At 62.8% G+C, this 85,689-nt stretch carries 84 protein-coding genes and 1 tRNA gene; 37 read left to right on the top strand and 48 right to left on the bottom strand.

Features of this window, described 5'->3' with window-relative positions; all coding sequences use genetic code 11:
* The 3 genes from QZ501_RS02705 to QZ501_RS02695 form a co-directional block, all read left to right on the top strand.
* The coding region (locus tag QZ501_RS02705) for a hypothetical protein (RefSeq protein ID WP_295716945.1) at positions 1 to 758 on the top strand (758 nt) is incomplete at its 5' end.
* Between the two features lie 224 nt (positions 759 to 982).
* Entirely contained in the window at positions 983 to 1,648 is a 666-nt protein-coding gene (locus QZ501_RS02700; RefSeq protein WP_295716943.1) for an SOS response-associated peptidase, read from the top strand.
* 529 nt (positions 1,649 to 2,177) lie between these two features.
* A complete protein-coding gene (locus tag QZ501_RS02695; protein ID WP_295716941.1) occupies positions 2,178 to 2,798 on the top strand; it encodes a PEGA domain-containing protein in 621 nt (206 codons plus the stop codon).
* 192 nt (positions 2,799 to 2,990) lie between these two features.
* On the opposite strand, the gene QZ501_RS02690 is transcribed toward QZ501_RS02695, so the two are convergent.
* The 7 genes from QZ501_RS02690 to QZ501_RS02660 form a co-directional block, all read right to left on the bottom strand.
* Positions 2,991 to 6,278, bottom strand: a complete 3,288-nt coding sequence (locus QZ501_RS02690; RefSeq protein ID WP_295716939.1) for a DUF3427 domain-containing protein — start codon at positions 6,276 to 6,278, stop codon at positions 2,991 to 2,993.
* Positions 6,279 to 6,357: 79 nt separating this feature from the next.
* Positions 6,358 to 6,951 carry a class I SAM-dependent methyltransferase gene (locus tag QZ501_RS02685; RefSeq protein ID WP_295716937.1) on the bottom strand — a complete coding sequence of 198 codons (594 nt, stop codon included), beginning with the start codon at positions 6,949 to 6,951 and terminating at the stop codon, positions 6,358 to 6,360.
* Between the two features lies 1 nt (position 6,952).
* Entirely contained in the window at positions 6,953 to 7,399 is a 447-nt protein-coding gene (locus tag QZ501_RS02680; protein ID WP_295716935.1) for an SRPBCC family protein, read from the bottom strand.
* A gap of 93 nt (positions 7,400 to 7,492) precedes the next feature.
* Positions 7,493 to 7,801, bottom strand: a complete 309-nt coding sequence (locus tag QZ501_RS02675; protein WP_295716934.1) for a hypothetical protein — start codon at positions 7,799 to 7,801, stop codon at positions 7,493 to 7,495.
* 90 nt (positions 7,802 to 7,891) lie between these two features.
* Complete coding sequence (locus tag QZ501_RS02670) at positions 7,892 to 8,701, bottom strand: sterol desaturase family protein (RefSeq protein WP_295716932.1); 810 nt, start codon at positions 8,699 to 8,701, stop codon at positions 7,892 to 7,894.
* A 5-nt stretch (positions 8,702 to 8,706) separates the two neighbouring features.
* Positions 8,707 to 9,300 carry a hypothetical protein gene (locus QZ501_RS02665; protein WP_295716930.1) on the bottom strand — a complete coding sequence of 198 codons (594 nt, stop codon included), beginning with the start codon at positions 9,298 to 9,300 and terminating at the stop codon, positions 8,707 to 8,709.
* A gap of 61 nt (positions 9,301 to 9,361) precedes the next feature.
* Positions 9,362 to 9,598: a DUF5062 family protein gene (locus QZ501_RS02660; protein ID WP_077529416.1), complete on the bottom strand. Its 237-nt coding sequence runs from the start codon at positions 9,596 to 9,598 to the stop codon at positions 9,362 to 9,364.
* Positions 9,599 to 9,726: 128 nt separating this feature from the next.
* Here QZ501_RS02660 and QZ501_RS02655 point away from each other — a divergent pair, with 128 nt between their 5' ends.
* Genes QZ501_RS02655 through QZ501_RS02645 form a run of 3 tightly spaced genes read left to right on the top strand, consistent with a single transcriptional unit; the run spans position 9,727 to position 12,500 of the window.
* Positions 9,727 to 10,203, top strand: coding sequence for a hypothetical protein (locus QZ501_RS02655; protein ID WP_295716928.1), 477 nt, complete (start codon positions 9,727 to 9,729; stop codon positions 10,201 to 10,203).
* A gap of 17 nt (positions 10,204 to 10,220) precedes the next feature.
* Positions 10,221 to 10,919, top strand: a complete 699-nt coding sequence (locus QZ501_RS02650) for an SIMPL domain-containing protein (protein WP_295716925.1) — start codon at positions 10,221 to 10,223, stop codon at positions 10,917 to 10,919.
* A 39-nt stretch (positions 10,920 to 10,958) separates the two neighbouring features.
* Positions 10,959 to 12,500: a cryptochrome/photolyase family protein gene (locus QZ501_RS02645; RefSeq protein WP_295716924.1), complete on the top strand. Its 1,542-nt coding sequence runs from the start codon at positions 10,959 to 10,961 to the stop codon at positions 12,498 to 12,500.
* A gap of 19 nt (positions 12,501 to 12,519) precedes the next feature.
* Here the strand turns inward: QZ501_RS02645 and QZ501_RS02640 are convergent, their stop codons facing one another.
* Positions 12,520 to 14,052 (bottom strand): FAD-binding domain-containing protein, encoded by a 1,533-nt coding sequence (locus tag QZ501_RS02640; RefSeq protein ID WP_295716922.1) that lies wholly within the window; start codon positions 14,050 to 14,052, stop codon positions 12,520 to 12,522.
* Complete coding sequence (locus tag QZ501_RS02635; protein WP_160899596.1) at positions 14,049 to 14,201, bottom strand: DUF2256 domain-containing protein; 153 nt, start codon at positions 14,199 to 14,201, stop codon at positions 14,049 to 14,051. The genes QZ501_RS02640 and QZ501_RS02635 overlap by 4 nt, the downstream gene beginning before the upstream one ends.
* A gap of 111 nt (positions 14,202 to 14,312) precedes the next feature.
* Between QZ501_RS02635 and QZ501_RS02630 the strand changes: the two genes are divergently transcribed.
* Positions 14,313 to 14,825 carry a shikimate kinase gene (locus QZ501_RS02630; RefSeq protein WP_160899595.1) on the top strand — a complete coding sequence of 171 codons (513 nt, stop codon included), beginning with the start codon at positions 14,313 to 14,315 and terminating at the stop codon, positions 14,823 to 14,825.
* Here the strand turns inward: QZ501_RS02630 and mutY are convergent.
* Positions 14,822 to 15,862 (bottom strand): A/G-specific adenine glycosylase, encoded by a 1,041-nt coding sequence (mutY, locus tag QZ501_RS02625; RefSeq protein ID WP_295716919.1) that lies wholly within the window; start codon positions 15,860 to 15,862, stop codon positions 14,822 to 14,824. The genes QZ501_RS02630 and mutY overlap by 4 nt on opposite strands.
* Positions 15,863 to 15,864: 2 nt before the next feature.
* Positions 15,865 to 18,030: an AsmA family protein gene (locus QZ501_RS02620; RefSeq protein WP_295716917.1), complete on the bottom strand. Its 2,166-nt coding sequence runs from the start codon at positions 18,028 to 18,030 to the stop codon at positions 15,865 to 15,867.
* 157 nt (positions 18,031 to 18,187) lie between these two features.
* Here QZ501_RS02620 and QZ501_RS02615 point away from each other — a divergent pair, with 157 nt between their 5' ends.
* From QZ501_RS02615 to hisF, 5 genes are all read left to right on the top strand, one after another.
* Complete coding sequence (locus QZ501_RS02615; protein WP_095618709.1) at positions 18,188 to 18,658, top strand: SRPBCC family protein; 471 nt, start codon at positions 18,188 to 18,190, stop codon at positions 18,656 to 18,658.
* Positions 18,659 to 18,722: 64 nt separating this feature from the next.
* Positions 18,723 to 19,316, top strand: a complete 594-nt coding sequence (hisB, locus tag QZ501_RS02610) for an imidazoleglycerol-phosphate dehydratase HisB (protein WP_151441488.1) — start codon at positions 18,723 to 18,725, stop codon at positions 19,314 to 19,316.
* Between the two features lie 2 nt (positions 19,317 to 19,318).
* Positions 19,319 to 19,960: an imidazole glycerol phosphate synthase subunit HisH gene (hisH, locus tag QZ501_RS02605; RefSeq protein WP_151441487.1), complete on the top strand. Its 642-nt coding sequence runs from the start codon at positions 19,319 to 19,321 to the stop codon at positions 19,958 to 19,960.
* On the top strand, positions 19,960 to 20,700 hold the full coding sequence (gene hisA, locus QZ501_RS02600; RefSeq protein ID WP_151441486.1) for a 1-(5-phosphoribosyl)-5-[(5-phosphoribosylamino)methylideneamino]imidazole-4-carboxamide isomerase: 741 nt from the start codon (positions 19,960 to 19,962) through the stop codon (positions 20,698 to 20,700). Before hisH ends, hisA begins: the two co-directional genes overlap by 1 nt.
* Positions 20,697 to 21,467 (top strand): imidazole glycerol phosphate synthase subunit HisF, encoded by a 771-nt coding sequence (hisF, locus tag QZ501_RS02595; protein WP_295716913.1) that lies wholly within the window; start codon positions 20,697 to 20,699, stop codon positions 21,465 to 21,467. Before hisA ends, hisF begins: the two co-directional genes overlap by 4 nt.
* A 24-nt stretch (positions 21,468 to 21,491) precedes the next feature.
* Here the strand turns inward: hisF and QZ501_RS02590 are convergent, their stop codons facing one another.
* The 4 genes from QZ501_RS02590 to gpmI are packed head-to-tail and all read right to left on the bottom strand — an operon-like array spanning position 21,492 to position 26,442.
* Positions 21,492 to 22,289, bottom strand: coding sequence for a divergent polysaccharide deacetylase family protein (locus QZ501_RS02590; RefSeq protein WP_151441495.1), 798 nt, complete (start codon positions 22,287 to 22,289; stop codon positions 21,492 to 21,494).
* Between the two features lie 7 nt (positions 22,290 to 22,296).
* A complete protein-coding gene (locus tag QZ501_RS02585) occupies positions 22,297 to 23,736 on the bottom strand; it encodes a S41 family peptidase (protein ID WP_151441484.1) in 1,440 nt (479 codons plus the stop codon).
* Positions 23,737 to 23,753: 17 nt separating this feature from the next.
* Positions 23,754 to 24,890, bottom strand: coding sequence for a peptidoglycan DD-metalloendopeptidase family protein (locus QZ501_RS02580; protein ID WP_295716909.1), 1,137 nt, complete (start codon positions 24,888 to 24,890; stop codon positions 23,754 to 23,756).
* Position 24,891: 1 nt separating this feature from the next.
* Positions 24,892 to 26,442 carry a 2,3-bisphosphoglycerate-independent phosphoglycerate mutase gene (gpmI, locus tag QZ501_RS02575; protein WP_295716907.1) on the bottom strand — a complete coding sequence of 517 codons (1,551 nt, stop codon included), beginning with the start codon at positions 26,440 to 26,442 and terminating at the stop codon, positions 24,892 to 24,894.
* Between the two features lie 153 nt (positions 26,443 to 26,595).
* Between gpmI and QZ501_RS02570 the strand changes: the two genes are divergently transcribed.
* Both QZ501_RS02570 and secB read left to right on the top strand, forming a co-directional pair.
* Positions 26,596 to 27,015, top strand: a complete 420-nt coding sequence (locus QZ501_RS02570; protein WP_202405769.1) for a rhodanese-like domain-containing protein — start codon at positions 26,596 to 26,598, stop codon at positions 27,013 to 27,015.
* A gap of 68 nt (positions 27,016 to 27,083) precedes the next feature.
* Positions 27,084 to 27,596: a protein-export chaperone SecB gene (gene secB, locus QZ501_RS02565; RefSeq protein ID WP_151441481.1), complete on the top strand. Its 513-nt coding sequence runs from the start codon at positions 27,084 to 27,086 to the stop codon at positions 27,594 to 27,596.
* Between the two features lie 7 nt (positions 27,597 to 27,603).
* On the opposite strand, the gene QZ501_RS02560 is transcribed toward secB, so the two are convergent.
* The 4 genes from QZ501_RS02560 to QZ501_RS02545 are packed head-to-tail and all read right to left on the bottom strand — an operon-like array spanning position 27,604 to position 31,425.
* Positions 27,604 to 28,119 carry a hypothetical protein gene (locus QZ501_RS02560; RefSeq protein ID WP_151441480.1) on the bottom strand — a complete coding sequence of 172 codons (516 nt, stop codon included), beginning with the start codon at positions 28,117 to 28,119 and terminating at the stop codon, positions 27,604 to 27,606.
* A 25-nt stretch (positions 28,120 to 28,144) separates the two neighbouring features.
* Positions 28,145 to 28,822 (bottom strand): DUF3047 domain-containing protein, encoded by a 678-nt coding sequence (locus QZ501_RS02555; RefSeq protein WP_295716903.1) that lies wholly within the window; start codon positions 28,820 to 28,822, stop codon positions 28,145 to 28,147.
* Complete coding sequence (locus QZ501_RS02550) at positions 28,806 to 30,608, bottom strand: hypothetical protein (RefSeq protein ID WP_295716901.1); 1,803 nt, start codon at positions 30,606 to 30,608, stop codon at positions 28,806 to 28,808. Before QZ501_RS02550 ends, QZ501_RS02555 begins: the two co-directional genes overlap by 17 nt.
* 55 nt (positions 30,609 to 30,663) lie before the next feature.
* Positions 30,664 to 31,425 carry an ElyC/SanA/YdcF family protein gene (locus tag QZ501_RS02545; protein ID WP_151441477.1) on the bottom strand — a complete coding sequence of 254 codons (762 nt, stop codon included), beginning with the start codon at positions 31,423 to 31,425 and terminating at the stop codon, positions 30,664 to 30,666.
* A gap of 74 nt (positions 31,426 to 31,499) precedes the next feature.
* Here QZ501_RS02545 and QZ501_RS02540 point away from each other — a divergent pair, with 74 nt between their 5' ends.
* A complete protein-coding gene (locus QZ501_RS02540) occupies positions 31,500 to 32,690 on the top strand; it encodes a DUF418 domain-containing protein (RefSeq protein ID WP_160899587.1) in 1,191 nt (396 codons plus the stop codon).
* 6 nt (positions 32,691 to 32,696) lie between these two features.
* Here QZ501_RS02540 and QZ501_RS02535 read toward each other — a convergent pair whose 3' ends face one another.
* Positions 32,697 to 34,469 carry an SLC13 family permease gene (locus QZ501_RS02535; protein ID WP_295716899.1) on the bottom strand — a complete coding sequence of 591 codons (1,773 nt, stop codon included), beginning with the start codon at positions 34,467 to 34,469 and terminating at the stop codon, positions 32,697 to 32,699.
* Positions 34,470 to 34,474: 5 nt separating this feature from the next.
* Complete coding sequence (gene cysC / locus QZ501_RS02530) at positions 34,475 to 35,137, bottom strand: adenylyl-sulfate kinase (protein WP_295716898.1); 663 nt, start codon at positions 35,135 to 35,137, stop codon at positions 34,475 to 34,477.
* A gap of 96 nt (positions 35,138 to 35,233) precedes the next feature.
* Here cysC and QZ501_RS02525 point away from each other — a divergent pair, with 96 nt between their 5' ends.
* The 4 genes from QZ501_RS02525 to QZ501_RS02510 are packed head-to-tail and all read left to right on the top strand — an operon-like array spanning position 35,234 to position 38,737.
* Positions 35,234 to 36,412, top strand: coding sequence for an acetyl-CoA C-acetyltransferase (locus QZ501_RS02525; protein ID WP_295716897.1), 1,179 nt, complete (start codon positions 35,234 to 35,236; stop codon positions 36,410 to 36,412).
* Complete coding sequence (gene trmL, locus QZ501_RS02520; RefSeq protein WP_151441472.1) at positions 36,413 to 36,883, top strand: tRNA (uridine(34)/cytosine(34)/5-carboxymethylaminomethyluridine(34)-2'-O)-methyltransferase TrmL; 471 nt, start codon at positions 36,413 to 36,415, stop codon at positions 36,881 to 36,883.
* Positions 36,883 to 37,992, top strand: a complete 1,110-nt coding sequence (locus QZ501_RS02515; protein ID WP_295716894.1) for a polynucleotide adenylyltransferase — start codon at positions 36,883 to 36,885, stop codon at positions 37,990 to 37,992. The genes trmL and QZ501_RS02515 overlap by 1 nt, the downstream gene beginning before the upstream one ends.
* Positions 37,985 to 38,737: a pteridine reductase gene (locus tag QZ501_RS02510; protein ID WP_295716892.1), complete on the top strand. Its 753-nt coding sequence runs from the start codon at positions 37,985 to 37,987 to the stop codon at positions 38,735 to 38,737. The genes QZ501_RS02515 and QZ501_RS02510 overlap by 8 nt, the downstream gene beginning before the upstream one ends.
* 13 nt (positions 38,738 to 38,750) lie before the next feature.
* Here the strand turns inward: QZ501_RS02510 and rfaH are convergent, their stop codons facing one another.
* On the bottom strand, positions 38,751 to 39,233 hold the full coding sequence (gene rfaH, locus QZ501_RS02505) for a transcription/translation regulatory transformer protein RfaH (protein ID WP_151441469.1): 483 nt from the start codon (positions 39,231 to 39,233) through the stop codon (positions 38,751 to 38,753).
* Between the two features lie 166 nt (positions 39,234 to 39,399).
* Here rfaH and QZ501_RS02500 point away from each other — a divergent pair, with 166 nt between their 5' ends.
* On the top strand, positions 39,400 to 41,913 hold the full coding sequence (locus QZ501_RS02500; protein ID WP_151441468.1) for an acyl-CoA dehydrogenase: 2,514 nt from the start codon (positions 39,400 to 39,402) through the stop codon (positions 41,911 to 41,913).
* Positions 41,914 to 42,067: 154 nt separating this feature from the next.
* Entirely contained in the window at positions 42,068 to 43,693 is a 1,626-nt protein-coding gene (locus QZ501_RS02495) for an acyl-CoA synthetase (protein WP_295716889.1), read from the top strand.
* A gap of 25 nt (positions 43,694 to 43,718) precedes the next feature.
* On the opposite strand, the gene QZ501_RS02490 is transcribed toward QZ501_RS02495, so the two are convergent.
* The 5 genes from QZ501_RS02490 to rpsU all read right to left on the bottom strand — a co-directional run bounded on the left by QZ501_RS02490 (position 43,719) and on the right by rpsU (position 48,902).
* Positions 43,719 to 44,663, bottom strand: a complete 945-nt coding sequence (locus tag QZ501_RS02490) for a DMT family transporter (RefSeq protein ID WP_295716886.1) — start codon at positions 44,661 to 44,663, stop codon at positions 43,719 to 43,721.
* Positions 44,664 to 44,744: 81 nt separating this feature from the next.
* Positions 44,745 to 44,821 (bottom strand) — tRNA-Ile (locus QZ501_RS02485).
* 57 nt (positions 44,822 to 44,878) lie between these two features.
* Positions 44,879 to 46,777 (bottom strand): RNA polymerase sigma factor RpoD, encoded by a 1,899-nt coding sequence (gene rpoD, locus QZ501_RS02480; protein ID WP_286173327.1) that lies wholly within the window; start codon positions 46,775 to 46,777, stop codon positions 44,879 to 44,881.
* 115 nt (positions 46,778 to 46,892) lie between these two features.
* Positions 46,893 to 48,635: a DNA primase gene (gene dnaG, locus QZ501_RS02475; protein ID WP_295716881.1), complete on the bottom strand. Its 1,743-nt coding sequence runs from the start codon at positions 48,633 to 48,635 to the stop codon at positions 46,893 to 46,895.
* 51 nt (positions 48,636 to 48,686) lie between these two features.
* On the bottom strand, positions 48,687 to 48,902 hold the full coding sequence (rpsU, locus tag QZ501_RS02470) for a 30S ribosomal protein S21 (protein ID WP_077529332.1): 216 nt from the start codon (positions 48,900 to 48,902) through the stop codon (positions 48,687 to 48,689).
* 158 nt (positions 48,903 to 49,060) lie between these two features.
* Between rpsU and tsaD the strand changes: the two genes are divergently transcribed.
* Positions 49,061 to 50,122 (top strand): tRNA (adenosine(37)-N6)-threonylcarbamoyltransferase complex transferase subunit TsaD, encoded by a 1,062-nt coding sequence (gene tsaD, locus QZ501_RS02465; protein WP_295716878.1) that lies wholly within the window; start codon positions 49,061 to 49,063, stop codon positions 50,120 to 50,122.
* Positions 50,123 to 50,125: 3 nt separating this feature from the next.
* Here the strand turns inward: tsaD and plsY are convergent, their stop codons facing one another.
* Positions 50,126 to 50,707, bottom strand: a complete 582-nt coding sequence (gene plsY, locus QZ501_RS02460; RefSeq protein ID WP_151441462.1) for a glycerol-3-phosphate 1-O-acyltransferase PlsY — start codon at positions 50,705 to 50,707, stop codon at positions 50,126 to 50,128.
* Between the two features lie 57 nt (positions 50,708 to 50,764).
* On the opposite strand from plsY, the gene folB reads away from it, so the two are divergent.
* Both folB and folK (QZ501_RS02450) read left to right on the top strand, forming a co-directional pair.
* The gene (folB, locus tag QZ501_RS02455; RefSeq protein ID WP_295716876.1) at positions 50,765 to 51,121 is read left to right on the top strand and encodes a dihydroneopterin aldolase; all 357 of its coding nucleotides are present in this window, start codon (positions 50,765 to 50,767) and stop codon (positions 51,119 to 51,121) included.
* Positions 51,118 to 51,630: a 2-amino-4-hydroxy-6-hydroxymethyldihydropteridine diphosphokinase gene (gene folK / locus QZ501_RS02450; protein ID WP_151441460.1), complete on the top strand. Its 513-nt coding sequence runs from the start codon at positions 51,118 to 51,120 to the stop codon at positions 51,628 to 51,630. Before folB ends, folK (QZ501_RS02450) begins: the two co-directional genes overlap by 4 nt.
* Here folK (QZ501_RS02450) and pgi read toward each other — a convergent pair.
* The 10 genes from pgi to dksA all read right to left on the bottom strand — a co-directional run bounded on the left by pgi (position 51,616) and on the right by dksA (position 63,274).
* Positions 51,616 to 53,298, bottom strand: coding sequence for a glucose-6-phosphate isomerase (gene pgi, locus QZ501_RS02445; RefSeq protein WP_295716873.1), 1,683 nt, complete (start codon positions 53,296 to 53,298; stop codon positions 51,616 to 51,618). The two genes, folK (QZ501_RS02450) and pgi, sit on opposite strands and share 15 nt — an antisense overlap.
* Before the next feature lie 21 nt (positions 53,299 to 53,319).
* Positions 53,320 to 54,177, bottom strand: a complete 858-nt coding sequence (panC, locus tag QZ501_RS02440) for a pantoate--beta-alanine ligase (protein WP_151441459.1) — start codon at positions 54,175 to 54,177, stop codon at positions 53,320 to 53,322.
* Positions 54,174 to 54,968 carry a 3-methyl-2-oxobutanoate hydroxymethyltransferase gene (gene panB / locus QZ501_RS02435; RefSeq protein ID WP_295716868.1) on the bottom strand — a complete coding sequence of 265 codons (795 nt, stop codon included), beginning with the start codon at positions 54,966 to 54,968 and terminating at the stop codon, positions 54,174 to 54,176. Before panB ends, panC begins: the two co-directional genes overlap by 4 nt.
* Before the next feature lie 53 nt (positions 54,969 to 55,021).
* On the bottom strand, positions 55,022 to 55,510 hold the full coding sequence (folK, locus tag QZ501_RS02430; protein ID WP_160899574.1) for a 2-amino-4-hydroxy-6-hydroxymethyldihydropteridine diphosphokinase: 489 nt from the start codon (positions 55,508 to 55,510) through the stop codon (positions 55,022 to 55,024).
* The gene (gene pcnB / locus QZ501_RS02425; protein WP_160899573.1) at positions 55,507 to 56,868 is read right to left on the bottom strand and encodes a polynucleotide adenylyltransferase PcnB; all 1,362 of its coding nucleotides are present in this window, start codon (positions 56,866 to 56,868) and stop codon (positions 55,507 to 55,509) included. The genes folK (QZ501_RS02430) and pcnB overlap by 4 nt, the downstream gene beginning before the upstream one ends.
* A gap of 548 nt (positions 56,869 to 57,416) precedes the next feature.
* Positions 57,417 to 58,832, bottom strand: a complete 1,416-nt coding sequence (locus QZ501_RS02420; protein WP_160899572.1) for a sigma-54 dependent transcriptional regulator — start codon at positions 58,830 to 58,832, stop codon at positions 57,417 to 57,419.
* Positions 58,829 to 61,789, bottom strand: coding sequence for an ATP-binding protein (locus QZ501_RS02415; RefSeq protein ID WP_295716865.1), 2,961 nt, complete (start codon positions 61,787 to 61,789; stop codon positions 58,829 to 58,831). The genes QZ501_RS02420 and QZ501_RS02415 overlap by 4 nt, the downstream gene beginning before the upstream one ends.
* Complete coding sequence (locus tag QZ501_RS02410; RefSeq protein WP_192497396.1) at positions 61,779 to 61,955, bottom strand: hypothetical protein; 177 nt, start codon at positions 61,953 to 61,955, stop codon at positions 61,779 to 61,781. The genes QZ501_RS02415 and QZ501_RS02410 overlap by 11 nt, the downstream gene beginning before the upstream one ends.
* 2 nt (positions 61,956 to 61,957) lie before the next feature.
* Positions 61,958 to 62,815, bottom strand: a complete 858-nt coding sequence (gluQRS, locus tag QZ501_RS02405; RefSeq protein ID WP_295716862.1) for a tRNA glutamyl-Q(34) synthetase GluQRS — start codon at positions 62,813 to 62,815, stop codon at positions 61,958 to 61,960.
* A gap of 18 nt (positions 62,816 to 62,833) precedes the next feature.
* Positions 62,834 to 63,274 (bottom strand): RNA polymerase-binding protein DksA, encoded by a 441-nt coding sequence (gene dksA, locus QZ501_RS02400; RefSeq protein WP_077529412.1) that lies wholly within the window; start codon positions 63,272 to 63,274, stop codon positions 62,834 to 62,836.
* A gap of 164 nt (positions 63,275 to 63,438) precedes the next feature.
* Between dksA and sfsA the strand changes: the two genes are divergently transcribed.
* A complete protein-coding gene (gene sfsA, locus QZ501_RS02395; RefSeq protein WP_151441452.1) occupies positions 63,439 to 64,152 on the top strand; it encodes a DNA/RNA nuclease SfsA in 714 nt (237 codons plus the stop codon).
* A gap of 44 nt (positions 64,153 to 64,196) precedes the next feature.
* Here sfsA and QZ501_RS02390 read toward each other — a convergent pair whose 3' ends face one another.
* On the bottom strand, positions 64,197 to 65,360 hold the full coding sequence (locus QZ501_RS02390; RefSeq protein ID WP_295716860.1) for an alkene reductase: 1,164 nt from the start codon (positions 65,358 to 65,360) through the stop codon (positions 64,197 to 64,199).
* A 183-nt stretch (positions 65,361 to 65,543) separates the two neighbouring features.
* Between QZ501_RS02390 and QZ501_RS02385 the strand changes: the two genes are divergently transcribed.
* On the top strand, positions 65,544 to 66,443 hold the full coding sequence (locus tag QZ501_RS02385) for a LysR family transcriptional regulator (protein WP_151441450.1): 900 nt from the start codon (positions 65,544 to 65,546) through the stop codon (positions 66,441 to 66,443).
* Between the two features lie 20 nt (positions 66,444 to 66,463).
* Here the strand turns inward: QZ501_RS02385 and QZ501_RS02380 are convergent, their stop codons facing one another.
* The gene (locus QZ501_RS02380) at positions 66,464 to 66,820 is read right to left on the bottom strand and encodes a pentapeptide repeat-containing protein (RefSeq protein ID WP_151441449.1); all 357 of its coding nucleotides are present in this window, start codon (positions 66,818 to 66,820) and stop codon (positions 66,464 to 66,466) included.
* A 76-nt stretch (positions 66,821 to 66,896) separates the two neighbouring features.
* Entirely contained in the window at positions 66,897 to 68,456 is a 1,560-nt protein-coding gene (locus QZ501_RS02375) for a bifunctional aminoglycoside phosphotransferase/ATP-binding protein (RefSeq protein ID WP_295716857.1), read from the bottom strand.
* 106 nt (positions 68,457 to 68,562) lie between these two features.
* On the opposite strand from QZ501_RS02375, the gene mrcB reads away from it, so the two are divergent.
* Both mrcB and QZ501_RS02365 read left to right on the top strand, forming a co-directional pair.
* Entirely contained in the window at positions 68,563 to 70,860 is a 2,298-nt protein-coding gene (mrcB, locus tag QZ501_RS02370) for a penicillin-binding protein 1B (RefSeq protein ID WP_295716855.1), read from the top strand.
* 14 nt (positions 70,861 to 70,874) lie between these two features.
* The gene (locus QZ501_RS02365) at positions 70,875 to 71,405 is read left to right on the top strand and encodes a tetratricopeptide repeat protein (RefSeq protein ID WP_095618618.1); all 531 of its coding nucleotides are present in this window, start codon (positions 70,875 to 70,877) and stop codon (positions 71,403 to 71,405) included.
* A 16-nt stretch (positions 71,406 to 71,421) separates the two neighbouring features.
* On the opposite strand, the gene QZ501_RS02360 is transcribed toward QZ501_RS02365, so the two are convergent.
* Positions 71,422 to 72,327 carry a DUF4382 domain-containing protein gene (locus tag QZ501_RS02360; RefSeq protein ID WP_295716853.1) on the bottom strand — a complete coding sequence of 302 codons (906 nt, stop codon included), beginning with the start codon at positions 72,325 to 72,327 and terminating at the stop codon, positions 71,422 to 71,424.
* A gap of 187 nt (positions 72,328 to 72,514) precedes the next feature.
* Here QZ501_RS02360 and QZ501_RS02355 point away from each other — a divergent pair, with 187 nt between their 5' ends.
* Genes QZ501_RS02355 through QZ501_RS02340 form a run of 4 tightly spaced genes read left to right on the top strand, consistent with a single transcriptional unit; the run spans position 72,515 to position 75,555 of the window.
* On the top strand, positions 72,515 to 73,066 hold the full coding sequence (locus tag QZ501_RS02355; protein WP_295716851.1) for an RNA polymerase sigma factor: 552 nt from the start codon (positions 72,515 to 72,517) through the stop codon (positions 73,064 to 73,066).
* A gap of 35 nt (positions 73,067 to 73,101) precedes the next feature.
* The gene (locus QZ501_RS02350; RefSeq protein WP_295716849.1) at positions 73,102 to 73,743 is read left to right on the top strand and encodes a zf-HC2 domain-containing protein; all 642 of its coding nucleotides are present in this window, start codon (positions 73,102 to 73,104) and stop codon (positions 73,741 to 73,743) included.
* Between the two features lie 9 nt (positions 73,744 to 73,752).
* On the top strand, positions 73,753 to 74,160 hold the full coding sequence (locus QZ501_RS02345) for a hypothetical protein (RefSeq protein WP_295716847.1): 408 nt from the start codon (positions 73,753 to 73,755) through the stop codon (positions 74,158 to 74,160).
* Between the two features lie 54 nt (positions 74,161 to 74,214).
* Positions 74,215 to 75,555, top strand: a complete 1,341-nt coding sequence (locus QZ501_RS02340) for a tetratricopeptide repeat protein (protein WP_295716845.1) — start codon at positions 74,215 to 74,217, stop codon at positions 75,553 to 75,555.
* A gap of 3 nt (positions 75,556 to 75,558) precedes the next feature.
* Here the strand turns inward: QZ501_RS02340 and hemL are convergent, their stop codons facing one another.
* The 4 genes from hemL to hemJ are packed head-to-tail and all read right to left on the bottom strand — an operon-like array spanning position 75,559 to position 78,674.
* Complete coding sequence (gene hemL, locus QZ501_RS02335; protein WP_151441441.1) at positions 75,559 to 76,839, bottom strand: glutamate-1-semialdehyde 2,1-aminomutase; 1,281 nt, start codon at positions 76,837 to 76,839, stop codon at positions 75,559 to 75,561.
* The gene (gene thiE, locus QZ501_RS02330; protein ID WP_151441440.1) at positions 76,836 to 77,477 is read right to left on the bottom strand and encodes a thiamine phosphate synthase; all 642 of its coding nucleotides are present in this window, start codon (positions 77,475 to 77,477) and stop codon (positions 76,836 to 76,838) included. The genes hemL and thiE overlap by 4 nt, the downstream gene beginning before the upstream one ends.
* Positions 77,470 to 78,252 (bottom strand): hydroxymethylpyrimidine/phosphomethylpyrimidine kinase, encoded by a 783-nt coding sequence (locus QZ501_RS02325; protein ID WP_095618625.1) that lies wholly within the window; start codon positions 78,250 to 78,252, stop codon positions 77,470 to 77,472. The genes thiE and QZ501_RS02325 overlap by 8 nt, the downstream gene beginning before the upstream one ends.
* Positions 78,252 to 78,674: a protoporphyrinogen oxidase HemJ gene (gene hemJ, locus QZ501_RS02320; RefSeq protein WP_295716842.1), complete on the bottom strand. Its 423-nt coding sequence runs from the start codon at positions 78,672 to 78,674 to the stop codon at positions 78,252 to 78,254. The genes QZ501_RS02325 and hemJ overlap by 1 nt, the downstream gene beginning before the upstream one ends.
* A gap of 91 nt (positions 78,675 to 78,765) precedes the next feature.
* On the opposite strand from hemJ, the gene argC reads away from it, so the two are divergent.
* The 4 genes from argC (at position 78,766) to erpA (ending at position 81,527) form a co-directional block, all read left to right on the top strand.
* Positions 78,766 to 79,800: an N-acetyl-gamma-glutamyl-phosphate reductase gene (gene argC, locus QZ501_RS02315; RefSeq protein ID WP_295716840.1), complete on the top strand. Its 1,035-nt coding sequence runs from the start codon at positions 78,766 to 78,768 to the stop codon at positions 79,798 to 79,800.
* A gap of 11 nt (positions 79,801 to 79,811) precedes the next feature.
* Positions 79,812 to 80,579 carry a DUF6776 family protein gene (locus tag QZ501_RS02310; RefSeq protein WP_160899559.1) on the top strand — a complete coding sequence of 256 codons (768 nt, stop codon included), beginning with the start codon at positions 79,812 to 79,814 and terminating at the stop codon, positions 80,577 to 80,579.
* On the top strand, positions 80,551 to 81,084 hold the full coding sequence (locus tag QZ501_RS02305) for a polymer-forming cytoskeletal protein (protein ID WP_295716837.1): 534 nt from the start codon (positions 80,551 to 80,553) through the stop codon (positions 81,082 to 81,084). Before QZ501_RS02310 ends, QZ501_RS02305 begins: the two co-directional genes overlap by 29 nt.
* A gap of 89 nt (positions 81,085 to 81,173) precedes the next feature.
* Positions 81,174 to 81,527 (top strand): iron-sulfur cluster insertion protein ErpA, encoded by a 354-nt coding sequence (gene erpA / locus QZ501_RS02300; protein WP_095618630.1) that lies wholly within the window; start codon positions 81,174 to 81,176, stop codon positions 81,525 to 81,527.
* Here the strand turns inward: erpA and QZ501_RS02295 are convergent.
* Both QZ501_RS02295 and QZ501_RS02290 read right to left on the bottom strand, forming a co-directional pair.
* Entirely contained in the window at positions 81,513 to 82,646 is a 1,134-nt protein-coding gene (locus QZ501_RS02295) for an anhydro-N-acetylmuramic acid kinase (RefSeq protein ID WP_295716835.1), read from the bottom strand. The two genes, erpA and QZ501_RS02295, sit on opposite strands and share 15 nt — an antisense overlap.
* Positions 82,647 to 84,083 carry a peptidoglycan DD-metalloendopeptidase family protein gene (locus QZ501_RS02290; RefSeq protein ID WP_160899557.1) on the bottom strand — a complete coding sequence of 479 codons (1,437 nt, stop codon included), beginning with the start codon at positions 84,081 to 84,083 and terminating at the stop codon, positions 82,647 to 82,649.
* 277 nt (positions 84,084 to 84,360) lie between these two features.
* Here QZ501_RS02290 and tyrS point away from each other — a divergent pair, with 277 nt between their 5' ends.
* Positions 84,361 to 85,560, top strand: a complete 1,200-nt coding sequence (gene tyrS, locus QZ501_RS02285) for a tyrosine--tRNA ligase (RefSeq protein WP_295716832.1) — start codon at positions 84,361 to 84,363, stop codon at positions 85,558 to 85,560.
* Positions 85,561 to 85,689: the final 129 nt, after the last annotated feature.

Below are 85,689 nucleotides of genomic sequence, written 5' to 3'. Positions count from 1 at the left end.
GTCCAGGAAGAAGCGACGAAGAGCTACATGTCTTTTGTGTTACCTTGGCCGGAATCCATAAAAAAAGAAGAAAAAAGCTAGAGCGAAAAATAAATGATCTTAAGAAAAGCATTGCACCAAATAGTAACCCAGATGACTGGAGTCACCATTTCAAAGATATATGGAGTTCAAAAGCAGCTGAAAACTTTTCAAACTTAGGGTCATTAAATGACCGAATAAATTATGGACTCCAGTTTTCAGACCACCTCAGATCCCTAAGACCACATTTAGTAACTATGACTTGTATCATGGCCAAACCTCTTCCTGTCGAGAAGGCCGAGAGAGCAAAATCCATAAAAATGAATAAGGAAGAGGTGTTTAGCCACTCCCTGGTATCTTCATTGGAATATGTAAGAAAAAACAAGAAAAAAATAAGATGGATATTTGACAAACTGAAAGACGGCCAAAACCCAGAAGGTTGGGCTAAAGAGACATTCCTAGGTCTTCAGTACACTAGATTATTTACCTGGTTGTCTCATCGCGCTTATGTTCCCGAGCCCGAATTTAGAGAGCCGGGATCAGACGTTCTATCAGAAGTTGCTGACTATATTAGTTTCTGTGCCGCAAGAGAGGTGTTTAAACGGGCCAAAGGTGACGAGCCAGAACTTCCTACCGCACGATTTGGTAAGTCATTCTATTTTACCATCGATAATAATGGTAACGCTTATTCAAAAAGTTCGGTTGGCATGCCGATGGAAAGATTAATCAATTATACGTAGTACAGGCTAAGCTGCACAAATAAACAAACCTAAATACCAGTGCTCTCCCTGGCAGTCCCACCACTAAGCAGGTGGCGCACCCGCTCTGGCAGGAACTGCAGCATCCGTGCAACGCGGGCGGCTCGTCCTGAGCCAAAGCCAAGATAGCGCTTGGGAGCGGCCAGCGCTATGGTCGTTTTCTGAATCCCGTGTAGGATATTTCCTACATTCATTGGAGAGGCACAATGTGTGGCCGTTTTGACCTGCATACACCAACAGGCTTGATCGCAGAAACCTGGTTCGGGCAGACCAAGCCTGTTGGTGAGGTTCATTCTCGGTACAACACGGCACCAGGTCAGAGCATCACGATCATCAGTCTCAAGGATAACCAGGTTCGATTCAGCTTCGCTCACTGGGGCTATAAACCAGCCTGGGCAGGGGAGGAGGCACCGAAGCCGATCAATGCCAGGGCTGAAACGGTCGCAAGCAGCAAGTACTTCACGCACGCATTTCACCACCGTCGGTGCCTGATTCCAGCTGATGGATGGTTTGAATGGATGGCTACGGACCAGGGAAAGCAGCCGTACTACATCACGGACCCATCCAACGGCCGCAGTGACGTTCTGTTCTTCGCGGGCATCTATACCGGGGATATCGAACCAGGAATGTCAGCGGCGATTCTGACCGAGCCGGCTGCACCCAACCTGCGGCACATTCACGATCGCCAGCCCGTGGTCCTGGATCCGGAATGCCGTTGGGATTGGCTGAATCCCGAGATCACCGAACATGACCAGGTTCGCCAGGTCGCCAAGCGGCTGGACCCTCAGCGGCTGGATAGCTGGCCGGTTTCGCCCAGGATGAACAAGCCGGACTTCAATGATTCATCGATCATTGAGCCGTTGCAGAGGTAGGGCGACCACGCTTTTGAGTGTCCACGAAGTGTCAACATAACTGTTGAATAAAGTGGCTGAGCGCGGTTTTGCGGTTTGGTAAGTGTCTGATTGTGGGCGAGTATGGTCTATTGACATCGCTGGCGTTCGGATTGAAAATCCTCGTGTCGGTGGTTCGATTCCGCCTCCGGGCACCACTAATATCAAAGACTTAGCCCGCCTTGTGCGGGCTTTGTTGTTTCTGGGTGTCCACGAAGTGTCAACAGGATTTCCCTTTCCCTGAAAAGCACCTTTACTTCTTTCTATTCCCTTCGTTTCAACTTATCTTCCAATGAACGTAAGATGCTTACGCTTCGACATCATAGAATCTATGTTAAGGCAGAAATGAATAATGAAAGTGTTATGTGCTTGTTGAACGGAATGACCCATGGACCGGATTGTTCCAGTAATGAGTGGTACTGAAACGGGGTCAGGTCAGCTCTTCTTGCAGTCATTACTTAATTGACTATAATCCTCCACCGAAAAATTAATATAGAATTAAGGGGATTTCATGCTTCGCGTATTTGCGATTGGGCCATTACTCACTTTGATTTTCTTGATCAACGGGTGTGCAACAGTCGTCTCAGGGACTGATCAGACTTTGACCTTCGATAGTGAGCCAGAGGGAGCGACAGTCACCGTGTCAGGTAGAGTACTTGGAAAGACTCCCGTCAGCACAACAATAGACAAAAGTCAGAACCAAGCTCTTACTTTCCAGAAAGAAGGCTACAAAGAGCATACAACTCAATTATCTACGTCAGTCGATGGCTGGTTTTGGGGTAATATTTTTGTTGGAGGGTTATACGGATCGACCACGGATGGCGTGTCGGGTGCTATGTACGAATATGCTCCGGATCAATATTTTGTGACTCTTACACCGGAGAAGGCATCTGGTGTTTCTACCTCGAAGAAACGGAAGCTTAAGGAGCTGGTTGTTGCATTTGGTGACGATATAAGAATGGAACTTGCCAGTGATGGAGGGGAAAAATTAGACGCATTGCTGGATATATTGGAAACTCCACGCGATGAAGAAGAAACCACAATCGCAGCTATAGACAGTCTAGCCGCTAATAATAAAAATAATTTGAACTTCGCAAAGGCAATTATTGATCTTTACGAAGTTGGCGGTTGATGATCGGTTTGCCGACAGGATAAAGGCTGTATGCTAGCTATTGCGGGGGCGATTTGTCCTCGTTGTTGGTATACGATTCCTCTTGGGAAATCGTCCTAACTCAAGAGCCGAACCCTGTGAGCGTATACGACCAAGCCCCGCGTAACCGGGAGGCCGTTTCAGCGGTCTGCCCCGGGCCGGGCGTTTCGAGTCTTAACGCTGAAGCTGAAAAGTAACACTCACCGGCTTCTCTCCCTCGTGCCGCAGGTAATCCACCTTCCCGTAATACCGGAAGGGAGCAGCTTTGCCGTCCGGGCCCAGTTTGTTCTCCCGCACAAATAGATGAATGTCGATGCCCCGGCTGCGGTGCTCTATGAGTTCACGGCCCTTGGGGTTGGCTGGAGAGGTGCTGTTCTGGCTCTGCCAGTGGAAGGTCTGCTCGTCGATGAAATAGTCCTGGTAGCGGTGATCCTTCTGGCGGCCCTGCTTGTTGAGCGTCACCAGCAGAACATGTGCGCCCTGTTCACGCAGCACGATATGCCCCTGATTCCAGCTCCCGTGGTTGAAGGTCTCTCCGAACAGCGGAGGGATGTCTTCGCGCATGAAGCTTTGGCCTACGGCCAGATCAAAGGGATCGATGACTGCTTTCAGGCGTGCGAAAGTGCGCATTGATTCGTCGGCAGGGAGGTCTTCGTAATCGGGGTTGTTGGCTCTGAGAACGTATTGGCCGTCATTCTGTTTGGTGACAACCCGCAACAGGTACTGGTTGTCGCCGCCTTCATCCTGGCGCTCGATGGCCATGGTTGAGCCAGTAATGGAGCCCGCGTTGGTTGGGCGGATGCGTTCCAGAAGCAGGTAGTCGCCATCCCTGATGGGGGTCTTGCCGCCATCCATGGAACTCCCGGATGCCTGCGCAATGAAATGCGTGTTGGGATCGAGCCTGCCGTAACCGTCACCCGGGTTAACGTACTCTTCAGCATCCGCAGTGCCTGTCTTGAAATGGCCGCAGGCAATGCGGATGTTGGGGAAGTAGGGCAGATCAGCCCCTCGTTGTTCATCACCGAAGGGAACCACGTTGTCAGGCTCTGGCGTATCCGGTGCCAGCCGTTCCTGGTAGGTGCTGAGCCGGTAATCGACCAGTTCCTTGAGCATGGTTCCCAGAACGGGAACAAGCCCTTCGGGAAGCGTCAGTTTCGGGATCAGTCGGTCATCTTCGAGCGTGAAGAGCGTTTCCGATTCCTGGGACTGGTTCTCACCGACCCAGGCCGCTATCGGGTTTTTGCGCCAGTACCGCATCCATTCGGTCTCGTCGACCGATTCCAGGTGGCGGTGGGATTCCGTCAGGTCAGCCTGCAGCTTGGGGCGCCTGAGCAGGATGTTTCTTGAGGCTTCACTGATGGCGCCAATGGTTAATGGGTGCTTGAAGCCGTCGTTTTCAATCAGAGCTTCGAGAAGCACCATCTTGAAGCTTTTGGTCATTCTGGTGGTTTCAATCGCTTCCAGGAAACCGGCGGCCTTTTCGAGAACCTGCTTCTCCTCCTGGTCCAGATCCGCCACTTGGTCAATGAACGCCCACCAGCTACCGTACTGTTTGCGCAGTTTCGGGATGCTGATGCCAGCCCGGTAGACCTCAAGCAGTGTTGGCCGGCGGCCCATGCTTGATTTCAGCGACTGGTATTCGTCTTCTATACCGGCTGGGTTCAGGGATTGCAGGAAGTTGATGATCTCGAGGTCGTAGTTGGCGAAGCACCCTTCGGGGAGAAGCGTCTGCTGCTGGGACTGCACCTTTCTGGCGAAGTCGGCCAGTTTGCTGCCGGTTCCCTCCACGCCGAACAGTGCCTGGGGTTTGTTCAGGAACCCTTTGTGATTGCCGATGAAATCCAGGATGACCAGGCGGTCTTTTTTGTCCGAACGGCGCAATCCCCGGCCGATCTGCTGCAGGAAAAGCACCTTTGAATCGGTCGGGCGCAGCATCATGACGGTGTCGATATCGGGAACATCCACACCTTCATTGAAAAGGTCGACCGAAAAGATAACGTTGACCGAGCCATTGTTGAGCTTTTCGATCGCATCATGCCGATCAATGTCCGAACGGGTATGGACAGAAACCGATGGAACACCGCTGCGGTTGAACTGCTCCGCCATGAAATCCGCGTGGCGGGTTGAGATACAGAATGCCAGTGTTCGTTTCAGTCCCTTTTGGCGCCATTCGTTCAGTGCATGTCTTGCCCGGCCCAGTGTGGCGAGCTTGGTGCTAAGCGCATTGGGGTCGAAGCGGCCGTTGCGCCAGGGGATCTCCTCGTAGTTGACGTTCTCGTCGTAGATTCCGTAATAGCTGAACGGGCAGAGCAGGCCCGCACTGATGCCGTCAAAGAGGTTTCTGTTGTAGACCAGGTTGTCATCACAGAGCTGCAGGATGTCGGACTGGTCTGAGCGGTCCGGCGTCGCCGTCAGTCCCAGAAGGAACTTGGGCCGGAAGTGCTGCAGCAGCTTCAGGTAGGTGCTGGCTGCCGCGTGATGGAATTCGTCTACCACGATGTAGTCAAAATGGTCCGCTGGGAAGCGATCAAGGTGTGACGCACGGTGCAGCGTCTGAACCGAGGCGAACAGCATGTGTGCTTCGCTGTCCCGGGAGTCACCATAGTAACGGCCCACGCGGGTTCTGGGCATGACGCGCTGAAAGGTTTCTTCGGCCTGGAGCAGGATTTCTTCCCGGTGGGCAACGAACAGCACCCTGTGAGCACCCAGCTGCTGCGCATCAAAAGCGGCCAGGAAGGTCTTGCCCAGGCCAGTGGCCATGACAACCAGTCCACGCTGGTAGCCGTCTGCGCGGGTCTCTTTCAACGCATGCAGCGCGGCGCTCTGCTCATCGGTTGGCGTGGCTGGCTCTGGTTCCGGATCATCGCTTCCCGGGGCGATCTTGGGAACAATGTCCGGGCGGTTCTGCTCGTACCGGTCAATCCATTGATGGGTTAAGGGTTTCGTGCCATTCGAATGGAACAGGGCGGTGAATTCCTGTCTGATCGTTTCAAAGGGGCCAGCCCCATCAACCGAGTTTGAATCCGGAGTTATGACCCGGTAGTTCCACTCAAGGCCGCTGGTGAGTGCGGTTTTGCTCAGATTGCTGGAGCCGACGAAAGCATCGCCAATGAGTGTTTCATCTTCAGTGCGGACGAAGATGTAGGTCTTGAGGTGAAAACTGGTTTCCTTTGACTCGAACACACGGATGTCCGCGCCCCGCTCGGCCAGCCGCATCAGCTGGCGCAGGGCGGCGGGATCCGTCACATTCAGATAGTCACTGGTCAGGATGCGCAGGTTGGCCTGTGGCTCCTCAGTGACCCTCTGTACCAGGCTGTCAAAGATAAGCGCCAGGCCGGAGGACTTGATAAAAGCCACGGCAAGGTCGATCTCGTCCGCACGCAGGATGGCCTGTCTCAGTTCCGGGGCGAGGGGACTGGAATCGCCTCCGGTGATCAGTCTTTTCCTGTCGGTGCCGGTCATGCAGAAAGCCTGATTGTGGAATTCCGATGACCGACCAGGTTAGACGCTTTTGGTCCGCCAGACCAGCGGGGGCGGCCGGTCACGGCCTCTGGAATACAACGGTTTCCCAGGCCACCTCACTGCGGCCCATGCGGTCTGATTCATTCCGCTCAGCCACCGGCAGGATTGCCAGAGAATGGCTCCCCGCCAGAGTCTCCAGCTCGTGGCGGTCCGTCTCATGGAACACACGCTCACCATCGCCTGGCCCGTGCCGCAGGGTGATGACCAGGAGCCCTCCGGGAGACAGCAATGTCGTCAGAGCCTGAAAGGCCGCATTTCGCTGGGAAGGGTGGAGGTGCATCCAGACCGCGGATACCAGGATCAGGTCGAAGCGGTGATCGAGGGTACGGACATGGTTCAGTTTGGGTAAGTGATCCTCACACCACTCAACTGCCAAGTGGTGGGTCGCGTTTTCGCCAAGCTGCCTGAGTTCAGTGGCAGGCTCTACGGCGAGTACATGCCAGCCCCTGGATGCGAGCGCGGCTGCGTCCCGACCACTGCCGGCTCCGACATCCAATGCGGAACCAGGTTGTTGCGGCAGTTGCGCAAGCCAGCTCTGGTGAACGTCTTCGAACGACAGTTGCTGGTACTGGTTGAAGAAGTGAAGAGCCTTTTCTGAGTATGGGTCTGTCATATCAGACGTGGTTGGCCAGCCGCCGATCAATAGCCTTCAACATACTACCAAACGCCTTGGTCCCAGCCTTAGCGGCCAATGGAGACAGAACACGCCCCACCACCGGAATCCGGATCCGGAACACAGACGTCCAGGTAACCCTGGTCCCCTCTTCGGTCTCTTCCAGCCTGATTTCGCCACTCTCATGCTCGATGGGCGGCCGGGAGCGCAGAATCCGGTAGTCCATGTTTGTGGGCCGGTGGAAGTTGCTGATCTCCTCCTCGAACCAGACCGCGCCCAGGTCAATCCGGCGTACGGCCCCGTTGCCGTTTCGCTCTCCGGTGCCTTCCTTCACAAGCCAGGAATCCCGGATGCCGTCGAACTGCTTGTAGTTGGCGTGGTCACTGAGCAGATCAAATACCTGCTCGATGGGGGCGTTGATGGTGCGTTCCACGACGATCGTCTGCATGGTTTGAGACTCTAGGGGAGGGGAAATTAAAGGGAAATGCCGATGGCCCGCCCTGATAGGCAGGCGAGCCATAGGTACTGACGGCGTCAGCGTTTACCAGCTTGAGTCGCCAGCGTGTTCGTCGCTTTCTTCTGATTCAGCTTCCTCGCCGGCGTGCTCGTCGGATTCGGACTTCCTGTCTTCCCTGGATTTGTCGTGGTCTCTGGATTTGTCGTGATCCTTGGCCTTCTTATCATCCATGGACTTGGCTTCATCCCCGGCATGCTCATCCTCGGCATGTTCTTCGGAGTGGGCTTCGTCACCCGCATGTTCGTCACCGTGACTGGACGCCAGGGCCTGGCCCCCGAATGCAAGACCCGCCAGAACCGCCAGTACTGTTGCGATGGAATGGAAACGTTTCATGTCTTCTTCTCCTTGTTGGTGGAACCTACCTGTCAGCATACACCTCAGACTTTTGGAAACTGCGCCTCTGCCGTCAAGTACTTATGACGTTTACGTCGCTGAGCGTCGCTCCGGATCATCCTGGTTATGGTTGCGCTGGGTGAATGGCTCAGCGAGCCAGGTGGCGAACGAGAGGTAGTCGTCCCGCCCCTCGGCCAGGCCGAGCTCCCGCATCTCGTCCTCATCGGGTTCCTTGTAGGTGCCAAAGAGGTGATCCCAGATGATGAAGATGGTCGCGAAGTTGGCATCGCCCGTGCGCCGGGAGACCGTGTGGTGGCTGGTATGGAAGCGGGGCGTGACGATGAACAGGCGCAGGATCCGCTCCCAGCGATCCGGAAAATCGATGTTCGAGTGATGGAACTGGCTGGCCAGGCTGACCGAGATCTCGAAGGCCGCAAAGGCCACCAGGCTCGGGCCCCAGACGGCAATCCAGACCAGTTTGACGAAGAAGGAGATGAAGAGTTCGCCGGGGTGAAAGCGCAGTGCCGTCGTGACGTCCACATGGGTGTCGACGTGATGGACCTTGTGGAACCGCCAGAGAAAGCCTACCCGGTGATTGAAGCGGTGCCACCAGTAATCGAACATATCCAGCACGATAATGGTGGCGATGATCCCGCCAATCCCGCTGTAGCCCAGCATGGGGGCCAGCCCCCAGCCCTGTTCGGCAATGTATTCCGTCCAGTAGAGGAAGGGCGCCAGGATGATGAGCTTGACCACCACGGTGTTGAACACCGCCATGGCGGCGTGCATTCGCAGGCGCTGCCCGCGTGGTTCCTGCCAGGGCCGTTTGGCAGCCAGGCCCTCGATCAGGAAGAAGAGCGCAAACCCACCAAGGAAGAGGGGCAGTTTCAGGTCGTCCATAGTGGCTACCGCAGCAGGTTGATCCGGTCATCCACGAAGTTGTAACGCGGCTGCTGGACCCATTCACCGTGTTTGTGCACGGGCAGCTTGTGGACGTTTTCACCGTAAACGACCAGCTCGCCATCATGGACCTGTAGCCAGAAGTCCAGGTCATAGGTCTTGTAGGGGTCGCCTATGGCTGCGAAGTTGGTGCAGGCAAAGTAGTGGCCATCGCCCATGGTGCGCACAGGGTCGTGGATCTTCTGGAACCGGAGTTCGAGGGTCTGGCTGGTGCGCGGGTCCGTGATCTCGAAGACACCGGGGTTGCCCATCTGGGTGCGGTTCTCGATGTGCTCCTGCATGGCCGCCTTGATCTCTTCAGCGGTGAAGGATTCCGGGTCCCTTTCCTCAGTCTGCGTCTCTTCAGCCTGCGCCTGGCCGCGATCTTCCTCCGTGGCGTCGTTTTGCTCCGAGTTGGGCTCACTTGCCTGATCCGTGGAGGCCTGTTCGCCACTGCCGTCCGGTTCACCGCCGCATCGGGCCAGCAGCACCAGGATGAGGATGATGGGGAGGGCGATCAGTCCCTTGTGAAGCAGCCACTTGATTCGTTCACTCTGCATGGGTCATTTCCTGTTCCTGTCCTCTACCGACTCTATACGTTCGGTGGGCGCCTTCCGTGCACTACTTGAGCTTGGAGGCCCAGATCGCCAGCTTGTGCTTCATGGCCTTCTGCGAGATCTGGTCTTCCGGGATCGGTTGAATGACGTTGTCGTGCACAAGGAGCCGGTAGATGTACTCGATCTTCGCCTCCTGGGAGTCCGTGGCCTCAAACTCCACCACGCCACGGTTCTCGCCGTACTTCATGCCTTCCTCAATGGCTTTTTTGACCATTTCCTTTTCGTTCTTCATTTTTTTCATGGTCACCTCGTTGGGTATCCGCCTGAATCCACTGTAACGCCCTGGCTGAACCCCGGCTAGCGGCCACGGGCGGATGTTCTTCGTTTTCTGGTGCATAATGCGGGTCCAACCCGGGAGTTGCGTTATCCATGTATATTCTGGACATTGAAGCCAGCGGCCTTGGGCCGGATTCCTATCCGATCGAGGTCGCCTGGTGCTCGCTGGATGGCGAGCAGGCGTGGAGTGCTCTGATCAACCCGGCCTCGGCGGGGGATTGGGAGGACTGGGATGACTATGCTGAGGAGGCGATCCACGGGATTGCCCGTGATCAGCTGCTTCGCGAAGGGCAGGATGTTGTTACGGTCGCCCGCGAGCTTGAACAGCACCTGGGTGGCGAGGAGGTCTTCTCGGATGCGCTTCCCTTTGACAGCTTCTGGCTGCGCCGGCTTTTCTCGGCCGTCGGGCGCCCCAACCCGGTGCGGCTCCAGTCATTGGAGACGATCTACTGCAGTCGTTACGCCGGTGAACTGGGTGCGGCGATTGAGGCATTTGAAGCGCCCCACAGGGCGCTGGCCGACTGTCGTGGCCTGGCCGAAGTGGTCCGGTCCGTGGTTGGTCAGCAGTGATTCCAAAAGGAGAGGGTATGCGTAGCCGATTGATGGTGATGGTTGCGGCAGTGGCTGTGCTGGCCGGCTGCAGCGAGGGCAGGGGTGCGGATGAGGTGCATCGGGTTGAGGTCAGCGGTACGGGCGAAATCAGCCTGCCGGCGGAACTGGCGGATCTGCACCTGGGGTTCGAGGTAACGGCGGATGGCGCCTACGAGGCGAGTGAGCGCCTGCGGGCGAAGGTGAATCCACTGGTGGAAGATCTGCGTGGTTCTCTGCCGGGCGGTGCCGAACTCCAGGCCCGTTCCCTGGCGGTTGCGCCCCAGTACCGTTGGGATGAGGGTGAACAGAGCCTGGAAGGCTACAAGGCGACCCGCAGTGTTCAGCTGATGGCGCTGCCTGTTTCGGCGTTGGGGGAGTGGACGGCCCGGCTCTCGGAACAGAATCCCCAGCGGCTGTCCGTCAGCAACTTCCGGCTCCGGGAGGGCGATACGGCCGAGCAGCAGGCGCTGGCCCGGGCGTTTCGCAGCGCGCGCGGGCGGGCTCAGGCATTGGCGGACAGCGCCGACCGTGAACTGGGGCAGACGCTTTCCATCCAGGAACAGCAGGTATCCCAGCCCGGCCCGCGCCGGATGATGGCGGCGGATGCACGCGAGGGAGCCCAGGAGGCGGACGAGTTTGAAGCGGGCAGTGTTCGGGCCCAGGCGGATGTGCGCGTGACCTTCGCCCTGGAGTAGCAGGCGAACCATGGGGCAGTACCCAGCGTATTGCCCTCCATGACAGCTTCGACACCCCGCAACCTCATCCTGATCCTCGGCGATCAGCTCACCCCCTCGCTGCCAGCCCTGGTGGAGGCCGATCCCGAGAGTGACCACGTCCTGATGGCGGAGGTCGCGGAAGAGGCGGGCTACACAAACCACCACAAGCAGAAACTGGTGCTGATCTTCAGCGCCATGCGCCACTTTGCGGCCGAGCTTGAGCAGGCGGGTTGGTGTGTTCATTACCACGCGTTCGATCCGGACAGTGCCTATGAAAGCCTCGGGGATGTGGTCCGGTCTTCGGCGGAATCACTGGGTGCCGAAGGGGTCGTTGCCACCGAATGCGGCGAGTGGCGGCTGGACCAGGCGATGCGCCAGTGGGAGCTCCCCGCGCCGCTGAGCATCCGCTCCGATAACCGCTTCTTCGCCACGGTTGAACGCTTTCAGAAATGGAGCCGGAACCGCAAGCAGTGGCGCATGGAATACTTCTACCGGGAACTGCGCCGTGAGGCCGGCCTTCTGATGACTGCCGATGGCCAGCCCGTGGGCGGTGAGTGGAACCTGGATGCCGCCAACCGCAAGAAGTGGAAGGGCGACCCGCCCGCGCCTCCGCCGTTCCGGGTTGAACCGGATGCGACCACCGAGGCGGTGATTGCGGAGGTGGAGTCCAGCCTGGGCGGGCACGTTGGCCGCACGGAGTCCTTCGGCTGGGCCGTTACCCGGGAAGACGCGCTCAGGGCGCTGGATCATTTCCTGGCGCACCGTCTGCCCTGGTTCGGTGACTTCCAGGACGCCATGGCGGATGATGAACCGAACCTCTTCCACGCGCAGCTCTCACCCTACCTCAATATCGGGCTGCTTCTGCCCAGGGAAGTCTGCGAGGCGGCAGAGGCCGAGTACCACGCGGGCCGTGCGCCGCTGAATGCCGTCGAGGGCTTCATCCGCCAGATCCTGGGGTGGCGCGAGTTTGTGCGCGGGCTCTACTGGACGTTGATGCCCGGTTACGCGGCGGAGAACCGGCTCGGCAACACGCGCCCACTCCCCTGGTTCTACTGGACGGGTGATACCCGGATGCGCTGCATGGCGAAGGCCATCGGCAATACCCTGGAGCACGCCTACGCCCACCACATCCAGCGCTTGATGGTCACGGGCAACTTCGCGCTGCTTGCCGGCGTTCACCCCGAGGCCATCTGCGACTGGTACCTGGGCGTCTACGTGGACGCCTTCGACTGGGTGGAGCGGCCCAACACCCAGGGCATGGTGATGCACGCGGACGGTGGCATTCTGGGCTCGAAGCCCTACGCGGCCAGCGGCAAGTATATTAACCGGATGTCCGATCACTGCCGCCATTGCGTCTACAACGTGAACGACACCACCGGGCCGGATGCCTGCCCCTTCAACAGCCTCTACTGGCATTTCATCCACCGCCACCGGGATCATTTCAAGGGCAATCCACGCATGGGCATGATCTACCGCAACTGGGACGGTCAGGGCGAGGAGAAACGCAGTGCGGTACTGGCGAAGGCGGACGAGGTCCTGCTCAATATCGATGCCCTGTAGTGGGCAGTCGCCTTCGTCCTTACTGAAACAGATCCATCTGCCCGTTATTGCCTGAGCCGGACTGGCGCTTTGAGGGGCTTGTGGACTGCCGGTTCCGGCCTCGTGTAGCCCGGCTGCCATGGCGTTCCAGGACCAGGTCCGTGACTTCCCTGCGAACGTGCTGTTGCCGCCAGGCCTTGATGCGGACCCGCGCCCGGCGAGCCGCTTCCTCGTGATCGATCAGGGGCAGTGGGTAAGCCTCCGCGCCCAGCCGGCGGCGCTGGGTGGATGACAGTCCCCAGGGCGTATGGAGCCACTCGTTCGGGACCTCAGCCAGTTCCGGAACCCAGGCGCGGATGAAGCGGCCCTCCGGGTCCAGCTTGCGGGACTGCAGCACGGGATTGTAGATGCGCAGGGCGTTGATGCCGGTCAGGCCCGACTGCATCTGCGCCTGGGGGTAGTGGATGCCGGGCTCGTAGTCCGTGAACAGGCGCGCCAGGTGCAGCGCCGGTTCCCGCCAGTGCTGGTGCAGGTGGTAGCTGGCCACCGCCATGAGCATGGCCCGCATCCGGAAGTTGATCCAGCCGCTGTGGTGCAGGGCCCGCATGCAGGCGTCCACCAGTGGCCAGCCGGTAGTACCCTCGCGCCAGCGTTCGAGCGCTTCCGGCCAGTCGCCGGGGTTGCGCAGTCCTTCCAGGTCCGGGTGGATGGTCTGGAACTCGATGGCCGGTTCGTCCTCCAGTTTCTGGATGAAGTGGCAGTGCCAGTGCAGGCGCGAGCGGAAAGCCTTGAGGCTGCGGCGATGGGCGCCAGCGATGTCCGGGGCAGCTGCAGCCGCCCGGCACTGCTGGACGATCCGCCGAAGGGAGACCGTGCCATGGGCGATGTGCGGGCTCAGGCGCGAGCTCGCCTCCCAGGCGGTAACGGGGCTGGAGATGCGCTTCTCATACCCTCGGCTTCGCTGCTCGAGGAAATCCGCCAGCAGGGTCTGGCCCTGGCTCATGCCGCCGCGCTGGCGACCGGGGCAGGGGCGCTGATCACGGCAGGCCGGTTCCGTCAGCGACTCAAGGGCGCGAGGATCGGCTGTTAATGCCGGGGTGAGGCGTGAAGGCGCTGGGTAAGCGGGCGCCTCCATGACCCGGCGCCAGGCGTGATCCCAGTGGTCGCGGTTATGCGGGCCCCGAACCACACCGAACTGGCGGTATTCCCGCCACTGAATGCCCTGTTGCCGGCACCAGCGGGCTACGGCGCGGTCGCGCTGGAAGGTCCAGTCGTTGCCGGTCTCCTCGTGGCTCACAAGCCGGGTGAACCCGGTTGCTTCCCGGAGTCTGTGCAGGACAGCCGTTACCTCGCCATGACGCACGATCAGCGGCGCGCCCAGATCGCGCAGTGTCGCATCCAGGTCGAGCAATGAGTCGTGCATGAAGGCCCACTGGCGTTCACTGGTGTCCGGCAGCTGCCAGTAGTCCGGCTCCACCACGTAGAGCGGGATCACGTCGTCGGCCGCGGCGTCATGCAGTGGCCCGTGGTCGTCCACCCGCAGGTCGCGTTTGAACCAGACAACCGTTGTCATCGCAGCACCTCCTGCGGATGCCGCCTATGGCGCCGGCAGCGTTCACTGCAGTAGATGACCTGATCCCAGCAGCGGGCCCACTTGCGGCGCCACTTGAAGGGGCGCCTGCAGACGGGGCAGGTTTTTTCGGGGAGTGGTTTGTGACCCATGTTCCAGCATACGCCCGCTTGCCGGCGCTGGACTGCTCGCGGGGTGGGTCCATACCGGGGCTTCATTGCGTATCATAGGGGGAAACGCCACAAGTACCGGGTAACCGCTTAATGAATGAAACGAAGACCAATATCGCGCTGATCGGCATGCCGGGCTCGGGCAAGAGCACGGTGGGCGTGCTTCTGGCCAAGGCCAGCGGTCGGGACTTTGTGGATACGGACCTGCTGATCCAGAGCCGCGCGGGAGCCACGCTGCAGACTATCGTGGATGAGAACGGCTACGAGGCGCTGCGCGAGGTGGAGGAGCAGGTACTGTTGTCGCTGCAGCTCTCCAACCACGTGATCGCCACTGGTGGCAGCGTGGTCTACAGCGAGCCGGGCATGGCACACCTGAAGACCAGCAGTGTGGTGGTCTTTCTGGATGTCTCTCTGGAGACGGTGCGTGAGCGCATCGGGGACTACAGCCTGCGGGGGATTTCCAAGCGGCCGGATCAGACCATCGAGGACCTGTTCGAGGAACGCCTTGATCTGTATCGGCGTTACGCGGATATCGCCGTAAACTGCGATGGTTGTTCGATGGAGCAGGTGTGTGAGGCGGTGATGGCGGCGCTGCCGAGCGCCTAGCCCAGAAGCCGGCGTATCGGTGCCGGCAGGCCCGCTTCGAGGGCGCTCTCCCGGTGGAGCCACGAGCGGCTGCGGTCATCCTGGAGTGCCCGGGTACTGATGGCGGTGAGCCGCACCGGCCGGATCCAGAGGTGGTAGTGGCTGAAGGTGTGCCGGAAGGGTTCCTGTGTTTCGGGTTCGGAGGTTTCCAGCCCGAGCGCGGTCTCGCAGTGCTCGGGCAGCTCTTCCGGCTGCAGTGCGGGATCGGCTTCCGGGAAGCTCATCAGCCCGCCCCAGATCCCACTGGGCGGGCGCTGCTCCAGCAGCATCCGGCCTTCGCCGTCCTCGATCACCAGCATCCAGACGCTTTTCTCCGGTTTTTCCTTTTTCGGCTTGCTGCCGGGGTAGGCCTCCGGGTTGTTGCGCGCATAGGCCAGGCAGCCCTCGCGTGCCGGGCAGGCAGCGCAGCCCGGGCGGCGCCGGGTGCAGACCATGGCGCCGAGATCCATGATCGCCTGGGTGTAGGCCTGTATGCGTTCGTCCGGCGTATGCGCCTCGGCATGCTCCCAGAGTTCATTGGCAACCGCCGTGCGCCCGGGCCAGCCCTCCACCGCGTGGTAGCGGGCCAGTACCCGCTTGGCGTTGCCATCCAGGATGGCGGCGCGCTGGCCATGGGCCTGGGCGACGATGGCTGCGGCGGTTGAGCGGCCTATGCCGGGAAGCTTCTGAAGAGTGTCCTGTTCTTCCGGAAACGCACCACCGTACTGCTCCACAACGGTGATCGCCGCCTTATGGAGATTGCGTGCCCGGGCGTAGTAACCGAGGCCGGACCAGTAACCCATCACCTCATCCGTGCTGGCGGCGGCCAGATCCTCGACCGTGGGGAAGCGCTCCATGAAGCGCTCGAAGTAGGGGATGACGGTGGTGACCTGGGTCTGCTGGAGCATGATCTCCGAGACCCAGACCCGGTAGGCGGAATGCTCCCGGTGCCAGGGCAGGTCCTTGCGCCCGTGCTGGTCGTACCACTGCAGCAGCTGTTCGGCGAACCAGTCTGCCATGATCAGTTGAACAGGTTCCGGATCCGGTCCCGGGTGTCCTCGTCCACGCGCTCCTTGATTTCCTCCTCGACGCGTTCACGAGCCTTCTCCTCGGCTTCTTCCTTCTTGCGGTCCACTTCCTGGCGGGCCATGGATTCGAGCACATCGCCAAAGCGGCTGCCGTCAAAACCGCAGAGTCCTGCCGGGTCATCCCCGAAGCCGCCCTTGCAACGCACAGGGATGATCACGTTCTGGATGCGTTCGTTTACGCGGCAGGCGTTGTCCCGGTGGACCTCGCCCACCACACGCAGGCCCACGCGGTAGTCGAGCATGGATTCGATCAGGTTCACCACGCCGTCGCCTTCAAGGCGCAGGCCGGCGAGATCGGCGGTCAGGTTCTCATTTTCCAGAACGCCGCTGTTGATGGTGAAGTTGCCGCTCATGTCGTTGAAGGGGGTGCTGTCCCCCCAGTCCTCGACGCTCAGGGATTCGCCGTGTACCCGGCTGATGCCCTGGCAGGCCATGCGCGTCATGTTGACGTTCTCGATCGCGCCTTCCTCGATCCGGAAGTCGGCCTTGCCGTTCGAGTTCTCAAGCAGGGCGTTGATGCTGTTACCCCGTGAGGTGCCGCTGGCGTTCAGGTTCATGCCGCCAGAAAGCAGGTCCATTTCCGCCAGGTCCACCAGCAGCGGCTGGGTCTGTACACCGGAGAGCTGTTTGTTGAATTGCCATTTCGGGTTGTCGGTGCGGGCATCCAGTGATGCCGTCATATTGAAGCCGCCGTCATAGAGCCTGGCACTGAGCTCATCCAGTGACAGGCGCCCCTCGCTGCCCGAGACCTTTGCAAGCAGTTCGGTGAGTGTGAGGTTGCTGGCCACCAGTTCGCCGAGGCCGATCCGGATGTCCAGGTTGAGCCCGCGCAGTGTTTTCAGGGGCAGCAGTTCGCCTTCACCGCTGGAGGCAGTGCCGCCGGTATCCTGTTCACTGGCGTCTTCTGACGCGTCCTCGCCGTCTTCCGGTTTCGGCGGCAGGTAGCGGTCGAGGTTGAAGCGGTTGCCCTGGAGGTCGACCAGGATCGCCTGGTTCTCCAGTCCGTACCCGAGCTGGCCCTTGAACTCGGTTTCATCCAGCTGGACGCGGGTCTCCTGGAGCCGGACCATGCCCTCGCGGGTGGCCAGGGTGGTCTCGAAAGCAGCCTTAGAGAGCACGCCCTCATCCCGTGTCTCAATGGCTGGTTGGCCAAGCTGCTCCAGGAGTGTGGCGGGTGAGAATTCGGCCACTTTCAGATCGCCACTGACATCCGGTTGGGCACTGAACCCCTGGATGTTCAGGTTGGAGGTCACCTCCAGATTCTCCAGGCTGGCCATAAGGCCGCTGACGCTGGCGGTTTCCGCGTCCAGGTCTGCGCTGGCCGAGCCGCTCAGTCCCGCACTCACGGTTTCCCCGTTGAAGGGAGTTCCGGTAAGGGTGAAGTCGCCGTCGAGTCCGCTCATCGAGAACTGTTTCAGGTTCTGTGCGGCATTGAGCTGCATTGCCAGGGTGCCGTCCACATCCAGTTCCGGCTCATTGAGCGAGACACTGAATCCCAGTTCCAGCGGGAAGTCCTGCCCCAGGGCAATGTCACTGGCCTCAAGGCTGGCATTGCTGAGCTGGAAGGACTGGCCGGACTGACGGTTCTCGAAGTTCACCTGCGCATTGCTGATCCGGACTTCCTGCACATTGAAGCTGATCAGCTCGCTGCCGGACTCATCGGTCAGGGTCTGTTCCGTTTCTGCAGGAGCGGCGGCTTCCTGCTTTTCCGCTTCCGGCATGATCCGTGTCCAGTTGCCGGTGCCGTCCTCAGCCATTGCGAGATTGGCGAGGAAACCGTCCAGCTGGAAGGTGTGGACCGCGGGCGTCATGGTGATCAGCGACCACAGGTCCACACTGGCCACCAGCTCATCCAGCGCCACGAATTCCTCGCCCTCCAGCGACGCCTGCACATCCGCCACGGAAAGCCCGAGGGGAATGAAGGACCACTGGATGTCGCCGTTGAGCCTGAGTTCCAGGTTGGTGTTGTCAGCGGCGGCCTGCTCGATGTGACTTTTATAGTCGTTCGGGTCGATGACCATCATGGCTGTACCCACGGCAGCGACAAGCAGGATGACCAGTGCGACAATGGCGATAAGTGCGATGCGGAGGGCTTTCATTCTGCGTTCCCTGACAGTGGCTTCAGTAGTTCAAGATAACGCATGGCTGGGGCTTGAGGAACCACTCCGTCCTCTTCTGTCTTGACCGGGCGCGGGGAATTGGAGAAGGTGCGCGCAGTTTAAACAAAGCTTCATGAACAACAACAGGAACGGAACCATGTCCATTACGGTAGCCATTGAGATCCAGCGCGAGTTCACGCTGGATGGCGATTACGATTCGGTGTTTGAACTGCTGGCCGATGTACCGCGTTCGGTGTCCTATTTCCCGAAGGTCCATGAACTGACGGATCTCGGCGACAATACCTACCGCTGGGAAATGGAAAAGGTCGGAGTGGACAAGTACAGCATCCAGACGGTCTATGCCTGCCGTTATGAGTCGGATCGTGACCGGGGCGTGATTGAGTGGACGCCGGTGCGTGGTGAGGGCAACGGCCTGGTGGGTGGCCGCTGGGATCTGCGTGATGCCGGCGACGGCCAGACCGCACTCGCCTTCCAGACCGAAGCCGAGCTGACGCTGCCGCTGCCCAGGGTCATGAAGATGGCCGTCTCACCGGTGGTCAAGCACGAGTTCAACGGCTTCGTGGACACCTACATCGACAACCTCAAGAGTGCGTTCCGCGACGCCTGAGGCACTGAAAGGCGGGGCGGTTTCGGGCTATAATGGCGGTTTTGGACGCCTGCGGATGAACGACATGGCTGATCGGATGGCGCGCGTGGAGCGTGATACCCTCGAAACACGGATCTCGGTGAGTCTGAACCTGGACGGCACCGGGCAGGCGGACTTCGACACCGGAGTGCCTTTTCTCGAGCACATGATGGAGCAGATCGCCCGGCACGGGCTGATCGATCTCAATGTCCAGGCAAGCGGGGATCTTGAGATCGACGATCACCACACAGTCGAGGACATTGGCATCACGCTGGGGCAGGCCCTGGCGAAAGCGGTGGGCGACAAGAAGGGCATCAACCGCTATGGCCATGCGTATGTCCCCCTGGATGAGGCTCTGTCGCGGGTGGTTCTGGACCTTTCCGGCCGCCCGGGGCTGACCATGGAGGTGCCTTTCACCCGTTCCCATGTGGGCCGCTTTGATGTGGATCTTTTCGAGGAGTTTTTCCGTGGCTTCGTGAACCACGCCATGGTGACGCTGCACATCGACAACCTGCGCGGTACCAACAGCCACCACCAGATCGAGACTGTGTTCAAGGCCTTCGGCCGTGCCCTGCGCATGGCGGTGGAGGAGGATGAGCGCGCGGCCGGTGCCATGCCCTCGACCAAGGGATCGCTCTGACCATGAAGGAAGTGGCGATCATCGACTATGGCATGGGCAACCTGCACTCGGTGGGCAAGGCCATCGAGCGGGTGGCGCCGGAAGTGCGGGTTTCGATCACGGACCAGTATGAACGGGTGCGCGCGGCCGACAGGGTCATACTGCCCGGCGTTGGCGCCATGCGCGACTGCATGGCCGAAATCCGCCGCCTGGGCGTGGACGAATGGGTGCGCGAGGCGGTGGAGCAGAAACCACTGCTGGGCATCTGTGTCGGCATGCAGGCGTTGATGGCCGCCAGCGAGGAGAACGAGGGGACCGAGGGGATTGGGATGCTGCCGGCCAGTGTCCGTTTCTTTGGCCATGATCTCCGCGAGGACGGGCAGCGCCTCAAAGTGCCGCATATGGGCTGGAACCAGGTGTTCCAGACGGCTGCGCCGGCACTGTGGCGTGACATTGCCGATGGCACCCGTTTCTACTTCGTGCACAGCTATTACGTGGAGGCCGAGGGCAACGCCAACCTGGCCGGTCGTTGCCATTACGGCGTCGACCTGGCCGCGGCGGTGGCGGCACCGAACCTGTTCGCGGTGCAGTTCCACCCGGAAAAGAGCCACGACGCCGGACTCCAGCTTCTTCGCAACTTCATTGATTGGGACGGTTCTCTGTAATGCTGATCATACCCGCCATCGACCTCAAGGACGGTGAATGCGTCCGCCTGCGCCAGGGGCGCATGGAGGACTCCACTGTCTTCTCCCGGGATCCGGTGGAAGTAGCCGGGCGCTGGGTGGAAGCCGGCGCTCGCCGCCTGCACCTAGTGGATCTCAATGGCGCCTTCGAGGGCAAGCCCGTCAACGACGGCATCATACGGGCGATTGCTCGTGCCTACCCGGATCTGCCGATCCAGATCGGTGGCGGCATCCGCTCGCGGGAGGTGGTCGAGGCCTATCTGGACGCGGGTGTGCAGTGGGTCATCATCGGCACCCAGGCCGTGCGCGATCCGGATTTCGTGACCGCCATGTGCCATGCGCACCCCGGCCACATCATCGTTGGGCTGGATGCGCGCGACGGCATGGTGGCCACCGAGGGCTGGGCCGAGACATCCAGCGTTGAGGCCACGACTTTGGCCCAGCGCTTCGCCAATGACGGCGTGGATGCGATCGTTTACACCGACATCGCCCGCGACGGCATGATGGAAGGCGTGAACGTGGACGCCACCCGCCGTCTTGCGGAATCCACCTCCATCCCTGTGATCGCCTCCGGCGGTGTTTCCAGCATGGTGGATGTGCGGGCGCTGGCCCAGGTGGCGGGTTCCGGCATTACCGGGGCCATAACCGGCCGGGCCATTTACGAGGGCACACTGGACCTTGCCGAGGCCCAGCGCTACTGCGATTCGGTGGCCTCGTCATGAGCCTGGCGCGCCGCATCATTCCCTGCCTGGACGTGGACAAGGGCCGCGTGGTCAAGGGCGTTAACTTCGTTGAGATCCGCGATGCCGGCGATCCGGTTGAGGTCGCGCGTCGCTATAACGATGCCGGCGCCGACGAGATCACCTTCCTGGACATCACCGCCAGTCATGAAAGTCGCGACACCACCTACGAGATGGTGGAGCGCATGGCCGGCGAGGTGTTCATCCCGCTGACCGTTGGCGGTGGCGTGCGCCACGTGGGCCATATCCGCAACCTGCTCAATGCGGGGGCGGACAAGGTCAGTATCAACACCGCGGCCGTGCACAACCCGGAATTCGTGCGCGAGGCCGCCGAGCGTTTTGGCTCCCAGTGCATCGTGGTGGCCATTGATGCCAAGCGCGTGAGCGGTGAGGGCGAGGAGCCACGCTACGAGATCTTCACCCATGGTGGCCGCAACGCCACGGGGCTGAATGCGGTTGAATGGGCCAAGCGGATGGCTGACTACGGTGCCGGTGAGATCCTTCTGACCAGCATGGACCGGGACGGTACGAAAAGCGGTTTTGATCTGGGCCTGACCCGCGCGATCAGTGATGCGGTGCCCGTGCCGGTGATCGCCTCAGGCGGGGTAGGAAACCTGCAGCATCTGGTGGACGGCGTGCTGGAAGGCGGTGCCGATGCCGTGCTCGCGGCCTCCATCTTCCACTTCGGTGAGTACACCATCGCCGAGGCCAAGGACTACATGCGCGCTCACGGCATCGTTATGCGTTAGAGCGCCTCTGTAACCTGCAACTGGTTACTCCTGCTTCTGGACCAGTCGTGGGTCTGGAAGATCAGGGAACAGGGGGCGGTTATTATGGCGCATGGACCAGACCGTGCTGACCGTGGCAATGGCGTAGCCATGCCGGTCCAGCTCCGGAAGCACCGCCTCCAGGTAATCCAGCGTTTCCTCATACGGGTGGGCGATCCCGATGGCCGTGCCATCCTTCCGTGCTTTCCTGAGCAGCTGCCGGAACTGCCGGTGGATACTGGCCTGATCCCGCTCGTTGTCCAGGAAGACATCCCGGCTCATGACGGGCACATCCTTTGACAGTGCCGTGGTTTCCGCCACCGTCGCTGCCGTGGTGCGGCTGTCGATGAACAGCAGATCACGCCCCGCCAGCTCATCCATCACCCAGCCCATGGGCTCCTTAACCTCTGTGAGCAGGCTGCCCATATGGTTGTTGACGCCGGTAGCGCCAGGTACCGAGGCCAGAGCGCTGTGCAGCGTGCTCTGGACTTCCCGCTGGGACATGTCTGCCGCCAGCCCGCCAGGCCCAAGCCCAATGCGGGCCTTATTGGCCATGGGCGCATGGAGTATGACTTCTTTACCGTCATCGGCCGCTGCTCTGGCCTGTTCCCGGGTATAGGGACGGTGTGGCAGGAAGGCCAGCGTCAGGGGCTGATCCATCGCCAGCAGGCGTGCCCCGGCCTCCTGATTGAGGCCGAGGTCATCAATGATGATGGCAATGGTCGGGGGTGGGCCCTGGCCGGACGCGCTGCCGGGGCCCAGGAGCACCAGTGCGCTGAGTGCAAGGCTGAGGGCGAAGCGCATGCGTGTGTCAGTCCGCCTCGCCATTGGCCCCCTCGGACTTCGTTCCGGCGGCTTTGTCCTTCTCCGGGGTGAGGATCCGCATGCCCTTGAGCAGGTTCAGTGCCGAGCGCAGCTGGTAGTCCTTGCGCTGTGCCTCTTCTTCGCTTTCATCGGTGCCGGTGTCATCCGACTTTTCCTCGGCCTTCTGGCCGTTCTCAAGGTGACCGGGCAGGTCCGCCTCGCTGAACCGGCGTGCGGATTCCACATCACGCAGTTCCGCCGGCCGTACCTCGATGTCCGGCTCGATGCCCTTGGCCTGGATGGAGCGACCATCCGGGGTATAGTAGCGCGCCGTGGTGAGCTTGATGCCGTGGCTGTCGCCCAGCGGCATGACCGTCTGGACCGAGCCCTTGCCGAAGGACTTGGTGCCCATGATAACCGCGCGGCGCTGGTCCTGGAGCGCGCCGGCAAGGATTTCCGAGGCCGATGCGGAGCCGGAATTGATCAGCGCCACAATGGGCACGTTCTCGGCGATGCCGCCGGGGCTGGCATCGAAGCTCAGCTGGCTGCTCTCAATGCGGCCCTTGGTGTAGACGATCCGGCCTTCATTGATCAGCGAGTCCGCCACGTCCACGGCTGCCTCAAGCACCCCGCCAGGGTTGTTCCGGAGGTCGAGCACCACGCCGTCCAGCTCGTTACCGTGCTTGTTCACCAGCTCCTCATAGGCGGTTCTGAACTCCTGGCCGGTGTTCTGCTGGAACTGGCTGATGCGGATGTAGCCGTAGCCGGGTTCGAGCATGCGTGAGCGAACACTGTCCACCTCGATGATGGCCCGCTCAATGGTCACCTCAATGGGGCTGCTTTCGCCGTCACGCCCGATCGTAAGGTCGATCGTGGTCCCGGGCTCGCCACGCATTTCCTTGACCGCTTCCTCCAGGCTCATGCCCTTCACCGGGGTGCCGTCGATCTCGATGATCAGGTCCCCTGCCTGGACGCCGGCCTCCTGTGCGGGCGTGCCGTCGATCGGTGAGATGACCCGGACAAAGCCATCCTCCATACCGACCTCGATGCCGAGCCCTCCGAATTCCCCGGAAGTGCTCTCCTCCAGCTGGGAGAAAGCCTCGGGCTCCAGATAGGCGGAGTGGGGATCAAGCCCAGAGAGCATGCCGTCAATGGCCTTGTTGAGGAGCTCCTTGTCACTGACCTCTTCAACATAGCCGCGCTTGATGCGCTCAAACACCTCTGTGAACTTGCGCAGTTCGTCCAGTGGCAGCTGTTTCTCAGGGTCTGCCAGCTGCACTTCCAGCTCGTTGGTCTGACCGTTCACTGGCGGCTGGTTATCAATGTTACGCGTGGGGTCATTGTCCTCCCCTTCCATGGGCTCGGCCGCGACGCCGGGGAGGGCGGTCAGCGTCAGCACCAGGCTGAGAGCGAGGGTGGTGACGGGGTTCCGGGAGCTGTGTCGCATGGGCGCTGCGTTCCTGTTCAGTGCTTTTCGAGCCAGGCTTCGGGATTTTCCGGCTGGCCGTTATGGCGTATCTCAAAGTAAAGACCGGATTGGGAACGCCCGCCACTGTTACCGGTTCGGGCGATGGTCTCGCCGGCCTGTACCCATTCGCCGGCCGAATGGCTCAGGGTATCGTTGTTTCCGTACAGGCTCATGAAGCCGTCGCCATGATCTATGATGATCATGAGCCCGAACCCGCGCAACCAGTTGGCAAAGACAACGCGCCCGTAGTGGACGGCTGTCACGGGCGTGCCCTTGTCCGCGCGGATGCGGATGCCATTGGCCTGCATGCCACTGTCACCGACGGCATCACCGAAGTGGTTGCTGACGGTTCCATCCAGTGGCCATGGCAGTCTAGCACGCAGTTCGGAAAATGGCCGGATGTCCTCGGGGGCTTCGATGCCAGAGATGGACGCTGCCATTTCCTCAATGAGCGCCTCAAGACGCTCCCGGTCCTCCCGCAGCGAAGCCAGCCGGCTTTCGCGCTCACTGATGCGCTGGCGCAGTTCCGCCAGGCGCTGCTCGCGCTCGTTGCGGCGCTGTTGCAGTTCATCGCGCTGCTCGCGGGCCTGTTCGCGCTTGACGGCCAGCTGCTCGCGTGTTGCCTGCATCTCCTGCCGGTTGCGTTCAAGGGCTTCCATGGTATCCGCCAGTTCCGCCAACTGCTGACGGGTATGATTGCCCAGGCGCTGGTGCCATTCCAGCAGGCGGGCCGCCTGCCCGGGATCCTTCTGGGAGAGGAACAGCCGCAGGGCGGGCTGCTCCCCCTGGCGCCAGGCGGAGCGCACAACTTCTCTCAGTGTTTCCCGACCGCGCTCCGCCTCGGCTTCCAGCTTCCGGTTGCGCTGCTCCAGTCCGGCGAGCTCATCATCCAACCCGGTGATGTCTGAATTGATCCGGTTGAGGCGTTGCTGGCTGCGTGCCACGGCCTCCTCGGCCTCCCGCAGGCGGGTCAGGGTGGCATCCTCGTTGGCGCGGGCATCCTCGAGCCAGTGGGAAACGGACTCAATGGCCTGCTTTACGTCATCCAGGCGCTCGCGGGCAGCCTGCTCATCCTCCTGTGCCGGAGCCGCGAGCGCCGTCCCGAGCAGCATCGCCAGAACGACGCGGCGCATGTCAGGCCCCGGGCTGGATCAGCGTCTGGCCGGTCATTTCCGCAGGCTGCTGCTGATCCATAAGGCTCAGCAGCGACGGGGCGATGTCGCAGAGCGCGCCCCCGTCGCGCAGGCTGAGCTTGCGGTCACCCACATACACCAGCGGCACCGGTACGGTGGTATGAGCGGTGTGCGGCTGGCCGGTTACGGGGTCGCGCATCTGTTCGCAGTTGCCGTGGTCGGCGGTGACCAGGGCCTGGCCACCATTGGCCTTCAGGGCTTCCAGGACCCGCCCGACGCTTTCGTCCACCGCCTCGACGGCTTTGCTGGCCGCTTCAATGCTACCCGTGTGCCCGACCATGTCGCCGTTGGCGTAGTTGCAGATCACCAGGTCGTATTGGCCGCTGTTGATGGCTTCAACCAGGCGATCCGTGACTTCCGGAGCGCTCATCTCCGGCTGCATGTCGTACGTGGCCACTTTGGGGGAAGGAACCAGGATGCGGTCCTCGCCCGGGAAGGGCTCCTCGCGGCCGCCGTTGAAGAAAAAGGTGACGTGGGCGTATTTCTCCGTCTCCGCGATGCGCAGCTGCTTCAGTCCCTGATTGCTGGCGTATTCGCCCAGCATGTTGGGCAGGGATTCAGGCGGGTAGGCGCAGCTGGTGTCGAGATTGGCTTCGTATTCCGTCAGCATTACGAAATCGGAAAGGCGCGGTTCACTGCGGCGGCTGAATCCGGTGAAATCCTGGTCCACGAAGGCGTGCGCCAGCTGGCGGGCGCGGTCGGCGCGGAAATTCATGAACAGCACGGCGTCGCCGTCATCGATGGTGACCGGGTTTTCGCCTTCCGCCGCAATCACGCTGGCCGACACGAACTCGTCGTCCTCGCCCCGTGCGTAGGCGGCTTCCAGTGCTTCCACGCCAGAGTCCGCGCGGTAATTGGCCTCGCCCAGGGTCAGCAGGTTGTAGGCCTTTTCGATGCGGTCCCAGTTGTTGTCCCGGTCCATGGCGAAGTAGCGGCCGACGACCGAGGCCACTTGGCCGACGCCCGCTTCGCGCAGCAGGCGGTCCGCCTTCTCCAGGGATTCGCGGGCGCTGCGCGGCGGTGTATCACGCCCGTCCAGAAAGGCATGGATATAGACGTAACGCGCGCCCTGTTCCATGGCCATGCGGCAGGCGGCGAACAGGTGCTCTTCGTGGCTGTGTACGCCGCCGGGCGACAGCAGGCCGATCACGTGAACGGCGCCGTCCGCCGCGATGGCGCTGCGGATGGCGCCGCCGAGCACCGGGTTTTCCGCCAGTGTGCCGTTCTCGATGTCACGGCTGATTCGGGTCAGGCTCTGGTAGACCACGCGGCCGGCGCCAAGGTTCATATGGCCGACCTCGGAGTTGCCCATCTGGCCTTCGGGAAGTCCCACGGCCAGGCCGCTGGTGTTGAGCAGCGTACGTGGGCATTCCGCCCAGAGCCGGTCCCAGACCGGGGTTTGGGCAAGGCTGACGGCGTTGTCGTCGGTGGGCTCACGCTGGCCCCAGCCGTCCATGATGATGAGCGCGGTTGTCTGAGGTCTGTCACTCATGGGTTCGGGTTCCGGGTTGCCTCGAAAGGGCCTGATTCTAACCTGATTCCGGGTGCCCCGGCCATTGGCGCACCTGTCGTCGCTGCCGGGCCCTGTGTATAATCGCGGCTGAACGAACAGGGCCATGTGGCCCGGACACAGGTGTGGCGCAGAATGATCCAACAGCTATTTGAGTTTGTCATCAATCACTGGATGCTGGTCAGTGCCTTCTTTGTGCTGCTGCTGGCGCTTTTCTGGGTGGAAAGCAGCCGTGCCGGGCGCAAGGTGGGGCCACAGGAAGCGGTTCTCATGCTCAACCGGGATGAGGCCGTGGTGGTGGATGTGCGGGAAAAGAAAGAATTTTCCGAGGGCCATATCCGTGGCGCCGAGCACATTCCCATGGCGAAGCTTAAGGAAAGTGGGAACCAGCTCCGGAAACACCAGGACAAACTGATTATCCTCGTGGATAAGGCGGGCCAGCATTCGGGTATGGCCGTGAAGGAGGTCCCCAACCCTGAGGAGCTCCAGCTGGCACGGCTGACCGGTGGCATGATGGAGTGGCGCAACGCCAATCTGCCGGTCACCAACAAGTAAGAATGCGCCGGTGACGCGGCGGGCCGGGGTTGCCGGCCCGTGCAGTAACAATAGACAGGAATAACGCAATGGCCGAGAACAATGACACACAGGCTGGCGCCGCGGGCGGCCAGCAGGGCGACGAGAACCAGCCGCAGTTCGCGCTCCAGCGCGTCTACATCAAGGACAGCTCCTTCGAGGCGCCCAACACGCCGACCATTTTCCAGGAGCAGTGGAAGCCCGAGGTCACCATGGACCTCAACACCAGCCATACTGACCTGGGAGAAGGCCAGTACGAGGTGGTGCTTCAGCTGACGCTGACAGCGAAGATCGGTGATAAGACCGCCTACATTGTGGAAGTACAGCAGGCAGGCATCTTCGTGGTGCGCAATTTTGATGACAGCCGCCAGGGCCAGATGCTGGGCGCCTACTGCCCCAACGTGCTCTTTCCCTATGCCCGCGAATCCGTGGATACGCTGGTGACCAAGGGCAGCTTCCCGCCCCTGATGCTGGCGCCGGTCAACTTCGACGCCATCTATCAGCAGGCGCTGGAGCGCCGCCGCCAGGAACAGGCCGGCGAGGCGGAGCAGCAGAACCACTGATCACCGCTCAGCGGCAGAGCCCGTCCTCCAGCCCACGGCGGCAGTAGTGGCGGGCTTCCACCCTTTCGACCTCCCAGCATCCGGCGGTTTCCGTCAGCCGGAGGCGGTGGTCGACCCCCGCCACGGCATCATCCCGGAATCCCCAGCGCTGCAGAAGACCGGTCACGCTGCCATCCGCCTCCTGGCGGGTGCGCATATCAATCGTCAGCCGCTCACCGCGATCCGGCCCGATCAGGTCACGGGAGTGCGCCCAGCTTTCCACGGCAGCCTGGGCATCCTTGCAGGCGTTAAGGGGTTCCTGCGGCGTAAGCTCAGGGATGTGGCGCCAGTTCGAGAGGCCTGGCTCATAACCATGTTCGCCAGCCTGTTCGCGATAGTTGGCCCACTCCGGCTGTTCATAGAACTCACTGCCGCCGCCCGGGAAAGCTGCTTCATCGGAGCAGCCACTGAGGGCAATGAGGGCGAATGCGAGTGCGGGAAGCCGGGGCATGGAAGGGGTTCTATTACCATTGGGTGATGTCATGAATCGCATCATGCCCGAATGTGACTCAGTCCGCAAAACGCTCATCCGCGCTTTTCAGGCGGATCCGCCCATACCAGGCGCGGGTGGTGCCTCCGTGGTTATCACAATCGGTCATGATGGCCAGGGCGGTCAGATGCTCCGGTACCTCTCCGTGGTGGCGCCGGAAGTCGGCCCGCAGGTCCCGGGTGACGGTCTGCCATTGGGCACCGTCTTCCGGCGGGCCTGAAGCCACCGCCACCATCCGTGCCCGGGACTGGAAGGGGTTCTGCCAGCTGCTGCCGGCCGGTTCCCTGCTGGCCCAGACGTAATTGAGAGCCCGTGTCTTCCAGCGCAGCCAGGTGGGCTCGTGCACGGCGTAGATGCGGGCGGGGAAGTCGTCGCCTTCGCGGGTCCGCTCGTCGATAGCGTTGTAGACGGAGTCCACCCGCCAGCGCCACTCAATGATGGGCGTCTCGCTGAGGTCAATGGGTTCCTCCAGGTACAGCCCCGATGCGGAGTCGCCGCTGCAGGTAGCGCGTACGGCCCTGCGGCCATCAAAGGTGACCAGTTCGTAGTCCGTTTCGCCGGTGAAGCTGTGGTGTTCCCACCCGGCGATGGCTTCGGGCGGGAAGACGCGTTCGGCCAGGCCGGGGCTGCTCAGGGCGCACATGCCCATGAAGACCAGTGCCCGACCCAGCGCTGGGTTGTCAGAACAACGGAGCATGCCGTACCAGTGGTCCTCTGTTGCCTATGGGGTTGAGTGAGCCTGCTTTGTCCGGGTCCACCCAGTGCACCTGGTTGGTCAGGTCCCGGTCGGCGCCGACCCTCAGTTCGGTCTCGCCGGCAAGGCTTTCGTCGGAACCGGCGTCGACTGACGTCAGGAGTCGTTGCCGCCCGAAGCCGGGCCCCATAAAGACTCCCTTGGCGCCGGAATTCCAGTTGTTGAGAGCGCCCAGGTCAATGCTCGGAAGGACCGGGTTCCCCTGCTCCATGGCGACCGGCGAGCCGGGCTCGGCAAGGGCGCGGAGACTTTCCATGCCGCTGCTGCCACCCCGGTAAAACAGTTTGCTGATGGAGGCTGATGCCAGGGCCTGGGGCTGAACCTCTTCTGAAACCGCCTCTGTCGGGTCAATGGAAGAACCGATCCACTGGGCGTCCGCGATGATGAATGCATTCAGGTCGCCGCTGATCGAGGGGTTATAGCCGATGGCGAAAGAATCCGTGAGTTGACCATTGGGCTCCGCGCCCCTTGCGGCAGTGAAGTAGAACCAGCCCTCGGCGGTGCCCCTGACCCGTGTTTCCACGTACGGGGCCCGCACCAGTGTCCTTGCGCCGGTCCCTGACACGCCCACAACCCGGATTTCCCGCTGGGGGCTGTCGTTGCGCTGGCTCAGGAGGCCCCATATCACATGGGTATCCGAGCGGCTCACAAAGTAGGGGCGGCCGGGACCATCCACTGAATCAATGATCCGGTAACCGTCGGCATCCGCTCTGACCAGGGCGTTACCGATTCCGAAAAAGACCGCATCGGCGGCCGGTGCAACCCAGTCCGCGAGCGGAATCCGGGGCAGTGTTGCGAGTTCGGGGCCGCCGCTGTTTTCTAGGTTGCTGATGCTGTTGGCGGCGCGGTCGTAGTACGCCAGCTGGTAGTCCCGGTCGGCATCGCTGGTGTCAGACCCCGTGTACGCGACGATGGCCGCCCCGGTTCCGATGCGTCCTATCAGGTGGAGTTCAGTAAAGGGAGTGACTGCCTTGTCCGTATTGATACTGTCACCGGGGGACGAGAGGTCCGAGACGTCATATCTTGCAGGGGTGTCGTCACTTTCCAGGGTGAGCCACTGTGGCTCATGATCAGAGCTTTTGTTGAGCCCGGCAACCACGGTTACCCCGGAAGGGAATGATTGCGGGGGTGTGCTGGCGGTGTCATCGAGCTGCACCTGCTTCCAATCCGTCACGCTGAAGCGGTCAGGGCAGTCGCCGCCGTTTCTCTGCGTGTGGTAGGCAACACTGGTGTTATCAATGGCTTCCAGGTCATAGGCCCATCCGCCAAGGCAGGTCCCCGCAGCGTTCGCCTGGCTGGAGATTTGCTGTATGTTTGCGGAGCCGGTGGGAGCCCGTGTAAAACCGTTTTCGTTCCGGTAGAAAATGGCGCGGGGTGCCATTCGCGCGCCACTGTCCACAAGCGCCGGCACCGTCTGCAACGGGAGTTCCGCAAGCAGGCTGGTGTCGATCTCGTCGGAGCCGTTGTTGTCCTTTGGGATAGCAAACAACCCCCGCTCCTGAGTGCTCTCGCCCTGGATCCAGAACCGTGACTCGGAGTAATACCCTGGCGTTGCTGGGGGCTGGTCATCCTCTTCCTGGATCGGCGTCTCCGGAATCGGGCTGCTATCAGGCAGGGTGACCTGATCGCCGATGCCGGCACCACCACTGCTGCCCCCGGAGCAGCCCGTGAGGATGAAGGACAGAAGACAGAGCGAAAGTACTCCCGGTACCAGGCGTCGTGATGGCATCGTCTGCCCTCCTGAATTGTGCGACTCCGTTCACATTGAGTATACGCCTGAAATTTCAGATATGACCACCGAGCCAGGCCCAGGCAATGCCGAGGTACTCGTGGATCGCGCGTTCGCTCATCTCCAGGGCACCTGCCGAGGGTAACCAGAAAGCGGGATCGGACTTGAGGGCGGTGCCTGCCGCGCGCCGCGCGGTGGGTGCGGGGATGGGGTTCAGGCCCACCTTACGGTTGAGCATCATGGCCCGGGGCATGTGCGAGGCTGAAGTGACCAGCAGGAACGGGGCCTCTCCGACCGCCTCGCGCATGAATTCAGCCTCCTGGCGGGTGTTCAGAGGGTTGGGGTGGATGCGCAGGCGGTCCGGGTCCGCGCCCATCGCGATGGCTGCCCGACTCATGACCGTAGCGCTGGGAGCGTCCCCGAAGACACTGCCACCGGACAGGATCAGGGTGCTTTCCGGCAGGGCATTCTGCAGGCGCAGCCCTTCCGCCAGACGGAGGCTGGCGACACCACTGAGGCGGGTCGTGGGGGGGGCATCCGCATCCTCCGAGGCGCTGGAGCCCAGCACCAGAATCCAGCGGACATTGCTGAAAGCCTGCGGCTGGGTGATGGGCTCGTAGCGGGATTCCAGCGGCAGGATCAGCCAGCGGGCCAGGGGTTCGACGGAGAACACCAGGAACAGTATGCCGGCCATGCAGGCCGCGGTGACGGCCAGCCGGGTCCGTTTGAGGAGTCGCAGGCCCCACGCCACCAGCAGGATGAGACCGACCAGGGGCAGGGGGCTGAGCAGGGCGGCGATGATTTTGGTCAGCAGCATGCAGGAAGGGTACCCGATACGGTCGTGGGCGGGAAATATTTGACAGTGGGTGCGGGCAGATCAGAATTGGGGGCATGTCGCAACGCCCGGAACGCCTGACCAGCCTCGATGTACTGCGTGGATTCGCCATACTGGGCATCCTCGTGATCAACGTCCGGGCCTTTGCTGAAGTATCGACCGCCCAGCTCAACCCCGGGGTCATGGGCAGCTTTGAGGGGGCGGAGTTCTGGGTCTGGTTCGTTTCCCACCTGCTGTTCGAGTACAGCTTCATGCCGCTGCTGGCCGCGCTGTTTGGCGCGGGGGTGGTGATCCAGGGGGAGCGGCTCGCCGCTGAAGGGTTTCAGGTGGACCGAATTCTGCGGCGGCGCATGGGGGCGCTGGCACTCATTGGGCTGGGTCACCTGGTCCTCATCTGGTACGGCGACATTCTGCTGCTTTACGCCGTGGTGGGGCTGGTTGCGGCGCGTTTCCGGAACCTGCCGCCGGCACGGCTTCTGGGCTGGGCGTTGGTGTTCTATCTGGTGCCTTTCGGCTTTGCCCTGCTGATGACCGGCATCCTCAACTGGATGCCTGCCGAAGAGTATGAGGCCTTCAGGCAGCAGTTCTGGAGTGCGGATTCCGCACTGGTCGAGCAGGAGATCGAGGCCTACCGGGGCGGCTGGCCAGCCCAGTTCGAGCATCGGCTCATGGTACTGTTCGAGAGCTGGCCGAGCATGCTGCTGACCGAATCGGGCTGGCGTGTGCTGGCGCTCATGCTGGTGGGGATGGCGCTTTACCGGGGTGGTTTCTTTTCCGGTCACTGGCCGGAGTCGCCCTACCGGCGGCTGGGGCTGCTTGGGTTCGGCATCGGCATTCCACTGTGCCAGTGGGGGGTACTCTACAACATGACCCATGAGTGGGGCATGGCGGAATCGCTCTATGCCGGCCGTCAGTTCAATATCTGGGGCGGTCCCCTGGTGGCGCTGGGTTGGGCCTCCGCAGTGATGCTGGCGCTCCAGCGGGGCCTGTTCAGGGGGCTTCTGGAACGCCTGAGGGCACTCGGCAGGCTGGCGCTCAGTGCCTATCTGCTCTGCTCGGTCCTGGGCACAGCGTTTTTCTACACGGGCGGACGCTTTGAGGCCACGCCGCGTCTGGTCCAGTTGCAGTTCATCCTTGCGGTCTGGCTGATGCTGCTGGTGATCGCGCCATTGTGGCTGCGGCGCTGGCGTGCCGGGCCCGCTGAATGGCTGTGGCGGCGTTTTGCCTACCGCGAGGATCGGGGGTAACCAGCGTTACCCGTGGAAGCTCCAGATCTGTGGAATCAGGGTGATGACAGTGGTGGCTACCAGCAGACTCAGCGGAATGCCCATGCGCATGTAGTCCGTAAAGCGGTAGCGGCCCGGCCCGTAGACCATTAGGTTGGTCTGGTAACCCAGCGGCGTGATGAAGCTGGCGCTGGCGGCGAACATCACCGCGATGGCGAAGGGCAGGAAGTTGACCCCGAGCTGCTCGGAGATCGCCAGGGCGATGGGGAACATGAGCACAGCGGCGGCATTGTTGGTGATGACCTCGGTGAACAGGGCGGTCAGCAGGTAGATGATGGCCAGGGCCATCCAGGGGGACATCTCACTGTTGCCCAGAAGGCTGCCCGCCACCCACTGGGCCGCACCGGTCTGGTCCATGGCGTTGCCCAGGGCGAAGGATGAGGCGATGATCACCAGTACCGGCAGGTCCAGGCTGCGCCGCGCTCGCGAGGCACTGGTGCAGCCGAACAGGATCATGGCGCCGCCGGCCAGGAAAGCGGCCTCCATGATGCTGAGCAGGCCACTGGCACTGAGGGCCACCATGCCCGCAAGGATCCCCAGGGCGGCGGGGGCACGGCTGAAGTCTGGTGGCGTGGAGTCATTGAGAGCGCTCACCAGCAGGAAGTCGCGCCGGAAGCGGTATTGCTCCACGAATTCATGGCTGGCTTCGAGCAGCAGGGTGTCGCCCATGCGCAGGCGGATGTCGCCCAGCTTCCCGGAGACCCGCTTGCCCTCGCGCGAGACCGAGAGGATGGCGGCATTGAAGCGCGAGCGGAAACGGCTTTCGCGCACAGTCTGGCCCAGCCCGGCAAATTCCTGGCCGAGGACGACTTCCACCAGGCAGCGCTGATGGTTCGCCAGCTCCAGTTTCTGGACATTGGCGTTGGCCGGTATCAGCCCCTGTATGCGGCGCAGTTCGCTGGCGCACTCCGGGGCTCCCACGAAATAGAGCCGGTCCCCGCCCTGCAGATCCCGGTCCGGCTCCACCGGTGAGATCAGGTGGCCGTCGCGTTCGATCTCTGTGAGATAGCCGTAGTTCAGCGCGCGCAGGCCAGCCTCGGCAACGGTTCTCCCCGTCAGTGGGCCCTTTCTGTCCACTTCGACTTCCACGCCGTATTCGCGCACGGCGTCCAGGTCCTCGGTGACGCCGCCTCGGTCCGGCAGCATGTGGTTAGCGAAGAGGACCAGGAAGGTACCGCCGATCAGCAGCAGGGGCAGCCCTACCCAGGCGAGTTCAAACAGGCCCAGCTGGATGTCGAGGCGGGACTGGAGAAGGCCGTCCACCACCAGGTTGGTGCTGGTGCCGATCAGCGTGCAGGTGCCGCCCAGAATGGCGGCGTAACTCAACGGCAGCAGCAGCCGGGAGGCGGGAATGCCCAGCCGTTGGGCCCAGTCCTGAACGGCCGGGATGAACATGGCCACTACGGCGGTGTTGTTCATGAAGGCGCTCATCAGGCCGGTTGGCGCCACCAGCCGCGCCTGGGCCCGCCATGTGCCCTTCGGGTGGCCGAGCAGGTGGCGGGCCAGCCACTGGATGGCGCCCGTTTCCTTGAGCCCGGCGGCGACCACGTAGAGGGTGGCAATGGTGATCACGCCCGGGTTGGAGAAACCGGCCAGCGCTTCTGCCGGGGACAGGATGCCCAGGATCAGCATGACGGCCATCGCCGTCATCAGCACCAGGTCCGCGGAGAGCCGGGTGAAGATCAGGGTCCCCAGAACCGTGACCAGCGTGGCCAGGGTGAACGCCGCTTCCCAGTCCATGGCCGTCAGGCGTCACCCCCGGGCTTGAGCAGATCGCGCTCCTTCAGGTAGCAGAGCAGATTCTCCACGCAGGCGTCGACGCTCAGGTTGGAGGTGTCCAATGTGATCTCCGGATGCGCCGGCGCCTCATAGGGGGAGTCGATCCCGGTAAAGTCATGGATCTCGCCACCGCGCGCCTTGCGGTACAGGCCCTTGGGGTCGCGTTCCTCGCAGGTGGCCAGCGGGGTATCCATGAAGACCTCGATGAACTCACCCGCCGGGAACATGTTGCGCACCAGCCGCCGGTCGCTGGCGAAGGGCGAGATGAACGCGCTGAGCACGATAAGCCCGGCATCCGCGAACAGTTTGCTGACCTCACCGATGCGGCGGATGTTCTCCACCCGGTCCTCATTGGAGAAACCCAGATCCCGGTTCAGGCCATGGCGGACGTTGTCACCGTCCAGCAGGAAGGTGTGGTAGCCCTCATGGTAGAGCGCTACGTCCAGCGCGTTGGCGATGGTAGACTTGCCGGAACCGGAAAGGCCGGTGAACCACAGCAGGCAGGGGTGCTGGTGCTTGATGCTGGCGCGCTCGGTGCGCGAGATCTTGTGGTCGTGCCAGACAATGTGGTCGCTCACGTTGGATCCTTCCTCAAAAGCTGCCGGAAATCGAAAAGTGTTTATTGTCATCCAGCCTCCATGACCGGTGCAATGCCGCATCAGGGTCGAATCGGCCCGCTATCTGGTAGACTGGCTTCCAAAACAGGCAAACAGGAGCATACAACCATGCGTGATGTTGTCATCGCCGCTGCCCGGCGCACCGCCGTGGGCACTTTCGGGGGCAGCCTGGCCGGCCAGAGCGCGGCCCAGCTTGGCGCCACCGTCATCCGCCAGCTGCTGAACGAAACCGGCATCAGCTCGGATCAGGTCGACGAGGTGATCCTCGGGCAGGTGCTGACCGCCGGTGTTGGTCAGAACCCCGCACGCCAGGCGGCCATCGGGGGTGGCCTGACGGAGGCGGTGCCGGCCATGACCATCAACAAGGTCTGCGGTTCCGGCCTCAAGTCCCTGCACCTGGCCACCCAGGCGATCCGCTGCGGTGACGCGGACCTGATCATTGCCGGCGGCCAGGAGAGCATGAGCCAGGCCCCGCACGTGCTGCCCAACAGCCGTAACGGCCAGAAGATGGGGCACTGGCAGCTGATCGACTCCATGATCCAGGACGGCCTCTGGGATGCCTTCAACGATTACCACATGGGCGTCACCGCCGAGAACATCGCCCGTGAGTACAGCATCACCCGCCAGGAACAGGACGAATTCGCCGCCGCCTCCCAGCAGAAGGCGGAGGCTGCCATCAACGCCGGGCGCTTCAGTGATGAGATCGTCCCCGTGAGCATTCCCCAGCGCAAGGGCGATCCCAAGGTGGTGGACACCGACGAGAACCCGCGCCCGGGCGTGACCGCCGAGGGGCTGTCCGGACTCAAGCCGGCCTTCCAGAAGGACGGCGGCGTTACCCCGGGCAATGCCTCGGCGTTGAACGATGGGGCTGCCGCTGTGGTGGTCTGTTCCGCTGAAAAGGCTCAGGAACTGGGTCTGGAGTCACTGGCCACCATCCGTGGTTACGCCAACGCCGGCGTGGCGCCGGAGGTCATGGGGACCGGGCCCATTCCGGCGACCCGCCGCGCGCTGGACAGCGCGGGCTGGGGCATCGACCAGCTGGAACTGGTGGAGGCCAATGAGGCGTTCGCCGCCCAGGCCATTGCCGTGAACCGCGACCTCGGCTGGGATACGGAACGGGTGAACGTGAACGGCGGTGCCATTGCCCTGGGTCACCCGATCGGGGCCTCCGGCTGCCGGATCCTGGTGACCCTGCTGCACGAGATGCGCCGGCGTGAGGCCCAGCGTGGCCTGGCGACACTGTGCATCGGTGGCGGCATGGGCGTGGCACTGGCCGTTGAGCGCTGAATGCTCAATATTGCGCTCTATGAGCCGGAGATACCGCCCAATACGGGCAACATCATGCGGCTGGCGGCCAGTACCGGCTGCCGTCTCCACCTGATCCAGCCGCTGGGCTTCCAGCTGGATGATCGGCGCATGAAGCGGGCTGGGCTGGATTACCGGGAGTACGCCAGTGTGTCCGTGCACGAGGACTACAGGGCTTTCCTTGAGGCAGAGCCCATCCGGTCGGGCCGGCTTTTCGGGATCTCCACGAAAGGCACCAATGGTCACCATCAGGCAGCCTACCAGCCTGGGGATACCCTGATGTTCGGTCCAGAGACGCGCGGTCTGCCGGAGGACGTTCTGGCCGGGCTGCCTAAGGGGCAGGTGCTGCGCCTGCCGATGGTGCCGGAACGGCGCAGTCTGAACCTCTCCAACGCGGCGGCCGTAGTGGTCTATGAAGCCTGGCGTCAGCTCGGCTTTGAGGGGGGTGTCTGATGGATGTCTACGAGGTGGGCGGCGCGGTGCGCGACTGGCTTCTGGGCCAGGCGGTGAAGGACCGGGACTGGGTGGTGGTCGGCGCCACGCCCGAGCAGATGCTGGCGGCTGGTTACAAGCAGGTGGGGGCGGACTTTCCCGTCTTCCTCCATCCCGAGACCCGGGAGGAATACGCGCTGGCCCGCACCGAGCGCAAAAGCGGCCACGGCTACCATGGCTTCGAGGTGCACAGTGCCCCGGATGTCACGCTTGAGGAAGACCTGAAGCGCCGGGATCTGACGGTCAACGCCATGGCCCGTGATGCGGAGGGGCATCTGGTGGATCCCTTCGGGGGTAAACAGGATCTTGCTGACCGGGTGCTGCGCCATGTCTCTCCGGCCTTTGCCGAGGACCCGCTGCGCATCCTGCGTACTGCCCGGTTCGCCGCGCGTCTCGCCCCCATGGGGTTCGAGGTGGCGGAGGAGACCATGACCCTGATGCGCTCCATGGTGGTCGAAGGTGAGGTCGACCACCTGGTCCCGGAACGGGTCTGGCAGGAAACACGGCGGGCTCTTCACGAAGCGCGCCCCCAGGTCTTCTTTGAGGTCCTGGAAGCCTGCGGCGCCCTGGCTGTGGTGATGCCGGAGATTGCGTCGCCGCTCGAGGTGCGCGAAGGGGGCCTGTCAGCTCTGGCCCGGGCGGTGGCTATCAGTGATGCCACCGAAGTACGTTTCGGCGCCCTTAGCTCGAAGCTCGAGGCGGATACCGCCGATGCCTTCAGTGAACGGCTGCGGGTTCCCAACAGCTGCCGGGATATTGCCGTGAGTTCGGCGGCACTGCCGCGCTGGGCGAGACCATTGAGCGCGGACTGGGTGGAGGAGCTTCTGGAAAAGGCGGACGCCTGGCGGCGCCCGGAGCGCTTCGAGCAGCTGCTGATGGTGATGGAGGCCTGTGGGCTGGATGCTCAGGCGGCGGCACGGGTGCGTGAAGCCCGTGCCCGGGCGGCGGCCGTGGATCCCCGGGCTCTGATGAAGGAGGGCTACCAGGGGAAGGCGCTGGGTGACGCTATTGCGGCCCGCCGGCAACAGGCGATTGAACAGGTGGTCGAGGGAGAAGCGGACGATGCATGAGCACGGTGGCGTGGCTCTGGTGACCGGGGCGGCAAGACGGCTGGGCGCGGGCACCGCAAGGGCCCTGCATGCGAGGGGATACCGGGTGGTGGTGCATTACCGCAGCCGGAACCGTGATGCGGAAACGCTGGTGGCCGAGCTGAATGCTGCGCGTGCCGGCTCGGCCGTGGCATTGCAGGCGGATCTGCGGGACCCGGAGGCGGTCCAGACGCTGGCCCGTGAGGCACGGGAATACTGGTCCCGGCTGGATGTGCTGGTGAATAATGCGTCCGAGTTTTTCCCCACGCCGGTGGGAGAGCTGAGCGTGGAGCAGTGGGGCCGCCTGGTCGACACCAACCTGCGCGCCCCTGTGCTGCTGGTTGAGGCGCTCGCTGGGGAGCTGAAGCTGCAGCGTGGCTGCATCATCAACCTGATTGACGTCCATGCCGAACGCCCGCTGGCGGATCATCCGGTTTACTGCGCCACCAAAGCCGCCCTGGCGTCGCTGACGCGCTCCTGGGCCAGGGATATGGCGCCGCGGGTGCGGGCCAACGGGGTGGCACCGGGGGCAATCTTGTGGCCGGAAGGCGAGGGCGGTGGTGCCATGCCGGAGGAAGAGCAGCAGGCGATCCTGCAGCAGGTGCCGCTGCACCGCACCGGTGAGGCGGATGATATTGCCGGTGCCGTGGCCTGGCTGGTCTGCGATGCGCCCTATGTGACCGGGCAGGTGCTGAATGTGGATGGCGGGCGCAGCGTGACCGGCTAGATAACAGCGGTGTCTAGCCGGGGCGGACCTGATCCAGGTTCATGGACACCCGGTGCTGTTTCTGCAGGAAATCGATCAGCACCATCGCCCGGGTTTCTCCGTCGTATTCCTGGAAGACGGCGTTCAGGCCGCGGAAGGGCCCTTCCAGAATCTCGAGCTTGTCCCCTTTGTGGATGCCCCCGGCCTCGGCTGCGGATTCCAGACCCTCCCGGATCCCCTGGATGACCTCATCGGCAATGGGTGCCGGCCGGTTACCGAAGCTCACAACCCGCACCACGCCTCGGGTGGAGCGGAGCTTGTGCCAGACCGGATCGGTCAGCTCCAGGTTGATGAACAGGTACCCCCGGAACAGGGGCTCCCGCCGCATCCGGCGCTTACCCTGCTGGATGGTTTCCACGTCAATCTCGGGGAAGAAACACTCGATCCCCTGGTTCTCCAGGTTCGCCAGCGCGCGAGCCGCCTGGGCCGGTTTATGCTGTAGGGCGTACCATGCCATGCGCAGAAATCCTTTCCTTTACCACTGTGGGGCCATTCTAGTGCGCAATACCCGGCGAGGTTAAGCAGGACGTTGATAAAAGTCCTTTTACAGGTGCTGGGATGGGCTTATGGTGGTTCGTATCCACCGCAAGGGTGCGGTATACGGATAAAAGGAGGTGACCATCATGAGTGTTCTTCTGTTGCTGCTTGCCGGGCTGGTTCTGCTCTATCTCGGGGCGAACTGGTGGCTCGGTACCGCTGGGCTTGTTATTGCTACGGGCATCGGGTTCTGGCTGGACAGCTGGCACTGGCTGAGCGTGTTCATCGGAACTGTGCTGCTTCTGGGCACACTGGTGGTCATCATCCCATCACCACTGCGGCGCAGCCTCATCAGCAGCCCGCTTCTGGGCATGATCCGGGGTATGCTGCCCACGCTATCCGATACAGAACAGCAGGCTCTCAATGCCGGCAGCGTGGACTGGGACGGCCAGCTGTTCTCCGGCCGGCCGGACTGGAACCACCTTCTGGATCTGCCTCACCCCAAGCTCACCGAAGAAGAACGGGCCTTCATCGACGGCCCGGTGGATGAGCTCTGCGCCATGCTGGACGACTGGTCCATCACCAATGAGCGTTACGACCTGCCGGAGGAGGCCTGGAAGTTCATCCGGGAAAAGGGCTTCTTCGGCCTGGTGATCGACAAGGAGCACGGTGGGCTCGGGTTCTCGAATACCGCGCACTCCGAGGTGGTCATGAAGATCGCCTCCCGGGGCGTCTCGGCCGCGGTTACCGTCATGGTCCCCAACTCCCTGGGCCCGGGTGAGCTGATCACCTATTACGGCACGGACGAGCAGAAGCAGTACTACCTGCCGCGCCTGGCAAAGGGCGACGAGGTGCCCTGCTTTGCCCTGACATCACCAGTGGCCGGTTCGGATGCCGGTGCCATTCCGGACCGGGGCGTGATCTGCCGGGGCTACTGGAACGGCCAGGAAGTACTCGGCATGAAGGTCACCTGGAACAAGCGCTACATCACCCTGGCGCCGGTGGCCACGCTGATCGGCCTGGCGATCAAGGTCTATGATCCGGACCACCTGCTGGGCGAGGAACACGATCTGGGCGTGACCACGGTGATGGTGCCGGCGGACACGGAGGGCGTGAACCACGGAGCCCGCCATCTGCCCATGAATACCGTCTTCATGAACGGGCCGACCTGGGGCGAGGATGTGTTCATCCCGCTGGATCAGGTCATCGGCGGGCGCGGGATGATCGGCCAGGGCTGGCGCATGCTGCTGGAATGCCTGTCCATCGGGCGCTCGATTTCGCTGCCGGCCCTGGGCACCAGCGGCGGCAAGATGGCCTGCCTGACCACCGGCTCCTATGCCTCCGTGCGCGAGCAGTTCGGGCGCTCCATCAGCGACTTCGAAGGGGTTCAGGAGGCGCTTGAGCCCATGGCCGGTTATACCTGGATGATGGACAGCGCCAGGGTTTTCACCTCCGGCATGCTGGATCGCGGCGTGAAGCCCTCCGTGCCGTCCGCGCTGCTCAAGTACCGCAACACGGACCTGATGCGCAAGGTCGTGACCAACGCCATGGATGTCGTGGCCGGGCGTGGCGTCATCAAGGGGCCGCGTAACTTCCTGGCCCGGATCTATCAGGCGATTCCCATTGCCATAACCGTAGAGGGTGCCAACATCCTGACCCGCAGCCTGATGGTCTTCGGCCAGGGCGCCATCCGTTGCCACCCCTATATCGTCCAGGAGATCGAGGCCGCCGGCATGGAGGATGCCGGCAAGGCGGTCCAGACGTTCGACGGCGTCTTCTTCGCCCACATCGCCCATACCAGCCGGAACGTGCTGCGTTCCCTGGTTCTGGGACTGACCGGTGGCCTGGTGCAGCCGACGCCCGGCCAAGGGGGATTGCGGCGTTACTATCAACAGCTGTCGCGGTTCGCATCCGCTTTCTCGGTGCTGACCGACGTGGGCCTGTTGACCCTCGGTGGCAGCCTCAAGGGGCGCCAGCGGTTTACCGGGCGTATGACGGACGCTCTGGTCGGGCTCTATTACGCTTCCGCCTCCATCAAGCAGTGGCATGAGGAAGGCTATAACGAGGAGATGCGTGATGTGGTTGAGTGGAGCCTGCAGCGCTCGCTCTACGATATCCAGACAGCACTCTATGCAGCCGTGACCAACTTCCCGGTCAAACCCCTGCGCTGGCCGCTGAAGGTGCTGGTGTTCCCGCTGGGTGTGCGCCTGCGCCAGCCGGACGATGAGCTGGGCCAGCGTGTGGCGCTGAGCATCGTGAAGGAAGGGGGCGCCAAGGAGCGGATTCCGCGTGGCGTCTATCACACCGAGAACCCGGAAGACCCGGTCGGTCGCATCCTGCATGCCCTGCGCCTGGCCCGTGAAACCGAGCCGGCCCGCAAGCGCATCAACGATGCCATCCGCAAGTCGGACCCGGACGAACTCCAGGACATTGAAATGCTGCTCGGTCACCAGCGAGAGGAACTGCTTGACTGGGCCCAGGAGCGGGATCTGCTGGACGACTCCGAGCGCCAGAAGGTCTCCGAGGCCATGGCCGCGATGTACGACACGATCCGTGTGGATGCGTTCTCCAAGGAGAGCATTGAGGCACTGGCACAGGACTCCATTGGGCGCCTGGAGCTGGTGGAGCGGCCTAAAGCGGAGGATGAACCGACCAACTGATGGTGTCCGGGGCGCCTGCGGGGAGCGTTCCCGCAGGGGCAGCCCCGCGGTGGTCCTGCAATGCGACCATCGTCTAATACTCTCCTGCGTGCGGGATCGTTAGTTTTCCGGCAACAGCTGTATCGCTCACCCGGAAACACCCGAGGAACGCACCATGACATCGATCTTTGATCAATCCCTGCCACAGACCGGAGCCAATCACAGCCCGCTTTCACCCGTCGATTTCATTGCACGCAGTGCGGATGTGTACCCTGACTGCACTGCGGTTATCCACGGCAACATCCAGCGTGACTGGCAGGAGACCTACAGCCGCTGCCGACGCCTGGCCTCTGCTCTTCAGGGGCGTGGTATTGGTCGTGGTGACACGGTGGCCGCGATGCTGCCGAATATTCCGGAGATGCTGGAAGCCCACTTCGGGGTGCCCATGATTGGGGCGGTTCTGAATACGCTCAACATCCGCCTCGATGCTGATGCGATTGCCTATATGCTGGAGCATGGTGAGGCGAAGGTGCTCCTGGTGGACAGGGAGTTCACGCCAGTGATCCGGGAGGCGGTTGCTAAGCTTGAAAAACCGCCCCTTCTGGTGGACGTGAATGACCCGGAACTCGGCGGAGGCGATCCGGTTACCGAGCTGAACTATGAGGTGTTGCTTGCCGAGGGCGATCCGGACTTTGAATGGTCACTGCCGGAGGATGAGTGGGATGCGATATCCCTGAACTACACCTCCGGGACCACGGGTAACCCCAAGGGGGTGGTCTACCATCACCGTGGTGCTTTCCAGAATGCGTTGGGTAACCAGGCTGTATGGTCCATGGGCGAGCGCCCGGTCTATCTGTGGACACTGCCGATGTTCCACTGCAACGGCTGGTGTTTTCCATGGACGGTGACCGCATTGGGCGGTACCCATGTGTGCCTGCGCCGTGTGGAGGCTGAAACGATACTGCAGTTGATCAGCGACCACGGGGTAACCCACATGTGCGGGGCGCCGATCATTCTGAACACGCTCCTCAACCTCCCGGAAGAAGCGCGCGAGAGTCTGAGTCACCGGGTTCAGGCCATGACCGCCGGCGCCGCCCCCCCGGCCAGTGTTATTGGTGCTGTCGAGGCAATGGGCATCGACATCACGCATGTTTATGGCCTCACGGAAGTGTACGGCCCGGTCACAGTCTGTGCCTGGAACCCGGAGTGGGATGATCTGCCCCTGGAAAAGCGCGCCGCACTGAAAGCCCGGCAGGGGGTTCGTTACCCAACGCTTCAGGGGTTGATGGTTGCTGACACCGAGACCATGGAGCCGGTCGCCCGGGACGGTGAGACGGTGGGGGAGATCTGCCTGCGCGGTAACACCGTGATGAAGGGCTATCTGAAAAACCCGAGTGCAACGGAAGAGGCCTTCCGCGGGGGGTGGTATCACACCGGCGACCTTGCCGTATGGCACGAGGACGGCTATATCGAGATCAAGGACCGCCTCAAGGACATCATCATATCGGGAGGCGAGAACATCTCCACCATCGAAGTCGAGGGTGTCATCTACAGCCACCCGGATGTCCTGGAAGCAGCGGTTGTGGCCCGCCCGGACGAGAAGTGGGGCGAAACACCCTGCGCCTTTGTCACTCTCAAGCCGGAGGCCGGTGAGGTGAGCGAGGAGGCCATCATCAGCTACTGCCGCGAGCATCTGGCCCGGTTCAAGGCCCCGAAGAAAGTGATCTTTGAGGAACTGCCCAAGACCTCCACCGGAAAGGTGCAGAAGTTTGTGCTGCGCCAGCAGGCGAAAGAGGCCTGAAGCGGGTATTCGCGAGGATTCCTCTTCAGTCCTGGATAACGTCGGGGTGTGGTTTTTCCATGGCGATGTAGAGCCCGGAGCCGATAATGATCGCAGCGCCGACAAAGGTCAGCGCGTCGGGCCATTCCTGGAAAAGCCACCACCCGAAGAACACTGCCCCCAGTATCTCCAGGTACTGGACCGGCGCCAGGATACTGGCGCTGGCATGGGTGAATGCCAGGGCAATAAGCACATGGGCAAACGCGGCCAGCGCACCCAGCAGAATAAGCAGGCCCCATTCATGGGCTGTTGGCCACTGCACCCCGGTCAGGGCCGGGGTCAGCGTCTGCCCGATATCCATCAGCATGAGCATTAGCACCGACGCAGTGAGGCTGATCATCAGCTGCAGCCGGACCGACTTCTGAAGACCGTTGGCGGCCTCTGCCCAGTGGCTGGGATCGGCACTCTCCCGCAGTGCGCGCGTTGATGTCAGGTAGGCCGCGTAGGCGGTGGCCGCGAGCAGTGGCAGAACCGTGGCCCAGCCGTAGGCCTCGATGTTGGGACGGATTACGACCAGTGCGCCGAGCAACCCGACAGTGACCGCAATCCAGCGCCGAGGAGAAACCCTCTCTTTCAGGAACCACTTTGAGAACAGGACCAGAATCAGTGGCTCGACAAAGAAAATGGCGATATTGTTCGCCAGCGGCAGATAGCTTAGCCCCCAGAACAGGAACAGAACAGCGGAAGCAACCAGGCCGCCAAGCCACCAGTCCCTGAGCTTGAGTCCCTGAAGCCGGACATTCCTGTGGCGCCACCACAGCCACAGAGGCAGGAGCAGCAGGCACTGGATCATGAAACGCGTCGTGGTGACCTGACCGATTGAGAGCGTCTGCCCAAGGACTTTGGCGATGGCATCAGAGGCGGGAATGGTCAGGACCGCGACGGTCATCCAGAACAGACCGCGCCATTGGGAAGTATCTGTCGGGTTCATGGATGCGTTCCTACAATTCGCAAGCTCCCTGCTTCATGGAACTAAAAGCGGCGATAGAGGTTCAGATTGGGTCTGAATAAATGGTGGGCCTGGCTGGACTCGAACCAGCGACCAAAGAATTATGAGTTCTCTGCTCTGACCAACTGAGCTACAGGCCCGGAAAGGGGAGGTGAGGGCGCCATTCTAGCCGGAGCAGCTGGCGCCCGCCACCCGGGTCAGCCTTCGTCGATGAAGCTGCGCAGGTGATCGGAGCGGGAGGGGTGACGCAGCTTGCGCAGCGCCTTGGCTTCGATCTGGCGGATGCGCTCGCGGGTCACATCGAACTGCTTACCGACTTCCTCGAGGGTGTGGTCGGTGTTCATCTCGATGCCGAAGCGCATGCGCAGCACCTTGGCCTCGCGCGCGGTCAGCCCGGAGAGCACGCCCTTGGTCGCTTCGCTCAGGCCTTCAGCCGTGGCCGAGTCCACCGGCGACAGTGCCAGGATGTCCTCGATGAAGTCGCCCAGGTGTGAGTCCTCATCGTCGCCGATGGGGGTCTCCATGGAGATCGGTTCCTTGGCGATCTTGAGCACCTTGCGGATCTTGTCCTCGGGCATGTCCATGCGCTCACCAAGCTCTTCCGGGGTCGGTTCGCGGCCCATCTCCTGCAGCATCTGGCGGGAAACGCGGTTGAGCTTGTTGATGGTCTCGATCATGTGGACCGGGATACGGATGGTCCGCGCCTGGTCCGCGATGGAGCGGGTGATCGCCTGCCGGATCCACCAGGTGGCGTAAGTCGAGAACTTGTAGCCGCGGCGGTATTCGAACTTGTCCACCGCCTTCATCAGGCCGATGTTACCTTCCTGGATCAGGTCCAGGAACTGCAGGCCGCGGTTGGTGTACTTCTTCGCAATCGAGATCACCAGGCGCAGGTTGGCCTCCACCATTTCCTTCTTGGCACGGCGGGCCTTGGCCTCGCCGATGGAAACGCGGCGGTTGATCTCCTTGATGTCGCTGACATCCAGGCCCACGCCTTCCTCGACGTTGGCGATCTTCTTCTGCAGGCGCACGATGTCGTTGGCGCGCTCACCAATGGCCTTGGCGTACTTGCGATCGCTGCTGCCCAGCTCCTCGGCCCAGTTGAGGTTGGTCTCGTTACCCGGGAACTGCTTGATGAACTCACGGCGCGGCATGCCGCATTCCTGCACGCAGATGGCCATAACGCTGCGTTCGTGCTGGCGCACCATGTCGTTGGTGGAGCGTACGACGTTGACCATCTCGTCAAAATGGCGATTGCTCAGCTTGAAGGGCGCGAAGACCCTGCCGAGCTCTTCCAGTGCCTTCTGGGCTTCTTCGCTGGAGCGGCCGTGTTTGGTCACGGCGTCCATAGCGGTGTTCAGGCGGTCCCGCAGCATATCGAAACGCTGGCGGGTTTCCTCCGGATCCGGGCCGCCGTCGGAGCTTTCCTCGGCCTCGTCCTCTTCGTCTTCCTCTGCCTCTCCTTCGGCGCTTGCCGTGGCTTCCGAGGCGGGCTCCGGAGTCTCGGCCGCAGGGAACTGGGGTTCCTCGCCTTCGGGGTCGAGGTAGCCGGAGACCAGGTCGCTGATGCGGCCTTCGTTCTCGACAATATTGTCGTAGTTGTTGATGACGGCGGCGACGGTGCCCGGGAAGTGGGCAACGGCGGCCATCACATCGCGGATGCCTTCCTCGATGCGCTTGGCGATGACGATCTCGCCCTCACGGGTGAGCAGTTCCACGGAGCCCATCTCGCGCATGTACATGCGGACCGGGTCGGTGGTGCGCCCGGCGTCACTCTCCACGGCTGCCAGTGCGGCGGCGGCTTCGGCGGCGGCGGCTTCGTCCGCGGAGGAATCACCATCGGTGATCAGCAGGTCATCGGCGTCCGGGGCTTCTTCGGTCACCTGGATGCCCATGTCATTGATCATCTGGATGATGTCTTCCACCTGATCCGGATCAGCGATATCCTCCGGCAGGTGGTCATTGACTTCGGCGTAGGTCAGGTATCCCTGCTCCTTGCCACGAGCAATGAGATCCTTGAGTCGCGATTTCTGGGAGTTGGCTGACATAGTCACCCTTTGGGCTCGGTATTGTCTGGGGCAAGATGAATCGAGCATTATAGCCACGAGTCATCCATTCTGCCAGTCAGTGGATTCCGCTATCGGCTGTCACTTCGGCCACCAGCTGCCCGGCTAATCTGGGGACGACACCTCTGGATTTCAATGTTCGGTGTCAGTGTGTATCCCGCAGGCGGTTCTCGCGCAGGCGCTGGAGCTCCTGGCGTTCGTCTTCGGTGAGCTCACTGGGCTTGCGTCCGGCCAGTATCTCGCTGGCCTGTCGGGCCTGTTGGCGTGAGCGTGCCCGCCCGAGCATATGCCGGGCATCCGCAAGCAGTGGTTCGTGTTCCGGGAAATGCTCAATACGGTTGAACAGGCCCGCGAAGCGCTCCCGGGCCGGGGCGGAGAAAGCCATTTCCGCCAGCAGGGTACTGCGCGTCTCGATCCCGCTCTCGAGGATCCATTGCGCGAATGCATGGGCGCAAGGGTAGTGACTGGCTGCCTGCGGTACGGCCGTCACCTCGGTGGCCAGCGATGGCTCGTAATAGAGCGCCAGAGCCAGGAGGGTATCACGGTCCAGCGCCATGGCCGGCTGGCTGGCGTGTTGCGGCTGGCCATGGTGGGGGTGGTCGGAACTGTTGCCGCGCCTGTCGCCGCGACCACCGGGTGGGCGGCGGGTGAGGCGCTGGAGTTCTTCCCAGAGCGCATCCCGGATGGCGGACCGGGGCATGCGCCGGAGCATGGGCTCCACGCGGCTGCGCAGCTCGCCCCGGTGTTCGGCCTGGCTCAGGTCCAGGCCTTCACCCTGGCGCTCGAACAGCATGCGCGACAGGGGCTTGGCGGCTTCCATGCGCCGCGTAAACGCCTCTCCCCCTTCAGTACGCACCAGTGAATCCGGGTCCTCGCCTTCCGGCAGCATCAGGAACTGGATGTGCATGCCGTCCTCAAGCATGCCCAGAAGGTTTTCCATGGCCCTGTCCGCGGCGCGATGGCCGGCGGTGTCGCCGTCAAAACAGAAGATCAGGTGGTGTGAGGCGCGGAGCAGGGTCTGGAGGCTCTCTTCGTTGGTGGCGGTGCCGGAGGCGGCCACGGCATTGGCGATGCCCATCTGCGCCAGGGCGATGACGTCCATGTAGCCTTCCACAACCAGCAGTGAATCCAGCTGGCGCGAGGCCTGGCGGGCCTCGTAGAGCCCGTAGATCTCACGGCTCTTGTGGTAGACCTCGGATTCCGGCGAATTGATGTACTTGGCCTTGTCATCGCCCAGAGGGCGCCCGCCGAAGGCAACCGTGCGGCCCCTCGTGTTGCGGATGGGGAACATCAGCCGGTTGCGGAATAGATCCCGAACCTGGCCGTTACGCTCGTTCAGGGCCTTGACCGTGAGCAGGGCGCTGCGGGTTTCACCATTCACGCGTTTGGCGAGGGCGTCGCCTTCCGGTGGCGCGAACCCCAGGGCGAAGCGCTCAATCATGTCTTCGCTGACACCGCGATTGGCCAGGTAGTCCCGGGCCAGGCTGCTCCATGGATGCTCCCGGAGTGCATTGCGGTAGAAACGGGTGGCTTCCTCAAGGGCACCGGTCAGGCTCTGGCTGCGCTTCATGGTTTCACGGGTCGCCTGGTCATAGGGCACTTCAAGACCCAGGTGGGCGGCCAGTGCCTCGACGGCTTCAGTGAAGCTCTGGTTCTCGTATTCCTGCAGGAACGCGATGGCGTCGCCATGGGCACCACAGCCGAAACAGTGGTAGAAACCCTTGTCCGGGCGGACGTTGAACGAGGGAGTGCGTTCGTCGTGGAACGGGCAACAGGCTTTGTAGTTGCCGCCGGATTTCTTCAGCGGCATGCGCTGGCCAATGATTTCAGCCAGATCGACCCGGTCGCGCAGGGTCTCAATGAAGGTCTGGGGGATCATGCCGGCCATGGTTCCGGGCCCCAAAGCAGGAACGCCCGCGCGAGGCGGGCGTCCGGGTGATCAGTAATAGCGTTCGAAACGCTTCTGTTCACGCTGCAGTTTCTTGAGATGACGCTTCACCGCTGCGGCTCGCTTGCGCTTGCGCACCTCGGTGGGCTTCTCATAGTGCTCACGACGACGCACTTCCGAAAGAACCCCCGCTTTTTCACAGGAGCGCTTGAAGCGGCGAAGCGCCACGTCAAACGGTTCGTTATCTCTCACTTTCACAGCGGGCATGCGAAATCACCTACCTTAAAATCCGTTGTCAGATTGATGCTCTAAAGGCACTGCCTTTTCAGGATCCGCAAGTCTACGCATTCGATCCGCTACTGTAAAGAGAGGGTGTGGCTTTCCGCTCTGGTACACTATGCCCCGTTCTTCAGGAAGCGGTGATCATGCGCGTACTCGGTATAGAAACCTCCTGCGACGAAACCGGCATTGCCCTCTACGACGGCGACGATGGCCTGATTGCCCACGCCCTGCACAGCCAGGTGGCGGCGCATGCCGCCTACGGTGGCGTGGTGCCGGAATTGGCGTCCCGCGATCACATCCGTCGGTTGCTGCCGCTGTGTGAGCGCGTCCTTGATGAGGCCGGCTGTGGCCGGGAGGGCATTGATGCCATTGCCTACACGGCGGGCCCGGGGCTGATCGGTGCGCTGCTGGTGGGCAGCACTTTTGCGCATGGCCTGGCTCGCGGGCTGGATGTGCCGGTGCTTGGCGTCCATCACATGGAGGGGCACCTGCTGGCCCCCATGCTGGAGGAGCGGGCGCCGGCGTTCCCCTTTATAGCCCTGCTGGTCTCCGGTGGGCATACCCAGCTTGTGAAGGTCGAGGCGCTCGGGCGTTACGAGCTTCTGGGCGAGTCAGTGGACGATGCAGCCGGCGAGGCGTTCGACAAGGCGGCGCGCATGCTGGGGCTGGGCTACCCGGGTGGGCCGGCGGTGGCAAAGATGGCGCTTTCGGGGACGCCGGGGCGTTTCCGCTTTCCGCGGCCGATGACCAGCAAGCCCGGCCTGGATTTCAGCTTCAGTGGCCTCAAGACCTACACCCGCAACACGCTGCGTGACGAAGCGGGCCCGGACGGTGCGGATGAGACCCTGCGTGCGGATGTAGCCCTGGCTTTCGAGCAGGCCGTGGTGGATACGCTGGCGATCAAATGTCGCCGGGCTATGGAGCAGACTGGAGTGCGGCGTCTGGTGGTGGCGGGTGGCGTCGGTGCCAACCGGGCGCTGCGGGAGCGGCTGACAGCGCTTGAGAAAAGCCATCAGGCGGAACTGTTCTTCCCGCGCCTGGACTTCTGCACGGACAACGGTGCGATGATCGCCTACGCCGGCCATGAGCGGCTGGTTGCGGGGCAGCGGGATGGCACTGAGATGCTGGCCGTTCCGCGTTGGCCTCTGACCGAACTGCCCGGGCTGGAGGAGGGCCGCCTCGAGGGGCTGCGCCAGACGGTATGATCCTCAGAGGTGGTGTTCGCTGCCCTGTGCCAGGCGGACCAGGTTGTCCCGGTGACGGACGAACAGCACCAGGGCAATGATGAGGAAGAGCCCGGTATGGGGAGGGTTGAGCAGGAACGCGATAATCGGACCGCTGCCGGCGGCGATGATGGACGCGAGTGAGGCGATGCGCCACTGCCGGAAGACAAGCAGCCAGATGAGCGCCATGGCGAGAATGGTGCCGGCGGCCAGCGCCAGCCCTGTCCCCAGGGTGGTGGCAACGCCCTTGCCGCCCCGGAAGCGCGAAAACGCCGGCAGCATGTGCCCGGCTATAGCGGCCAGGGCAACCGCCGCCTGGGTAGCGGGGCTGACGTCCAGGTACTGGGCCAGGGTAACCGGCGCCCAGCCCTTGAGGGCGTCGCCCAGCAGCGTGAGCCCGGCCGGCCCGGGGCCGGCAATCCGGTACACATTGGTGGCGCCGGGGTTTCGGGAGCCATAGAGGTGGGGCGGCGGTGCATTGAGCAGCTGGCAGACCAGGGGCGCGAACAGGATCGAGCCACTGAGGTAGCCCAGTGCACAAAGCAAGAGTGCGAACAGCAGTTCCATCGAAGGCCCTGAACCGTAATCGGGTCTTCAGGATAATGGATCAACCCGGGAGTTGGAATGGATAGCGTTTTCATTGAGCGGCTGGCCGTTGACGCTGTGATCGGCGTCCTGGACTGGGAGCGGGCGGTGACCCAGCGTCTGCTTGTGGATCTGGACCTCCGCTGGGATAATCGCGCGCCGGCCGCCGGGGACGACCTGACACTGGCACTGGACTATGCAGCGGTGTCTGAAGCCGTGGCGCAGTGCCTCAGGGAAGGGCGGTTCCGCCTGCTTGAAACGGCGGCGGAGCGGCTCGCGGCCATGATTGCGGATGATTTCGGCGTCGGCTATCGGCGTATTGTGCTGCGCAAGCCCGGCGCCGTTCCCGGGGCTGAGGCCGTGGGCGTGGTGGTGGAACGGGGAGAAGGTGAATGAATCGGGTCTACATCAGTATCGGCTCCAACCAGAACACCGTGGTGAACGTCCGCGCCGCGCTGGATGCCCTTTCAGCCCGCTTCGGCGAGCTGGCCATCTCCTCTGTCTATGAGAGCGAGGCAGTGGGCTTTGAGGGTGAGAACTTCCTGAATCTCGTGGTTGCCCTGAACACCGACGAACCCGTGGGGCCGCTGGCGGAATGGCTCAAGCAGGTCGAGGATGACAATGGCCGGGAGCGCAACCGGCCCCGCTTCAGCTCCCGGACCCTGGATCTGGATGTGCTTACCTATGGCGCTCTGGTGGGTACCATTGATGGCGTGGAGCTTCCCCGCTCCGAAATCCTGAGTAACGCCTTTGTGCTGCAGCCCCTGGCCGAGATTGCGCCGGATGAACGGCATCCGGTCAGCGGGGAGCGCTACGCGGACCTGTGGCAGTCCTACGAGCGAGACCAGCGCCTCTGGCCCATCGAGTTCCACTGGCAGGGCCGGCGGATCTCACCGCGAACCTGAACCGCTGCCCTGTGCGGCCCGGAAACGGGCAATCTGGCCGGCAGTAGCGCTGTCGAACGTCATGTCGGTCTCTGGCTCACCGTTCAGGGCGGGCAGGATCTGCCCACCGATTTCCTTCCCCAGTTCAACTCCCCACTGATCAAACGGATTGATACGCCAGATGGCTGCCTGGACAAAGGTCCGGTGTTCGTACAGTGCAATCAGTGCGCCCAGCGTGGCCGGTTCCAGCCGCTCCATGGTGAGCAGGTTACTGGGGCGGTTGCCGGGGATGGCCCGGTGGGGGGCCAGGCGCTGGGCCTCGTCTTCCGCCATACCTTCCGCGATCATCACTGCGCGCACTTCCTGTTCCGTGCGCCCGAGCATGAGGGCCCGGGCCTGGGCCAGGCAGTTGGCCGCCAGCATGGCGTGATGGCCATCCACGGGGTTGTGGCTGGTCAGTGGCAGGATGAAATCCACCGGCACCAGCCGCGTGCCCTGGTGCAGCAGCTGGTGGTAGGCATGCTGGCCGTTGACCCCGGGGCCGCCCCAGATGACGGGGCCGGTGTGGTGGCTGACCGGGCTGCCGTCCAGGCATACGCTCTTGCCGTTGCTCTCCATGTCCAGCTGCTGGAGGTGCTCCGGAAGGTGGCGCAGGTAGTGGTCGTACGGGATAACGGCCTGGGATTCCGCGCCGAAGCCGTGCATATACCACAGCCCCATCAGTCCCATGAGCATGGGCATGTTCTGTTCCGGTGGCGCCTGCTGGAAGTGTTGATCCATGGCATGGGCGCCGGCCAGCAGCTCTCGGAATCGCGGCATGCCCACGGCCAGGGCAACCGGCAGGCCAATGGCCGACCACAGGGAATAGCGCCCGCCGACCCAGTCCCACATGGGGAAGATGCTGTCCCCGGCGATGCCGAAATCCCGGGCACGGTCCGCATTGGCGGTAACGGCGGCGAAATGGTGCTGGACGGTGGTTTCGGTGCCGCCGCCGTCCAGGAACCATTGGCGTGCCACGCGGGCGTTGGCTAGGGTTTCCTGGGTGGTGAAAGACTTGGACTGGACCAGGAACAGGGTGGTCGCGGGGTTGAGTCCGGCCAGGGTCTCCCGGATGTCGCTGCCGTCCACATTGGCGACGTAGTGGCAGCGTGGATGTTCGGACTGGAAGGGCGTCAGGGCTTCTGTTGCCGTCAGCGGCCCCAGATAGGAGCCGCCGATGCCGATGCTGACCACGTCCGTGATGGTGTCGCCGTTCATGCCTCGCCACTCGCCACCGCGGACGGCGTTGGTGAAGACCTCCATGCGCTCCAGGGTCGCCTGGATGGCGGGCATGATGTTCTCTCCGTCCACCTGGACCGGCTGGTCCTGTGGTTGACGCAGTGCGGTGTGAAGGGCGGGCCGCTTTTCCGTGGTGTTGAGTTGTTCGCCACGGAACAGCGCGTTCACCCGTTCCGGCAGACCACGCCCCCGGGCCAGGTCTGCCAGCAGACCGAGGGTCTGGTCGGTTACGCGGTTGCGGGAGTAATCCAGGGTGAGGCCGGCGGCCTCGAGCGTCATGCGTGGGTAGCGCTGAGCGTCCTGTTGGAAGAGATCCTTCAGGGGCAGGCCTTCCAGCTGTGCCCGGTGATTCATCAGCGCGGACCACTCGGGCGTTTCCGTGAGTGGTGGCAGGGATTGTTGCTCGGTCACTGGCTCGTCTCCCTGAGCGATTCAGTTGTTATCGAGGGTCAGGCTGAGGTTGTCGATCAGCCGTGTCTGCCCCAGCCAGGCGGCAGCGAGAATGGTGATCCGGGTGTCCTCGTGGTTTGCCGGCTCCAGGGTGTCGGTGTTGACGATGTTGAAGTAGTCCGGATGAAAGCCTTCGCTGTCGAGCGTCCGGATGGCCTCATCCGAGAGGGTGCTGTAATCGCGGCGACCCTCCTGGATAGCGTTCCGCGCCCAGCACAGCATCTGGTACAGGCGCACTGCCCGCTCACGATCACGTTCACTGAGGTAGTTGTTGCGTGAACTCATGGCCAGCCCGTCTGGTTCACGGTAGGTGGGCGCGCCCATAATCTCGATGGGCAGGCACAGGTCGCGCGTGAGCTTGCGGATGACGGCCAGCTGCTGGAAGTCCTTCTCACCGAAAACCGCCAGATCCGGCTGGACCATGTTGAACAGCAGTGTGACCACGGTCGCGACGCCGGTGAAGTGCCCGGGGCGACTGGCCCCGCAGTGCAGCTCCGTGATCACCGGCACGGTGATGTGGGTGTGGTACTCGATGCCGTTGGGGTAGACCTCGCGCACGCTGGGGGCGAACACCAGGTCGTTGCCCCGGGACTCAAGCTTTTCCTGGTCCTCCGCGAGCGTGCGCGGGTAGCTGTCGAGATCCTCGTTGGGCCCGAACTGCAGCGGGTTCACGAAGATGCTGGTGACCACAATGTCCGCCTGCTGGCGGGCTTCCTCGACCAGGGCCAGATGGCCGGGGTGCAGGTTGCCCATGGTGGGCACCAGCGCGATGCGTGCCCCGGCGTCCCGGTGGGCTCTGAGTTCGGATCTGAGATCGGAGACGGTATGGACGGTTTTCATCCGCTGAAACTGTGTTTGCTGTCGGGGAATTCGCCGTTCTTGACGGCCTGATCGTAGGCGCGTACGGCGCCCTCCACGGAGCCGTTCTCCTGAAGGAAGTCTTTCACGAACCGGGGCTTATGGCCACGGCTGATGCCGAGAATGTCCTGCAGGACCAGTACCTGGCCATCGGTATCGGGGCCGGCGCCAATGCCGATCACCGGCACGCCCACCTCGCGGGTGATGCGGGTTCCCAGTGAGGACGTGACGCACTCAAGCAGAATCACGTCCGCCCCGGCCTCGACCAGGCGGCGGGCATGGGCGACCATGCGTTCAGCCGCTTCAGCCCCTTTGCCCTGGACGCGGTAACCGCCCAGCTTGTTGATGAACTGGGGCGTCAGGCCGAGGTGGGCACAGACGGGCACGCCGCGCTCGGTCAGCTGGCGCACGCTTTCGGCCATCCAGTCCGTGCCCTCGATCTTCACCATCTGGGCCCCGGCCTGCATAAGGCGGGCGGCGTTGTGCAGGCATTGCCCGGTGGTGGCGTAGCTCATGAAGGGCAGGTCCGTCATGACCAGCGATTCGGGCTGGGCTCTGGCAACGCATTCGGTGTGGTAGACCATGTCCTCCATGCTCACGGGCACAGTACTCTCGCGGCCCTGGAGCACCATGCCCAGCGAATCGCCCACCAGCTGCACGTCAATGCCGCAGTCGCTGAGCAGGCCCGCAAAGGTGGCGTCATAGGCGGTCAGGCAGCTGAACTTCTGCCCTTTCTCGCGGTAGTCCCGCAGCGACTGGATGGTGGTGCTCATGAGCGGCTCCCGATTCCGTTTGGATCCTGCCAAGGGTAAAGCGGGCTCTGTGTTCAGGCAAGCGTGACGGGCGTCAGGCCGTTATCCGGGCATTCGCGGAGCAGGTCGTCGATGCGTCGCCCATCGGGCAGGCTCAGGTCCGGGTCCAGGTCCAGCAGTGGGCGCAGCACGAAATCCCGGTTGGGAATTTCCGGGTGGGGGACGGTGAGCTCGGGCTGCGTGATGGTCTCGCGGCCATAGAGCAGCAGGTCGAGGTCCAGCACCCTGGGGCCCCATACGCGGGTGCGGGTCCGGCCCTGCGCGTCCTCGATGCGCAGCAGCTGCTTCAGCAGTGTGGTGGCGTCCAGGTCGGTGTCGAGCCTGGCCGCCATGTTGAGGAAGTCCGGCTGGTCTGATGGGCCAACGGGGCTGCTGCGGTAGATGGGCGACGCATCCGCCAGGGTGGTCTCCGGCAGCTGGTGAAGTGCTTCCAGAGCCAGGTGCAGCTGCTGCAGGGGACTGTCCAGGTTGCTGCCAAGGCCGATCCAGGCGGTCACGCTCATGAGTTGTTCCGTGCGGGCTTGCGGCGCTTACGGCCGCTGCGTTTCTTGCCCCCGCCTCCCAGGGCGCGGAGCATTTCACGGCGCCGGTCGGCATCGGCATCCTGGTATTCCGTCCACCAGGCGCCCAGGCCCTGGGTGTCCTCGCCGGCGGCCTCGCGCACCAGCAGGAAGTCATAGGCAGCCCGGAAGCGGGGGTGCTCCAGCAGTCGGTCCGCGCGCTTGCCGCTGCGCTTGTCCAGCCGCAGCTGCAGCTCCCAGATCTCGCGCATCGGGGTACTGAAGCGCTTGGGGATGGCGGTGGCCTGGGTCTGGTTCTGGATGGTCTCGCCGGCCGCCTGCTGCAGTGCCTGGTAGGGCGGCTGGTCGGTTTCCGCCTCCTCCTGGCGCCAGGCCTGCTGCAGGGCCGGCCAGAGCAGTGCCGCATACAGGAAATAGGGGGTTATGGGCTTGTTCTGGCGGACCCGGCGATCGGTGCTGGCCAGTGCTTCCCGGATCACGCCGTCCGGCTCGCCCTCGGCGATGGCCCTGGCGGATTCCGGGAACAGGGGGGCGAACAGGTCAAAGCGCTTCAGCATGCCGTAGGTGGTCTCACCCTGGCCGGCGGTGAAGAGCTTGAGCACTTCCTCGAACAGCCGGGCCGGCGGGATGTCCTCCAGCAGGTAACTCATCTCACGGATCGGCTGGGCGGTATCCTCGGCGATGGTGAAGTCCAGCTTGGCGGCGAAACGCACCGCCCGGAGCATGCGCACGGGGTCTTCCTGGTAGCGTGTGACCGGGTCACCGATCAGCCGCAGCTGGCGGTTGTGCAGGTCCTTCACGCCGCCGGCGTAGTCGTGGACGGTGAAATCCCGGATGTCGTAATAGAGCGCGTTGACCGTGAAGTCGCGCCGGAGCGCGTCCTCTTCCCGGGTGCCGTAGACGTTGTCGCGCAGCAGCCGGCCCTGGTCGTTCACATCCATGTGTGGGTCGTTATCCGCGTCCTTGGGCGAGCCGCGGAAGGTGGTCACTTCAATGACCTCGCGCCCGAAAAGCACATGGACCAGCTTGAAGCGCCGGCCGATCAGGCGCGAGTTGCGGAACAGCTCGTGCACCTGCTCGGGGGTGGCGCTGGTCGCGATGTCGAAGTCCTTGGGGTGACCGTCAAGGAGCAGGTCACGCACACCGCCACCGACCAGATAGGCTTCGTGCCCGGAGCGATTCAGCCGGTGCAGCACCTTCTTCGCGGACTCGCTGATGTTCTGGCGTGAGATGTTGTGTTCGTCGCGCGAAATGATGCGGGGTTCATGGGGAGCGGTCCCGTTCTGCCCGCCGAGCTGGCTCAGCCAGTTCTGTACCCGTTCCAGAAAACGTCTCGCCATGGAGTCTCTTGCTGATTCTGTCTGACCCGAAAGCGCGAGTGTAACGATTCAAGCGGGCTGGCGCGAGTCCGGAGGGCGGAATCAAAACGGGGCCGCCCGAAGGCAGCCCCGAAACAGGATTCAGTCTGACAGTGTTTTTGTTATTATTCGGCGTGCATTGTTGTTCTTGTTATCGGCGCTCGACTGTTTTCGACGAACGGAACGTTTTTGCAACAGAGAGCGGAATGGCCGCTAAAAAGCTCGGCTGCCAAAACACTCAGTTCGAAGGGCATTCATTATTGTTTTTGAGCCCTTGGGGCAGCTTGTTCTTGTTGTTGGGCTGCTGCCTTGTGAGTGCGCGTTCTTGTTTTTGTTGGGCGCTTTTTCTTGTTTGGGCTGAAGTAAGCAGATGCCGTGCCAGAATTTTTACCCCTTTTTAAGACAAGGAGTTACGAAGGGGCAAGGTCTGAACAGGGATTAATGTGAAGGCGTGAACTGTTACTCACATTTTGTGTTCTACGGAGCAGCGTTTCGGACGGTAACAGTGGGTAACAGTGGCGCGCAGTCCGTCAGTGGCTGGCACTGGAACCCGGTGCGCCGGATTTCTTGCGGGGAATGCCCAGGCGCTGACGCCGTTCCCAGAGGGATTTACGGCTGATTCCCAGTTTCTGGGCCAGTTCGGTTTCGCTCATCCGGTCCTGGTTCTCCAGCACGAAGTGCTGGAAGTAGTCTTCGAGGGACAGGTCCGAGGGCGCGTCCTCCTCACGGCCATGGGGCTCGGCGGGCTGGTCGGCGCCCACCAGCCCGGTGGAGATGGCGGGTTCCTCGTCTTCCGCATCCAGGTCCAGAAGCTCCGGGGTGATGACTTCGCCATCCGCCAGGATCACGGCGCGCTCGATGGCGTTCTCCATCTCGCGGACGTTTCCGGGCCAGCGGTAACGCTTGATCAGCTGCATGGCTTCCGGCGAGAAGGTGTAACCGCGGTGGGTCATGCGGCCGCCGATCTGCTCCAGGAAGCGTTTCGCCAGCCCCAGGATGTCGTCTTCCCGGTCGCGCAGCGGCGGCAACCGGATCTGCATGACGTTAAGGCGGTAGAACAGGTCTTCCCGGAATTCACCGGTGCGCGTCATGGCCTTGAGGTTGCGGTGGGTGGCGGCCACCATCCGGACGTCCACCTTCCGGCTCTGGGTTGAGCCAACGCGCCGGATCTCGCCCTCCTGAAGCACTCTTAGAAGCCTGGCCTGGGCCTCGGCGGGCAATTCACCGATTTCATCGAGGAAGAGGGTGCCGCCGTCCGCGGCCTCGATCAGGCCCGTACGGGCGGAGACGGCACCGGTGAAGGCGCCTTTCTCGTGGCCGAAGAGCTCGGATTCGATCAGGGCCTCGGGAATGGCGGCGCAGTTGACCGAGATGAGCTTCCAGGGCGCCCGGCGGTTAAGGTTGTGCAGGGCCTGGGCGGCGAGCTCCTTGCCGGTGCCGGATTCGCCGATGATCAGCACGGTGGTGTCCGTGGGCGCGACCTTGCGGAGCAGGTGGAAAACACGCTGCATGGCCGGGCAGTCGCCATACATGAAGTGCGAGGGATCGGTGTTCGAGCCATTGCCCCTCTCTGGGCCGGGCGTGTTCTCCGGTTCGGAATGCTGTGCCAGGATCCGCCCCACGCATTCGAGCATTTCACCATGATCGAAGGGTTTGGCGATGTAATCCACAGCGCCGAGTTTCATGGCATCCACGGCTGAGCGCAGGCTGGCATAGCTGGTCATGATGAGCACGGGCACGTCCGGTGCCCGGTGGATCAGGTCGGTGCCCGGCTCGCCCGGCAGACGCAGGTCCGTGATGATCAGCTGGAAGTGGTTCAGGTCGAACCGCGCCGTTGCGTCGGCAATGGAGTCCGCCCCCTCGGCCTCATAGCCGTTGTGGGTCAGCAGTTTTTCCAGGGCCGAGCGGATGACCGCTTCGTCCTCAACAATGAGTATGCGACTCATGATGGCTGATCCGTTGTCTCGTTCGTCGGGTGGGCTTCGGGAAAACGCAGCACGAACCGGGTTCCACGTCCCGTCTCCGCACTGGCCGGGCTCTCGACACTGATGGTGCCATGATGTTCCTCCACGATGCTGTAGACAAGGGAAAGCCCGAGTCCGGTGCCGCGATCCGGCCCCTTGGTGGTGTAGAAGGGGTCGAAGATGTGATCCAGGTCGCTGCTGGCTATGCCGTCGCCTTCATCGGTGACGCTCACCTCCACGCTGGCTGCCACCCGGCGGGCGTCTATCGGGATCTCCGTGCCTTCGGGCGCCGCGTCCCGGGCGTTGGAGAGCAGATTGACGAAGACCTGGACCAGACGCTGTTCGTCACCGTCGATCATCAGCCCGGTGTCGCAGTGGTTGCGGTAGGGGCTCGGGGATTCGCGGTCCGCCAGTGACAGCAGGTGGATGGCTTCATCCACGCAGCGCCGTATGCGTACCGGTGCATGGGGGTTGCTTACGCCGTCCTGGCCGGCGCGTGCGAAGTTCATCAGCGACTGCTGGATGCTGGATATCCGGTTGGTCTGGCTCAGGATCTCATCGGCGGTCTCCAGTACGCCGGGCGCCTCGGTTTCCAGCTTCAGGTTCTGGGCCAGGCAGGCGATCCCTGTTACCGGATTACCCACTTCATGGGCCACGCCTGCGGCCAGTCGCCCAACGGAGGCCAGTCGTTCGCTGTGGATCAGCTCCTCTTCCAGCCGCCGTGTCTCGGTCTGGTCCTCCACCAGGATCACGGTACCGCCCTCGGGGTGGCCGGGACCGGCAATGTCACTCTGGTGCAGGTTGAACCAGTGCGGCTGGCCACCCAGCTCGACCTGCCGGCGGTTCTGGTGCTGGGCCTCGCTGTGATGGAAGCTGCCGAGCAGTTCCCGCCAGGGGTCCGGCAACGCTCCCAGGGTGGCGCCTACGGTGCGGTCCGCCGCAATACCGGTGAGTGTCTCCATGGCATGGTTCCACATCAGGATCTCATGGTCGCTGCCCAGTGAGCAGGCAGCAATGGGGAGGTTCTGCAGGATCTGGCGGTAATGGCGGCGCAGGCTGTCCAGCTCGGCGGCGAGGCCGGTCAGCCGGCTCTTGTAGTCCTCCAGGGCCACTTCCACGAACTGGATGTCGTGCTGCGGTTCCTGGGAACCGCTCTGGGGCTTGAAGCCGAGATGGCGCTGAACAATGTCCTGGGCGATGGCCGGCCCGAGCAGCCCTGAGAGGTTGACTTCGAGCTGGTCGCGCAGCCGGCGCAGCGGGTAGGGCCTGCTCTCTGAGGCCGGCAGGTCGAGCTGATCCAGGGCCCGCTCCACTTCCCGGGTAGCCACCTCGTTGCCCAGTGGCACCGTGAGCTGGGACTTGAACTCGTCGGAGGAGGTGGCTTCCAGCTCCCGCCGTGGCGGGCGTGCCATGGCCCCGATGCTGCAGGATTCCGCGGCGCGGGCCTCGCCGTTGCTGGTGCCGGTGAGCATGGAGGTCAGCGCGAACACCAGGACATTGATGCTCAACGCCATGAAGGTGGGCACGTGCCAGCTGTCGATGTCCGAGGGCTGCATCAGGTGGAGACCCAGCCAGTCACTGGGGGCAATGCCGGTGGTGAACGGCAGTACCAGCCCCGCGAACCAGACCAGCATGCCCGCGATGATGCCGCTGATCACGCCCTTGCGGTTGCCCTCGGGCCAGTAGATGACGGCCAGCACCCCCGGCAGGAGCTGGAGCACCCCGGTCAGGGCGATCAGGCCCAGGCTGTCCAGCGCGAGATGGCGGCCTATCAGGGCGTGGAAGAGCAGGGCCGCCAGGATGATCGCCAGGATCAGGAGGCGGCGCACGCTCTGGAGCCAGGTGTAGATGCTGCGGTTTTCCGGTGGTGAGCGCAGCGGAAGCACCAGGTGGTTGAGAAGCATGCCGGACAGCGCCAGGGTCAGGACGATCGTCAGCGCGCTGGCGGCGGACAGGCCGGCCAGGTAGGCGAGTGTGGCCAGCAGCGGTGACTCCAGCACCACGCCCAGGCTGACGGCGAACAGGTCCGGGCTGCCAGCGACCCCGAGGGCGCGGGCGCTCCAGAGGACGATGGGAACCGGCAGGGCCAGGAGCAGCAGGTAGAGGGGCAGCCCCCAGCTGGCGCGCGCCAGGGCACGGGGGCTCGGGTTCTGGGTGAAGGTCATGTGGAACATGTGCGGCATGACCAGGGCGGCCGCAAAGGAAATCAGCAGCAGGGCGCGCCAGTTGCCGTCACTGAGGCGGCGCTCCAGGGCGCTGACCTGGTGGCTCTGGCCCTGGAGCCAGGTCTCCAGTCCCGCCGGACCGTTGAAAACGCTGAACAGCAGGATGACCGCGATGCTGCCCAGGGCAAGCAGTTTGACCAGTGCCTCGAAGGCCATGGCCATGACCAGCCCTTCATTGCGCTCCACGCCCTGGCTGCGGCGGGCACCGAAGAGTGCGGTGAACACGGCTGCCAGAACCGCGAAGAGGGTGGCGCTGAACCAGCGGCTGGCATCGGGGGCCAGGGTCTGGATGGCGCCGGCCATGGCCTGCATCTGCAGGCTGAGCAGTGAGAGGATGGCGATGCCGGAGCACAGTGTTACCAGCGTACCCGCCCACTGGGAGCGGTACCGGAAGGTGAACAGGTCCGCCAGCGAGCTGAGCTGGTAGCCGCGCGCCAGCCTGAGGATCGGGTGCAGCAGCACTGGCCCCAACAGAAAGGCGCCGCAGAGCCCCAGGTAGTAGGCCAGGTACCCGTATCCGAAGCTGTAGGCCATGCCCACAGCCCCGAAGACCGCCCAGGCTCCGGCATAAACGCCCAGGCTCAGCACGTACACCAGTGGGTGATGGGTCCAGTGCCGGGGCAGCCAGTTGCGGTCCGTGGCGTGTGCTATGGCGAACAGAATCGCCAGGTAGAGGGCACTGATCAGCAGCAGCGTTGGCACACTAAAGCTCATCGCCGTCCCTCCGGTGATCGAGCCAGAAGGCGAGGGCGATCAGGGCGAGCCAGACCCCGAACGGCTGGTACCACGCGCTGCCGGGATCGACCCACCAGTCCATGATGTCGGGCGAGAAAATGTAGATGGCCAGTACCAGCAGGAAGACCAGACGATAGATGTACATGGTCATGCCCTCCGGAGCCTGTCCGGGTCCCAGTGGCTGATGGCCCACGCCAGCTGGTCTTCCACGGGCCTCTCATTGAGGTTCCCGGGTGGGCGGTGCGCCAGGGCGGTGAGTGCCTGGCTGATGTTCCGCGGTGCCATGGTGTCATCGATGGCGGATGCGCCCGCCTGTTTGCTCAGCTTCTGACCCCGCTCGTTACAGACCACCGGAAAGTGCAGGTAGGTTGGCGGTGTCTCTTCCAGAGCTTCGTAAAGGCAGAGGTGGGTTGGGGTGAGCTCGGCCAGGTCCTGCCCCCGGACCACCTGGTTGATGCCCTGGGCAATGTCATCCACCACCACGGCAAGGTGATAGGCGTAGAAGCCTTCCTTGCGCCGCAGTACCGCATCGTCCTTTTCCCGCACCAGCCTCAGGGGCTGGTCGCCCAGCACACGGTCATACCAGTGCCCGTCATGCGCCTCTACCGGAAAGCGCAGAGCAAAGGGCTCCGGCTGGTTCCAGTCCGGCCGCTCGCGGCACTGCCTGGGGTGCTGGCCCCCATGGGCATTGAGTTCACTGCGGGAGCAGGGGCAGGGGTAGAGTCTGCCGGCCTCCCGGAGCCGGATCAGGGCAGCGTCATAGGCCTCGCTGCGCTGGGACTGGTACCAGGGGGACTCATCAGGGACCAGCTGGTGGGCCGTGAGGGTATCCAGAATGCGCTGTGCGGCGCCGGGGGCCTCGCGCAGCGGGTCAATGTCCTCAATGCGGACCAGCCAGGTGCCATCATGCGCACGCGCGTCCAGCCAGCTCGCCAGTGCCGCGACCAGCGAGCCGAAGTGGAGTGGACCTGTGGGCGATGGGGCAAAACGGCCGCGGTAGGCCATGACAGCGCCTGGGATGGATCAGACGCCAGTCTGTTTTTCCCGGATCTCGGCCAGGGTCTTGCAGTCGATGCACAGGGTTGCGGTCGGGCGCGCCTCCAGCCGCCGGATGCCGATCTCCACGCCACACTGGTCGCAGAAGCCGTAATCGTCCTTGTCGATCCGGTCGATGGTCTTGTCGATCTTGCGGATCAGCTTGCGTTCGCGGTCACGGGTGCGCAGCTCCAGGCTGAATTCTTCTTCCTGGGTGGCACGGTCGCTCGGGTCCGCGTAGTTCTCGGCGTCCTCCTGGAGGTGGTGTACCGTGCGGTCCACTTCCTCCATCAGCTCCTGTTTCCAGCCGAGCAGGATCTTCCGGAAATGCTCCAGCTGCTCCTGGTTCATGTACTCTTCATCATCGCCCGGCTGGTAGGGCTTGAAGTCGGCAAAGTCGTTCTGAACAGCGGGTTCATTCTTCGACATAATGGTTACCCCTTTCGAGTCGCAGCCGGCCTGGCGCCGGCGACTGACCTTCGGCATCATTGCCGCAATTCCGGATTGGCCACGCCATCCGCTCTTTATAGAAGATGCGGGGCATGGCAGGCAAGATTGCGAAACGTAGCAGATAACATCTGGGGGAGCTACCCATGGAATTCGATCCACCACTGACGCCCGGAATCCTTGTGCGTCGCTATAAGCGCTTTCTGGCGGATGTGACGCTGGATTCCGGGGAAACGGTGGTGGCGCACTGCCCGAACACAGGGTCCATGATGGGCTGCGATGCGCCGGGAAGCCGGGTCTGGCTGAGTCATTCCGATAACCCGAAGCGCAAGCTGTCCTGGACCTGGGAGCTGGTGGAGACAGGCTCTGGCGGTGAGGTTGCCTGTATCAATACCGCACGCGCCAATACCGTGATGGGGGAGCTGTTGAATGGGGCGCGACCCGGGGGGTTGACCGGCTATGACCGTGTGCGCCCGGAAGTCCGCTATGGCAGTGAGAAGAGCCGGATCGACTGGCTTCTGGAGGACAGCACCGGACAGCGTAGACCGGTCTGGATCGAGGTGAAGAACGTGACCCTGGCGGAGGGGAGTGTTGCGTACTTTCCGGATGCGGTTACGGCGCGGGGGCAGAAGCATCTCCGCGAGTTGCAGGGGCGGGTGGAAGCCGGGGACCGGGCCATGCTGCTGTTCTGTGTCAGCCATTCCGGTGCCCGGGAAGTGCGGCCGGCCGAGGGTATCGATCCGGTGTATGCGCAGCTGTTGCGCGAGGTGGTTGATAAGGGCGTGGCGTGTCGGGCCTGGCGGATGACCATGACCCCCGAGGCCCTGGAGCCGGGCGGGGAGGTGAGTGTTGTTCTATAGGGGTTGCCGCGCGCAGGAGCCACTCCTGCGTGCGGCTGGGCCTGTCAGGAAACACTTTCCGGTTCCGGGGCGTTCTGCTGGGCCTGCTGTGCGTAAGTGAGGTAGTCGGTGTAGCCGTGGGCGCTACCTCCGTACATCGTCGCCGGATCCACTTTATTCCAGGGCAGTTCATGCCAGATGCGATGGGGCAGGTCCGGGTTGGCGATAAAGGGCTTGCCGAACGCGAACAGATCACCATAGCCCGCCTCAAGCATGCGCAGGGCCTTTTCCGGCGTATAGCGCCCGGCAAAAATCAGAGCGCCGCTGAACGCATCCCTCAGAGCCTGGCAGAAGCTGTCTGGCAGTTCGGGGGCATTATCCCAGTCCGCCTCGGCAATCGAGATGTAGGCGATGCCCTGACGGTCCAGCATCCGTGCCGCTTCCACATAGGTTTCATGGGGGTCGGATTCAACCAGCCCGAGATAGACGCGCTCTTCGTCCGTGCTTTCGAACAGCGGTGAGAACCGGACGCCGAGGCGGTTGGCGCCCACTTCCCTGGAGACCGCACTGACCACTTCTTCCAGGAAGCGCAACCGGTTGCGCAGGCTGCCGCCATACTGGTCGCTGCGCTGGTTGCTGTGTTCCGAGATGAACTGGTTGACCAGGTAGCCATTGGCACTGTGGATCTCCACGCCGTCAAAGCCGGCTTCCATGGCATTGCGCGCCGCCCGGGCGTATAACTCAACCATTTCGCCAACCTCATCCGTGCTCAGGGCACGGGGGTCGTCGGAATCAGTGATCTTGCCTTCACCGGGCCCTGTTTCAACAAACACCTTAACGGTTTCGTTGCGGATGGCGGACGGCGCCACCGGAGCTGCCCTTTCCGGTTGCAGCGAACGGTGCGATATCCGGCCCACATGCCAGAGCTGGCAGAAGATCGTACCTCCTTCGGCGTGAACGGCCTCGGTGACCTTTTTCCAGCCCTCAACCTGCTCCGGGGTGGAGATACCGGGCGTCCAGGCATACCCCTGGCCACGCGGCTCGACCTGGGTGCCTTCCGAGACCATAAAGCCGGCGGAAGCCCGCTGAGCGTAGTAGGTCGCCATCATGTCATTGGGGATGTTGCCCGGCTGGGTGCTTCTGGAGCGCGTCAGCGGTGGCAGCACGATGCGGCTTTTCAGTGTCAGATCACCGAGGCGCACTGATTCAAAAAGCGATTCAGTATTCATGGTTCTGGGCCTTTTCAGTGGAAGGTACATTGACGCAGCAGCATCTCGACCCTGCCGATGTCCTGTTTGTTCAGGACCTGGCGCGGAACGCCGAGTCGTCGTTGGATGGCTGCGATGACGGGCACAAGACTAAGGGCGTATGATCACAAACAGAAACAGTAATTTTTGGTGAGAAATACAAACATGAGTGGTATTGGCAATATCGACCTGAAGCAGTTGCGTGTGCTGAGGGCGTTGCTTAAAGAGAGAAGCCTGACGCGGGCCGCCAGTCAGATGGGGATGACGCAGCAGGCGGTGAGTGCGCAATTGAACAAGTTGAGGGAGGTTTTCCAGGATCGCCTTTTCCTGCGCTCACGCCAGGGTGTTGTACCAACGCCATTGGCGCAGGAGCTCGAACCGAGGGTGAAGGCTGTCTTTGACAGTATTGAGCAGTTGATTCCCCCAGAGCGGTTTGATCCGGCAAGTGTGCAGGGGACCTATGTCATATCCGCGACTGACTATGCGGTGGAGGTGGTGTTGCCTGAGCTGGTCGCCAGGGTCAGACAGCAGGCGCCGGGCCTGAAGCTGATCGTTCGTCAGTTCGAGAGCGACCGCCTGCACGCCATGCTGGCCTCCGGTGAGCTGGACCTGGCCCTGACGTTCCCTGCCTTCGCGCCGGAAAGCTGCCAGAGCAAGCTGCTCTTCTCGGAGTATCACATCTGCGTGGCAGGGAATGACTCGCCATTGCATGAGCGCAAGCTGACCATCGGAGATGTGGCTGAGTTGCCACAGCTCATTGTCTCGCCGACGCGGGCCAACCTGATTGGTTCCGCTGACAGCTGGTTTGCCAGCAAAGGGTACGGACGGAATATCGTTATGTCCGTCCCGAGTTTCTCTGCGGCCCCAACCTGTGTTGCATCCAGCGACTGTGTCGCCTTCCTGCCCTCAAGGATTCTTCCCCATCCGCTGGTAACCCCCATCGATCTGGAGGAATCACCGCCCTGTTTCGATGTTATTGCCGCCTGGCATCCGCGTACCGACCAGGATCCCCTGCAGCAGTGGGTGCTCTCCCTTCTGCAGGAGGCGTTTCCAGGCCAGGCTTGAAGGTAATGGCCGCCTCCGGGCTAGCCCCTGGTGTTGTAGCGCATGCGGGTGCCGTGGTTGAGCGACATCACGATCTCATCGGCGGCTATGGCTCGGGGGAAGAAGCAGCCTGAGATCTTGGTGTGGGCAATGCTGGCCCCTTCCATGGCGGTCTCGCTGAAATCAATGCCGCGCAGATCCGCTCCCCGGAAATAGGCGTGGCGGAGATCCAGATCCTTCGCATTGAGGCCGCGCAGGTCGAGACCGCGGAAATCGCCATAGGCGAAGCTCGGAAGCTTTTCCAGCTTGTCCCGGGCCTCATTGAAGGCCTGGATGTTTTCGTCGCGCAGCGCCTGATAGAGCGGGTCGTCGATACTGCGGGCCAGATCTTCTTCCATTGTTGTCCGTCCAGTGTTATCCGGGCTTCTGGCCCCAGTATAGTTGTTTGCCCGCTGGCTGCCACGTGCGTGGTGATCAGTGGCCGCGTGGTCCGGGGTCCAGGGCACGGATCAGTGCCTCCAGCGCACCCGGGGTGTGGGTGTGGACATGGATGGTGTGGCTGCGTTCGCTTTCACCGATGGGGTCCGCACTGCCCAGCTGCTGATCGAGGACCGCTTCGTCCGCTTCGGAAACCTCACCGCTGCGGCGGGCCCGTTCGCGGATGCGTTCACGCAGAACGGATTCCGGTGCCTCGCAGGCGATCAGTACGAAGGGAACACCCAGCGATTCCGCTATCTCCGACAGGCCATCCCGCTCTTTCTGGTGCAGCGCCGCGGAGTCCACGATGACCGGGTAGCCGGTCGCCAGCGCGCGATGGGCCAGCGCCTGGAGCCGCTGGTAGGTCTGGCGTGTGGCGTCCTGGGTGTAGATGCCGGCATCCTGCGCGGAGTTGCTGGATTCGGTTGGCCCGAGCCCGAAAAGGCGTTTGCGCTCCACATCGGAGCGCAGCCGGATCATGCTGAACTGTTCCGCCAGCGCGGAACTGAAACGCGACTTGCCGCTGGCGGAAAAGCCGGTGGTGGCTGCCAGCCAGGGCTGGGGGATCATGGAGTAGCGCTCGGCCAGCTCCGCGTAACGCCGGTACCGGTCCAGGTTCTGCTGTTCGGCCTCGCTGGAATCCGCGGGGCTGAGCAGTGCGATCTTGGCACGCACCATGGCCCGGTAGGCGCTGAACAGGCGCAGCAGTGGCAGGGCCTCATAGTCGCCGCTGTGTTCCAGGTAATGGTTGAGCACCCGGGCCGACCATGCGGGATGGCCGCGGCTTTCCAGGTCCATGAGCAGGAAGGCGAGGTCGTTGGCGGTGTCAATCCAGCGGAATTCGGGATTGAACTCAATGCAGTCGAAAACAGTGATCCGGCCCTGGAAGAGGGCGATGTTGCCCAGGTGCAGGTCGCCATGGCACTCACGGATCCGTCCGTCGGCCAGCCGCTGCTGCAGGCGTTCGCGCTGTTGCTCAAAGGTGTCACGGATCCATTCCAGCAGGGCCTGTGCCTGCTGGCGGTCGCCGGCCTCCTGCAGGTGCTCCAGGGCGGTGGTGACGTTGTCCACCATCGCGTCCCTGAGGTCATCGGTGTTGGCCATGGGGCTGTCCGGTGGCAGCGACGGGACTGAGTCGTGGAAGCTGGCGACGCGTTCGGCGAGTTCATCCAGCTGCTCCGGTGTCAGCTCGTTCCGCTCGCTCAGCCGGTCCAGGGTCTGTTCCGGGTCGAACTGGCGCATGCGCACCGCATAGTCGATGGGCGTGCCATCACCATTGATCGCCGGTGACTCCGGGCTGCCCGTGATGGGGACGACCGCCTCGTAGACCGGTTCCGCCAGCCGCCGGTTGAGGCGCAGTTCCTCCTCGCAGTAATGCCGGCGGGCGCTGAGCTCGCGGAAGTCCAGGAACCCCAGATCAAGAGGCTTCTTGATCTTGTACACATAATCGCCGGTCAGCAGCACCCAGGAGATGTGCGTTTCGATCAGGCGGATATCACTGACCGGGTGGGGGTAGCATTCCGGGGTCTGTAAGGCACTGATCAGCCCTGATTCCATTCCACAGCTCCTGCAGAGGTATTCAGTAACATCATAACGGGGACGTCATGTTTTGAACATGAAACCGCCCATGACGTGGCGTGTGAGAGCGCTATAATCGGCAGCCATGAGTAGAAAAGCAGGAAGAAAGCAGGAAAAGCGCCGCAGCATAGGTTTTATCGGGCTGATCTGGCGACTGGGGCTGGTTGGGATTCTGATGCTGGTGGCCTGGACCATCTATCTGGATGTCCAGGTGACCTCCCGGTTCGAGGATCATCGCTGGGAAATTCCCTCTCGGGTCTATGCGCAGCCTCTTGAGCTCTACGCAGGGGCGCCGGTGGGGGCTGAAGCGCTGGCACAGGAGCTGGAGGCCCTGGGGTATCAGCCGGTTTCAGGTGCGCCGCGGGATGCCGGGCAGTTCCAGCGTCAGGGCGGACGCTTCCGGATCCGGACGCGCGGGTTCCTCTTTCCGGATGGCAGGGAACCCGCCCGCAATCTGCGGGTGACGGCGGACAGCGGCACGATTACCGGGTTCGAGGCTCCCGGGGAGACGGCGCTTGCACGGCTGGAACCCCGCCGTATTGCCAGCATCTACCCCGGCCATGGTGAGGATCGTGTCCTGGTGCAGCTCGACGACCAGCCGGAGCTCTTCCGCGAGACCCTGCTGACGGTTGAGGATCGGGGCTTCCCGTCCCATTACGGGGTGGAGCCCTCGGCCATCGCCCGTGCCTTCATCGCCAATCTGCAGGCCGGGCGGGTGGTGCAGGGTGGCAGTACCCTGACCCAGCAGCTGGTCAAGAACTTCTGGCTCTCCAGTGAGCAGACCTACTGGCGCAAGTTCAACGAAGCCATCATGGCGATTCTGCTGGAAGCCCGTTACTCCAAGGAGGCGATCCTGGAGGCCTACATGAATGAGGCCTACCTGGGGCAGTCCGGAACACGCGCCATTCACGGGTTTGGGTTGGCCAGCCGCTTTTACTTCGCGAAACCATTCAGTGAGCTGGAACTCCATGAGACGGCGCTGCTGGTGGGTATGGTGCGCGGTCCCGGCTACTACAATCCACGGACCCGGCCCGAGCAGGCGCGGGCCAGGCGTGACCTGGTGCTGGAGCTGCTGGCTGATCGGGGGCTGATCACCGAATCACGCGCGACCTCCCTCAAGAGGCGGACTCTGGATGTGGCGGCAGCGCCGGACGAGGATACCCACCGCTACCCCGCCTTCATGGACCTGGTGCGTGAACACCTTTCCCGGGATTACCGGGACGAGGATCTGGAAACCGCTGGCCTGCGCATTTTCACCACGCTGGATCCGCGGTTGCAGGCAACAGCTGAATCGAGAGCCAGCGGCATGATGGCTGCCCTGGAACAGGGGCAGGAAGCAGGGACCCTGGAGGGGGCCGTTGTGATCACCGGGCGTGAAAGCGGTGAAGTAGAGGCGCTGGTGGGCGGGCGCGACACGCGGTTCCCTGGCTTCAATCGGGCCATGAACGCCAGCCGGCCGATCGGCTCCCTGGTCAAGCCGGCAACCTATCTTACTGCCCTGGAAAAGCCGGCCCGCTATACTCTGATCTCGCCCCTGAAGGATGAGCGCTTCCGCCTGGAGTTTGATAACGGTGATACCTGGTCGCCAGCCAATTTCAGTGGTGAATCCCACGGTCAGGTACCACTGCACAGGGCCCTTTCCCACTCCTACAACCAGGCCAGTGTCCGGCTCGGGCTGAATCTCGGGGTGCCGGCCGTGACCGAAACCCTCCAGCGGCTGGGCATGGAGGATGAGCCGCCACAGTACCCCTCCCTGCTCCTGGGCAGCGTTGAGATGACACCGCTGGAAGTGGCGCGGATGTACCAGACCATCGCCTCCGGCGGGTTCCGGGTGCCACTGCGCAGCATCCGTAGTGTCACCACGCCGGAGGGCGAGGTGCTGTCCCGTTACGACCTGCGGATGGAGCAGGTGGTTGAACCAGGGCCGATGCACCTTCTGCACTACGCCATGCAGGAGGTGATGCGCGAGGGTACGGGCAGCTCGGTGTACAATCTCATCCCGGAACGGCTGCACACGGCCGGTAAAACGGGGACCACCAATGAAGGCCGGGACAGCTGGTTTGCTGGGTTCACCGGGGATCATCTCGGGGTGGTCTGGGTGGGTGGTGACGATTACGATGCCACCACGCTCACGGGCGGCTCGGGCGCGTTGCAGATCTGGGGCCGGATTATGGCCGACAGCTCCACCAGGGCGTTTTCGCCGGTGGTGCCCGGCTCCGTGGATTACCACTGGGTGGACTCAAAGACCGGGGGGATTACGGCGAAGGGCTGTGACGGCGCAAGGCGGATTCCCTTCATACAGGGCTCGGAACCCCAGGAAGAGGTGCCCTGCAGCGACGGTATGGGCAATCGGATCCAGCGGTGGTTCCAGCAGATTTTCTGACGGAGGTAGATAGGATGACCATTCAACCCTGGATCCGGTGGGGCAGCATGGCTCTTGCGGTCCTGCTTCTGGCGGGCTGCAGCGTGCGGTTCCAGCCGCCGGAAGAAGACACCGGAACCGAGGTCGAGCCCATCGGTAAGCGGACGGAGGAGTCTGCTGAGGTGGAGGAACCGTCCGAGGATGAGCCGCCCAGTGTTGACCGCCAGCGTGAAAGTGGAGGCAGGGTTCCGGATGCGGCGCGCGGGCTGCTGGCCTCAGCGGATTCGGCTCTGGAGGCCGGTAATGATGGGCGGGCTCTGGACCTGATCCAGCGGGCGCAGCGTATCGCGCCGGATGCGGCGGCGGTCTATTACGCGCTGGGTCGGGTCTACCGGGAAAAAGGAAACCCGGCGCGTGCCGAACAGTTCGTGCTCAAGGGCATCAGCAAGGCGGGCAATGACCGGGCGCTCCGGCAGGAGGGCTGGTCGGAACTGGCAGCCATCCGCGCCCGCATGGGCGACCAGGCGGGCGCGGCGGATGCCAGGGAACGGGCCGGGCAGATGTAGCCCGGTCCTGGCTGCTTTACTGGCTGCTAGTCAGGTTGAGTTCTGTCGTCTCACCAGCCGTGACAGTAACGCCCTTTTCTGCCTGCATGAAGTTGAGGTCTTCTGGGGCTTCATTGTCATCAGCATCGCATGTGTAACTGACGGTATACTCACCTTCCTCAAGAAAGGCTGCTGTATAGCGGTGATTGCCCGTCTCCTCATCTGAAACAACTTTCGCCGTTATCAGGGGCTCGTTATCGCTTCCCAGGTCACCGACAGTTGCATCTGCTCCGGAAAATACGTAGACGCTTCCCAGTTTGTTTCCGCAATTCATGTCTGACATCAGGGTCGGATCAACTTCACCACTGATCTCACCTGTTTCAAGGTTGTTCACTAGACGGAGCACCGGCCGCAGGAAGTAATCAGCGTTCTGGGGATTGTTGTTACTCTGTGGGTCAACTATCGACTTGCTGACATCGAAGTCGATTGTGTAATCCGTGTTGCTTCCTTGGGCGACCGTGAAGCCGTTCGTCTTGAGGCCTGTCTGAGCGCCAGAGGGCACAAATACATCGCCCACACTGCCATCCGTCTCTTCAACCGTAAGGTTGTCCTCATTCAACATCAGCCGCATCCATTTATAATCGCCGGCAGGGACATCCTCACCTTCGAGGAGTGACACACTTTCCCCATTCTGGAAATCCAAAAGGTTGATGTTCTTTGTCTCATCAAACTCAAAGCTCAGGCGGTCGCCGCTGTTCGGTTGGAGTTCCACGCCGGTTACCGCGATATTAACGGCAGTGAGATCCTGAATCGGCGCGTCTGTTAAGCCAAGTGAGAAGTTGCCATCTCCGCCATCCGATGAACTGCTGAAACACCCGGCGAGCCCGGCAGTGGAGGCGGCAAGGACTGCGACCGTGAGCGGCTTCAGTGCGTTGCTTTTCATGGTGTTCTCCCGTTTTTGCCTTGTAGCTGTGGTCGGATGCCGGAAACGGCATCTGTCCATCCCCACGTCGGGGGCGCACGGGAGGTTCCGTGCCTGTATGTTACAAAACGTTGAGGTGCGGGACGGCACACCCACGGGGATCTGCTATAAATGAGCGCACCGGCATCATGGCCAGACAGGTAATCTTTTGTTCTTTTCCCGTTCCCAGGCACGAACCTTTGATCAGCTTGTAAAGCCACATCTGCGGGGTCTTTACCGGTTTGCCCATCGTCTTACCGGGAATCCTGCGGACGCCGAGGACCTGGTTCAGGATGTGATGCTCAAGCTGTATCCCCGGACGCGGGATCTGGAAACGGTCCAGGATCTGAGGCCCTGGCTCAACCGGGTACTCTATCGTCAGTTCGTGGATCGGGACCGCAAGGGTAAGCGCCGCCAGGAACAGTCAGTGACGGATACCGGGGATATCGAGAACCATCAGGCCTTTCTGGACCGCTATCCCGGTGAGGGCCTGGGGCCACTGGCCGACATGGAGCGTGGGCGGGCGGGCCGTATGGTGCAGGAGGCACTGGCGGAACTGCCGCCGGACCAGCGCGCCCTTCTGATCATGTACGATGTCGAGGGGTGGGAGCAGCAGGCGATCGCGGAGGTTCTGGAGGTGGCTCCCGGCACCATCAAGTCACGGCTGCACCGGTGTCGCCAGAAACTGCGTGAACAACTGGCACGACGGATGGAACCTTAGGAGCACGCCCAGCGTGGTACTCCGTGGAGGATAGGATGATGGACTGTGAACAGTTGATTCCGCACATTGAGGATTACTGCGACGGTCGTCTCGACGAGGCCGACCGGCGTGCTGTTGCCGCGCATCTTGCGGAGTGCAGCGACTGTGCGCGGAAAGTGAAGGCGGAACAGCGCTGGCGTGAGCTTCTGCGGGAGTCCCCGGTAAGTGAGCCGGGATCAGGGTTTGAAACCCGCATTCTGGAAGCCGTGCACGGAGGGGGTGACGCCCGGCGGCGCTGGAGCACACCGGTGGCGGGTGCGGCCATGGCGGCCTGCCTGGTGGTCGGACTTTTCCTGGGGACGTGGTTCATTCCCCGGGGTGGGGACTCCGGGCCGGAAACCGTCGTGGGGCCGGTTTCGGAGAATAATGTCCAGACCATGCGTCTGGCGTTTGACTCCGGTGAGGCGCTTGAGAACGTCAATCTGACCATAGAACTGCCACCCCACGCTGAGCTGGCCTCGTTCCCCGGTGAGCGCCGTATCAGCTGGGAGGTGGACCTGGACAAGGGCGAGAACCTGCTGGCGCTGCCGGTCAGGACCCTGTTTCCGGGGGAAGGCGAACTGGTGGCACGGATCCGTCATGGCGACCGTGAACGGGTCTTCCGCGCGCCGGTTACGAGTGGTGGTGAGGGTGGATGAGGTGATGGTATGAGAATCTGGCTGAGCCCATTGTTGCTGGTGGCACTGCTTGCGGCGCCCCAGGCCTGGGGGGAGACGGATCTGGACGTGACCATACGGATGGTACCCGAGGACGAACCGGTCTCCGAGAGCGTGGTGCGCCGGATCGAGTTGCCCGAGGGGGCAGCGGAGCGTGCGAAGGAACGGGCGCGTCAGGGGCGTGAGCGCGCCGGGGAGGCCGCCAGTAAGGGCCGTGACGCGCTGGAGCGTGCGCGAGAGCGGGCTCGCCAGGGACTGGAGCGGCGCCCCGGCGGGGGCGACCTCCCGGTTCCTGGGGGGGTGAAGGGCCCCGAAGTGAGTGGCCCGGGTGGGGGTGGTGCGCCCTCGTCTCCGGACCGGCCCGGTTCCGCCCCCTCTGAACGGGGTGGTCAACGCTGAAGAATCCCGCCGCAGCTGCTAGAGTTCCGGGGTCACTGGAGGAAGCCCGACCCCATGCAGCGCAAACTCGCCCATAATCCATCCGCCCTGTCGGTCCGACCCAGCGCTGTGTTGGCACTGGTGGTGCTGTTGGCTCTGATGCCCCTGCCGGTGGCGGCACAGGACACAGCCGCCCTGGTGGAGCAGGGGAAGACCGCGTTTGAAGACGGGGATTATGCCGGTGCGGCTTCCCTGTTCGAGCGGGCGCTGGCTGCGGGCGAGACCACCGAATCCCGGCTCTACAACCTCGCTGTGGCCCTGTTCCGGGCCGGCCAGCTGGATGAGGCCCGGGCGCGTTTTGAGCAGCTCCTGCCCATGACGGACAGCCCCGCACTGGTGCACTACAACCTGGGGCTTGTCGCCCTGGAGCAGGGTAGACCCGCTGGAGCCCGGGGCCACTTCTCGGACGCTCTGGTTCTGGATCGTGACGGGCGCATTGCCGCCCTGGCGGTGCAGCAGCTGGACCGCTTGGGCGTCGCCCCGCGGGCGGGCTCACGTGATGCGTGGCGCGCGCTCGTCCAGGCCGGGGGCGGCTATGAGGACAACCTCAATCTCGCCGGTGACCAACTCGTGGCATCCACCTCGGTATTCCAGGAGGCGTTTGCCTGGGGGCGGGCGCCACTCTGGCGCCGGGGCGCGCTCAGCCTGGCGGCGTTCGGTGTGGCCAGCGCCCGGCACTATTCCGGCTATGATGGGGCCGATCAGACGCTTGCAAGACCAGGGCTGGTGCTGGACTACCGTGGAACACCGGCTCTGAGTGTGGGTGCCGAGGCCGCCTCGGAATGGCAGTGGCTGGAGGCGGAGCGGGTCAGCCGGCGTGCGGACATTGCCCTTTATCTGGACTGGTCGCCCGGGCGTGGCTTGATGCAGCTGGAGGTGGGCGCCGCCTCGGTCGATGCAGGGGAAGACTTCCCGGAGCTGTCAGGCTCGGATCGCTTTTTCGAACTGGCGTACCGTCATCCGGTGGCGGACGGACTGGTTGCGGCAGCTGGCTATAGTTGGACGGAGGAAAACCGTGACGGGCTCGTTGCAGGTGACGATTTCTTCAGCGCCTCGCCCGTGCGGCACCGCCTCCGTGGCTCGATGGATTATGCGCTGTTGGCCCGCTGGTCGGTGTCAGCGGAGGCCGTTTGGCGCCTGTCCCGTTACCAGGAGGATGAGGTCCGTGGCGGCACCCGGACACTCCGGCGCCGGGAAGAGCGCTGGCGCCTGAGGCTGGGCTCCGAGTGGGAGGTCAGTGACAACTGGCACCTGACCCTGTCCGGCGAATGGGAGAGCAACCATGCGCGCCTGGAATCCCGGGATTACCGACGGACCGAGGTCCGGGTCGGGATCCGGCGCGCGTTCGGGCGCTGAAGCTCAGAGCTGCGCCATGGCGTTATCCGCCGCCTGCAGCGTGGCCTCAATGTCCGCCTCGGTGTGGGCGCCGGATACAAAGCCGGCTTCGAATGCCGCCGGGGCCAGGTAGACGCCCTGTTCCAGCATGGCGTGGAAGAAGCGGCCGAAGCGCTCGGTGTCGCAGTTGACCACGTGTTCGAAGCGGGTTACTTCCGGCTGGTCCGTGAAGAAGAGCCCGAACATGCCCCCGGCGCCCTGAACCTTCAGCGGAATGCCGTGCTTATCGGCAATTGCGGCAAAACCGTCCATCAGCTTCCGGGTACGCTGTTCCAGCTGATCGTGGAAGCCTGGCTGGGAGAGCCCTTCCAGGGTTGCGAGGCCCGCGCGCATGGCCAGCGGGTTACCGGAAAGCGTGCCTGCCTGGTAGACCGGCCCCAGCGGTGCCAGGTGACTCATGATGTCACGGCGCCCGCCGAGTGCGCCCACCGGCAGGCCACCGCCGATGATCTTGCCCAGCGCGGTCAGATCCGGAGTCACGCCGTAACGCTCCTGGGCACCGCCGGGCGCGACCCGGAAGCCGGACATCACCTCGTCGAAGATCAGCACGCTGCCGTGACGGTCGCAGATCTCGCGCAACCCTTCCAGGAAGCCAGCGACCGGCGGCACGCAGTTCATATTGCCGGCCACGGGTTCGACGATGATGCCTGCGATCTCGCTGCCGTACTCCTGGAAGATGGTCTCGACGCTTTCCAGATCGTTGAAGGTGGCAGTGAGGGTCTGTTCCGCGAGGGCCTTGGGGATGCCCGGCGAGTTGGGCTGGCCCAGAGTCAGCGCGCCTGAGCCGGCCTTCACCAGCAGCGAGTCCACATGGCCGTGGTAGTTGCCCTCGAATTTCAGGATGCGGTCACGGCCGGTATAGCCGCGCGCCAGCCGCACGGCGCTCATGGTGGCTTCGGTGCCGGAATTGGTCATGCGCACCATGTCCACTGAAGGCACCATCTCGCAGATCTTGCGGGCCATGGCGGTTTCCGTTGAGCTGGGTGCGCCATAGCCGGTGCCGTGGGTCAGCTGGTCCCGGATCGCCTCGATCACGGCGGGGGCGGCATGGCCCAGGATCATGGGACCCCAGCTGCCCACATAGTCGATGTAGCGCTTGTCATCCTCATCCCAGAGGTAGGCACCTTCTGCCTGTTTGAAGAAGATGGGCGTGCCGCCCACGCCCTTGAAGGCGCGCACCGGCGAGTTGACGCCGCCGGGGATGTATTGGCTCGCCTGCTCGAAAAGCGTATCCGACTGGCTCATGAAGAGGCTCCTGTTGCAAAAAGTTGGGTGAACTCACGGGCCGTTGCTTCGATGTCCTGCGTCGAGAACAGCCCGTGGATGACCGCGATCAGGTCCGCGCCTGCCCGGATCAGGCTGGGCGCATTATCCGTGGTTATGCCGCCGATGGCGACCCTGGGCAAGCCGAGGGCGCCTGCCTGACCGAGTACATCGGCGGAGGCGGACGGTGCCGAGCCCTTGGTGGCGGATGGGAAGAAACGCCCGAACGCGAGGTAGTCCGCGGATCCGGACGCCTGCTCCCGCGCCCGCTCCAGGTCGTCGTGACAGGTGACGCCGATGATGGCGCCAGGGCCCAGCTGCTCACGGGCTTCTTCCGGCGTTGAGTCCTCAAGGCCGAGATGGACGCCGTCGGCACCGATCTGCCGGGCCAGGGCGACGTCATCGTTCACGATCAGGGGACGCCCCCAACGCTGACAGGCCGCCAGAAGCTGCTCCGCGATGCTCCGGCGCAGCTCATCATCGGGGCGTTTGTCCCGGTACTGGACCATGACGGCGCCACCGGCCAGGGCCTGTTCAACAGCATCCACGATGCGGTCGTCCGGCAGCAGCTGGCTGTCGGTGATGGCGTAGAGTCCCTGCCCTGGCATCCGTTCAGTCATTGATCAGGCTCCTGTCCGGGACCGGCTGGCCCCGGCCGACACGCAGCGCACCCCGTATGGCACGCTCGGTGAAAATCTGGGCATGCTCAATGGCCTCGGGTAACGGCAATCCCTCGGCCAGGCCCGCGCTGATGGCCGCGGCGAGTGTGCAGCCGCTGCCATGGTATTCACCGCCCACCCGTTCCAGTTGCCATGACGAGGCGACCTGCTCCCTGCGGAAAAGCCGGTTCTCGATGGTTGGCCCGGTGCCGTGCCCGCCAGTGGCGAGAACGGCGCCGGCACCCTCATCAAGCAGTGCCTGGGCACTGGTGGTGACGTCGTCGCTGCCGCCCAGCTCCGCCAGTTCCGGGCCATTCGGGGTGATGACGGACGCCATGGGGAAGAGCTCCGAGCGCATGGCTGCCACCAGCTTCCCATCCGCCAGCTCACCGCCACCGGCAGCTTTGATCACCGGGTCCACCACCAGAGGTAATGGCCCGAGCTCGTCCAGGACCGTACGCAGCATGCTGACGATGCGGTGATCTCCCATGGCACCGGTCTTGATGGCGTGGATGGGGGAGTCAGCGGCCACTGAGCGGATCTGGCGTGCAATCAGTTCAGGATCAACCGCTTCCGCACCGTGCACATTACAGGTGTCCTGCACGGTCAGGCAGCTCAGCACCGGCAGCGGGTGCGCTCCCATGGCGGTGATGGCCTGGATGTCGGCCTGGATGCCGGCTCCGCCGGACGGGTCCAGGCCCGAGATAACGAGTACCTGGGGGCGTGTATTGGGCATCAGAAGGGCCTCAGAACGGCGAGCAGAATAATGGCGACCAGAAGCAGGACCGGCGCCTCGTTGATCCAGCGGAAGAAGATGTGGCCCCTGGTGTTGCGGTCATCCCGGAAGAGCCGGACGAAATGCCCGCACCACAGGTGGTAGGCCACCAGCACCGCGATCAGCAGCAGCTTGATGTGCAGCCACCCCTGCTGCAGGTAGTACTCCGGGTTCAGGGCGATAAGCCAGGTGCCGAAGATCAGTGTGGCGATCATGGACGGGTTCATGATGCCGCGGTACAGCTTGCGCTCCATGGTCCGGAACCGTTCCCGGCCGGGTTCATCCTCGGTCATGGTGTGGTAAACGAAAAGGCGGGGCAGGTAGAAGATACCCGCGAACCAGGTGACCATGGCCATGAGATGGAACGCTTTGATCCAGAGCACAGGAACTCCTTAACCGACTGAATGATTCAGGCATGGTACAATGCTCTGTTACGGGCGCCAACGAGCGGAACCAGTACAGAGGAGGCAGAACGTGATCACAGTGGGCATTGTCGGGGGTACCGGCTATACAGGCGTGGAGCTGCTGAGGCTGCTGGCGCTGCATCCGGGTGTGGAGGTGGCGCTGATCACCTCGCGCTCGGAGGCCGGGCGTCCGGTGGCGGAACTCTTTCCGAGCCTGCGTGGCCACTGTGATCTGGCCTTTGAGGATCCGGATGATGAGCGTCTCGCTGAGTGCGACCTGGTGTTCTTCGCCACGCCCAATGCGGTAGCGATGGACAGTGTGGGGCACCTGCTGGAGCAGGGCGTGAAGGTTGTGGACCTGTCCGCCGATTTCCGGCTGCAGGAGCGCGAGGTCTGGGAACACTGGTATGGCACTACCCATACCGCGCCGGATCTCATCCGCGGAGCGGTGTATGGCCTGCCGGAGATCAACCGGGAGCAGATCCGGGGGGCGCGCCTCGTGGCCAATCCCGGCTGTTATGCCACGACCATCCAGCTGGGCTTCCTGCCGATGATCGAGGCGGGCGTGGTGGATCCGTCACGGCTGATCGCGGATGGCAAGTCCGGTGCCAGCGGTGGTGGCCGGCAGGCCCGCATGGGCATGCTGCTGGGCGAGGCCGGGGAGAGCTTCCGGGCCTATGCGGCCTCCGGCCACCGGCACGGACCGGAGATTGAGCAGGGGCTGCGGATGATGCAGGCGCGCTCGGCGCCTCAGGTTACCTTTGTACCCCATCTGGTGCCCATGGTCCGTGGCATTGAGGCTACGCTCTATGCGGAGATCACAGATGAGGCTGCGGACTTTCAGGCCATCTACGAGAACCGCTTCCGCGATGAGCCCTTTGTGGACGTGATGCCCTGGGGTTCGTTGCCCGAGACGCGCTCAGTGCGTGGTGAGAATACCTGCCGGATGGCTTTGCACCGCCAACCGGGCCAGAACCGGATCATTGTCAGCTCGGTCACGGACAACCTGGTCAAGGGTGCTGCCGGGCAGGCGATCCAGAACATGAACCTGATGTGTGGTTTTGATGAACGCGAAGGGCTGAAGGCGCCCGCGCTTCTGCCCTGAGGACCAATCCCATGGCACGCTCCGATTCTTCGGAAGAACTGGTACTGGTTCGCCAGCGGCGCGGTGAGCGCCTACGGCGGCTGACGATTCTGCTGGTGTTTTCGGTCACCTCAGGGGGCGCGGGCTTTATGCTTGGGAGTCACCAGTACAGGGCTCGCTTCCAGGCAGCGGAGGAGGGCTTTGAAACGGTGCGCGAGGAGCGTGACCGGCTTCAGGAAAAGGTTACCGAGTACCGTCGGGAGCTGTTGCGGGTGGAGCGAGATCAGGAAGTGGACCGCCACAGTCTGCGTGAAGCCCAGGACACGATCCGCGAACTGGAGCAGGCTCTTCAGGAGCACAAGTCCGAGATCAGTTTCTATAAGAGCATCATGGCGCCTGAGGATCTTGAAACCGGACTCCAGGTGTTCCGCATGGATCTGGATCCCACCAGCAATCCAGACCGTTGGCGCTACAATCTTGTGCTCAGCCAGATCGGCGACAATAACCGGTTTGTGTCAGGCCATGTGAAAGTCCATCTTGTGGGCTATGTTGGAGAGGAACGGCAGCGGCTTCCGCTGCACAGGATTTCGGACTCACGCGAGGATAACGACATCGAGTTCCGGTTCCGCTATTTCCAGTCAGTGGATGGGGATATGACGATTCCCGAAGGGTTTGAACCCCATTCCATCCAGGTTGCAGCGGTTACGGACAACGGTCGTGAAACATCCGAGCGTGAATTTTTCTGGCAGGACAAAACAGGGGGCGAGGCGGATGTTTCGCAAGTCCAGGACGATCAATAAAGGTTCGGGTCAGTACGACACACTGGTTTCGAACAAGATGTCCATAACCGGGGATGTGCATTTCTCCGGCGGTCTGCATATCGATGGGCGTGTTGAGGGTACGGTCTACGCCGAGGAAGGTTCGGATGCGGTGCTTCGCATCAGTGACGTTGGCGAGGTGGTCGGCGATGTCTATGCACCGCACATCATCATCAACGGTACGGTGCATGGCAATGTCTATTCCTCGGAGGATCTTGAACTGGCTTCCAAGGCCTCCATCCATGGCAACGTGTATTACCATCTGATTGAGATGGCCATGGGGGCGGCGGTTAATGGCAGCCTGCTGCATCAGCGTGAGGGTGGCCTTCCGGGTGGCTCCAGGACGCTGCCCTCGGGGCATCGCGAGCAGCAGCAGGAGAGCGGTGCCAGGGCGGCGAGCCCCGCTGCGGGAGATGATAAGGCCCGGAATGAAGAGCCGGGGGAAGGCAGCTCAACGAGCTCCCTGGAGAGGGCGTCGAGCGTCTGACCCGGGGTGGCGCAATCAGGCTTGTCAGGCCGGTACTCTGGTTCACATAATGGTCTGACTTGAATGGAACAGCAGTTGGGAGTGATCGCATGGGCGTGGTTCAGGAACAGGCGGCAATACCGGTGTTTTTCACCGAATCAGCCGTTGCACGTGTGCGTGAGCTGATTACCGAGGAAGGTAATCCCGATCTCAAGCTGCGCGTGTTCATTACGGGCGGTGGTTGCTCCGGCTTCCAGTACGGCTTCACCTTCGATGAGAATCAGGCGGACGATGATGCGGCAGTTGAGCGCGATGGCGTGACCCTGCTTGTGGATCCGCTGAGCTACCAGTATCTGGTGGGTGCTACCGTTGATTATGAAGAGGATCTGATGGGCGCCCAGTTCCGGGTTCAGAACCCGAATGCCACCAGTACCTGCGGCTGCGGGTCTTCATTCAGCATCTGAGGTTCCGGCCCCGCCGGGCCAAACCCCACCAAGTACTCTTGGCCCCGACGCACCGGTAACCGAAGGCAGGTTGCCGGGGGCGTTATTGAGTCTCTGGCGTGCCAGCCACGCGAAAGCCGCTCCCTCCACACTCTGTGGATCCAGCCCCAGGGCGGTCGTGGAATCCACCGACGCCTCCGGAAGCAGGCTGGCAATACGCTCCGCCAGAAGCGGGTTGAAAGCGCCGCCTCCCGCCAGGAAGACCTCTTCCGCGCCCATGGCGTTGATGTCCCGGGTGACCGTCACAGCGGTCAGTTCCAAAAGCGTTCTCTGAACATCCTCTGGCTTTGGTGTATCGGGCAGAGCTCTCAGGTGAGCCTCCAGCCAGTCTTCATTGAAATGTTCCCGGCCGGTGCTTTTGGGCGGTTGTCTGGAGAAATAGGTGTCGCTCAGGAATGTTCTAAGAAGCGGCTCGCAGACGGTTCCGGAGGCCGCCCATTCGCCGTTGTGATCGAAAGAGTGCCCCTGGTGGCGTTTGCACCACAGGTCCATCAAGCGGTTGGCCGGGCCTGTATCGTGGCCCTGGGGCGGCCTGTGGTCGCCCGGGATCAGGGTGATATTGGCGATTCCTCCCAGGTTGATCAGGCAGCGCATCCGACCGGGGGCGCTGAACAGCCAGGTGTGGAATGCGGGTGCAAGCGGGGCTCCCTGGCCGCCAGCGGCAATGTCGCGCCTGCGGAAGTCGCCTACGGTGGTGATGCCGGTGCCTTCGGCAATGCGGTTGGGATCCGCGATCTGCAGGCTGAAGGGAGAGGGCGGTTCTGCGCAGTGCTGGACTGTCTGGCCATGGCTGCCGATGGCCGTGACGTGTTCCGGCCTCAGGCCGGCTTTTTCAGTGACGGCAAGGGCCGCGTGGGCAAAAGCATCCCCCAGCCGGGTATCCGCTTCACCCAGAAGTGATGGCGTCCCCTGATTGGCGGCGAGTTCTTCCAGCTGGGCCTGAAGATTGTCCGGATAGCTGTGGCTGGTGTGCCAGCTGGTTTCAATGCCCTCGGGGCCAAACCCGACCAGAACCGCATCGATCCCGTCCATGCTGGTGCCGGACATGAGACCGATGTACCAGTCAGGCTGGCCTGCCATTCACTCCTCGGCCAGGGCGATCTGGAAGGAGTTGTCCTCCTCGGAGAGGCGGGCAAGGCGCGGGTTGGTCTGGGCCCGGAACTGGGCCATCTGGTCCTCCGGAATAGGCTCTGCGTCCGGCAGGCTGACATGCAGCGGGTTCCGGGGGCGGCCACTGACCCTGTATTCATAGTGCAGGTGCGGCCCGGTCGCCAGTCCGCTCATGCCGACGTAGGCGATCACGTCGCCCTGCTGGACGGTTTCACCCCGACGAAGTCCTCTCCTGTAGCTGCGCAGGTGGCTGTAGACGGTGGAAACCTCATTGCCGTGATCAATACGGACGGTTTTGCCATAGCCGCCATCCCGCCCCACATAGGTGATCCGACCGTCGCCGGAGGCTTTAACGGGGGTGCCCGGTGAGGCCGCGAAATCCGTGCCTTCGTGAGGCCGGACCCGGTTGAGGATGGGGTGGCGGCGGTTCATGTCGAAGTGGGAGGAGACCCGCTGGTATTGGAGCGGGGTGCGCAGGAAAGCCTTGCGCAGGCTTTCACCTTCCGGTGTGTAGTAGTCGCTGTTGCCGTTCGCATCCGTGTAGAGGGCTGCGGAATAGGTCTTTCCCTTGTTGGTGAAAGTGGCGGCCAGAATTCGCCCGTGGCCGATCATTTCTCCATCGAGATACTGTTTTTCATACAGAACTCCAAAGCGATCACCCTTGCGAAGGTCCCGGGAGAAATCGATGCGCCACCCGAAGATGCGCGAGAGCTTGTTACGGACCTTGGTGCCCAGCCCGGCGCGATTCGCAGCAAGGATATAGGAAGTCTGGATATCGCCGGTGGCATAGGCCAGCTCCACTCTGGGTTCACGCATTTCCTCGTGAGTGTGGAAGCTCTCGTCCTGGCGCACCGCCTTGAGCTTGGTGGTGCGGCTGTTGTGCAGGACCACCATGGAGAGTTTGCCGTCATCATCAAAGCCGAATTCGATTTCCCGGCCGGCACGCAGGCGCGACAATTCATCCGGCTTCCCTTCACCATTCAGGATGCGGTACATCTCCTGGTGACTCACGCCAGCATCGGTGAAAAGGGATGACAGAGAGTCGCCCCTCTCGATGGTGAAGCGCCGCCACTCCAGCTCGTTCTCCTGGATGTTCTCGTCGCGGGGTTCCGGTTGGGTGGCGGACGTCTGGGCTTGAGGGACGGCTGCCAGATTGATGCCGAGAAGGCTCTGGAGATCCGGTGCGTCGGCGTATGCCAGTGTCCGCGCGGGCGATACCATGCCGGCCTGTGAATACTGTTGTGTTGAGGTCTGGCTGTCCTGTGGAACGGGAGAGACAGGCGCCACGTTAAAAGCCTTTGTGGTCTGGCTCTGGTTGCTGCCCGGACTTACCAGCAGGGTGACACCAACCAGTGCGGTAATACCGGCAAGCGCGGCGATATGGGTTCCCGGGAATTGTCTGAGCACGGTTATACCCTGTTGTTTCAGTGTTGGAGCAAACTTTTCGGGCAAGTTCGCAGAATTACTCGAAGTATAATGAAAACAGCAGTGGGCGCAAAAAAACGATTGCCTTTATTGTGCGGTGCAACGCGCTCTGTGGTTTCCTGTTACAATTGCGCCCTTTGCAAGTGCCTGCGACACAAAGTGAATTTGGCGGGATTACCGCCGTGTTAATGGCTTATGAAAATTGTCAGTGTGTGTAGCGGGTAGCCCTGCTGGAACAGATCGGAGTAGACAAGTATCCATGACGAACATTGATGACGCCATCGCCCAGATCCACCGGGGTGTGGATGAGCTGATCCCCGAGGAAGACCTGGCTGCCAAGCTGCGCAGTGGCCGTAGACTGCGGATCAAGGCCGGGTTTGATCCCACGGCGCCCGATCTGCACCTGGGCCACACTGTGCTCCTGAACAAGCTGCGCCAGTTCCAGGAGCTGGGCCATGAGGTCATCTTTCTGATCGGGGACTTCACCGGCATGATCGGCGATCCCAGCGGGAAAAGTGCCACGCGCCCGCCTCTCTCAGAAGAAGAGGTGGCTGCAAACGCGGAGACCTATAAGGAGCAGGTTTTCCGGGTACTTGACCCAGAAAAGACGCGGGTTGTGTTCAACTCCACCTGGATGAATGAGATGGGCGCGGCGGACATGATCCGGCTGGCAAGCCAGTACACAGTGGCCCGCATGCTTGAGCGTGATGATTTCCACAAGCGCTACCAGGCCAATGAGTCCATTGCCATCCATGAGTTCCTCTATCCGCTGGTCCAGGGGTATGACTCTGTGGCGCTGGAGGCGGACGTGGAGCTTGGCGGCACCGACCAGAAGTTCAACCTGCTCATGGGGCGGCATCTACAGCGCCACTACGACCAGGAGCCTCAGGTGGTGCTGACCATGCCGATCCTTGAAGGGCTGGACGGGGTTCAGAAGATGTCCAAGTCCCTGGGGAACTACGTGGGGATCACGGATGCCCCGGGGCAGATGTACAGCCGGCTGCTTTCGGTTCCTGATGAGCTTGTATGGCGCTACTTCGAACTGCTGACGCTCAAGCCCATGGATGAGGTTGAGGCACTGCGCCGACAGGTGGAAGAGGAAGGGCTCAATCCACAGGAGGCCAAGAAGGCGCTGGCGCACTGGCTGATCAGTCGCTATCACGGCCAAGAGGCGGCTGAGAATGCCCATCGCTCCGCGGGGAACAGAGTGGAGCTCGGTGAGATTCCCGAAAATGTTCCCGAGGTGACCGTGGATGCAGGTGGGGAGGCTGAACTCTTTGTGGTCAGTCTGCTTAAGCAGGCGGGGCTGGCCCAGGGAGGTGCTGCCAAGGATGTGGTGAAGCAGGGGGCTGTCTATGTGGACGGCGAGCCCCTTGGCGATCGACAGTCGCTGCCGGCGGGGCAGTCATACGTGATCCAGGCGGGTCGGAAGAAGATTGCGCGGGTCCATGTCCAGTGAGTGGATGTCCGATGACATCATTCTGAAATCTCCTGTTGACGACACCCTGTGCGGGTGTAGAATACGCATCTCTTTCGGGGCAACGGCCCACAGCGGCGGCGCTTTCGGGCGCAGATGAGTTGTTCCGGG

The sequence above is a fragment of the uncultured Halovibrio sp. genome (assembly GCF_913056445.1).
GTDB lineage: Bacteria > Pseudomonadota > Gammaproteobacteria > Pseudomonadales > Oleiphilaceae > Halospina > Halospina utahensis_B.
The sequence above is the reverse complement of the archived record's forward strand: the minus strand, read 5'-3'. Positions and strand labels throughout refer to the sequence as shown.

Excerpts from the sequence above, each read along its gene's own strand:
- QZ501_RS02645 (WP_295716924.1), top strand. The coding sequence starts at position 10,959 with ATGACAGCTTCGACACCCCGCAACCTCATCCTGATCCTCGGCGATCAG.
- QZ501_RS02550 (WP_295716901.1), bottom strand. The coding sequence starts at position 30,608 with ATGCCATCACGACGCCTGGTACCGGGAGTACTTTCGCTCTGTCTTCTG.
- QZ501_RS02685 (WP_295716937.1), bottom strand. The coding sequence starts at position 6,951 with ATGACAGACCCATACTCAGAAAAGGCTCTTCACTTCTTCAACCAGTAC.
- hisH (WP_151441487.1), top strand. The coding sequence starts at position 19,319 with ATGAAGGAAGTGGCGATCATCGACTATGGCATGGGCAACCTGCACTCG.
- QZ501_RS02665 (WP_295716930.1), bottom strand. The coding sequence starts at position 9,300 with ATGCAGAGTGAACGAATCAAGTGGCTGCTTCACAAGGGACTGATCGCC.
- QZ501_RS02630 (WP_160899595.1), top strand. The coding sequence starts at position 14,313 with ATGAATGAAACGAAGACCAATATCGCGCTGATCGGCATGCCGGGCTCG.
- QZ501_RS02500 (WP_151441468.1), top strand. The coding sequence starts at position 39,400 with ATGAGTGTTCTTCTGTTGCTGCTTGCCGGGCTGGTTCTGCTCTATCTC.
- QZ501_RS02490 (WP_295716886.1), bottom strand. The coding sequence starts at position 44,663 with ATGAACCCGACAGATACTTCCCAATGGCGCGGTCTGTTCTGGATGACC.
- dnaG (WP_295716881.1), bottom strand. The coding sequence starts at position 48,635 with ATGGCCGGCATGATCCCCCAGACCTTCATTGAGACCCTGCGCGACCGG.
- QZ501_RS02380 (WP_151441449.1), bottom strand. The coding sequence starts at position 66,820 with ATGGAAGAAGATCTGGCCCGCAGTATCGACGACCCGCTCTATCAGGCG.
- tsaD (WP_295716878.1), top strand. The coding sequence starts at position 49,061 with ATGCGCGTACTCGGTATAGAAACCTCCTGCGACGAAACCGGCATTGCC.
- QZ501_RS02545 (WP_151441477.1), bottom strand. The coding sequence starts at position 31,425 with ATGCTGCTGACCAAAATCATCGCCGCCCTGCTCAGCCCCCTGCCCCTG.
- QZ501_RS02360 (WP_295716853.1), bottom strand. The coding sequence starts at position 72,327 with ATGAAAAGCAACGCACTGAAGCCGCTCACGGTCGCAGTCCTTGCCGCC.
- QZ501_RS02385 (WP_151441450.1), top strand. The coding sequence starts at position 65,544 with ATGAGTGGTATTGGCAATATCGACCTGAAGCAGTTGCGTGTGCTGAGG.
- hisB (WP_151441488.1), top strand. The coding sequence starts at position 18,723 with ATGGCTGATCGGATGGCGCGCGTGGAGCGTGATACCCTCGAAACACGG.
- rpoD (WP_286173327.1), bottom strand. The coding sequence starts at position 46,777 with ATGCTCGATTCATCTTGCCCCAGACAATACCGAGCCCAAAGGGTGACT.
- erpA (WP_095618630.1), top strand. The coding sequence starts at position 81,174 with ATGGGCGTGGTTCAGGAACAGGCGGCAATACCGGTGTTTTTCACCGAA.
- QZ501_RS02410 (WP_192497396.1), bottom strand. The coding sequence starts at position 61,955 with ATGTACATCTATCGTCTGGTCTTCCTGCTGGTACTGGCCATCTACATT.
- gluQRS (WP_295716862.1), bottom strand. The coding sequence starts at position 62,815 with ATGGCCTACCGCGGCCGTTTTGCCCCATCGCCCACAGGTCCACTCCAC.
- panB (WP_295716868.1), bottom strand. The coding sequence starts at position 54,968 with ATGAGCACCACCATCCAGTCGCTGCGGGACTACCGCGAGAAAGGGCAG.
- QZ501_RS02560 (WP_151441480.1), bottom strand. The coding sequence starts at position 28,119 with ATGACATCACCCAATGGTAATAGAACCCCTTCCATGCCCCGGCTTCCC.
- mrcB (WP_295716855.1), top strand. The coding sequence starts at position 68,563 with ATGAGTAGAAAAGCAGGAAGAAAGCAGGAAAAGCGCCGCAGCATAGGT.
- QZ501_RS02640 (WP_295716922.1), bottom strand. The coding sequence starts at position 14,052 with ATGACAACGGTTGTCTGGTTCAAACGCGACCTGCGGGTGGACGACCAC.
- cysC (WP_295716898.1), bottom strand. The coding sequence starts at position 35,137 with ATGACAATAAACACTTTTCGATTTCCGGCAGCTTTTGAGGAAGGATCC.
- pcnB (WP_160899573.1), bottom strand. The coding sequence starts at position 56,868 with ATGGCGAGACGTTTTCTGGAACGGGTACAGAACTGGCTGAGCCAGCTC.
- folK (WP_160899574.1), bottom strand. The coding sequence starts at position 55,510 with ATGAGCGTGACCGCCTGGATCGGCCTTGGCAGCAACCTGGACAGTCCC.
- QZ501_RS02515 (WP_295716894.1), top strand. The coding sequence starts at position 36,883 with ATGGATGTCTACGAGGTGGGCGGCGCGGTGCGCGACTGGCTTCTGGGC.
- QZ501_RS02390 (WP_295716860.1), bottom strand. The coding sequence starts at position 65,360 with ATGAATACTGAATCGCTTTTTGAATCAGTGCGCCTCGGTGATCTGACA.
- QZ501_RS02580 (WP_295716909.1), bottom strand. The coding sequence starts at position 24,890 with ATGCGCCGCGTCGTTCTGGCGATGCTGCTCGGGACGGCGCTCGCGGCT.
- QZ501_RS02325 (WP_095618625.1), bottom strand. The coding sequence starts at position 78,252 with ATGCCCAATACACGCCCCCAGGTACTCGTTATCTCGGGCCTGGACCCG.
- sfsA (WP_151441452.1), top strand. The coding sequence starts at position 63,439 with ATGGAATTCGATCCACCACTGACGCCCGGAATCCTTGTGCGTCGCTAT.
- QZ501_RS02675 (WP_295716934.1), bottom strand. The coding sequence starts at position 7,801 with ATGAAACGTTTCCATTCCATCGCAACAGTACTGGCGGTTCTGGCGGGT.
- QZ501_RS02690 (WP_295716939.1), bottom strand. The coding sequence starts at position 6,278 with ATGACCGGCACCGACAGGAAAAGACTGATCACCGGAGGCGATTCCAGT.
- QZ501_RS02555 (WP_295716903.1), bottom strand. The coding sequence starts at position 28,822 with ATGCTCCGTTGTTCTGACAACCCAGCGCTGGGTCGGGCACTGGTCTTC.
- QZ501_RS02680 (WP_295716935.1), bottom strand. The coding sequence starts at position 7,399 with ATGCAGACGATCGTCGTGGAACGCACCATCAACGCCCCCATCGAGCAG.
- QZ501_RS02590 (WP_151441495.1), bottom strand. The coding sequence starts at position 22,289 with ATGCGCTTCGCCCTCAGCCTTGCACTCAGCGCACTGGTGCTCCTGGGC.
- QZ501_RS02375 (WP_295716857.1), bottom strand. The coding sequence starts at position 68,456 with ATGGAATCAGGGCTGATCAGTGCCTTACAGACCCCGGAATGCTACCCC.
- QZ501_RS02660 (WP_077529416.1), bottom strand. The coding sequence starts at position 9,598 with ATGAAAAAAATGAAGAACGAAAAGGAAATGGTCAAAAAAGCCATTGAG.
- dksA (WP_077529412.1), bottom strand. The coding sequence starts at position 63,274 with ATGTCGAAGAATGAACCCGCTGTTCAGAACGACTTTGCCGACTTCAAG.
- QZ501_RS02365 (WP_095618618.1), top strand. The coding sequence starts at position 70,875 with ATGACCATTCAACCCTGGATCCGGTGGGGCAGCATGGCTCTTGCGGTC.
- trmL (WP_151441472.1), top strand. The coding sequence starts at position 36,413 with ATGCTCAATATTGCGCTCTATGAGCCGGAGATACCGCCCAATACGGGC.
- QZ501_RS02670 (WP_295716932.1), bottom strand. The coding sequence starts at position 8,701 with ATGGACGACCTGAAACTGCCCCTCTTCCTTGGTGGGTTTGCGCTCTTC.
- QZ501_RS02525 (WP_295716897.1), top strand. The coding sequence starts at position 35,234 with ATGCGTGATGTTGTCATCGCCGCTGCCCGGCGCACCGCCGTGGGCACT.
- secB (WP_151441481.1), top strand. The coding sequence starts at position 27,084 with ATGGCCGAGAACAATGACACACAGGCTGGCGCCGCGGGCGGCCAGCAG.
- QZ501_RS02295 (WP_295716835.1), bottom strand. The coding sequence starts at position 82,646 with ATGGCAGGCCAGCCTGACTGGTACATCGGTCTCATGTCCGGCACCAGC.
- QZ501_RS02340 (WP_295716845.1), top strand. The coding sequence starts at position 74,215 with ATGCAGCGCAAACTCGCCCATAATCCATCCGCCCTGTCGGTCCGACCC.
- QZ501_RS02305 (WP_295716837.1), top strand. The coding sequence starts at position 80,551 with ATGTTTCGCAAGTCCAGGACGATCAATAAAGGTTCGGGTCAGTACGAC.
- gpmI (WP_295716907.1), bottom strand. The coding sequence starts at position 26,442 with ATGAGTGACAGACCTCAGACAACCGCGCTCATCATCATGGACGGCTGG.
- tyrS (WP_295716832.1), top strand. The coding sequence starts at position 84,361 with ATGACGAACATTGATGACGCCATCGCCCAGATCCACCGGGGTGTGGAT.
- QZ501_RS02570 (WP_202405769.1), top strand. The coding sequence starts at position 26,596 with ATGATCCAACAGCTATTTGAGTTTGTCATCAATCACTGGATGCTGGTC.
- QZ501_RS02535 (WP_295716899.1), bottom strand. The coding sequence starts at position 34,469 with ATGGACTGGGAAGCGGCGTTCACCCTGGCCACGCTGGTCACGGTTCTG.
- panC (WP_151441459.1), bottom strand. The coding sequence starts at position 54,177 with ATGAAAACCGTCCATACCGTCTCCGATCTCAGATCCGAACTCAGAGCC.
- hemL (WP_151441441.1), bottom strand. The coding sequence starts at position 76,839 with ATGAGCCAGTCGGATACGCTTTTCGAGCAGGCGAGCCAATACATCCCC.
- plsY (WP_151441462.1), bottom strand. The coding sequence starts at position 50,707 with ATGGAACTGCTGTTCGCACTCTTGCTTTGTGCACTGGGCTACCTCAGT.
- QZ501_RS02615 (WP_095618709.1), top strand. The coding sequence starts at position 18,188 with ATGTCCATTACGGTAGCCATTGAGATCCAGCGCGAGTTCACGCTGGAT.
- QZ501_RS02620 (WP_295716917.1), bottom strand. The coding sequence starts at position 18,030 with ATGAAAGCCCTCCGCATCGCACTTATCGCCATTGTCGCACTGGTCATC.
- folB (WP_295716876.1), top strand. The coding sequence starts at position 50,765 with ATGGATAGCGTTTTCATTGAGCGGCTGGCCGTTGACGCTGTGATCGGC.
- hisF (WP_295716913.1), top strand. The coding sequence starts at position 20,697 with ATGAGCCTGGCGCGCCGCATCATTCCCTGCCTGGACGTGGACAAGGGC.
- QZ501_RS02635 (WP_160899596.1), bottom strand. The coding sequence starts at position 14,201 with ATGGGTCACAAACCACTCCCCGAAAAAACCTGCCCCGTCTGCAGGCGC.
- QZ501_RS02655 (WP_295716928.1), top strand. The coding sequence starts at position 9,727 with ATGTATATTCTGGACATTGAAGCCAGCGGCCTTGGGCCGGATTCCTAT.
- folK (WP_151441460.1), top strand. The coding sequence starts at position 51,118 with ATGAATCGGGTCTACATCAGTATCGGCTCCAACCAGAACACCGTGGTG.
- rfaH (WP_151441469.1), bottom strand. The coding sequence starts at position 39,233 with ATGGCATGGTACGCCCTACAGCATAAACCGGCCCAGGCGGCTCGCGCG.
- QZ501_RS02495 (WP_295716889.1), top strand. The coding sequence starts at position 42,068 with ATGACATCGATCTTTGATCAATCCCTGCCACAGACCGGAGCCAATCAC.
- QZ501_RS02415 (WP_295716865.1), bottom strand. The coding sequence starts at position 61,789 with ATGAGCTTTAGTGTGCCAACGCTGCTGCTGATCAGTGCCCTCTACCTG.
- QZ501_RS02695 (WP_295716941.1), top strand. The coding sequence starts at position 2,178 with ATGCTTCGCGTATTTGCGATTGGGCCATTACTCACTTTGATTTTCTTG.
- thiE (WP_151441440.1), bottom strand. The coding sequence starts at position 77,477 with ATGACTGAACGGATGCCAGGGCAGGGACTCTACGCCATCACCGACAGC.
- QZ501_RS02310 (WP_160899559.1), top strand. The coding sequence starts at position 79,812 with ATGGCACGCTCCGATTCTTCGGAAGAACTGGTACTGGTTCGCCAGCGG.
- QZ501_RS02540 (WP_160899587.1), top strand. The coding sequence starts at position 31,500 with ATGTCGCAACGCCCGGAACGCCTGACCAGCCTCGATGTACTGCGTGGA.
- QZ501_RS02585 (WP_151441484.1), bottom strand. The coding sequence starts at position 23,736 with ATGCGACACAGCTCCCGGAACCCCGTCACCACCCTCGCTCTCAGCCTG.
- rpsU (WP_077529332.1), bottom strand. The coding sequence starts at position 48,902 with ATGCCCGCTGTGAAAGTGAGAGATAACGAACCGTTTGACGTGGCGCTT.
- QZ501_RS02350 (WP_295716849.1), top strand. The coding sequence starts at position 73,102 with ATGATGGACTGTGAACAGTTGATTCCGCACATTGAGGATTACTGCGAC.
- QZ501_RS02650 (WP_295716925.1), top strand. The coding sequence starts at position 10,221 with ATGCGTAGCCGATTGATGGTGATGGTTGCGGCAGTGGCTGTGCTGGCC.
- QZ501_RS02510 (WP_295716892.1), top strand. The coding sequence starts at position 37,985 with ATGCATGAGCACGGTGGCGTGGCTCTGGTGACCGGGGCGGCAAGACGG.
- QZ501_RS02345 (WP_295716847.1), top strand. The coding sequence starts at position 73,753 with ATGAGAATCTGGCTGAGCCCATTGTTGCTGGTGGCACTGCTTGCGGCG.
- hisA (WP_151441486.1), top strand. The coding sequence starts at position 19,960 with ATGCTGATCATACCCGCCATCGACCTCAAGGACGGTGAATGCGTCCGC.
- QZ501_RS02420 (WP_160899572.1), bottom strand. The coding sequence starts at position 58,832 with ATGAGTCGCATACTCATTGTTGAGGACGAAGCGGTCATCCGCTCGGCC.
- QZ501_RS02700 (WP_295716943.1), top strand. The coding sequence starts at position 983 with ATGTGTGGCCGTTTTGACCTGCATACACCAACAGGCTTGATCGCAGAA.
- mutY (WP_295716919.1), bottom strand. The coding sequence starts at position 15,862 with ATGGCAGACTGGTTCGCCGAACAGCTGCTGCAGTGGTACGACCAGCAC.